This is a genomic window from Pseudomonas congelans (genome assembly GCF_900103225.1).
In the GTDB taxonomy this organism is placed as follows: Bacteria; Pseudomonadota; Gammaproteobacteria; order Pseudomonadales; family Pseudomonadaceae; genus Aquipseudomonas; species Aquipseudomonas congelans.
This window is the reverse complement of sequence record NZ_FNJH01000002.1, coordinates 390541-505883: the sequence shown is the minus strand read 5'-3', so window position 1 is coordinate 505883 and position 115343 is coordinate 390541. Positions and strand designations below refer to the sequence as shown.

The 115343-nt window shown below is 58.8% G+C and carries 95 protein-coding genes and 2 pseudogenes (2 of these 97 only partly in view); 67 read left to right on the top strand and 30 right to left on the bottom strand.

From position 1 onward, the window contains the following. From BLR20_RS09300 to BLR20_RS09270, 7 genes are all read left to right on the top strand, one after another. Positions 1-298 carry the 3' portion of a hypothetical protein gene (locus tag BLR20_RS09300; protein ID WP_046719836.1) on the top strand. The gene continues 251 nt to the left of window position 1, outside the view, so the window shows 298 of its 549 coding nt (coding positions 252-549); its start codon lies beyond the left edge, outside the window; it ends in the stop codon at positions 296-298. Between the two features lie 94 nt (positions 299-392). Further along, on the top strand, positions 393-1862 hold the full coding sequence (gene guaB, locus BLR20_RS09295) for an IMP dehydrogenase (protein WP_003314194.1): 1470 nt from the start codon (positions 393-395) through the stop codon (positions 1860-1862). A 105-nt stretch (positions 1863-1967) separates the two neighbouring features. Then, on the top strand, positions 1968-3545 hold the full coding sequence (gene guaA, locus BLR20_RS09290) for a glutamine-hydrolyzing GMP synthase (protein ID WP_054992953.1): 1578 nt from the start codon (positions 1968-1970) through the stop codon (positions 3543-3545). Positions 3546-4041: 496 nt separating this feature from the next. Next, positions 4042-4710 (top strand): GTPase domain-containing protein, encoded by a 669-nt coding sequence (locus tag BLR20_RS09285; protein ID WP_054992954.1) that lies wholly within the window; start codon positions 4042-4044, stop codon positions 4708-4710. Continuing rightward, entirely contained in the window at positions 4707-5222 is a 516-nt protein-coding gene (locus BLR20_RS09280) for a hypothetical protein (RefSeq protein WP_054992955.1), read from the top strand. The genes BLR20_RS09285 and BLR20_RS09280 overlap by 4 nt, the downstream gene beginning before the upstream one ends. Further along, a complete protein-coding gene (locus tag BLR20_RS09275; RefSeq protein ID WP_143009984.1) occupies positions 5177-6061 on the top strand; it encodes a hypothetical protein in 885 nt (294 codons plus the stop codon). The genes BLR20_RS09280 and BLR20_RS09275 overlap by 46 nt, the downstream gene beginning before the upstream one ends. Positions 6062-6337: 276 nt before the next feature. Continuing rightward, the gene (locus BLR20_RS09270) at positions 6338-8716 is read left to right on the top strand and encodes an SIR2 family protein (protein WP_054992957.1); all 2379 of its coding nucleotides are present in this window, start codon (positions 6338-6340) and stop codon (positions 8714-8716) included. Between the two features lie 288 nt (positions 8717-9004). Here the strand turns inward: BLR20_RS09270 and BLR20_RS09265 are convergent, their stop codons facing one another. The 3 genes from BLR20_RS09265 to BLR20_RS26950 form a co-directional block, all read right to left on the bottom strand. Next, the gene (locus tag BLR20_RS09265) at positions 9005-9874 is read right to left on the bottom strand and encodes an RES family NAD+ phosphorylase (protein ID WP_162235647.1); all 870 of its coding nucleotides are present in this window, start codon (positions 9872-9874) and stop codon (positions 9005-9007) included. Positions 9875-10032: 158 nt separating this feature from the next. Continuing rightward, positions 10033-10941, bottom strand: coding sequence for a sce7725 family protein (locus BLR20_RS09260; protein ID WP_054992959.1), 909 nt, complete (start codon positions 10939-10941; stop codon positions 10033-10035). Then, positions 10902-11789, bottom strand: a complete 888-nt coding sequence (locus BLR20_RS26950) for a sce7726 family protein (RefSeq protein ID WP_074594666.1) — start codon at positions 11787-11789, stop codon at positions 10902-10904. The genes BLR20_RS09260 and BLR20_RS26950 overlap by 40 nt, the downstream gene beginning before the upstream one ends. A 1008-nt stretch (positions 11790-12797) precedes the next feature. Between BLR20_RS26950 and BLR20_RS09245 the strand changes: the two genes are divergently transcribed. Then, entirely contained in the window at positions 12798-13283 is a 486-nt protein-coding gene (locus BLR20_RS09245) for a hypothetical protein (protein ID WP_032613713.1), read from the top strand. Positions 13284-13455: 172 nt separating this feature from the next. Here the strand turns inward: BLR20_RS09245 and BLR20_RS09240 are convergent, their stop codons facing one another. Next, entirely contained in the window at positions 13456-14190 is a 735-nt protein-coding gene (locus BLR20_RS09240) for a hypothetical protein (protein ID WP_054992961.1), read from the bottom strand. Positions 14191-14443: 253 nt separating this feature from the next. Between BLR20_RS09240 and BLR20_RS09235 the strand changes: the two genes are divergently transcribed. From BLR20_RS09235 to tadA, 3 genes are all read left to right on the top strand, one after another. Next, a complete protein-coding gene (locus BLR20_RS09235) occupies positions 14444-16420 on the top strand; it encodes a tetratricopeptide repeat protein (RefSeq protein ID WP_054992962.1) in 1977 nt (658 codons plus the stop codon). A gap of 177 nt (positions 16421-16597) precedes the next feature. After that, positions 16598-17971 (top strand): multicopper oxidase family protein, encoded by a 1374-nt coding sequence (locus tag BLR20_RS09225; protein ID WP_054992967.1) that lies wholly within the window; start codon positions 16598-16600, stop codon positions 17969-17971. Continuing rightward, positions 17971-18480: a tRNA adenosine(34) deaminase TadA gene (gene tadA / locus BLR20_RS09220; RefSeq protein WP_054992968.1), complete on the top strand. Its 510-nt coding sequence runs from the start codon at positions 17971-17973 to the stop codon at positions 18478-18480. The genes BLR20_RS09225 and tadA overlap by 1 nt, the downstream gene beginning before the upstream one ends. On the opposite strand, the gene mltF is transcribed toward tadA, so the two are convergent. Next, positions 18477-19973 carry a membrane-bound lytic murein transglycosylase MltF gene (mltF, locus tag BLR20_RS09215; RefSeq protein ID WP_010428270.1) on the bottom strand — a complete coding sequence of 499 codons (1497 nt, stop codon included), beginning with the start codon at positions 19971-19973 and terminating at the stop codon, positions 18477-18479. The two genes, tadA and mltF, sit on opposite strands and share 4 nt — an antisense overlap. Before the next feature lie 213 nt (positions 19974-20186). Here mltF and purL point away from each other — a divergent pair, with 213 nt between their 5' ends. Continuing rightward, a complete protein-coding gene (gene purL, locus BLR20_RS09210; protein ID WP_054994302.1) occupies positions 20187-24083 on the top strand; it encodes a phosphoribosylformylglycinamidine synthase in 3897 nt (1298 codons plus the stop codon). Positions 24084-24088: 5 nt separating this feature from the next. Next, positions 24089-24400, top strand: coding sequence for a YqfO family protein (locus BLR20_RS09205; RefSeq protein WP_054994301.1), 312 nt, complete (start codon positions 24089-24091; stop codon positions 24398-24400). 121 nt (positions 24401-24521) lie between these two features. Here the strand turns inward: BLR20_RS09205 and BLR20_RS09200 are convergent. Both BLR20_RS09200 and BLR20_RS09195 read right to left on the bottom strand, forming a co-directional pair. Further along, positions 24522-24944 (bottom strand): annotated as a pseudogene (locus BLR20_RS09200) (L,D-transpeptidase family protein); the annotation flags it as partial. A gap of 202 nt (positions 24945-25146) precedes the next feature. Beyond that, complete coding sequence (locus BLR20_RS09195) at positions 25147-25698, bottom strand: NUDIX hydrolase (RefSeq protein ID WP_054994300.1); 552 nt, start codon at positions 25696-25698, stop codon at positions 25147-25149. A gap of 150 nt (positions 25699-25848) precedes the next feature. Here BLR20_RS09195 and BLR20_RS09190 point away from each other — a divergent pair, with 150 nt between their 5' ends. From BLR20_RS09190 to purT, 5 genes are all read left to right on the top strand, one after another. After that, the gene (locus BLR20_RS09190) at positions 25849-26445 is read left to right on the top strand and encodes a CoA pyrophosphatase (RefSeq protein WP_054994299.1); all 597 of its coding nucleotides are present in this window, start codon (positions 25849-25851) and stop codon (positions 26443-26445) included. 69 nt (positions 26446-26514) lie between these two features. Then, entirely contained in the window at positions 26515-27039 is a 525-nt protein-coding gene (locus tag BLR20_RS09185) for a gamma carbonic anhydrase family protein (protein ID WP_032613702.1), read from the top strand. Continuing rightward, complete coding sequence (locus tag BLR20_RS09180; RefSeq protein ID WP_003415455.1) at positions 27039-27257, top strand: DUF1289 domain-containing protein; 219 nt, start codon at positions 27039-27041, stop codon at positions 27255-27257. Before BLR20_RS09185 ends, BLR20_RS09180 begins: the two co-directional genes overlap by 1 nt. A 798-nt stretch (positions 27258-28055) precedes the next feature. Further along, a complete protein-coding gene (locus BLR20_RS09170; RefSeq protein WP_003391204.1) occupies positions 28056-28523 on the top strand; it encodes a preQ0 transporter in 468 nt (155 codons plus the stop codon). Between the two features lie 103 nt (positions 28524-28626). Further along, positions 28627-29808, top strand: coding sequence for a formate-dependent phosphoribosylglycinamide formyltransferase (purT, locus tag BLR20_RS09165; protein WP_010427926.1), 1182 nt, complete (start codon positions 28627-28629; stop codon positions 29806-29808). A gap of 73 nt (positions 29809-29881) precedes the next feature. Here purT and BLR20_RS09160 read toward each other — a convergent pair whose 3' ends face one another. The 3 genes from BLR20_RS09160 to BLR20_RS09150 form a co-directional block, all read right to left on the bottom strand. Further along, entirely contained in the window at positions 29882-31192 is a 1311-nt protein-coding gene (locus tag BLR20_RS09160; protein WP_032615959.1) for an MFS transporter, read from the bottom strand. Between the two features lie 150 nt (positions 31193-31342). After that, positions 31343-32590, bottom strand: coding sequence for a CNNM domain-containing protein (locus BLR20_RS09155; protein ID WP_010427930.1), 1248 nt, complete (start codon positions 32588-32590; stop codon positions 31343-31345). 12 nt (positions 32591-32602) lie between these two features. Continuing rightward, the gene (locus BLR20_RS09150) at positions 32603-33415 is read right to left on the bottom strand and encodes a cytochrome C assembly family protein (RefSeq protein ID WP_010427932.1); all 813 of its coding nucleotides are present in this window, start codon (positions 33413-33415) and stop codon (positions 32603-32605) included. 213 nt (positions 33416-33628) lie between these two features. On the opposite strand from BLR20_RS09150, the gene ffh reads away from it, so the two are divergent. From ffh to BLR20_RS09095, 11 genes and pseudogenes are all read left to right on the top strand, one after another. Further along, a complete protein-coding gene (gene ffh / locus BLR20_RS09145) occupies positions 33629-35005 on the top strand; it encodes a signal recognition particle protein (RefSeq protein WP_010427934.1) in 1377 nt (458 codons plus the stop codon). Between the two features lie 247 nt (positions 35006-35252). Next, positions 35253-35510, top strand: a complete 258-nt coding sequence (gene rpsP / locus BLR20_RS09140) for a 30S ribosomal protein S16 (RefSeq protein ID WP_002552521.1) — start codon at positions 35253-35255, stop codon at positions 35508-35510. A 5-nt stretch (positions 35511-35515) separates the two neighbouring features. Next, complete coding sequence (gene rimM / locus BLR20_RS09135) at positions 35516-36055, top strand: ribosome maturation factor RimM (RefSeq protein WP_032615961.1); 540 nt, start codon at positions 35516-35518, stop codon at positions 36053-36055. A gap of 5 nt (positions 36056-36060) precedes the next feature. Then, entirely contained in the window at positions 36061-36813 is a 753-nt protein-coding gene (trmD, locus tag BLR20_RS09130) for a tRNA (guanosine(37)-N1)-methyltransferase TrmD (RefSeq protein ID WP_002552523.1), read from the top strand. Between the two features lie 44 nt (positions 36814-36857). After that, positions 36858-37208 carry a 50S ribosomal protein L19 gene (rplS, locus tag BLR20_RS09125; protein ID WP_002552524.1) on the top strand — a complete coding sequence of 117 codons (351 nt, stop codon included), beginning with the start codon at positions 36858-36860 and terminating at the stop codon, positions 37206-37208. Between the two features lie 103 nt (positions 37209-37311). After that, complete coding sequence (gene xerD / locus BLR20_RS09120) at positions 37312-38208, top strand: site-specific tyrosine recombinase XerD (protein ID WP_054994298.1); 897 nt, start codon at positions 37312-37314, stop codon at positions 38206-38208. Positions 38209-38352: 144 nt separating this feature from the next. Further along, positions 38353-39093, top strand: a complete 741-nt coding sequence (dsbC, locus tag BLR20_RS09115; RefSeq protein WP_010427939.1) for a bifunctional protein-disulfide isomerase/oxidoreductase DsbC — start codon at positions 38353-38355, stop codon at positions 39091-39093. A 135-nt stretch (positions 39094-39228) separates the two neighbouring features. Next, a complete protein-coding gene (locus BLR20_RS09110; protein WP_010427941.1) occupies positions 39229-40533 on the top strand; it encodes a homoserine dehydrogenase in 1305 nt (434 codons plus the stop codon). Between the two features lie 98 nt (positions 40534-40631). Then, a complete protein-coding gene (gene thrC, locus BLR20_RS09105) occupies positions 40632-42041 on the top strand; it encodes a threonine synthase (RefSeq protein ID WP_010427943.1) in 1410 nt (469 codons plus the stop codon). A gap of 120 nt (positions 42042-42161) precedes the next feature. Next, on the top strand, positions 42162-45791 hold the full coding sequence (locus BLR20_RS09100; protein WP_054994297.1) for an ATP-binding protein: 3630 nt from the start codon (positions 42162-42164) through the stop codon (positions 45789-45791). 113 nt (positions 45792-45904) lie between these two features. Then, positions 45905-47169, top strand: a pseudogene (locus tag BLR20_RS09095) (EAL domain-containing response regulator). Here the strand turns inward: BLR20_RS09095 and BLR20_RS09090 are convergent. Beyond that, on the bottom strand, positions 47142-47804 hold the full coding sequence (locus tag BLR20_RS09090; RefSeq protein WP_010427949.1) for a response regulator: 663 nt from the start codon (positions 47802-47804) through the stop codon (positions 47142-47144). The pseudogene BLR20_RS09095 and the gene BLR20_RS09090 overlap by 28 nt on opposite strands. A gap of 289 nt (positions 47805-48093) precedes the next feature. On the opposite strand from BLR20_RS09090, the gene BLR20_RS09085 reads away from it, so the two are divergent. Beyond that, on the top strand, positions 48094-48390 hold the full coding sequence (locus BLR20_RS09085; protein ID WP_010427951.1) for a DUF3509 domain-containing protein: 297 nt from the start codon (positions 48094-48096) through the stop codon (positions 48388-48390). 171 nt (positions 48391-48561) lie between these two features. On the opposite strand, the gene BLR20_RS09080 is transcribed toward BLR20_RS09085, so the two are convergent. Beyond that, positions 48562-49401, bottom strand: coding sequence for a TIGR02285 family protein (locus BLR20_RS09080; RefSeq protein ID WP_054994296.1), 840 nt, complete (start codon positions 49399-49401; stop codon positions 48562-48564). Positions 49402-49726: 325 nt separating this feature from the next. On the opposite strand from BLR20_RS09080, the gene BLR20_RS09075 reads away from it, so the two are divergent. The 3 genes from BLR20_RS09075 (at position 49727) to BLR20_RS09065 (ending at position 53267) form a co-directional block, all read left to right on the top strand. Beyond that, entirely contained in the window at positions 49727-50269 is a 543-nt protein-coding gene (locus tag BLR20_RS09075) for a YaeQ family protein (RefSeq protein WP_003314240.1), read from the top strand. Between the two features lie 63 nt (positions 50270-50332). Further along, positions 50333-52048, top strand: a complete 1716-nt coding sequence (gene recJ / locus BLR20_RS09070) for a single-stranded-DNA-specific exonuclease RecJ (RefSeq protein ID WP_054994295.1) — start codon at positions 50333-50335, stop codon at positions 52046-52048. Between the two features lie 112 nt (positions 52049-52160). Beyond that, positions 52161-53267, top strand: coding sequence for an NADH:flavin oxidoreductase/NADH oxidase (locus BLR20_RS09065; RefSeq protein WP_032615971.1), 1107 nt, complete (start codon positions 52161-52163; stop codon positions 53265-53267). 59 nt (positions 53268-53326) lie between these two features. Here BLR20_RS09065 and BLR20_RS09060 read toward each other — a convergent pair whose 3' ends face one another. Next, positions 53327-55417, bottom strand: coding sequence for a hybrid sensor histidine kinase/response regulator (locus BLR20_RS09060; protein ID WP_054994294.1), 2091 nt, complete (start codon positions 55415-55417; stop codon positions 53327-53329). A gap of 298 nt (positions 55418-55715) precedes the next feature. Between BLR20_RS09060 and BLR20_RS09055 the strand changes: the two genes are divergently transcribed. Further along, a complete protein-coding gene (locus tag BLR20_RS09055; protein ID WP_054994293.1) occupies positions 55716-56462 on the top strand; it encodes a tellurite resistance TerB family protein in 747 nt (248 codons plus the stop codon). Between the two features lie 59 nt (positions 56463-56521). On the opposite strand, the gene BLR20_RS09050 is transcribed toward BLR20_RS09055, so the two are convergent. Then, the gene (locus BLR20_RS09050; RefSeq protein WP_054994292.1) at positions 56522-62494 is read right to left on the bottom strand and encodes an NEL domain-containing protein; all 5973 of its coding nucleotides are present in this window, start codon (positions 62492-62494) and stop codon (positions 56522-56524) included. A gap of 296 nt (positions 62495-62790) precedes the next feature. Here BLR20_RS09050 and BLR20_RS09045 point away from each other — a divergent pair, with 296 nt between their 5' ends. The 13 genes from BLR20_RS09045 to BLR20_RS08980 all read left to right on the top strand — a co-directional run bounded on the left by BLR20_RS09045 (position 62791) and on the right by BLR20_RS08980 (position 77817). Continuing rightward, positions 62791-64413 (top strand): methyl-accepting chemotaxis protein, encoded by a 1623-nt coding sequence (locus BLR20_RS09045; protein WP_032615979.1) that lies wholly within the window; start codon positions 62791-62793, stop codon positions 64411-64413. Positions 64414-64420: 7 nt separating this feature from the next. Beyond that, positions 64421-64957: a chemotaxis protein CheW gene (locus BLR20_RS09040; protein ID WP_032615981.1), complete on the top strand. Its 537-nt coding sequence runs from the start codon at positions 64421-64423 to the stop codon at positions 64955-64957. Beyond that, positions 64954-66234 (top strand): CheR family methyltransferase, encoded by a 1281-nt coding sequence (locus BLR20_RS09035; protein ID WP_054994291.1) that lies wholly within the window; start codon positions 64954-64956, stop codon positions 66232-66234. Before BLR20_RS09040 ends, BLR20_RS09035 begins: the two co-directional genes overlap by 4 nt. After that, positions 66234-66923, top strand: coding sequence for a chemotaxis protein CheW (locus tag BLR20_RS09030; RefSeq protein WP_010427973.1), 690 nt, complete (start codon positions 66234-66236; stop codon positions 66921-66923). Before BLR20_RS09035 ends, BLR20_RS09030 begins: the two co-directional genes overlap by 1 nt. Further along, the gene (locus BLR20_RS09025) at positions 66920-69289 is read left to right on the top strand and encodes a hybrid sensor histidine kinase/response regulator (RefSeq protein WP_054994290.1); all 2370 of its coding nucleotides are present in this window, start codon (positions 66920-66922) and stop codon (positions 69287-69289) included. The genes BLR20_RS09030 and BLR20_RS09025 overlap by 4 nt, the downstream gene beginning before the upstream one ends. Continuing rightward, the gene (gene cheB / locus BLR20_RS09020) at positions 69286-70296 is read left to right on the top strand and encodes a chemotaxis response regulator protein-glutamate methylesterase (RefSeq protein ID WP_010427977.1); all 1011 of its coding nucleotides are present in this window, start codon (positions 69286-69288) and stop codon (positions 70294-70296) included. The genes BLR20_RS09025 and cheB overlap by 4 nt, the downstream gene beginning before the upstream one ends. A 45-nt stretch (positions 70297-70341) precedes the next feature. Further along, positions 70342-71346 carry a response regulator gene (locus tag BLR20_RS09015; protein WP_054994289.1) on the top strand — a complete coding sequence of 335 codons (1005 nt, stop codon included), beginning with the start codon at positions 70342-70344 and terminating at the stop codon, positions 71344-71346. 117 nt (positions 71347-71463) lie between these two features. After that, positions 71464-72559 (top strand): peptide chain release factor 2 gene (gene prfB, locus BLR20_RS09010; protein WP_096102164.1). Its coding sequence is split into 2 segments (ribosomal slippage): positions 71464-71535 and positions 71537-72559, totalling 1095 coding nucleotides; the frame shifts between segments, so codons are not numbered across the junction. A gap of 69 nt (positions 72560-72628) precedes the next feature. After that, positions 72629-74131 carry a lysine--tRNA ligase gene (lysS, locus tag BLR20_RS09005; RefSeq protein WP_032615990.1) on the top strand — a complete coding sequence of 501 codons (1503 nt, stop codon included), beginning with the start codon at positions 72629-72631 and terminating at the stop codon, positions 74129-74131. Between the two features lie 91 nt (positions 74132-74222). Continuing rightward, a complete protein-coding gene (locus BLR20_RS09000; RefSeq protein ID WP_005743405.1) occupies positions 74223-74948 on the top strand; it encodes a TetR/AcrR family transcriptional regulator in 726 nt (241 codons plus the stop codon). A gap of 134 nt (positions 74949-75082) precedes the next feature. Next, positions 75083-76360 carry a flavohemoglobin expression-modulating QEGLA motif protein gene (locus BLR20_RS08995; RefSeq protein ID WP_010434163.1) on the top strand — a complete coding sequence of 426 codons (1278 nt, stop codon included), beginning with the start codon at positions 75083-75085 and terminating at the stop codon, positions 76358-76360. A gap of 243 nt (positions 76361-76603) precedes the next feature. Further along, entirely contained in the window at positions 76604-77500 is an 897-nt protein-coding gene (locus tag BLR20_RS08985; RefSeq protein ID WP_054994288.1) for an alpha/beta hydrolase, read from the top strand. Beyond that, complete coding sequence (locus BLR20_RS08980) at positions 77497-77817, top strand: PA3694 family proteiin (RefSeq protein WP_010434166.1); 321 nt, start codon at positions 77497-77499, stop codon at positions 77815-77817. The genes BLR20_RS08985 and BLR20_RS08980 overlap by 4 nt, the downstream gene beginning before the upstream one ends. 81 nt (positions 77818-77898) lie before the next feature. Here BLR20_RS08980 and lptF read toward each other — a convergent pair whose 3' ends face one another. Next, a complete protein-coding gene (gene lptF, locus BLR20_RS08975; protein WP_010434167.1) occupies positions 77899-78681 on the bottom strand; it encodes a lipotoxin F family OmpA-related lipoprotein LptF in 783 nt (260 codons plus the stop codon). A 59-nt stretch (positions 78682-78740) separates the two neighbouring features. Beyond that, complete coding sequence (locus BLR20_RS08970; RefSeq protein WP_003409265.1) at positions 78741-79154, bottom strand: DUF4398 domain-containing protein; 414 nt, start codon at positions 79152-79154, stop codon at positions 78741-78743. Between the two features lie 380 nt (positions 79155-79534). Between BLR20_RS08970 and ppc the strand changes: the two genes are divergently transcribed. From ppc to BLR20_RS08935, 6 genes are all read left to right on the top strand, one after another. After that, the gene (gene ppc, locus BLR20_RS08965; protein WP_054994287.1) at positions 79535-82171 is read left to right on the top strand and encodes a phosphoenolpyruvate carboxylase; all 2637 of its coding nucleotides are present in this window, start codon (positions 79535-79537) and stop codon (positions 82169-82171) included. Positions 82172-82453: 282 nt separating this feature from the next. After that, entirely contained in the window at positions 82454-83101 is a 648-nt protein-coding gene (adk, locus tag BLR20_RS08955) for an adenylate kinase (protein ID WP_054994286.1), read from the top strand. A gap of 91 nt (positions 83102-83192) precedes the next feature. Continuing rightward, positions 83193-83867, top strand: coding sequence for a tRNA (adenosine(37)-N6)-threonylcarbamoyltransferase complex dimerization subunit type 1 TsaB (gene tsaB / locus BLR20_RS08950; RefSeq protein WP_010434187.1), 675 nt, complete (start codon positions 83193-83195; stop codon positions 83865-83867). Between the two features lie 245 nt (positions 83868-84112). Further along, positions 84113-84424, top strand: coding sequence for a hypothetical protein (locus BLR20_RS08945; RefSeq protein ID WP_003364898.1), 312 nt, complete (start codon positions 84113-84115; stop codon positions 84422-84424). A 2-nt stretch (positions 84425-84426) separates the two neighbouring features. Next, entirely contained in the window at positions 84427-85290 is an 864-nt protein-coding gene (locus tag BLR20_RS08940; protein WP_054994285.1) for a DUF72 domain-containing protein, read from the top strand. Positions 85291-85423: 133 nt separating this feature from the next. Continuing rightward, positions 85424-86113 (top strand): extensin-like domain-containing protein, encoded by a 690-nt coding sequence (locus BLR20_RS08935; RefSeq protein ID WP_054994284.1) that lies wholly within the window; start codon positions 85424-85426, stop codon positions 86111-86113. A 35-nt stretch (positions 86114-86148) separates the two neighbouring features. Here the strand turns inward: BLR20_RS08935 and BLR20_RS08930 are convergent, their stop codons facing one another. Next, positions 86149-86772 (bottom strand): hypothetical protein, encoded by a 624-nt coding sequence (locus tag BLR20_RS08930; protein ID WP_054994283.1) that lies wholly within the window; start codon positions 86770-86772, stop codon positions 86149-86151. Between the two features lie 96 nt (positions 86773-86868). Here BLR20_RS08930 and BLR20_RS08925 point away from each other — a divergent pair, with 96 nt between their 5' ends. Beyond that, the gene (locus BLR20_RS08925; protein WP_032616002.1) at positions 86869-87678 is read left to right on the top strand and encodes a class I SAM-dependent methyltransferase; all 810 of its coding nucleotides are present in this window, start codon (positions 86869-86871) and stop codon (positions 87676-87678) included. 71 nt (positions 87679-87749) lie between these two features. On the opposite strand, the gene BLR20_RS08920 is transcribed toward BLR20_RS08925, so the two are convergent. The 5 genes from BLR20_RS08920 to dapE form a co-directional block, all read right to left on the bottom strand. Then, positions 87750-88439, bottom strand: coding sequence for a DUF4197 domain-containing protein (locus BLR20_RS08920; RefSeq protein ID WP_010434196.1), 690 nt, complete (start codon positions 88437-88439; stop codon positions 87750-87752). A 202-nt stretch (positions 88440-88641) separates the two neighbouring features. After that, positions 88642-91143 carry a glycerol-3-phosphate 1-O-acyltransferase PlsB gene (gene plsB / locus BLR20_RS08915; RefSeq protein WP_054994282.1) on the bottom strand — a complete coding sequence of 834 codons (2502 nt, stop codon included), beginning with the start codon at positions 91141-91143 and terminating at the stop codon, positions 88642-88644. A 178-nt stretch (positions 91144-91321) separates the two neighbouring features. Then, complete coding sequence (locus BLR20_RS08910; protein ID WP_003415513.1) at positions 91322-91699, bottom strand: hypothetical protein; 378 nt, start codon at positions 91697-91699, stop codon at positions 91322-91324. Between the two features lie 19 nt (positions 91700-91718). Next, positions 91719-92528, bottom strand: a complete 810-nt coding sequence (locus BLR20_RS08905; RefSeq protein ID WP_032616008.1) for a putative RNA methyltransferase — start codon at positions 92526-92528, stop codon at positions 91719-91721. After that, positions 92528-93679, bottom strand: a complete 1152-nt coding sequence (gene dapE, locus BLR20_RS08900; protein ID WP_032616009.1) for a succinyl-diaminopimelate desuccinylase — start codon at positions 93677-93679, stop codon at positions 92528-92530. Before dapE ends, BLR20_RS08905 begins: the two co-directional genes overlap by 1 nt. A 298-nt stretch (positions 93680-93977) precedes the next feature. Between dapE and tcdA the strand changes: the two genes are divergently transcribed. Further along, entirely contained in the window at positions 93978-94808 is an 831-nt protein-coding gene (gene tcdA / locus BLR20_RS08895) for a tRNA cyclic N6-threonylcarbamoyladenosine(37) synthase TcdA (RefSeq protein ID WP_010434209.1), read from the top strand. Here tcdA and BLR20_RS08890 read toward each other — a convergent pair. Genes BLR20_RS08890 through BLR20_RS08875 form a run of 4 tightly spaced genes read right to left on the bottom strand, consistent with a single transcriptional unit; the run spans position 94799 to position 97897 of the window. Then, complete coding sequence (locus BLR20_RS08890) at positions 94799-95206, bottom strand: SufE family protein (RefSeq protein WP_010434210.1); 408 nt, start codon at positions 95204-95206, stop codon at positions 94799-94801. The two genes, tcdA and BLR20_RS08890, sit on opposite strands and share 10 nt — an antisense overlap. Further along, positions 95203-96408 carry an aminotransferase class V-fold PLP-dependent enzyme gene (locus BLR20_RS08885; RefSeq protein ID WP_054994281.1) on the bottom strand — a complete coding sequence of 402 codons (1206 nt, stop codon included), beginning with the start codon at positions 96406-96408 and terminating at the stop codon, positions 95203-95205. The genes BLR20_RS08890 and BLR20_RS08885 overlap by 4 nt, the downstream gene beginning before the upstream one ends. A 59-nt stretch (positions 96409-96467) precedes the next feature. Further along, complete coding sequence (gene dapD, locus BLR20_RS08880) at positions 96468-97502, bottom strand: 2,3,4,5-tetrahydropyridine-2,6-dicarboxylate N-succinyltransferase (RefSeq protein ID WP_054994280.1); 1035 nt, start codon at positions 97500-97502, stop codon at positions 96468-96470. Positions 97503-97549: 47 nt separating this feature from the next. After that, entirely contained in the window at positions 97550-97897 is a 348-nt protein-coding gene (locus BLR20_RS08875) for an ArsC family reductase (RefSeq protein ID WP_003314287.1), read from the bottom strand. 232 nt (positions 97898-98129) lie between these two features. Between BLR20_RS08875 and BLR20_RS27765 the strand changes: the two genes are divergently transcribed. Continuing rightward, positions 98130-98360, top strand: coding sequence for a hypothetical protein (locus BLR20_RS27765; RefSeq protein WP_010434214.1), 231 nt, complete (start codon positions 98130-98132; stop codon positions 98358-98360). A 94-nt stretch (positions 98361-98454) separates the two neighbouring features. On the opposite strand, the gene BLR20_RS08865 is transcribed toward BLR20_RS27765, so the two are convergent. From BLR20_RS08865 to map, 4 genes are all read right to left on the bottom strand, one after another. Continuing rightward, entirely contained in the window at positions 98455-99303 is an 849-nt protein-coding gene (locus BLR20_RS08865; protein WP_054994279.1) for a matrixin family metalloprotease, read from the bottom strand. Between the two features lie 133 nt (positions 99304-99436). Beyond that, positions 99437-100630, bottom strand: coding sequence for a succinyldiaminopimelate transaminase (gene dapC / locus BLR20_RS08860; protein WP_032616018.1), 1194 nt, complete (start codon positions 100628-100630; stop codon positions 99437-99439). A 51-nt stretch (positions 100631-100681) separates the two neighbouring features. Next, positions 100682-103378, bottom strand: a complete 2697-nt coding sequence (locus tag BLR20_RS08855) for a [protein-PII] uridylyltransferase (protein WP_032616020.1) — start codon at positions 103376-103378, stop codon at positions 100682-100684. Between the two features lie 65 nt (positions 103379-103443). Next, positions 103444-104226, bottom strand: a complete 783-nt coding sequence (gene map / locus BLR20_RS08850; RefSeq protein WP_054994278.1) for a type I methionyl aminopeptidase — start codon at positions 104224-104226, stop codon at positions 103444-103446. A gap of 313 nt (positions 104227-104539) precedes the next feature. Here map and rpsB point away from each other — a divergent pair, with 313 nt between their 5' ends. The 11 genes from rpsB to lpxD form a co-directional block, all read left to right on the top strand. Continuing rightward, positions 104540-105283: a 30S ribosomal protein S2 gene (gene rpsB / locus BLR20_RS08845; RefSeq protein WP_003314293.1), complete on the top strand. Its 744-nt coding sequence runs from the start codon at positions 104540-104542 to the stop codon at positions 105281-105283. Positions 105284-105473: 190 nt separating this feature from the next. Beyond that, complete coding sequence (gene tsf / locus BLR20_RS08840) at positions 105474-106337, top strand: translation elongation factor Ts (RefSeq protein ID WP_010434225.1); 864 nt, start codon at positions 105474-105476, stop codon at positions 106335-106337. Positions 106338-106542: 205 nt separating this feature from the next. Further along, the gene (pyrH, locus tag BLR20_RS08835; protein WP_003339591.1) at positions 106543-107283 is read left to right on the top strand and encodes a UMP kinase; all 741 of its coding nucleotides are present in this window, start codon (positions 106543-106545) and stop codon (positions 107281-107283) included. Beyond that, a complete protein-coding gene (gene frr, locus BLR20_RS08830; protein ID WP_010434227.1) occupies positions 107283-107840 on the top strand; it encodes a ribosome recycling factor in 558 nt (185 codons plus the stop codon). The genes pyrH and frr overlap by 1 nt, the downstream gene beginning before the upstream one ends. Positions 107841-107856: 16 nt before the next feature. Then, the gene (uppS, locus tag BLR20_RS08825; protein ID WP_010434230.1) at positions 107857-108612 is read left to right on the top strand and encodes a polyprenyl diphosphate synthase; all 756 of its coding nucleotides are present in this window, start codon (positions 107857-107859) and stop codon (positions 108610-108612) included. Beyond that, positions 108612-109427, top strand: coding sequence for a phosphatidate cytidylyltransferase (locus BLR20_RS08820; protein WP_010434232.1), 816 nt, complete (start codon positions 108612-108614; stop codon positions 109425-109427). The genes uppS and BLR20_RS08820 overlap by 1 nt, the downstream gene beginning before the upstream one ends. Then, complete coding sequence (gene ispC / locus BLR20_RS08815) at positions 109424-110614, top strand: 1-deoxy-D-xylulose-5-phosphate reductoisomerase (RefSeq protein ID WP_054994277.1); 1191 nt, start codon at positions 109424-109426, stop codon at positions 110612-110614. The genes BLR20_RS08820 and ispC overlap by 4 nt, the downstream gene beginning before the upstream one ends. A 117-nt stretch (positions 110615-110731) precedes the next feature. After that, entirely contained in the window at positions 110732-112084 is a 1353-nt protein-coding gene (gene rseP, locus BLR20_RS08810; RefSeq protein ID WP_032616026.1) for a sigma E protease regulator RseP, read from the top strand. Positions 112085-112158: 74 nt separating this feature from the next. Continuing rightward, entirely contained in the window at positions 112159-114534 is a 2376-nt protein-coding gene (gene bamA / locus BLR20_RS08805; RefSeq protein WP_032616028.1) for an outer membrane protein assembly factor BamA, read from the top strand. Between the two features lie 45 nt (positions 114535-114579). Continuing rightward, the gene (locus BLR20_RS08800; protein ID WP_003314303.1) at positions 114580-115083 is read left to right on the top strand and encodes an OmpH/Skp family outer membrane protein; all 504 of its coding nucleotides are present in this window, start codon (positions 114580-114582) and stop codon (positions 115081-115083) included. Positions 115084-115085: 2 nt separating this feature from the next. Further along, positions 115086-115343 carry the 5' end (the start) of a UDP-3-O-(3-hydroxymyristoyl)glucosamine N-acyltransferase gene (gene lpxD, locus BLR20_RS08795; RefSeq protein ID WP_054994276.1) on the top strand. The gene runs 798 nt beyond the window's last position, so only the first 258 of its 1056 coding nucleotides appear in the window; it begins with the start codon at positions 115086-115088; its stop codon lies beyond the right edge, outside the window.

Sequence of the window (115343 nt, the reverse complement as noted above, 5' to 3'; positions counted from 1 at the left end):
TACCCCGCTGAATGACTTTGCCGAAGAGGCCGGTTGCCCGGAGTGTCGCCGCGAAGTGGGGGAGGCACTGTTCGACAGCCTGGAAGACTGGATGCCCGGTCACACGGATAATTTCACCTGCCCTGAATGCCGCCACGAAGATGACATCAACGGCTTTCTTTTTCTCGACGCCTGCGGGTTTTCCAACCTCGGTTTCATCTTTAATAACTGGCTGGATGCGTCGTTCACGCAAACCTTTCTGGATGACTTCGCCGAACGTCTGGACCGCCCGGTCTCCTGCGTCAACGTGCGTCTATAAACAGCTTTGATAATAGGCTGAGGTTTACATTGAGCCGGGCGGGGTCTGTGGGTATAATGGCGCGCTTCCAATTTCCCGCTCGGGAGCCCCCGCGATGCTGCGTATCAGTCAAGAAGCCCTTACATTCGACGACATTCTCCTTGTGCCCGGTTATTCCGAGGTACTTCCTAACGAAGTCAGTCTGAAAACCCGTTTGACCCGTGGCATCGAGCTGAATATACCTTTGGTCTCTGCTGCAATGGATACTGTCACCGAGGCCCGTCTGGCAATCGCCATGGCCCAGGAAGGCGGTATCGGTATCATCCACAAGAACATGACCATCGAGCAGCAAGCTGCCGAAGTGCGCAAGGTCAAGAAGTTCGAGGCCGGTGTCGTCAAGGACCCGATCACGATCGAAGCCGACGCCACTGTTCGCGATCTGTTCGAACTCACCCGAATGCACAACATTTCCGGCGTACCGGTCCTGCACAATGGCGACCTGGTCGGCATCGTGACGTCCCGCGACGTACGCTTCGAAAATCGTCTTGATGTCCCTGTCCGCGAAGTGATGACGCCCAAAGAGCGTTTGGTCACTGTGCGTGAAGGCGCCGACAAGAACGAAGTGCGCGAACTGCTGCACAAGCACCGTCTTGAAAAAGTCCTGATCGTGGATGCCAATTTCGCGCTCAAGGGCATGATGACCGTCAAGGACATCGAAAAAGCCAAGGCTTACCCGCTGGCCAGCAAGGACGATCAGGCTCGCCTGCGTGTCGGCGCTGCAGTCGGTACCGGCAAGGACACTGGCGAGCGCGTCACCGCACTGGTCGCTGCTGGCGTTGACGTTGTTGTAGTCGACACCGCTCACGGCCACTCCAAAGGCGTGATTGACCGCGTTCGCTGGGTCAAGGAAAACTTCCCTCAGGTGCAGGTCATCGGCGGCAACATCGCCACCGGCGAAGCAGCCAGGGCACTGGTTGCCGCAGGCGCCGATGCAGTCAAGGTCGGTATCGGCCCGGGCTCCATCTGCACCACGCGTATCGTTGCTGGTGTCGGCGTGCCGCAGATCAGCGCCATCGCTAACGTCTCCGCTGCCCTTGAAGGCACTGGCGTGCCGATGATCGCCGACGGCGGTATCCGCTTCTCCGGTGACCTGTCCAAGGCCATTGTGGCTGGCGCCTCCTGCGTGATGATGGGCTCGATGTTCGCCGGTACTGAAGAAGCGCCAGGCGAGATCGAACTGTTCCAGGGCCGTTCCTACAAGGCCTATCGCGGCATGGGTTCGCTGGGTGCGATGTCCCAGGCGCAAGGCTCGTCCGATCGCTACTTCCAGGATTCGTCCGCAGGTGCCGAGAAGCTGGTGCCGGAAGGTATCGAAGGCCGTGTGGCCTATAAAGGTCCGTTGTCGGCCATCATCCATCAGTTGATGGGCGGCCTGCGTTCCTCCATGGGTTACACCGGCAGCGCCGACATCGAGCAGATGCGCACCAAGCCCGAGTTTGTTCGCATCACCGGTGCCGGTATGGCTGAGTCCCACGTCCATGACGTGCAGATCACCAAGGAAGCGCCGAACTATCGCGTTGGTTGATCCGGACTGCATCGAGGCGTATGCCACGATGCAGGCCAGCAAGTTTCATAGCCGGGGCTGTTGACGCAGCCCCGTGTCGTTTCTGTTTTTTGACGAGAATGAGTCATGGCCCTCGACATTCACGCCCACCGTATCCTGATCCTCGACTTCGGTTCCCAGTACACCCAGCTGATCGCCCGCCGCGTGCGCGAAATCGGCGTGTATTGCGAGCTGCATCCGTTTGACATGGACGACGAAGCGATTCGCGAATTCGCTCCAAAAGGCGTGATCCTCGCCGGCGGCCCCGAGTCCGTACACGAAGCCGACAGCCCGCGCTGCCCGCAAGCGGTATTTGACCTGGGTGTGCCGGTTTTCGGTATCTGCTACGGCATGCAGACCATGGCCGAGCAGTTGGGCGGCAAGGTTGCCGGTTCTGAGCTGCGCGAGTTCGGCTACGCTCGCGTTGACGTAGTCGGCAAAAGCCGTCTGCTCGACGGTATCGAAGACCATATCGACGCCGACGGCCTGTTTGGCCTCGACGTATGGATGAGTCACGGTGACAAGGTCACCAAACTGCCGGAAGACTTCCACATTCTGGCCAGCACCCCGAGCTGCCCGATTGCCGGTATGGCTGACGACACTCGCGGTTACTACGGCGTGCAGTTCCACCCGGAAGTGACCCACACCAAACAGGGCGGTCGCATCCTGTCGCGCTTCATCCTCGACATCTGCGGCTGTGAAGCACTGTGGACCCCTTCGAAGATTGCTGAAGACGCTATCGCTCAGGTTCGCGCTCAGGTCGGTACTGACAACGTTTTGCTGGGCCTGTCCGGCGGTGTTGACTCCTCTGTCGTTGCCGCGTTGCTGCACAAGGCCATCGGCGATCAACTGACCTGCGTATTCGTCGACAACGGTCTGCTGCGCCTGCATGAAGGGGAGCAGGTTATGGCCATGTTCGCCGAGAACATGGGCGTCAAGGTGATCCGCGCCAACGCCGAAGAGCAGTTCCTGGACAACCTGGCAGGCGAGAGCGATCCAGAGAAGAAGCGCAAGATCATCGGCCGCACCTTCATCGACGTGTTCGATGCCGAGTCCTGCAAGCTGGACAACATCAAGTACCTGGCGCAAGGCACCATCTACCCGGACGTCATCGAGTCGGCTGGCGCGAAAAGCGGCAAGGCTCACGTCATCAAGTCGCACCACAACGTGGGCGGCCTGCCGGAAGAAATGAACCTCAAGCTCGTCGAGCCACTGCGCGAGCTGTTCAAGGACGAAGTCCGCCGCCTGGGCCTCGAACTCGGCCTGCCTTACGACATGGTCTACCGCCACCCATTCCCAGGCCCAGGCCTGGGCGTGCGCATCCTCGGCGAAGTGAAGAAGGAATACGCCGACATCCTGCGTCGTGCCGACCACATCTTCATCGAAGAGCTGCGCAAGGCCGACTGGTACCACAAGGTCAGCCAGGCATTCGTAGTGTTCCAGCCGGTCAAATCAGTCGGCGTCGTCGGCGACGGCCGCCGCTACGCCTGGGTTGTCGCGCTGCGTGCGGTCGAAACCATCGACTTCATGACCGCTCGTTGGGCACACCTGCCTTATGAGCTGCTGGAGACAGTGAGCGGCCGGATCATCAACGAGATCGAAGGGATTTCGCGGGTGACTTACGATGTGTCGAGCAAGCCGCCGGCTACTATTGAGTGGGAATGATTGAGAGGCTGGTAATGTCCGGCAGCGATTAGTAATAAATGCCCTTGAGCCCGCTTAATTGCGGGCTTTTGGTTTTTTGGGGTTGGTAGTTTTAGCGGTTTTTTGCGTCTACAAGCACCGTATTTATGTGACTTGGTACGGGGGCATTGACTGAGCCAAATGCCATGCTTACCGATACCAAGCTGAGTAACCTCAAGCCGATAGAAAAGCTCTACAAGTGAACGACCGTGACGGGCTGTACGTGGTCTTCATCTGCGGATGTTCTAGTGCTGCCGCTCATCACCATGAGTAACTCTTTCGTGGCGGATACTGGCAGAACCGACTAGTTGCTGTCGCGTTAGTGGACCTTTCGGATGACCCTAGCAAAGCGTACTCCCTAGAAGCTTACTTAAGTACGGCGCTTTGTGGCCGATAGCCTCTCCATGCTTACGCACTTGCAATGAGCAGGTGGGCCGCAACGCTGGACACTCGAGAACACGACACAGGGATTGCTCGTATGAGTTTGGGTAAACTGCTCGTTGCTGGAGCCGCAGCTGTGGCCGCGGTTAGCGTCGCTTACTGGAAGCGCGACGAAGTGAAAGATGTCTGGGACAGCCAGATCATAAGGCTCAAAGGTAAGCGCGTGGCGGTGTTGGGGGAGAGGAATGTTGGTAAAACCGTTTTATTAAAGTTCCTTGCCAATGGCGAGGTTCCCGCCGAATACATGCAAACCGTGTTGATCGAGAAAATCGCAGGAAAACGGTTTGCAATGGGTGATCTGAAGCTGGACCTTAAAGAGACTCGAGACGTTCCCGGCGGATATGATGCAATTGAGGAATGGAAAGCTCTGCACGATGAAGCTGATATCGTTCTTTATCTAGTTAATGCGCAACAGGTAAATCAGCAACGCATCAGGCGCGACCTCGAAAAGCTCGAAAGCTGGAGCAAGTCGCGGACGCCCCGGCCCAAACTGGTCGTGATCGTCACGCATATGGACCTCGACCCGACATACATATCCACGCAGGAGTCCGGCCTAGGGCATTTTCGTGATCGCTTTGTCAAACTTAACCTTGATGCGGGTCTGTCGAAACTGAGCCTTCGGCCGCCAATTATCCTCGGTAGTATTGTGAATCGAGAACAAGCGGCCAAACTCGTCTCGACTTTGATCAAGACGGTGACGGCATGATGCATGCTAAAGTCTTTCAGGCCCAAGCTCTGGACAACAGGTCTTCGGACCATTTACGGTTGGCGGAACATGGTGTGGAGCTCCTTAGCCCGATCCGGGAGCAAACATACTCCGGAATGGCCAGCATCAGTGCGCATGGTACTGTCCTGTTCGCACAAGATGGTGTGAAGCTGTTCGTCAAAGGCAGCGCAGCGGTGTTGCAAGTCGTCCCAGAAGAGCGCGACTACGCGGGCCGTTTGGCACCAGTGGTGTGCTGGGTCGAGCAAAAACTCGAGCAGGGTTCAGGAGCAAGTGGTGTAGATGCGGTATGCGCTTCGTTTGAGCAGTTCGCTACCGCCATTGGGCGCAGCTTTTCCGAGCCCAAACGGTTGGCCACGCGGGAGGCGCTTGAGCTACTCGCAAAAAAGCAGCCAAGCCAGAGCTTTATAGCTCTGGCAATAGCACTTCTTCAGCGCGAGTGGGAAGCGTGGCTGAAACGAGTGCTGGCGACATTGAAAAACTTCAGCAAATAAGCGAACAGGACACGCGCACCGCGCGCAAGGGGAGCAGTGTGGCAACAGGTAGAATTCCGTTGGACCATGGTGCGCGCAGGGTAATGCTGGTGCTGGATGAAAACACGATCAATGAGTGTTTATACGACCTTGAACCAGAGGCCAAGGGTTTTTTATTTGATCCTCAGTCTCACATCGTACAGTACCCCTTGGCGGCTGATGAGCCGGATAGCCAGGCTCTACAGAACATTATCGATGCCGACTTACTGCGACCCGGCGCGGTGCTCTTGCAAAGCCCTTACGACCGCAATGCCTACGTGGACCTGAGTCAAGCGACAGACCAGTTCGCCATAGAAAAGCTTCGGCATTTTTCTCGGCTATGCCAATACTTGGGAGCTTGGGAAGTTACCGTTGAGCAAGTTGAGATCAGCAGGGACTGCTCGTCCGAAGTGTACAAGATGAGCGGTAAAGTTCCTGCCGCTAACCTCGATATTAAGGTCGAAAATAAAGCGAGCAATTCACTAGCAAGAAAGTTTTGTATCAATACCTCGTTTCGCGGGGGCAAGCCCGACACCGAAGCCGCCGAAAATTACTTGCGCGGCAAACAGCTCTGGGGTGACGTGGTTATGCGCAGCCTAGTCGAGCAGTGCGCAGATGAAGACAACCAGATCCTTGAACAGAAGGTGACGATCAGTCTGTCGAGCGAGTCGAAGCGTACCTTAGGCGTAGTAGCTAAGCTCAAACTGCCAGTCAAGGGACTTGGATTGACGGCAAGCTACTTGGCAAGCGTACAGTCCAGCGAAGAGTATCTTCTGACCCTAACAGTAAAGTTTGACGCTCCTGAAACCGATAGATTTTAGATGTATGCCACAAAAGTTTCTGGGATAAGTAGATAGCCTGGGAATGGAGTGAAGAGCCTATTATTTGCGGGGTTTTCTGCGATTTGGGCGACATCGCACAGATATTTTCACTGGTTGTTGTCGCAGAATTAATTGAGGTGATCTGGAGAAAGCTGTCTGGTCATGGCAAGGTTGGCTGGTTCCGACTGGCAGGCATAGAACTACGGATGAATGAATCCATTTTTGAATGTTTCAGTTGCCCGCTACTTGACAAACTGTCTCGTAAATGGAGGAATGATGACGCATGATATTGACGTAATTAAAGAGATCGATCCCGAGTCCTCTATTTTGTTCCTGGGCTCCGGGTTCAGCCTCGGCGCTAGCAACATCGCGAATAGTACTCCGCCCAACGGCAGGGGATTGCGGCGCCACTTTATCGAGCAACTCAACCTTCCGGCGGATACGGACTACGATCTGCAAGTCCTCAGCGAGGAGTTTGCCGAACATGACTCTGGGAAGCTTCGTGACGAGCTATATAGGATTTTTCGGCTGACCGAGCTAACGGCTGGACAAACGGCGGTGCTTAATGAGCCGTGGCGACGCATCTACTCGACCAACTACGATGACGCGGTCGAATTGCATCGGTTAAAAAATAAAGTGCCACCGAATGCCTACGATGTCTCGGAGCCAGTTCCGAACAAGTTGCCTCACGGCGCAGTAGTGCACCTCCACGGCAGCATCCGACTGATCACGTCAGATAATGTGATGAAGAGCTTAGTTCTCGGCGAAGGATCCTACGTGAACCAGCATGTCGTCCGCTCGCGATGGTACGATCAATTTCAGCGTGATTTAGCTTTCGCAAGTACTCTGTACATCGTTGGATACAGTCTCGCCGATTATCATATAGCCGGCCTACTGATGGCCAACCCTAAGCTTGCCGAGCGAACTATCTTCATTCAAGGGCCCACCGTCGACGAAACGTTCCTGCGACGTACCGCACAGTATGGGCGCACGATGTTTGTAGGCACTGACGGCTTCGCCGAGATTCTTGCGCAAGCTCCACGCTCAGTTGCTCCCTCATTGGATAATCTGCGTTCTTTCCGCTCGCTGTCACCCGTGCGCGATAAGAAGGCAGTCGCTCGTCCTACCGCTACCGAGGTCTTCGATCTTCTAGTCTATGGCGATTTCGATCCTAGTCGCCTTGCCCGCTCGCAACCCAGTGAGGAGTACGCGGTTGCTCGGGCGGATTCGGTGCGTGCGGCGGCGGATGGTGTTGAGAGCAAGGCATCGCTTGTTGTAGATGGTCGCCTTGGTAACGGCAAATCGATTTTTCTTCATCTACTTGCGTTCGAGCTTTCGTCGAGAGGCTGGACTTGTCTACAGCTTCAGCTCGGTCATCCAGATCTTCAGCGCGAGGTTGCGGCACTTGCCGAGGTTGATCGATTGGTCGTGTTTGTCGACCAATATTCGGCCGCACAAGACAGTTTGCGCGGCCTTCGTGAGGCTCTTCCACGGGCTAAGCTAGTGGTGGAGGTGCGTACGGGTACGTTCGAGGTCCGCTTTCACGAGTTCGTAAATCTTCTGCCCCAGCCGTTTGACCGGGTAAGCCTTAACGGCCTTACAAGATCCGAAATGGCCGCATTTGGCCTGTTGTGCGAGAGTGCGGGACTTCGTGCGCCTGATCTCGATCACCGTGGCGACCTACGCGACCTTTTGCTTGATCTTTTCGAAAATGCCGCAGTCCGCGACCGCGTGAAGGAGGCCTTAGCCCCACTCTTTGAAAATAGGGACACTCGGCGAATTTTGACTATGACTATGTTGATCGCCATGCATCAAGGGTCGGTCGGTGCGTCATTCGTGAGAAACGTAGTCGGTGCAGATCCGTTTATGGCGCTCAAACCGCTAGAGGATCTGTCGCACGAAATTTTCGAGACATCAGCCGACGGGTTCAGGGCTCGATCTTCTATTTTTTCCTCATTTGTGATTGCGGCGTTCATTGCGCCAGAGGAGATCGCTGACGCTGTGGTCGAGGTAACACTGGCTGCGGCGCAACGGCGAAGCGAGCGACCGTATCGAATTCTCATGTCGAACATGATGGCGTATTCGAGCTTGCGGAGAACCTTGCGCGGCAAGGGAGATCTGGATACCGTCATCGCCAGCATCTATGAACGTTTACGATATGACGAGCGGGTCAATGGTGAGCCGCTCTTTTGGCTTCAGTATGCGATCGCGATGGCGGAAAAACCTCGACTCGATGCGGCCGACGAATTCATCGCCACGGCCTACAGAAAGGCCGAAGAGCTTCCCGGTTTTCAAACCTACCAGATTGATACTCAGGCTTTCCGCATCGCTCTGATGCGCGCGTTGCAGCAGAACTCGGGTCAGGCGATATTTAATATTGATGCGGTTCTTTCTGGGATCGAGCGAATAGATGCCATGCTCGGTGACGGGAGCCGCCGGTCCTACGCTGTTAAAGTGCTTGAACATGTTCAGCCGTTTGTGGCGGCACGGCTTGGTGACTTGGAAAATGGCGAGCGCACCGCTTTGCAGTTCTGGCTTTTAAAGGTGGAAAAGTCGCTCTCTTTGCTGCCAGACGATTTTAAGGCGACATCTGGTTCTGAGGTAGTCCGCAAGAGCGTCGAGGCAGCTGCCAATATGTTTATCGACCAACGTTAATCCGTATGTGCGTCCTGTCAGCCTTGAGTTTTGCTATCACCTCGCGCCGGACGCGCTTTCTTGTACTTGTCGCGAGCTGATGAAAAAATCAGCACGAATGGAGCGGCAATGTTCAACCATTTTTGAAATGGAATTTTTGTAGCTTTAAGATTCAATGCTCTGTTTAAAGTTATAAACATACTGGAAAAATTTCCGTATTATAACTGAGTGGGAGTGCGCCCTCTTAGCTAACATCCAAAAGCCTGCTTGATAGCGGGCTTTTTCTTTAATATATCTAGATGTTTACGTTTAAGCCTGCATGTACTCATGAATTGTCTTGTTTACGATATATTTTATTGGGGTGGCGGGAGTTAGCGAGTCTCCATCGAAGAAGACGTAGTTCTTCCCTTGGCCAAAGGAACTATTGAAAACAATTCCGTCAAATCTTGCTTCGCTTTTAATGAACTCGCATAAAAACTGCGTGGGGATGTAATCTAGATTGCTGTTTTCAGGCCTGATAGGCTTAGAAAGCTCATCAGAAAAAAGCTCAAGTAGCCCTAGAAAACCTAATACCGCGGATAGCTGCTCTTCTCCGAAAGCTGACGCAGAGCAGTGTTTTCTCGGTGTTGTTAAGTCAAGCACTGAAAGTTCGCGTACAGGAGTGATTTGTGCAACATATACTCCACTTGAATTGCTCGGTCTTACCTCGCTTATACAGGTAATCAAACTGTCTGCCACATATAGATAGGGAATGCCTCGCGGGTTCGCCCGCCCGCCGGTCACTATTTCGCATGGTGGGCAGCCCATCTGATGCGCAACCAAAGGTATTTCTGATATTCGAGCCCTGAAGAAACTTTCCCTCACATCGACTGGTATTTTAAGCTGTTCTAAAAGCTGAAATAGCACACCTTCATTGCTACCGGGTGTCAATCTGCTGAACAGGGAGGAGTGTATAGTGGCCTTTGGGAAGAAACGATTCTTGTGTTTCAACTCAGTCTTGAAGTCTTCCCATTGATCGGTATAGCTAGCGACATCGAAATTAAACGAGAACCGCTTATCTGCTGTATTATTTCCGAAAATATCGTTAACGAGTATTTCTGTCTGCCGAACCCCGTTACTCAAAATGCCATATGATTTCAATATGTCTGCGAAAGGAATTCCGTTTTCATCCTCACGCAAACCATAGGTGAATAATTCCAGTTTATCAGCTAGCCCAGCGGGATCGATGCAGGAAACCTGACTGGTGCCACAGTAGCTGCATCGGCTTATTTCGCCCTCTGCGTTTATTTTGGCAACTATTACGGAGTCATGAAAACACTGAGCGCAGCATCTAGGCATCATGCACCCCTAACGAAGTCGCAAGTAGTTTCAATATGATGCTTAATTGAGTACTTCTTGACTTGGCCTAGCCCAGGGAACGGATTGCCTCTTAGCGATACAAGTTCTTTAAAACCTTGGGTGTGATTGAATATTCCAGGATGTGAGGCCGAAAACTCGCAAAGTTTTTCAAGCGCAGATTTGAACTTTCCGCCTGGGTTAGCAGGTGAGTCATCATTGAATGACGAAAAATGACGAACGTACATGGCGTCGAATTCTATCCGGTTAATATAGCTTAGGTGGATAGTTACCACATATGCAGGGCCACCTGCCTCACTATACTCCTCGCTTAATATTGTGTAGTCGCCAAATCCAATGGCGTTTTGGTAGGATTTCCATTCAGTATGCAACGACGAATAAAAGGACTTATCCTCGTAGTCGGCATTTCGAACTTTTTTATCAAAAAAATCGCCAAATAGAACGACGTTTTTCAATAGGGGCAACGCGCCAGGATGGATCTTCTCCTTGTTAACAAGAACGCAAGAGGCGGAGCTAAGTTTTTCGACAAATACTTTGTCGATACCCCCATCTATCAAAACTGCGCTGTCAGATAGGGAGAAGCCAAGATCTGGCAATAGAGAGAGGTCTGCGATGCTTTTTGCTTTGATGCACGGAGTAAACGAGTCTCGATCTCCTTCGATTTCAAACAAGATTTTTTCACTTTTAGAAAAGTCCCCAATGCTGGGGTTGATAATTAAAAGTGGCTTGATACCCGATTTATGTAGCACTTCAATTGTTTTATGTAGAGGTGCCAAATTCCCACGTACAGGCTCGATAACTGGGCGGAAGAGCTCAGGGGAGATTGTTTCTGCTAGCTCTCTCAGAGCTATCAGTTCAAATTGTTTGCCCCGTAATATTGGGTAGTACATGTAGTGTCCTTACTAAAGGTTTTGTTGAGGTTTTCTGCCAGGCTTCGCCTGTGCTCAGTGCGCAATTTAAATCCAATTCCAGCCATCAATAACGATCGAGGGAGAGATAGGATAAAATCTTTTTCGATCTTTCTGCTTTTTTTAAGGGTTGTGCAAAATGCTTTTCTAACATCCGCAGAAGGTAACTTCTGTAAAATATTCTCACATGCGGAAAAGATTTCTGTGTTCGGATAGTCAATGTTTTGATCTGAAAGTGCCGACACAATATCTCGATATTCATGTACGCGAAGTGAGCGCATCAGTATTGAGATATCCACTGGGTCTGTTGAGATCGCTGCTTCTCGGATTGTCCGGAGGTTCTTTCTGGATGTTAATTCCAGAATTCCCACGTCGCTATCGCAAGAGTTCAAGACTTTTGATAAGTGTGACTTGCCTACGACCACATAAACTTTGTCAAATAGCTTTTTGTAGGAGGCTAGCTGCTCGGGAAGACGATCTAGGTTGTCGAAGTCTGATTTTATTTCGTAGCACGTAGAACTGCCGTTTAATATAACGCAGTCGGCCTTATTTCGACCAACTCTGAACTCTGGCAGTACGGTTGCTGTGTTAAGGGAGTGCCTCCCTAAAAGCAAGCGCTCGGCGACAATGTTTTTAAAGAAGTATTCGGTCCTGTATTCCTTTGATAGGGCTGAGTACGAGTGCTCAAATACTTCTGCGGCAGTAAACTCTTCTCTCAGCGCGCCTTTGTAATGTGTTGCCACTTTCAAGAGAAAGTCGAAATTTCCGGATGCTACTTCCGTGAGCCGTTTGCTGGAGAACAGTCTCGCTGCATCTCTTGTACTGAACACTTTTGAACCTCATATACAATCACGTCAGCGGTCGTCAAACCATTGGCCGGTGTCTTTCCGACAGACGGTGATGTTTTCATTTCTACGCTGGCCAAATACGCCGAATACCGCACCCCGCGAGCAGAATACAGGGCGTTTGGGACAGTGCAATATGGCCAGCACTTACCTATGCGTAAGGATACGCCAACACGCAAAGCTTCGCACAAAGCTAATGCTTGCTCAGCGTCAGATGGGGGGCGTAGCCAATCGAAACTATTTCTCGCACGGGAGGAGAGCGATGTTGCGTAAAGCTGTAGCGCATTACGTTTCACGAGAGCGTAGTTGTTCCTGTCTCCGAGGAGGCTAAACGGGGCAATGTGAGGGGATATTTTTCGGCGGTACTCTGGGCTCGTTCATCTTGACGCTGGCTGCACGGCCCTCACGTTTCGCCGGACCGGCCCTGCGGAGACGTGACTTTCAGTAGAAACCGCTAAAAGAATTCCATGGTATCAAGCATGGCTTTTTTGTAATCTGTAATTTAAAGTCTATATAAATCAGATGATTAGGATCAATCTGATAACAGAGTGGGAATGATTGAGAGGCTGGTGATATCCGGTACTGATTAATACGAAATACCCTGAAGCCCGCTTAATTGTGGGATTTTTGCTTTTTGAGGTTGGTAAATTCTGGCAGGTGTGTGCATCACCAAGCACCGTGTCTGTACTGCATGATTTATCAGAACGCTCAAGCAAAAGACCCAGCGCTGCTTCACCTGGATCTCTTTCATTTTTTCGAGAGCATTAGGCAGGCTCTGAATAAACTTCAAACCTGGATAAAGCGATCCTTTGCCGCCGTCTTAACCAACGATGCCGCCCCTTACCACCCCCAAAGCATCTCATTTGAAACTGGCTTGAAGTTCTAGGAAAATCATTACGGAGAAGCCGCTCAAAGGCCCCGCCGACGTCGATGTAGGGGTAGCCCAGCAAAATATTCGATATCCGCATCCCCAAAAAACAAGGACCCCCGTTCATGAAATCCCGATTTTCCTTCAGTTCATCTTTCCTGATCATGTTGTCGCTGACAGGATGCGCAGCGAATATGGATGCTCCAAAGCACGATCAGTCTGGAGAAAGCGCGCTTTACGGCAGTTGGCATGTTGCAGGCGTAGCGGTATCAGACTCGGGCGTGCAGGCACTGGGGGATGATGATCCGAGCTTTATGGGGCGACGTCTCAGCTTCAATCACGACCAGCTTGCATGGAAAGCGTCCACAGACTCGACGGAAGATGTGTGCAAGGGGCCTGTTTTTCATAAGCTTCCGGCGATGAGTGGGGCTGAACTGGAGCCGCAACTCCATAAGCTTGGCATCGAAAAAGCCGTACGCTATAGCGTTGAATGCAAATCTGGAAGCTGGGGGCCTTTTGATAAAGAAACGCCGGCGTTTTTCCTGGCACAGAACGGGTCGTTAGCTCTTTCCTGGTATGACGGCGGACTGCTGAAGCTCGTGCGAGACTGATCACGCACAGACCCTTCGCATAGCACTGTGAAGGGTCTCCTGAAAAAAGGTGCTCGCGATGTAACCAGTGTGATAAGGACTCAAAGTCGGCTGGCGGGTCCAAGCGCTGCGCTCGGCAACCGAGCCATGCATGCTCGACGATTGCGGGGCAGGCTATGTCATCGCCAACTCTTCAACTATCCGCTTGCCGCTTTCCCCGGGAAGCAACCCACCTGAACAACCTGCTCAGCCACCAGCGGGCGCGAGCGTCGCGTATTTCGTCTATTTGCATGAAGGTATAAGGCGTGGGCATCGTCTTTTCCTGGACGCGCAGGGTGCGCAGGCCTCTGATGAGGTGACGAGAGTGGATGAGCATGAACGTGCATCCAAATACAAACAGCAGAATAATAAGGATGCCTGTTGTCAGTGGCGTGAAAGACTTTATAACCGCTGAAGCGACCAGTGTTCCAAGGCCTGCGATAACTCCGCCGCTGACGCTGGATGTGTCGGGCGAACTGAAGGAAACTTTATTGCCGGACACCTCGAATGGAAACTCTTTTGTCGGCTTCAGATAGATAAACAAATAGAGCAGCATCACGGCAGCCAACAGCGAGGCAGCGGCAAACCCGCCCGCAAGCCTGGAACCGCTCAGGTCATCTGTGACAACGCTATAGCTGACGCACGCGGGCGCGAATGCCAGGAGAAAGATCAACAGTGTTAAGTAGCCAGAGGCGAACAATGTGTAGCGCTCACACGCATACTTTATATAAAGCGCGTAAATGAATGCCGTCAGCAACATGCAGCCGTAAATCCACCAGCCACCTGAAAAACTCACTGGACCCATGACGCCAACGGTCCCGGTGAGCAAGAATATCGCTGTCGACACTTGCCTGACCGTTCGTGCGTCCGGATCGTAAATAGTGCTCATCTCGGCCAGTAATCCTTTCTTGTGTCGTCCAGCGTTTTGTCATGTCCTACTCTGGACATGGTGCATTGCGCGAGCAGGCCGACCGCTGTAACTGTACTAGGCTATGGCGGCTGCTCCAGGGGTGCCAGCCTGACCAGGTGCAAACGCCACAATATCACCAGTGGCGAATGTACACGCCGGCCCTCCGCACACGTTATGACTTGAAGCACTTGAAGCCACTGCCCATTAACCCCAAACCGCGGCGATTCCATTTATGTTCAAACGCATTCTGTCCGCCCTCAGCGGCAAGAAATCTCAAGCTTCAGCAGATAACGCGCCTGCTGATACGACGTCGCCAGAAGCTCACGACGGCGAATTGATCACCGCCTACGACAGTTATGGGCGCGAGATAAAGATCACTCGGAGCGAGTGGCGCGAGAAGGTGTTCCTGCCCAATCTGAAACAGCAGTGGGGTGATGCGGACGAGCTATACAACCTTATTGTTTCGGGGCTGAACGATGGATTTGCGACTGACCTGATGCCTGCCGCCGAACGACTGGTCGCGATCGACGCTAATCCCGAGCGCAGCCATGTGGTGAATGGCATCGTGCTGATGCATAACGCCCGGCTTGATGCTGCAGAAGCCACCCTGCGCGAAGGTCTGGCTAAAGTCGGCGTATCGGGAATCATCCTGACCAATCTGGCCAAGGTGTTTGCCGAGCGTGGTGAGCAATCAGTGGCGGATGCAACGCTTTGGCAGGCGGTTGAAGCCGATCCGAATCAGGAAAACGGCCTGTTGTGGTGGCTGAGCATTCAGCAGGAACGGGGCGGTGAGGCGGCCTATCTCGATGCTCTACGCACTGTAGCGGCGTTGCCGGGCAGTTGGCGTGCGCAGTTGTGGATGGCGCGGCATTACCTGCAGCAGCAGAACGTCGCGCAGGCGCGTGTGTTGTATGAAGAGGTATTGGCGGGAGGTCATTTCGACCGCAGTGCCTTGCAGATGATATCGGGTGACCTGGGCAACAATGGCCACATTCCGCTGATCATCGAGCTTGTCGGGCCGGCTTATGATGAGCACAAACATGATTCGACGGCAGGTCTCAACTTGCTGCGTGCCTATCAGGAACTGGGCAGGGTGGATGAAGGCGAGGCGTTGCTTACTCGCTTGTATGCACTCGGCTTTGCGCCAATCAAAAGTCACCTTGACCAGTTTGCGCATGCTTTCGAGGACGTGCGCAGGCAGGAAGACAAAGGCATTCCGATTGATCCTGCCAGCGTGGCGATCAATACCGTGGCGCTGAACAAGCCGGTCTGGCACTACGGTTTGCGCAATGCTGACTGGCTCTTCGCGCAAAAACCGGAAGGTGCGCCAGAAATCGGTTTCTTCGCCTTGTCCAAAATCATGGAGAAAGCAGAGCCTGCCGAATCGCAGCGCGAGGATGATGTCGGGCGCTATACGCGTGCCATCCCTCTTTACATGGCGGAGTCGGTTCACTACTGGAATGACTATGTAGCCAATTGTTATGTTCAGGTCGCGCAGGGTGCGGGGCCGGTTGTATCGGGGGTTGAGGTCGACGGCAACACACTGTTCGATATCGTCCCGCCAACGACGAAGTATTTCGTGACGGGCGAAGTGGGTTGTTCGGGTGAGGGCGATCAGGCCCAGTGGCGGATTTCACTGAGCCTATGGAATTGTGCGACCCGCACCCGGCAAACCGTTGAAAACGGTAGTGCAGGCAAGGCAGAACTTGGTGCGCTGGTACTTGATCTTCAACAGCGCTTGCTGGCCGGTATCGGACTCAAGCGTGAGCAGCCACTGGATGTGTTTTACCGGCAGCCTGCAGCCGAGGTTTTACCGGTGTATCTGACCCAGTTGGGCCAATCATTCATGCTGACGTTGCTTGCGAACGACCATTTGCCCAAGTCGTCAATGTGGGGTGAGCGGGCCATGCTCGAATGGCCCCTGAATATGGCGCTCCAGTGGCCTGAGATAGAAACCGCGAAACTGATGTACATCTCCGGGCTGGGAAAGGCCTTCGATTACCAGTCGGAGACAGTGGCCGAGCACAAGCAACGAAGCCTGCAAGTGCTGAGCGAACTGGAACGGGCGAACAGCCCTGCATCGCGCTTGGCACCGTTGGTATGGAAGGTGTTCGGCATGCAGGCAGAGCTGGAGGATTACCGCGACAATATGCCGCCTGATGCAGAGCCGGCGTATGTCGAATGGCTGGAGCGGGTTAGTCAGTTGTAGCCGTTGATCGATGCAAAAAGCCGGAGCGGGATGTCACTGCCTTGCCCGGCTTTTTTACGCCTCGACTTCAGTTCGTGGTATCCACCCTTATCTTTACGCAAATGCAGGTGTATCGTATTCGCCCCTCGCATTTGCTCGCAGATGCACTCAGTCGTCGTTTTCGAGGTTGCGCCGTTCATGTCCTTTACCCGTCGTCAAATCCTTACAGGCATCGCCGGTCTGGCCGTAGTCGGCCTAGGCGCCGGTGGGGCTTCGCGTTACTGGATGGGGCGACGCGAGTCTGAAGCTGGCTCTGACTTCGTGCTGATCGCGGCTCCGCTGGATGTGGAGCTGGTGGCGGGCCACAAGACGCCTGCCTGGGCCTTCGGCGGTTCTGCGCCGGGCACCGAGTTGCGCGTCCGGCAGGGCGAGTGGCTGCGGCTGCGCTTCATCAATCAGTTGCCGGTCGAGACGACCATTCACTGGCATGGCATTCGTTTGCCGCTGGAAATGGACGGCGTGCCTTACGTTTCGCAGTTGCCGGTCAAGCCGGGTGAATACTTCGATTACAAATTCCGTGTGCCGGACGCCGGTAGCTACTGGTATCACCCGCACCTCAGCAGCAGTGAAGAGCTGGGCCGCGGGCTGGTCGGGCCGCTGATTGTCGAAGAGCGCGAGCCGACCGGTTTTGCTCATGAGCGCACGGTCAGTCTGAAAAGCTGGCACGTGGACGAGCAAGGCGCCTTTACCGAGTTCAGCGTGCTGCGCGAAGCGGCGCGTGAGGGCACCGCAGGGCGGCTTTCAACGCTGAACGGCATTCCGCAGGCGGTGATTGAATTGCCTGCCGGGCAAATCACTCGCGTGCGCTTGCTCAATCTCGATAACACCGTGACCTATCGACTCAACCTGCCGGACGCCGAGGCGCAGATCTATGCGCTGGATGGCAACCCGGTGAAGCCGCGTCCCTTCGGCGACGAATACTGGCTGGGGCCGGGCATGCGCATCTGTCTGGCAATCAAGGCCCCGCCGGCGGGCGAGGAAATCTCCTTGCGTAACGGCCCGGTGCGCCTGGGCACGTTCCGCTCGGTCGCCAATAACGATGCGCCAGGCCAGTGGCCACCGGAACTGCCGGCCAATCCGGTGGCCGAGCCTGATATGGCTAACGCCGAAAAGATCAATTTCAACTTCGAGTGGGTGGGCTCGATGTCGGTCAACACCGACAATGGCAAGCCGCCGAGCCTGTGGCAGATCAATGGCGAAGCGTGGGACATCACCGACAAGACCTGCGCCGATCGGCCTATCGCCAGGTTGAAGCTGGGCAAGAGCTATATCTTCGAGTTGAAGAACATGACTCAGTACCAGCACCCGATTCACCTGCACGGCATGAGTTTCAAGGTAATCGCCTCCAATCGGCGCAAGATCATTCCTTACTTCACCGACACCTTCTTGCTGGGCCGCAACGAGCGGGCGCGGGTGGCGCTGGTGGCGGATAACCCCGGTGTATGGATGTTCCATTGCCACGTGATCGATCACATGGAAACCGGCCTGATGGCCGCCATCGAGGTGGCATGATGCGGCAACCGCAGATCATCGACCGCAGCAAGGATCAGTACTTCATGCGCGAGGCGCTGGCACTCGCCGCGCAAGGCGCACTGCTGGGCGAGGTGCCGGTCGGGGCAGTGGTGGTGCAGAACGGCGAGATCATCGGTCGTGGTTACAACTGCCCGATCAGCGGCAGCGACCCAAGTGCGCATGCCGAAATGGTCGCGATTCGTGAAGCCGCCAAGGCGCTGGACAATTATCGCCTGCCGGGCAGCACGCTCTATGTGACGCTGGAGCCGTGCAGCATGTGCGCGGGGCTGATCGTGCACTCACGGGTGGCGCGTGTGGTTTACGGGGCGCTTGAGCCCAAAGCGGGCATCGTGCAGAGCCAGGGGCAGTTTTTCAGCCAGGCATTTCTTAATCACCGCGTGCTCTTCGAAGGCGGGGTGCTGGGCGAGGAGTGCGGGACGATGTTGAGCGAGTTTTTCAGAATGCGGCGGGCCGCCAAGGATGCTGGCAAAGGCCAAGGTAGCGTTTAGAGCGCAGATTCGTCCGTATTGCTGGACGAGGGGACGGGGGAGGCGGGCGGGGCGGGCGGTTGGGTCTTGTCGACGCCAGGAACATGCAGATTGCCATCGGCGACCTGACTGCCTTCAAGCTGTGGCTGCGTCACCCAGGTCAGAATGTCGTAATAACGGCGAATGTTGGCCACAAAATGCACCGGCTCACCGCCTCGGGCGTAGCCGTATCGGGTTTTGCTGTACCACTTCTTCTGCGCCAGACGCGGCAGCATTTTTTTAACGTCGAGCCATTTATCAGGATTCAGCCCCTCGTTCTGCGCCAATTTGCGTGCATCTTCGAGGTGACCGCTGCCAATGTTGTAGGAAGCGAGAGCTAGCCAAGTGCGATCCGGCTCTTTGATCGAGTCGTCCAACTGATCCTTTATGTAGGCAAAGTACTTTGCCCCGCCCTGAATGCTCTGGCGCGCATCCAGCCTGTTGGACACGCCCATGGCTTGCGCGGTGTTCTGGGTGAGCATCATCAGGCCGCGCACGCCGGTTTTCGAGGTCACGGTCGGCTGCCACATCGATTCCTGATAGCCGATGGCAGCCAGCAGTCTCCAGTCGACCTGTTCTTTCTTGGCCGATGTCTGGAAGTGCTTCTCGTATTTGGGCAGGCGCTCTTGCAGGTGCTGGGCAAAGGTATAGGCGCCGACATAGCCGAGTACGTCGACGTGACCGTAGTAGCGGTCCTTCAGGCGTTGCAGCGTGCCGTTCTTTTCGACCTTGTCGAGGTAGGCGTTGATTTCGTTGAGCAGGCTGTTGTCTTCACCCGGCGCGACGGCCCAGCGCTGCGCACGCGCTTCACCCAGGTCGAAGGCGACGCGCACGTTTTGGAAGTAGACCTGGTTCATTGCCAGCTCATTGGAGTCCACCAGGGTCAGGTCGAGCTGGCCTTCGTCGACCATGCGCAGGAGATCAACGACCTCGACCGCGTCGGATTCTTCATATTCAATGCGCGGATTCTGCGCCTTGAGCGCCGCCAGTTGCTCGGCGTGCGCGCTGCCCTTGAGCACCATGATGCGCTTGCCCACCAGGTCGCCGGGATCGGTTGGCCGCGACTGGCCGTTGCGATAGACCACCTGAGGGGTGACTTCCAGATAAGAATGCGAGAAACGCGCCTGCGATTTGCGCTTTGGCGTCTCGATCAGGCCGGCGGCACCGAGTACCGGACCGCCCGGTTTGTTCATCTGGTCGAAAAGATCGTCCAGATTGTCAGCCGTTTCTATCTTCAATTCGACGCCCAGGTCCTCGGCAAAGCGCTTCACCAGCTCGTATTCGAAGCCGGTTTCACCGTTGCGATCCTGGAAATAAGTCGCCGGGCTGTTGCGAGTGATCACCCGCAGTACGCCGTCCTCCTTGACTCGCTCCAGTGTGGTGGGTTTTTCCACACAGGCGCCGAGCATCAGGAAGAGTCCGGTTGCGATGAGCCATTTGGCGCAACGTGGGCGGAAATCTGGTTTGAAGAACATCGGTGCAGTATACGCAAAGCGCACCGGGCGCCATATCTCGACAGTGAAGCTTGCGTCTGATAGGCGAGTGGCTTTTACGGGCATTTCCGGACTTTTTTTGCGTGGGGCGACATTCGGGCGCAGCGGATGCCGCCGTTTTGGGTGATCAAATGCCCGGTTTAGGCTAGAATACGCGGCCTCAAAGCACACCCCCTTCTCGAGGCTGTCCCGAAGATGTTGATCCTGCGCGGTGCTCCTGCCCTTTCTGCTTTCCGCCACAGCAAATTACTAGAACAACTGAAACAAAAAGTTTCAGCTGTCAGTGGCTTGTACGCCGAATTCGCCCACTTCGCTGACGTCAACGACGTTCTGACCAGCGAAGAACAGCAGGTTCTCGATCGCCTCCTGAAATACGGCCCCAGCGTGCCGGTTCAAGAGCCGAGCGGCCGTCTGTTTCTGGTGTTGCCGCGTTTTGGCACCATTTCCCCCTGGTCGAGCAAGGCCAGCGACATCGCTCGCAACTGCGGCCTAAGCAAAATCCAGCGCCTTGAGCGCGGGATTGCCTTCTATGTAGAAGGCCAGTTCAGCGAGACCGAGGCCCAGGCAATCGCCGACAGCCTGCACGACCGCATGACGCAACTGGTCCTGGGCGATCACCAGCAGGCAGCCAACCTGTTCAGCCACGCTCAGCCCAAGCCGCTGACCGCCGTGGACATTCTGGGTGGCGGCCGCGCGGCGCTGGAAAAAGCCAACGTCGAGCTGGGCCTGGCCCTCGCCGAAGATGAAATCGATTACCTGATCACCAGCTTCAATGGTCTGGGGCGCAACCCTCACGACATCGAGCTGATGATGTTTGCCCAGGCGAATTCCGAGCACTGCCGCCACAAGATTTTCAACGCCAGTTGGGACATCGACGGCCAGAGCCAGGAAAAAAGCCTGTTCGGCATGATCAAGAACACCTACCAGATGCACAGCGAAGGCGTGCTGTCCGCTTACAAGGACAACGCTTCGGTGATCGTCGGCAACGTCGCCGGTCGTTTCTTCCCGGACCCTGAAACCCGTCAGTACGGCGCGGTTCAGGAGCCGGTGCACATTCTGATGAAGGTCGAGACGCACAACCACCCGACCGCCATTGCGCCGTTTCCTGGTGCAGCGACCGGCTCCGGCGGCGAGATTCGCGACGAAGGTGCAACCGGTCGCGGTGCCAAGCCCAAGGCAGGTCTGACCGGTTTCACCGTCTCCAACCTGCAGATCCCCGGTTTCGTGCAGCCCTGGGAAGTGCCGTACGGCAAGCCCGAGCGCATCGTGACTGCGCTGGACATCATGATTGAAGGCCCGCTGGGTGGCGCGGCGTTCAACAACGAGTTCGGTCGCCCGGCGCTGACCGGCTATTTCCGTACGTTCGAGCAGTCCATCACTACACCGCATGGTGACGAGGTTCGTGGTTACCACAAGCCGATCATGCTGGCGGGCGGTATGGGCAATATCCGCGAAGATCACGTCCAGAAGGGCGAGATCACTGTAGGTTCCAAGCTGATCGTACTGGGTGGCCCGGCGATGCTGATCGGCCTGGGCGGCGGCGCGGCCTCCTCGATGGCGACCGGCACCAGCTCCGCAGACCTGGATTTCGCTTCGGTTCAGCGCGAAAACCCCGAGATGGAGCGTCGTTGCCAGGAAGTCATCGACCGCTGCTGGCAGTTGGGCGACCGTAACCCGATCAGCTTCATCCATGACGTCGGTGCCGGTGGTCTGTCCAACGCCTTCCCCGAACTGGTCAACGATGGCGATCGCGGCGGACGTTTCGAACTGCGTAACGTACCCAATGACGAGCCGGGCATGGCCCCGCTGGAAATCTGGAGCAACGAATCCCAGGAACGTTACGTGCTGGCCGTGGGCGTCGAGGATTTCGAGCGCTTCAAGGCTATCTGCGAGCGCGAGCGCTGCCCGTTTGCGGTTGTCGGCGAAGCCACTGCAGAGCCGCAACTGACCGTCACCGACAGTCATTTCGGTAACAGTCCGGTAGACATGCCGCTGGAAGTCCTGCTGGGCAAGGCTCCGCGTATGCACCGTTCGGTCGCACGCGAAGAAGAGATCGGCGATGATTTCGACCCGAGCACGCTGGACATCGAAGAAAGTGTACAGCGAGTGTTGCGCCATCCGGCAGTCGCCAGCAAAAGCTTCCTGATCACCATCGGTGACCGCAGCATCACCGGCCTGGTCGCTCGTGATCAGATGGTCGGTCCATGGCAGGTGCCTGTGGCTGACTGCGCCGTCACCGCCACCAGCTTCGACGTCAACACCGGCGAAGCCATGGCGATGGGCGAGCGCACTCCGCTGGCGTTGCTGGATGCTCCGGCGTCGGGCCGTATGGCAATCGGCGAAACGCTGACCAACATCGCGGCCTCGCGTATTGAAAAGCTCTCTGACATCAAACTGTCGGCCAACTGGATGTCGGCTGCTGGCCACCCTGGTGAAGACGCGCGCCTTTATGACACCGTGAAAGCGGTCGGCATGGAGCTGTGTCCGGAACTGGGAATCACCATTCCAGTGGGCAAGGACTCGATGTCCATGAAGACCCGCTGGAGCGACGAGGGCACCGAAAAGAGCGTGACCTCGCCGCTGTCATTGATCGTGACGGGCTTTGCGCCAGTGGTCGACATCCGTCAGACCCTGACGCCCGAGCTGCGCATGGACAAGGGCATAACCGACCTGATCCTGATCGATCTGGGTCGTGGCCAGAACCGCATGGGCGCCTCGATTCTTGCGCAGACTCACGGCAAGCTCGGCCGCGTCGCTCCAGACGTCGACGACGCTGAAGACCTCAAGGCCTTCTTCGCCGTGATTCAGGGCCTCAATTCCGACGGTCATATCCTGTCCTATCACGACCGTTCCGACGGTGGTCTGCTGGTCAGCACCCTGGAAATGGCCTTCGCCGGTCACTGCGGTCTGAACCTGCACCTCGACGGTTTGGCCGACAATGTTTCCGAACTGAGCGCGATCCTCTTCAACGAAGAGCTGGGTGCGGTCATCCAGGTGCGTCAGGACGCTACTCCATTGGTGCTGGCGCAGTTCAGCGCGGCCGGTCTGGAAGATTGCGTGGCGGTGATCGGTCAGCCGATCAACAACGATGAAGTCTCGATCAGCTTCCATGGCGAGCCGGTATTCAGTGGTCAGCGTCGTCTGCTGCAACGTCAGTGGGCCGAGACCAGCTATCAGATCCAGCGCCTGCGTGACAACGCCGAATGCGCGGATCAGGAATTCGATGCGCTGCTGGAAGAAGACAACCCGGGCCTGACCGTCAAGCTGGGCTTCGACGTCAACGAAGATATCGCCGCGCCGTACATCAAGACGGGCGTTCGGCCTCAGGTTGCCGTTCTGCGCGAGCAGGGCGTCAACGGTCAGGTCGAGATGGCGGCAGCCTTTGATCGTGCCGGTTTCAACGCAATCGACGTGCACATGAGCGATATTCTGGCCGGTCGTGTCGACCTGAACGACTTCAAGGGTATGGTCGCCTGCGGTGGTTTCTCCTACGGTGACGTATTGGGTGCTGGCGAAGGCTGGGCCAAGTCGGCATTGTTCAACAGCCGTGCGCGCGATGCCTTCCAGGGCTTCTTCGAACGTTCCGACAGCTTCACGCTTGGCGTGTGCAACGGTTGCCAGATGCTGTCCAACCTGCACGAGCTGATTCCGGGCAGCGAGTTCTGGCCGCATTTCGTGCGTAACCGCTCCGAGCAGTTCGAAGCGCGCGTGGCCATGGTTCAGGTTCAGGAGTCGGCGTCGATCTTCCTGCAGGGCATGGCCGGTTCGCGCATGCCAATCGCCATCGCGCATGGCGAAGGGCACGCGGAGTTCCGCAATGACGATGCGCTGCTTGAAGCTGACGTTTCCGGCACCGTGGCACTGCGCTTCGTCGACAACCACGGCAAGGTCACTGAAACCTACCCGGCCAACCCGAACGGCTCGCCACGCGGTATCGGCGGCCTGACCACCCTCGACGGTCGTGTGACCATCATGATGCCGCACCCGGAACGTGTGTTCCGTGCAGTGCAGAACTCGTGGCGTCCCGAGGACTGGAACGAGGACGGTGCCTGGATGCGCATGTTCCGCAACGCGCGCGCCTGGGTTAACTAAGGCGCGTGTACAAGCTCGCTTTCTTTGTTCCACCGAGCCATGTGGACGAGGTCAAGAGCGCCGTATTCGCTGCTGGTGCAGGGCGAATCGGCGCTTACGATCATTGCTCGTGGCAAGTACTCGGCCAGGGCCAGTTCCGTCCGCTGGATGGCAGTCAGCCATTTATCGGGCAGAGCGGTGTGGTCGAGTCCGTGGAGGAGTGGAAGGTCGAGCTGGTCGTCGCGGACGAGCTGATTCAGCAAGTGGTGCTGGCTCTCAAGCAGAGCCATCCTTACGAAACGCCTGCTTACGAGATATGGAAGCTGGCAGAGTTCTGAGGCGCATCCAGGGCTGGGCGCAGAGCGTCCAAAAATGCGTCACCACGCTGGAGCGTGGGGACGATAATCATCTTGAGTCTTGTGGGAGCGAGCTTGCTCGCGAATTCGCAACGTTGCACATTCAAGGTCGGATTTCGATCATCGTCCCGTCTTTCACCAGATCCCATATTTCCCGCATGTCGTTGTTCTTCAGCGCGATGCAGCCGTTGGTCCAGTCCAGCGTGTGGAAATACCATTCCGGATACTCTTCATCCACCGGTGTGCCATGAAGCATGATCATGCTGCCCGGTTTCACGCCCTCGGAGCGTGCGCGTGCCGAGTCCGAGACATTCGGGTAGGAAATGTGCATCGACAGGTTGTAGTTATTGCTGGGTTTACGCCAGTCGATCCAGTAAAAACCTTCCGGCGTGCGTTGGTCGCCTTCCTGCAGCTTGGTGCCCTTGGGGTTCTTGCCCAGCGAGATTCGGTAGGTCTTCAAGGCCTCGCCACCGCTGATCAGCTGCAATTGGCGCGCTGACTTGAGTACCAGCACCTTATCGATCGGCTTGCTGGCGATACTCTCGGTATTGATGACCTTGTTATTGATGATTTTCTGTTCGCTGCCCTTGGGCACGATGGTTTGAGTAAACGCGGCCTGCGAAAGCGGCATGAACGACATGCAAAAGAGTGCGAGCAACCAGCGCATTACGATTTCCCTGAAGATACTTCTTTAACAAAAGCGCCGATGTTGTGTGCGACCCTGGCTTTCAGGTGTCCAGCAACGGACGTGACGGGGGAAGGGCGCTGGTATGAACCGGGTAGGCCTGCCGACGCCGATCCGCAAAGAAGTATTCTAGGGTACGCCCGACTGTCATGAAAGCCAGGTCCGACCACGGAATGTCTGCTTCGTCGAATAACTGCACTTCCAGGCTCTCGATGCCTGCGGCGAATGCCTCATTCGCCATCTCCCCACGGTAGAACACATGCACCTGATTGATATGCGGCACGTCGATCAAGGTGTACAGATGCAGTTCGCTCAGGGTGGCGCAGGCTTCCTCCATGGTTTCGCGCCGGGCAGCCTGTTCGATGGTTTCGCCGTTTTCCATGAAGCCTGCCGGCAGCGTCCAGAAACCCAGGCGCGGCTCAATGGCCCTGCGACATAGCAGCACTTTGCCGCCCAGCGTCACCAGACAGCCCGCAACGATGTTCGGGTTCTGGTAATGAACGGTGTGGCAATGCTCGCAGACATAGCGCAAACGGCTGTCGCCTTCGGGAATACGCTGGATAACAGGGTTGCCGCACTGGCTGCAAAAATTCATGGGATCAGTCGATAGTGAACGCAGTCGCTATCTTGGCCTGTCGTGCGGCGGCTCGGCAACCCTCTGTGTGACAGGAGTTGTCCTACAAGGGCTTGGGCACAGCGTTGCTTTGGTGCATGATGCCAGGCAGGCAACAGATCGAGATTTCCCATGCTGGATGAGCTACTTCGCCGTGTAGTCAGTCACACGCCAGAAACCCTCGACTCGGATCGACAATTCCCCGAGGCGGCTGTTCTGGTGCCGATTACCCGCAGCGAGCAACCCGAGCTGATTCTGACCCTGCGCGCCAGTGGCCTGTCGACGCATGGCGGTGAAGTGGCGTTTCCGGGTGGCCGTCGCGACCCGGGCGACCCCGATCTGATTTTCACTGCGTTGCGCGAAGCCGAGGAGGAAATCGGCCTGCCTCCCGGGCTGGTCGAGGTGATCGGGCCGTTAAGTCCGCTGATCTCCAAGCACGGTATCAAGGTCACGCCTTACGTGGGGGTGATACCCGACTTCGTCGAATATCAGCCCAATGACGGCGAGATCGCGGCAGTCTTCAGTGTGCCGCTGGAGTTCTTCCGTCAGGACACTCGCGAGCATACTCACCGTATCGATTACGAAGGCCGCAGTTGGTACGTGCCCAGTTACCGTTATGGCGAGTACAAGATCTGGGGGCTTACCGCGATCATGATCGTCGAGCTGATCAACGTGCTGTACGACACCAGGATCAGCCTGCATCATCCGCCGGAGCGGTCGACGATCTGAGGCGCTTTTACTTGAAGCGTCATCTTTTATTGTTCGTCCCCATGAGTACGACCCGCCCGAGGAGGCTGCATGAAATTTCGCCTGGGAGAATCCCGTGTTCAGACTGATCCGCAGAGCTGGGTGGCTCCCAATGCAACGCTGATCGGCAATGTCAGGCTTGAGGCCGGCGCGAGTGTGTGGTTCAACGCGGTATTGCGTGGCGACAACGAGCTGATTCACATTGGTGAAAACAGTAATGTGCAGGACGGTACGGTGATGCACACCGACATGGGGTCGCCGCTGAGTATCGGCAGGGGCGTGACCATCGGCCACAACGCCATGCTGCATGGCTGCAGCGTTGACGATTACAGCCTGATCGGCATCAACGCGGTCATCCTTAATGGGGCGAAGATCGGGAAATATTGCATCATCGGCGCCAATTCGCTGATCGGCGAAAACAAGGTCATTCCTGATGGCTCGCTGGTCATGGGGTCGCCGGGTAAAGTGGTGCGCGAACTTACCGACGTGCAGAAGAAGATGCTTGAAGCCAGCGCAGCCCATTACGTACACAATGCCCAGCGTTACGCCCGTGACCTGGTGGTGCAGGAAGATTGATGAGCACTGATACCCCGATCGAAAAGCCGGTCCGTTCTCCGTGTGTGAGTATTTGTGCTCTGGACGAGCAGGATATATGCACCGGTTGCCAGCGAACCGTCACCGAGATCACCCGCTGGAGCCGCATGAGCAACGACGAGCGCCGCGTGGTGCTCGGCCTCTGCGACGAGCGCGCCAGAGCCAGCGGCCTGATGTGGACAGTGGGCGAGGCACGCTGATCAGTTCTCGACGCTCTGCGTCGTCAAGAGGACGCAGAACGTCCGGAAAGGCATGCCGAGGCAGAGCGTCGCACGATAGTTACGATGATCGTTGCTCACGCTCCAGCGTGGGAACGCAGTTCTCGACGCTCTGCGTCGCAAAGAGGACGCAGAGCGTCCAGAACGGCATGCCGACGCGGAGCGTCGCACGATAGTTACGATGATCGTTCCTCACGCTCCAGCGTGGGAACGCAGTTCTCGACGCTCTGCGTCGCAAAGAGGACGCGGAGCGTCCAGAACGGCATGCCGACGCGGAGCGTCGCACGATAGTTACGATGATCGTTCCGCACGCTCCAGCATGGGAATGCAGTTCTCGACGCTCTGCGTCACGAAGAGGACGCGGAGCGTCCAGAACGGCATGCCGACGCGGAGCGTCGCACGATAGTTGCGATGATCGTTCCGCACGCTCCAGCGTGGGAATGCAGTTCTCGACGCTCTGCGTCGTCAAGAGGACGCAGAGCGTCCAGAGCGGCATGCCGACGCGGAGCGTCGCACGATAGTTACGATGATCGTTCCTCACGCTCCAGCGTGGGAATGCAGTTCTCGACGCTCTGCGTCGTCAAGAGGACGCAGAGCGTCCAGAGCGGCATGCCGACGCGGAGCGTCGCACGATAGTTACGATGATCGTTCCTCACGCTCCAGCGTGGGAATGCAGTTCTCGACGCTCTGCGTCGCACGATAGTTGAGACTGAGTGCGAAGCGTGTGAGCAGCCAGCTTTGCTATCATTGCCATCCGTTTCCCCAAGCGTATAACCCTCCATGCTTTTCCTGATCGCTTACATCAGCAGTGTCGTGCTGATCAACTTCGCCTTTTCCAGTGCGCCGCATCTGGACATGATCTGGTCTGCCTGGGGCGGGCTGGTGTTCGTGTTGCGGGACATGGTGCAGATTCGCTTCGGCCATGGCGCGATCATTGCCATGCTCGTGGCGCTGGTCCTGTCCTATGTCACCAGCGATCCCACTATCGCGCTGGCCAGCGCCACAGCGTTTGCCGTTTCCGAATGCATTGACTGGCTGGTGTTCAGCATTACCAGACGCCCGTTGCGTGATCGCTTGTGGATCAGCTCTGCCCTCAGCATTCCGCTGGATACCTTTATCTTCTTCGGCATGATCGACGCCCTGACGGCGCCGGTCGTGCTCACCGCGCTGGCATCGAAGTTCGCCGGCGTGACCATTGTCTGGATGATCATGGCCTGGCGGGCGCGCAACAGTGCCTGTCCAGGCTGAGCGCCCATTTGCCGGGGCTTCGTGGTAAATTGCGCGCCTTTCTTCACAGCGGTTGCTTGCATACGGCGGGCAGCCCTCGACATCTGCTTCACGAGGACCTGAGATGACTCAAATCGGAACTCCACTGTCGCCCACCGCGACGCGCGTACTGTTCTGCGGTAGCGGCGAACTGGGCAAGGAAGTCGTGATCGAGCTGCAGCGCCTCGGCGTTGAAGTGATCGCTGTTGACCGCTACGAGAACGCTCCGGCCATGCAGGTCGCTCATCGCAGCCATGTGATCAACATGCTCGACGGTGCGGCACTGCGCGCAGTCATCGAGGCCGAGAAGCCGGATTTCATCGTTCCGGAAATCGAAGCCATCGCCACCGCGACGCTGGTCGAGCTTGAGGCCGAAGGCTTCACCGTGATCCCGACCGCACGCGCCGCGCAACTGACCATGAACCGCGAAGGCATTCGTCGTCTGGCCGCCGAAGAACTGAAGCTGCCGACCTCGCCCTACCACTTTGCCGACACCTTCGAGGCGTACAGCAAGGCGGTCGAAGACCTCGGTTTCCCGTGCGTGGTCAAGCCGGTCATGAGTTCTTCGGGCAAAGGGCAGAGCCTGCTCAAGAGCACCGATGACGTACAGAAAGCCTGGGACTATGCGCAAGAGGGCGGTCGTGCTGGCAAGGGGCGCGTCATCGTCGAAGGTTTCATCGACTTCGATTACGAAATCACCCTGCTGACCGTGCGTCACATCGGTGGCACCACGTTCTGTGCGCCGGTTGGGCATCGTCAGGAAAAGGGCGACTATCAGGAATCCTGGCAGCCGCAGGCCATGAGCCCGGTTGCGCTGGCAGAGTCCGAGCGCGTTGCCAAGGCGGTGACCGAGGCATTGGGTGGGCGCGGGATGTTTGGCGTTGAATTGTTCATCAAGGGCGATCAGGTGTGGTTCAGCGAAGTCTCGCCGCGCCCGCACGACACCGGTCTGGTGACCCTGATTTCTCAGGACCTGTCCCAGTTTGCCCTGCACGCTCGCGCGATTCTTGGCCTGCCGATTCCGTTGATTCGCCAGTTCGGCCCTTCGGCTTCGGCAGTGATCCTGGTCGAAGGCCAGTCCACGCAAACCGCGTTCGCCAACCTCGGCGCCGCGCTGGCCGAGCCTGACACGGCATTGCGTCTGTTCGGCAAGCCGGAAGTCAACGGTCAGCGCCGCATGGGCGTTGCCCTGGCGCGTGACGAGTCCATCGAAGCCGCCCGTGCCAAGGCCACTCGTGCCTCGCAGGCAGTAACCGTCAAGTTGTAAGGCTCAGGCCGCAGGCGGCAAGAAACAACGCTGCGCGTATTTCTTGTCGCCTGCACTCAGCAGGACTTCCAGCCTAAAGTTCGCTGTCCCGCGTCTCCTTCAGGCTCAACACCGCCAGCACGCTGATCAGCGCTGCTGCAGACACATACCCGCCAACCCAGCTCAGGCCGCCCATCGCCACCAGTTTCTGGGCGAAGAAGGGGGCAACCGACGCTCCGACGATTCCGCCCAGGTTGTAGGCCGCCGATGCGCCGGTGTAGCGCACCTGTGTCGGGAACAGCTCCGGTAGCAGCGCGCCCATCGGGGCGAACGTGATGCCCATCAGAAACAATTCAATGCACAGAAACAGCGCCACAGCCCAGGTGCTGCCGTGGGTCAACAGCGGCTCCATGGTGAAGCCTGACAGGATCGCCAGCACGCCACCCGCAATCAATACCGGCTTGCGCCCGAAGCGATCGCTCGCCAATGCGGCCAGTGGTGTGGCCGCCGCCATGAACAGCACCGCAAAGCACAACAGCCCCAGGAACGTTTCACGGGTATAGCCCAGCGTGGCCACGCCGTAGCTCAACGAAAACACCGTCGAGATATAAAACAGCGCGTAGCAGACCACCATCGACGCCGCACCGAGCAGCATGGGTTTCCAATGCTGGCTGAAGGTCTCCACGATTGGCAGGCTGACCCGTTGGTGACGAGCCATGGCCTTGGCGAAGACGGGTGTCTCTTCCAGTTTAAGGCGCACGTACAGCCCGACCATGACCAGTACGGCGCTGAGCAGGAAGGGAATCCGCCAGCCCCACGAACGGAACTGCTCGTCATCGAGGGTCATGGCCAGCGCCAGAAACAGACCGTTGGCGGCGAGAAAGCCGATTGAGGGGCCGAGTTGCGGAAACATACCGAACCAGGCGCGTTTGCCTTTCGGGGCATTCTCGGTCGCCAGCAGCGCCGCGCCACCCCATTCGCCCCCCAGGCCAAGCCCCTGACCGAAGCGCAGCACGCACAACAGAATCGGCGCCCATGCCCCGATGGTCGCGTAACCGGGCAATACACCGATCAGCGTGGTGCAGATTCCCATCAACAGCAGCGAGGCCACCAGCGTCGATTTACGCCCGATCCGGTCGCCAAAGTGACCGAACAGCGCCGACCCCAGAGGGCGAGCGAGAAAGGCGATGCCGAAGGTCAGAAATGACGACAGCATCTGTGCCGTGCCCGACGTCTGTGGAAAAAATACCGGACCGATCACCAGGGCGGCGGCGGTCGCATAAACGTAAAAGTCGTAGAACTCGATGGCCGTGCCGATGAAGCTGGCCGTGGCGACGCGGGTCGTCGAATTCACCGGTTTTGCGTATGTGTCGTGATCTTCGCGAGAGAGCGGGGTGCTGGTCATGCGGATTTCCTGACAGTCGACTCGCCAGTCGGCAAGAACCGAGTTCCGGCAAGCATGCATTTATTGTGATTGTGGGTGCAGCGTCGAGCAGAGTAACCCGAATGGACCGGGAGGCAAGGGCGGTGCAGCGATCTATTTGAAGGCAGACAGCTATTTGAAGGTGCGGACCAGCGTGTTCTGCCACATGGCCACGCGCTTGACGCGGTTGTCCTCTGTCTCGAGGATTTCCAGCCGGTAAGGCCCTATTTTCAAGCAGACCGGAGCATCCGGGATGGTCTCCAGCGCTTCGGTAACCAGGCCGTTGACGGTTTTCGGACCGTCTGACGGCAGGTGCCAGCCGAGGCTCTTGTTCAAATCGCGGATGGACGCTGCGCCTTCGACTTCGAGACGCCCGTCCTCCTGTTGTTTGACGTGCGGGTTATCCAGCCGCTGCTCGCTTTCGAACTCGCCGACAATCTCTTCGAGAATATCCTCGAGGGTGACGATGCCCAGCACTTCACCGTATTCATCGACCACCACGCCGAGACGCCGTTGCTGTTTGTGGAAATTCAGCAACTGCAACTGCAACGGGGTGCTTTCCGGCACGAAATAAGGCTCGTAACAGACCGCCAGCAACTGCTCCTTGGTCAAGGTGCCCTTGGGCAGCAGGTGGCTGATGTCGCGGGTATTGATGACGCCTTGCACCTGATTGATGTCGTTGTGATAGACCGGCAGGCGCGTGTGCCGTGAAATGATCAGGCGTTCGATGATCATTTCCATGGGGTCATCAAGATTGACGCCATCCACTTCGTTGCGCGGGATCAGAATGTCATTGACCGTAATGCTGTCCAGCGCACGAATGCCTGACAGCACGCTGGCGCGTGGAGAATATTCCTGGGCAGCATCGTTGCGCGGGGTATTTTGCGTGTCGTCCTCGAAAGCCTGATCCTGCTGCTGTACGGCGCGTGACAGGAAGGGGCGCAGCAGTGTCTTGGCCAGGACATTGAACACGTAGGCCAGCGGCCAGACGATCTTCATCGGAATGCGAAGTACGCCGTTGCCCAGCAGCAGTGTCGAGACAGGATGGCGGTTCGCCAGGCGACGGGGCATGTATTCGGCGAAGACCAGCATGATGCTCACGGTTGCGAGCCAGGCCACGGTCGGGCCGTTGTAGAACCAGTAATTGGCGGCAATAAGTGTCGCGATGACGGTGATCAGTACCCTGATCAGCGTATTGCCCAGAATCAGGCTGTTCAGGTTGAACGCCAGCTCGGGGAGTGGCGCCGATTTTTCCGGGCGGCTGGCGGCGCGCATCGCCTTGACCTGATGATGAGCGGCTTCGACTGCGGTCAGCAGGCCGGCCCACAGCAGGAGGAGGGCGAGGACACCGAGCAATGGGCCCAGGGGCAGATTATCCATGATCAGGGCCCGTCAGATGTGCAGGATGAATTCGCGTACCAGCTTGCTGCCGAAATAGGCGAGCATCAGCAGGCAGAAACCGCCCAGGGTCCAGCGAATGGCCTTGTGACCGCGCCATCCAAGGCGGTTACGCCCCCACAGCAGCACACTGAACACTATCCAGGCCAGACAGGCCAGCAGGGTCTTGTGTACCAGATGCTGGGCAAACAGGTTTTCGACGAACAGCCAGCCGGAAATCAGCGACAGCGAAAGCAATGACCAGCCAGCCCACAGGAAGCCGAACAGCAGGCTTTCCATGGTTTGCAACGGGGGGAAGTTCTTGATCAGCCCGGAAGGGTGCTTGTGCTTGAGCCGGTAGTCCTGCAAAAGCAGCAAAAGCGCCTGGAATGCGGCGATGGTGAACATCCCGTATGCCAGCAGCGACAGCAGGATATGGCTGAGGATGCCGGGCTCTTCCATGATGGGCTGCACAGTCCCGCTAGGGGCGAACTGGGCGAGCAATACGGTGACCATTCCCAGCGGGAACAGCAGCACCAGCAGGTTTTCAACCGGGATGCGCGACGTGGCGATCAGGGTGACGACGATCACCGAAGCCGCGATAAGACTGGCGGAGTTGAAAAAGTCCAGGCCAAGGCCGACCGAGTGCGTCAGTTGGGAAAACAGACCGATGGCATGTGCGATGACCGCCAGCGTACCGAGCAGGCAAAGCAGCCGCTTGTCGGGCTTGATGGCCTGGCTCAGACGCAGGCTCTGATAGACGGTCGCAGCGGCATAAATGATGGCGGCGGCGAGGCTGGGAAGCAGGCTGGGTGGCAAAGGGGACATAGATCCTGATGGACGGGCCTGAAAAGACGCTGAGTTTGGCATAGAACCGGTAAATCACGAAAGACCACAGAAGCAGTCTGCGTGGTGTCCGTGCGACGGAGTCTTCGCTATAATCCGCGACCTGCTCAAGCCGCAGGCTCGCCGAGCGCCATTTCTGCATTACGGGCCGGGCCGCATCAACCGGGGTTCGACGAGAGCCTGAAAGGATCGCGCATGTTTGAAAATCTGACTGACCGCCTCTCGCAGACGCTGCGCCATGTTACTGGCAAGGCCAAGCTGAACGAGGACAACATCAAAGATACCTTGCGCGAAGTGCGTATGGCGTTGCTCGAAGCCGACGTCGCCTTGCCGGTGGTCAAAGACTTCGTCAACAACGTCAAGGAGCGCGCTGTCGGCACCGAGGTGTCGCGCAGCCTGACGCCAGGTCAGGCGTTCGTGAAGATCGTCCAGGCAGAACTCGAAAGCCTGATGGGCGCTGCCAACGAAGACCTGGTACTCAATGTCACGCCGCCTGCCGTCATCCTGATGGCGGGCTTGCAGGGTGCGGGCAAGACCACCACTGCCGGCAAGCTGGCGCGCTTCCTTAAAGAGCGCAAGAAGAAAACCGTGATGGTGGTATCGGTCGACGTCTATCGTCCCGCGGCCATCAAGCAGCTCGAAACCCTGGCCAATGACATCGGCGTGACGTTCTTCGCCTCCGACATCAGCCAGAAGCCGGTGGACATCGCCCAGGCTGCCATTAAAGAAGCGAAGCTCAAGTTCATCGACGTGGTCATCGTCGACACCGCCGGTCGTTTGCACGTCGATGTCGAGATGATGGGCGAGATCCAGGCGCTGCATGCGGCGGTCAAGCCGGCCGAGACGCTGTTCGTGGTCGATGCCATGACCGGCCAGGATGCGGCCAACACTGCCAAGGCCTTCGGTGATGCATTGCCGCTGACCGGCGTGATCCTCACCAAGGTCGACGGTGATGCGCGCGGTGGTGCGGCCCTGTCGGTGCGTGCCATTACCGGCAAGCCGATCAAGTTCATCGGTATGGGCGAGAAGAGCGAAGCGCTGGAGCCGTTTCACCCGGACCGCATCGCGTCACGCATCCTCGGCATGGGCGATGTGCTCAGCCTTATCGAGCAGGCCGAACAGACCCTCGACAAGGACAAGGCTGACAAGCTGGCGAAAAAGCTCAAGAAGGGCAAGGGCTTCGATCTCGAAGACTTCCGCGACCAGCTGCAGCAGATGAAGAACATGGGTGGCCTTGGTGGCCTCATGGATAAACTGCCGAGCATCGGCGGCGTCAACCTGTCGCAGATGGGCAATGCCCAGGGCGCAGCGGAAAAGCAGTTCAAGCAGATGGAAGCCATCATCAACTCGATGACCCCTGCCGAGCGTCGTGATCCGGATCTGGTCAGTGGCTCGCGCAAGCGCCGCATTGCAATGGGTTCGGGCACTCAGGTTCAGGACATCGGGCGTCTGATCAAGCAGCACAAACAGATGCAGAAGATGATGAAGAAATTCTCCGCCAAGGGCGGAATGGCCAAAATGATGCGCGGCATGGGTGGAATGTTCCCCGGCGGCGGCATGCCAAAAATGTAATTGCGTCGCGTGCAAGAGGCTTTGCACGCTTCCCATCTGGGGGGTGACCCCCAGTCAGCCCGCGCTATGCGGGCTTTTGCCGGCTGTCATACCGACAGCTCCCTCGCAAATCTGGATGGCATGCCGATAGGCGCCGGAAAAAGACATTTGCAAAAGTCGGGATATTCCTTAGAATATGCGGCCTTTCGGGCACCTATGCCCGCTGTGCATCTTAGATTTGCAGCACCGACTACAGGAACGATGTTCAATGCTAACCATCCGTCTTGCCCTTGGCGGCTCCAAAAAGCGCCCGTTTTACCACCTGACCGTAACCGACAGCCGCAACGCTCGTGACGGTTCCCACAAGGAACAGGTTGGTTTCTTCAACCCGGTTGCCCGTGGTCAGGAAATCCGTCTGTCCGTTAACGAAGAACGCGTCAACTACTGGTTGAGCGTGGGTGCACAAACTTCCGAGCGCGTTGCCCAGCTGCTCAAAGAGCACAACAAGACCAAGGCCGCGGCCTGAGTCTTATGAACGCGACGCCTGCATCTGCCGACGATCTGATCGTCATTGGCAAGATTTACTCGGTTCATGGCGTTCGCGGCGAAGTGAAGGTTTTTTCCTTTACTGATCCGATTGGAAACCTGTTGGACTACAAAACCTGGACGCTTCGGCGCGAAGGCAGCGTTGATAAACAGGTGGAGCTGGTCAGCGGACGCTTGCAAAGCAAGTTCCTGGTCGCAAAGCTCAAGGGTCTCGATGATCGTGAAGAAGCACGTCTTCTGTCCGGTTACGAAATCTGCGTGCCGCGCAACCTGTTCCCTGATCTGGACGATGGCGAGTACTACTGGTACCAGCTTGAAGGCCTCAAGGTCATCGACCAACTCGGGCAATTGCTCGGGAAAATCGATCACCTGCTCGAAACCGGTTCGAACGATGTAATGGTTGTAAAGCCCTGCGCGGGTAGCCTGGATGATCGTGAACGCCTGTTGCCCTATACAGAGCAATGCGTGTTGGCAATCGATATGGCTGCTGGCGAGATGAAGGTGGATTGGGACGCGGACTTCTGAATGCCATGGCCAGCCTGCGCATAGAAGTCATCAGTCTGTTTCCCGAGATGTTTTCCGCCATCAGCGAATACGGCATTACCAGCCGTGCGGTGAAACAAGGGCTGTTGCAGCTGACTTGTTGGAATCCGCGGGATTACACCACTGATCGCCATCACACTGTGGATGATCGCCCATTTGGCGGTGGTCCGGGCATGGTGATGAAGATCAAGCCCCTTGAAGATGCTCTGGTTCAGGCCAGGCAAGCGGCAGGGGATGCGGCGAAGGTTATTTACCTGTCGCCACAAGGCCGCCAGCTGAATCAGTCTGCGGTACGCGAACTGGCGCAGGAGGAAGCAATTATCCTCATCGCCGGTCGTTATGAAGGCATTGACGAGCGTTTTATTGATGCTCATGTCGATGAAGAGTGGTCGATTGGTGACTATGTTCTTTCCGGTGGCGAGCTGCCGGCGATGGTCCTGATTGACGCGGTTACGCGGCTGCTGCCTGGAGCTTTAGGGCATGTGGACTCCGCGGAGGAAGATTCCTTCACGGACGGTCTGCTGGATTGCCCGCATTACACCCGACCTGAGGTGTATGCGGATCAGCGTGTTCCCGACGTGTTGCTAAGTGGCAATCACGCGCACATCCGGCGTTGGCGTTTACAGCAGTCCCTTGGGCGGACCTATGAACGACGCGCTGATCTTCTGGAAAGCCGCTCGCTTTCTGGAGAAGAGAAGAAGCTGCTGGCGGAATACATCCGCGAGCGGGACGATAGTTAACGTATCGATGGTCGATCCAGACGGATTACCTTAGGAGCACCAGCATGACTAACAAAATCATTCTTGCCCTCGAAGCAGAGCAGATGACCAAAGAGATCCCTACCTTTGCACCAGGCGACACCATTGTCGTCCAGGTTAAAGTGAAGGAAGGCGACCGCGCTCGTCTGCAAGCATTCGAAGGCGTTGTAATTGCCAAGCGTAACCGTGGCGTGAACAGTGCTTTCACTGTTCGTAAAATCTCCAACGGTGTTGGCGTTGAGCGTACTTTCCAGACTTACAGCCCGCAAATCGACAGCATGGCTGTGAAACGTCGCGGTGACGTTCGCAAGGCCAAACTGTACTACCTGCGTGACCTGTCCGGTAAAGCAGCGCGCATCAAGGAAAAACTGTCCTGATACAGTTTTTCGATGCATAAAAAAGGCAGCCTCAGGGCTGCCTTTTTGCTGCCTGCTGTTTGATGATTCATCCCTTGTCTACCGACTCACGCACTGAGTAAACATGGCTGCCATCGACCACCCTTTGATTGACCAGTTTCTGGATGCGCTCTGGCTCGAGAAGGGGCTGTCCGACAACACCCGGGATTCTTACCGCAGTGATCTGGCGCTGTTCCACGGCTGGCTGCAGGAGCGCAACGTTGACCTGATCAGTGCCGGGCGTGAAGTCATTCTCGATCATCTTGCGTGGCGCGTTGAAAATGCCTACAAGCCGCGCTCCACGGCGCGTTTCCTGTCTGGCGCACGTGGTTTCTACCGCTATCTGTTGCGCGAGAAGCTGATCTCTGTCGATCCTACCCTGCAGATCGACATGCCTCAATTAGGCAAACCGCTGCCCAAATCGCTTTCCGAAGCTGACGTCGAAGCATTACTTGCTGCTCCCGACCTGAGCGAGCCCATCGGCGAGCGTGACCGCGCCATGCTTGAAGTGCTGTATGCCTGCGGTTTGCGTGTGACCGAATTGATCAGCCTGACCCTGGAGCAGGTCAATCTGCGTCAGGGCGTGCTGCGCGTGATGGGCAAAGGCAGCAAGGAGCGGCTGGTGCCTATGGGAGAGGAGTCCATCGTCTGGGTCGAGCGCTACCTGCGCGGTGCCCGCGACGAGTTGCTTGGCGGAAAACCCAGCGACGTGCTGTTCCCCAGCACGCGCGGCGATCAGATGACCCGGCAGACTTTCTGGCACCGCATCAAGCATCAGGCTACTGTTGCGGGCATCGGCAAATCCCTGTCACCGCACACCCTGCGCCATGCCTTCGCCACCCATCTGCTCAATCACGGGGCTGATTTGCGCGTGGTGCAGATGCTGCTGGGGCACAGTGATCTTTCCACCACGCAGATCTACACCCACGTTGCGCGTGCGCGGTTGCAGGAAATGCACGCCAGGCACCATCCGCGCGGCTGATTCACGACGCATTTTGCGAAGCTTCTTACGTCGCTCCGAGTCGGCCCCGCGAGGCTTATGTGGTAGGCTTTGCCGGTTTCGCCTATCAAGGCTGGCGCTCCTTTTTCGACAGTCGCCAGCCTGTCCGCCGTCATAGGAGTTTTCATGCGTTTGCCACAGATTTTCGCTGCCGCCGCTTTAATGCTGGCCGGCACCTTCAGTATGTCTGCCCTGGCTGATGCAGCCCCCGATCAGGCTATCCGCAAGACCCTCGACTCGCTGGAATTGCAGCTGCCGGTCGAGAGCATCTCGCCGAGCCCCCTCAATGGCCTCTACGAAGTGAAGCTCAAGGGCGGCCGCGTCCTTTACGCCAGTGCCGACGGTCAATTCGTGGTTCAGGGCTATCTGTTTCAGGTGCAGAACGGCAAGCCGGTCAACCTGACCGAGAAGACCGAACGTCTGGCCATTTCCAAGACTATCAATGCCATTCCTGCTTCCGAGATGGTGATCTATCCGGCGGTGGGTGAGACCAAATCGCACATCACGGTATTCACCGACACCACCTGCCCGTATTGCCACAAGCTGCATCAGGAAGTCGCTCAGTTGAACAAGATGGGTGTTGAAGTCCGTTACCTGGCCTTCCCGCGTCAGGGGCTTGGCTCTCCGGGTGACGAGCAGCTGCAGGCCGTGTGGTGTTCCAAGGACCGAAAAAGCGCGATGGACCGCATGGTTGATGGCAAGGACATCAAGGCTGCCAAATGCGACAATCCGGTCAGCAAGCAATACGAGCTTGGCCAGTCGATCGGCGTCAACGGCACGCCTGCCATTGTCCTGGCCGACGGTCAGGTGATTCCGGGTTATCAGCCAGCAGCGCAAGTTGCCAAGCTGGCCTTGAGCGCCAAGTAAGCCGGTGTTTAGGGCGCGCCTTGTGCATGCAGGGCGTACGTGTCCGGCGGGTCGTCAAATTTTCAGCCGCATGGCGCCATGCGGCAGTTTTTCCACAGCCGATTCAGGTTCGGCTGTTTTTCGGGGAGTTCATCAGTGAAACCGGTCAAAGTAGGCATATGTGGGCTGGGTACTGTCGGTGGCGGTACTTTCAACGTACTTCAGCGTAACGCCGAGGAGATTGCCCGCCGTGCCGGGCGTGGAATCGAAGTCGCGCAAATTGCGGTTCGTACACCAAACCCCAATTGCCAGATTACCGGTACGCCGACCACCAGCGATGTATTTGCCGTTGCGACCAACCCTGAGATCGACATCGTCGTAGAACTGATCGGTGGTTACACCATTGCCCGCGAACTGGTGCTCAAGGCCATTGAACACGGCAAGCATGTGGTAACCGCCAACAAGGCGCTGATAGCCGTTCACGGCAACGAAATTTTCGCCAAGGCACGCGAGAAGGGCGTGATCGTCGCTTTCGAAGCGGCTGTCGCCGGCGGTATCCCGGTCATCAAGGCCATTCGTGAAGGCCTGTCGGCGAACCGTATCAATTGGGTTGCCGGCATCATCAACGGCACTGGCAACTTCATCCTCACCGAAATGCGCGAGAAGGGCCGCACCTTTGCGGATGTTCTGGCCGAGGCTCAGGCCCTGGGTTATGCCGAAGCCGATCCGACCTTCGACGTCGAAGGGATCGATGCGGCGCACAAGCTGACGATCCTTGCCTCCATAGCCTTCGGCATTCCGCTGCAGTTCGACAAAGCCTACACCGAAGGCATCACCAAACTGACGACTGCAGACGTCAACTATGCCGAAGCGCTGGGCTATCGCATCAAGCATCTGGGCGTTGCACGCAGCACTGCTCAGGGCATCGAACTGCGCGTACACCCGACGCTGATCCCGGCCGATCGCCTGATCGCCAACGTCAATGGCGTCATGAATGCTGTGATGGTCAATGGCGACGCCTCCGGTTCGACGCTGTTCTACGGCGCGGGTGCCGGCATGGAGCCTACCGCGTCCTCCGTGGTGGCCGATCTGGTCGATGTGGTCCGTGCCATGACCTCTGACCCGGAAAACCGCGTGCCTCACCTGGCCTTCCAGCCCGATTCGCTGTCCGCTCATCCGATCCTGCCGATCGAAGCCTGCGAGAGCGCTTACTACCTGCGCATTCAGGCCAAGGATCATCCGGGCGTGCTGGCTCAGGTCGCAAGCATCCTGTCCGAGCGCGGCATCAACATCGAATCGATCATGCAAAAGGAAGTCGAAGAGCACGATGGCCTGGTACCGATGATTCTGCTGACCCACCGGGTAGTCGAGCAGCGTATCAATGACGCCATTCAAGCCCTGGAAGCCCTGCATGACGTAGTGGGACCGGTGGTTCGTATTCGCGTCGAGCACCTTAATTAACATCAACTGCAAGCTGTCAGCTCCAGGCTGCAAGCCGATCGTTTCGATTTTGCAGCCTGAGGGCCCTGGCTTTCAGCCCAGACCAAAGGTTTGATCCCATGCGCTATATCAGTACTCGCGGCCAGGCGCCGGCCCTGAATTTCGAAGATGTGCTGTTGACTGGTCTGGCCAGCGATGGCGGCCTCTATGTGCCGGAAAACCTGCCACGCTTCACGCAGGAAGAGATCGCTTCCTGGGCAGGTCTGCCTTATCACGAACTCGCCTTCCGGGTGATGCGCCCCTTCGTGGCTGGCAGCATCCCGGATGCCGACTTCAAAAAGATTCTCGAAGAGACCTACGGCGTGTTTGCCCACAGCGCTGTTGCGCCGCTGCGCCAGCTCCACGGCAACGAGTGGGTGCTCGAACTGTTCCATGGTCCGACGCTGGCGTTCAAGGACTTCGCACTGCAACTGCTTGGTCGTCTGCTGGACTATGTACTGGCCAAGCGCGGCGAGCGTGTCGTGATCATCGGCGCTACCTCGGGCGACACCGGTTCTGCGGCCATCGAAGGCTGCCGTCGCTGCGACAACGTCGATATCTTCATCCTGCATCCGAACAATCGGGTATCGGATGTACAGCGTCGGCAGATGACCACTATCTTTGGCGACAACATTCATAACATCGCCGTCGAAGGCAACTTCGACGACTGCCAGGAAATGGTCAAGGACAGCTTCGCCGATCAAAGCTTCCTGAAGGGCACGCGTCTGGTCGCGGTCAACTCGATCAACTGGGCGCGGATCATGGCTCAGATCGTTTACTACTTCCATGCAGCGCTGCAATTGGGTGGGCCTGCGCGTTCGGTGTCGTTCTCGGTGCCGACCGGTAATTTTGGCGATATCTTCGCCGGCTACCTGGCACGCAACATGGGGCTGCCGATCAACCAGTTGATCGTTGCCACCAATCGCAACGACATCCTGCACCGCTTCATGAGCGGCAATCAGTACGTCAAGGAGACCCTGCACGCCACGCTGTCGCCTTCCATGGACATCATGGTGTCGTCCAACTTCGAGCGTCTGCTGTTCGATATGCACGGCCGCAACGGCGCTGCAATTGCCGAGTTGATGAGCACGTTCCGCCAGGGTGGCGGCTTCAGCGTCGAAGAAGAGCGCTGGACCGAGACCCGCAAACTGTTCGATTCGCTGGCGGTCAGCGACGAAGACACCTGCACCACCATCACCGAAGTGTTCGCCAGTACCGGCGAGTTGCTCGACCCGCATACCGCTATCGGGGTGAAGGCTGCCCGCGAATGCAGACGCAGTCTGGACACGCCGATGGTGATTCTGGGCACGGCGCATCCGGTCAAGTTTCCGGAAGCTGTGGAGAAGGCCGGTGTAGGAAAAGCGCTTGAGCTACCTGCACATTTGTCTGATTTGTTCGAGCGGGACGAGCGCTGTACTGTTCTGCCAAACGACCTGAAAGCCATACAGGCGTTTGTCAGCCAGCACGGCAATCGCGGCAAGCCGCTCTGATCGAAGCGTCGTGTAACAACTTTAGGCCCGCCACTTGGCGGGCCTTTCTGTTTCTACGTGCCAAACTTCGCTGGTTTTTCGAACCATAGAGTCGGGTCATTCGTAGTGAAGCAGGCAAGTATGCAAAGCGTAGTCAGGGAGGCAGGCAGCATATCGAGAGGCCGCGCGTGGCGCAGGGTATGGGTATTGCTGGCGCTGGTCTTTGCCGGGGTAGCCAATGCGGCGCAGAGCTTGCCGTTTTCACTGACAGCCCCGTTCGTGGCTTCGGAGGATCTTAGCCTCGCAGATCAGGATCGGGCCTGGCTGGAGCAGCGCAAGGTCCTTCGGGTGGGCATTGCGATTGCCGACTACGAGCCGGTTGATATCACCAGTGACCGTAACCGTTATCAGGGCATCAGTGCCGACTACCTGGGGCTGGTCAGCGACCAGTTGAACCTCCCGGTGCAGGTTACCGGGTATGCCAAGCGTGATGAGGCTATCGAAGCGCTGCGCGACGGCAAGATAGACCTGCTGACCAGTGCCAATGGTTTCGAACGGGGTGTGAAAGGTCTGTCCTTCTCAACCGAATACATGCCCGATCGATCGGTAGTCGTTGGCCGTGGCAACGACCTGGGACCTTCGTCGGGCCTGGCCGGCAAGAAGGTCGTGCTGCTTGATGGCTATGCCGATTCGGACGTGCTGCACAGTGTTTATCCTGACAGCCAGATCATTATTGCGCCCAACCTTTACAGTGCCCTGGAAGCCCTGAGTCAGGGTGAAGTGGATGTGTTCATCGGCAACGAAGTCATTGTGCGTGCCTATACCGCCCTGCGTCCCTATCTCGGTCTGCAGATCAAATTCGAAAGTCGGTTGCCCCCGGTGGGGTTTTCCTTTGCGGTACGTGACGACGAGCGCCGCTTGCTGGCCCTGATCAATCGGGCCCTGGACAGCATTGCCCCGTCGACCGGTCGTGAAGTGCTCGGTCGCTGGACCATGGGCCTGGGCGCTGATGTTGAAGGGCAGCGGATTCGCCTCACCAGTGCCGAGCGGGGCTGGTTGCTAAAGCACCCGAGTGTGACCATCGCCACGGTCCAGCACCCCCCGTATATCTACAAGGACAATAATGGCCACTGGGTAGGGTTGAACGCTGATGTGCTATCACGCATCTCACGCATGACCGGCCTGCAGTTCGTTCATCAGGAATTACCTTCCACGCAGCAGGCTATCGACGTGCTGCGCGCGGGTCAGTTCGACATGAACACGACGCTCGCGGAAAACACCGAGCGCCGACGGTTTCTGGATTTTACCTATTCGTTCGGCGGCAATAGCTGGATGTTTGTGGTGCGCTCTGACCAATCGTCGCACATATCGCTCGACAGCCTGTCCGGGAAAGTACTGGCACTGCCTGCCAGACATGCGCTCGAGGACATGATCAGGCGCGAGCACCCCACGATCCAGTTGCGGTTGGTAGACACCTATGATCAGGCCCGTGCGCTGGTGGAAAGCGGCGCTGCTGACGCGACCATCCAGAATGAAGTGGGCGCCTATCTGTTTCCGTCCGGACGGCTGAAGGTTGCCCGCAGTGTCGAAGGACAGTGGTCGCCAGACAGGTTTTCAGTGATCAAGACCCAGCCCGAACTCCTGGGTATTCTGAACAAGGCACTGGAAGAGTTTCCGGTGGCCGAGTTGCGCTCGATCCGTATGCGTTGGCTGGGCTCGGCGCTGCCTCAGCCATCCCTTTGGGGGCGCATACCACAGTGGGTATTCTGGGTGGTATCCCTGGCGCTGCTGGCCGGACTGGTGTCGCTGGCCTGGAGCAGTCGTCTCAAGGTGCAGATTCGTCAGCGTCAAAAGGCGCAAAGGCAGCTCAATGATCAACTCGCGTTCAAACACGCTTTGCTCGACGGTATCCCCAATCCTATTTACGTGCGCGACCTCAAAGGGCGACTGATTTCCTGCAACCGTAGCTATGAGCAGAGCCTGGGCATCAGCTTCGAACAGATGAATGGCCGACGCCTCACAGATGTCAATCTGATCCCGCGTGCCTTGGCCGAGCAGATGCACACCGATTACCTTAATCTGCTGAAGGACCATCAGCCGGTCTTTTCCGATCGCACCCTCGAACTGCCCGGCAAACGTATGGATGTCTGGCAATGGACGGTGCCTTTCTTCGCCGCCGACGGGCAGTTGCAGGGGCTGCTCGGGGGCTGGATCGACATCACCGAGCGCAAGCAACTGGAACAGCAACTTCAGAACGCCATGCGCATGGCCGCTCAGGCCAACGAAGCGAAAAGCGCTTTTCTGGCCAGCATGAGCCATGAAATTCGCACGCCGATGGGCGCAATCATCGGCCTGCTGGAGCTGGAGCGCGAACATACTTTGCGCCGTGGAGAGACCCCCTCGCATGGCCTGCAGGTGGCGCACCGTTCGGCTAGGGAGCTGGTAGCGCTGATTGGCGAGAGTCTTGATCTGGCCAGAATCGAAGCGGGCAGTCTGCAGTTGTCACTGGCCATCACCCCCTTGCACGACCTTTTCGACGGCGTGATCGAACTGTTTTCCGCGCAGGCCCGGGAGAAGTCTGTCGAGCTGCGCATGGAGTTTTCCGCGCAGGCGCGAGGCGACTACTGGCTTGACCCGATGAGGTTGCGTCAGGTGTTGCACAACGTGCTGGGTAACGCGTTGAAGTTCACCCGGCAAGGGGCGGTGGTCGTGAAGGTCGATGTGACCAGTGAATCATCCGGCTCTACGCGCGTGCGTATCAGTATTCAGGACAGTGGCGAAGGTATCGAGCCGGAGCGTCAGCAGCATGTATTTCAACCCTTCACTCAGGCAAGCGACGACACGGCCGCACACTATGGAGGGAGCGGGCTGGGGCTGAGTATTACCCGGCAGTTGGTGGAATTGATGAAGGGCGATATCAGTCTGCATAGCGAGCCGGGGCAGGGGACACTGATCACTGTCGACTTGCCGTTGACCAGGCTGAACGAGCCGGTGTCGCCAACCGAGGATGTTCTGGATGCGCCTGTCGATACGCGCAGCCTGCACCTGCTGGTGGTCGATGACATGTCGGCCAATCGTCTGGTGCTGACCGGACAACTGGAGTTTCTTGGCCATCAGGTAACGGCTGTCGAAGACGGCAAGGCGGCGCTTTCGAGCTGGTGTGAAGGGGGGTTCGATGCGGTCATCACCGACTGCAACATGCCGGGCATCAGCGGCTACGCATTGACCCAGGCCATTCGCCAGATTGAAGAAAAAGAGCAGCGTCAGCGCTGCCCGGTGATTGGGTGTACCGCCAACGCGATGAGCGACGAGGCGGCACGTTGCGAGCAGGCTGGCATGGACGGCCTGCTGATCAAGCCCCTGTCACTGGCGCGTCTGGCTCAGGAGCTGGCGGATCGGGTACGTGAGCCGACGTTCGACATCGGTACGCTGCAAACCATGACTCAGGCCAACCCGCAGCAGATGCAACGGTTGCTGGGCGAGCTATGGAAGAATCTGAGGCATGAACACGCTTTGCTGGAGCCTGCGGTGTCGGCCAATGACTGGAAGACGCTGGGCGCCTGTCTGCATCGGCTCAAGGGCGCTGCGAGTCTGGTTGACGCAGTACCGCTTGCCAAGGCCTGCGCCGCGCTGGATGACAGTGTCCGGCTGCAGAGCGCGACCAGTCTGGTTGAACGCTGGCAGGCACTGGAGGCGGCCATGACCGGCCTGCGCGCCGATATCGAATTGCAACTGGTGGTCGTGCCCGAGACTGCCGTGCCAGGCGATTGAGCCCTGCGGACAAGATCTGGCGGGTTTAGGACATGTCCTATGGGGCGGGTGCCCTGGACGAGCTACAGTGAGTGCTATCCCGGGCCGATGGCTCCGACTCCGCAGGCGTGATTGTGCACTCACTCAAGGTTCTGATTCTCGAAGATCATCCCTTTCAGCTGATGGCTCTGCATCAGATGCTCAACGCCAATCAGGTGTTCGATGTGCTGGCGGCCGACAGTGTCGAGGTTGCCAGGCTTTCCCTGCAAAGCCGCGGTCCTGTCGACATCGCGATCTGTGATTTGCAGATGGAAGGGCCCGATGGTCTGGAACTGATCCGCTTCATGGCCGAGAACGGTCTGGCGCGAGCGTTGATCATTGTCAGCTGTTCCGCCGCCTGCGTGCTGGAAGGGGTCGCGCAGCTGGCGCTCGCCCAAGGCCTGAACGTTCTGGGCTACATGCAGAAACCTGCCTCCGCCGTGGCCTTGTACGAGCTGCTCGAAGCATATGGGCCCGGCCGCTCAGACTGCGTGTCGCAGGCGTCTGCCGGCAGCGCGTTCGGAGCTCTTTCCGCCATTGAATTGTTTGACCCGACAGGCAATGGACCTATAGACGTGGCGTCCATTGCCGAACAATGGATCGCCTATTTTCAACCCAAGGTCAGTCTGCAGGGCGAGTTGCTGGGTGTCGAAGCGCTGGTTCGCTGGCAGCACCCCCTGTACGGCCTGCTGGCCCCCGGGCCGAGGCTGAAGGGCTGACGGTTGCGTTGACCTGGCTGGTTTTGGATCAGGCCCTGCAGTTCTCTGCGCAGGTCATGCGCGAGCAGGGTGAGCCGCTGTCGGTTGCCGTCAATATTGACCCGCAAGTGCTGCAACAGCTGGATTTCGCCGAGCAGATCACGCAAGCGCTCGCCCGTCATGGCGTACCGGCAACCGCGCTGACCCTGGAAATTCTCGAGCAGGACGCCGCGCGCCCGGAAACCTGGCAGCTCGAAGGCCTGTTGAGGTTGTGCATGCAGGGTTGCAAGTTGTCTATCGATGACTTTGGCATGGGCGCTTCGAATATCGACCGGCTTCTGCAATTACCTTTCAGCGAACTGAAAATACCCACCGAGTTCGTGCGCGGCATGGCCGACGACGCGCGTAAATCGGCGGTGGTGGCCGGTGCCCTGCTCATGGCGCAGCGGTTGTCGATGTCGGTAGTGGTTGAAGGTGTCGAGACGATTGAGGACGTCCACAGTCTGCTTGCGTTGGGCGATCCCGCCATCCAGGGGTATTTCATTGCCCGTCCGATGCCGGTGCCGGCGTTCATGCGCTGGATGGCGGAGCGTGATAGCGGCCATCTGCAAGCCGTTTCGCAAGACGACTCGCCTCAGGACATGCCGCTTTCCTGCAAATAAATGAACAGGGCAGCGTCATTGGCCAGTCCGAGCTTGCGCATGGCGGCGACTTTCTGAGCGCTGACGGTCTGTTTGCTGCGATTGAGTTGCGCCGCGATCTGGCCGACCGTGTGGCCAGCCGACAGCAGGCGTAACACTTCCAGTTCCCGCGGCGACAGGCGTTCTGACGGCAGCGGCGTATCAGGCCCGTGCTGCCGAGCCTCTCTGAGTACCCTGCGTACGGACTCAGCGACAAAAAGCCCACCGCGCCTGACGCTGCGGATGGCAGCAGGAAGCTCTCCGGCAAGGCTGGCCTTGCTCAACAGACCCCGCACATTCAGGTCAAGCATGGACTGAAACAGTCCGGCATTGCTCAGGGTCGTCACGACGATCACTGGCAGCGCCGGAAAGTCCCGGCGAATGCGCTGCAGCAGACGCAGGCCATCGTTCTGCCGTTCGACGGGCATCATGAAGTCAGTCACCAGCACATCGCAGGCGTGGCGTTCGAGCACCTGAAGCAGTTCGTCCGGATTGCAGGCCTCGGCGATGACGCTGGCGAGATTGTCCTGTTCCAGTACGACCCGCAGGCCGATGAGAAAAATAGGGTGGTCATCAGCCACGATGACCCGCAACGGGCGATCAGCGGAATCGCTCAAGAGGTGGCTCCGTCAAAAAGGCTATACGCGTATTGCACGCGATGCAGTGAGTTGAAGCAGTGATCAAGAGCATAGGCACCTTGTAGGACGTGTAGCGGAATTGTGTTGGATTCTTCCTACAGGCTCACATTCTGTTGTCATCGGCGTACGGTTTTTTCCTTGTCACATTCAACAGGCATGCTCGAAATCACAGACAGGTGCTGCGATCTGGCGATAGAAAGAACTTTCTGCTGTCGCCGATGGTCATTGGTTAGCACCTTTGCATTCAAACTGTTGAGTGGTGATCCGGATGGAAAATATCAGCTTACTGCTAAGCGAAGCGCTGGCTCCCTATCAGGCCAGTATTGGCCCGGCCGGCTCTCGGGGCGAACGTCTGGTGACTCTGAAAGACAAAGCGGGCACCTGCGTGATCGAGCGAGCCTTCGGCGCAGATCAACTGAGCGACAAGCGTCAGCTCACCGACGTGGTAGACGGTCTGCGCCGCGATCTGATGGTTGCCGAGGGTCGAATCGAACCCTGCGTCATTGCTGCCATGCGCAATGCTGCAACCAGCCGCACATTTGTTGGCACTCCGTCATTTGCTTAACAGTTGCTTAACCGACGTTCAGGATATTGGAACCTGACGGGTTTGCTGCACTCCTATCCATTACGTCAGGTTTGATCATTGTGCTCCGGTGATCAAAGGCTGACGTACTGACCGGAATGGTCATGTTTACCCCGAGCAGGTCCCCCTCTGCCCGGGGTTTCTTTTGTCCGGTCACTCCTTGTCCAGCAGTGCCCTGACGTCCTCCAGGTAGCCCGCCCGTTGCGCGGGCTCCAGCCACTGCGCATAAAAGCCCATCAGGCTGGTTTCGCGCAGCACGCGCATCTCGCGGTTGATAAGTTCAATGGCCCGCTCGCCCTCGGGCGAGTTGCTGCAACTGACGTAGACGAACTGGTACGCAGGATTGCCCTTGATCGGCAAGAAGGTCAGTTCCTCCGGCCTTATGCCTTGTTGCATGGCCTGGTAGCGTGCTTCCGGCCAAAAACTGATAAAGGCTTGCAGACGCCCCAGGCGCTCCATTTGCACCAGACTGCCGACGGCATCGTTACCGTAGTGCGGCACGAGGGTATCTTCATCGACGTCGTGCAGCGTGTGGTCGATCATTTCTCCATAGCTGCGTTCGGCAACGATGCCCAATTTGATCGTCCGGCTGGCCATCAAGGCCGCGACGTCGATTTTTCCGTCCTCGACGTAGGGCGCGAACTTCGACATTTCCTCCTTTCGCACAATCAGACCGCTGCTGAGGATGGCGCCGATCGGTATGGAAAAAAGCAGGGTTCTGGCTCTTTCTGCCGTCCACAGCATGGTGGGATCACAACTGAGAGACGTGTCGTCGCTCAGCATTTGCAGAGCCCTGGCGCGGTTGACCCGCATCAGCACATGATCGTATTCGGGCATTTGCGCGGTCAGCAAGGGCATCAGCTGATCAATTGCTCCTTGCCCGCGCATGGAACCGGAAAAAATCGTCGAAGGAGGGATGTCGCGCATCAGCCAGGTCAGCGTCTCCCTGGCCTGGCTGACACACGGCATGGCAGCCAGCGACAGGGCGAGCATCAATCGAGCCGTTGTACAGTACGAGGCAGGAAGGGGCATTCGCGGGTGTCATCCTCGAAAAGGGTTCAACAGTCTGAGGTAGGGTTGGCAGCTATTTGAATGGCGCTGCGCCAGTGGCGTCACATTCAGGTGCCCCGGTTGGGAGTCCGGGTGCTCGCCGCATATCGTCATTAGCACAGATATGTATCAGAAATTTGTTTCAAACTATCGATTTTTGTTCGTCCTGCAAATGGGGGGCAAACACATCCTTGCGCGAGCAAGTTCGTTCACAGGCCCGGCATCGGGTAGACTTGCCGTCTTCCCTCCAGACTCTAGAAGCCCGTTCATGGCCCAGCCGTCCACGACCTACAAATTCGAACTCAATCTCACCGACCTTGATCGCGGCGTGTACGAGAGCGTCAAGCAGACCATTGCCCGCCATCCTTCGGAAACCGAAGAGCGCATGACCGTGCGTCTGCTGGCCTATGCCTTCTGGTACAACGAACAGTTGTCGTTCGGTCGCGGTCTGTCTGATGTGGACGAGCCCGCTCTGTGGGAAAAAAGCCTGGATGACCGCGTTCTGCACTGGATCGAAGTCGGCCAGCCGGACGCCGACCGACTGACCTGGTGTTCGCGCCGCACCGAACGCACCAGCCTGCTGGCCTACGGCAGCCTGCGCGTCTGGGAAGGCAAGGTCATCCCGGCGATCAAGAACCTGAAAAACGTCAATATCGCCGCCGTCCCGCAGGAAGTGCTGGAAGTGCTGGCCAAGGACATGCCGCGGGTCATCAAGTGGGATGTGATGATCAGTGAAGGGACGGTGTTCGTCACTGACGACCGCGGCCAGCATGAAGTCCAGTTGCAATGGCTTGCGGGCGAGCGCGGCTGACAGCCGCCGGTTCCGATCGAAAAACATATTCATCGACACTGCAAAGAGAATCAGCTGACCCGCATGCGCATCGAACCTCGTCTATTGCCCGACACCTTGCCGTTCCTTGGCGACCTGCCGCCCTTGCTTACTCGTCTGTACGCAGCGCGCGGTGTGGCCTGCGAGGCCGAACTGGACAAAAGCCTGGCGCGGCTGATCCCCTATCAGCAACTCAAGGGTATCGATGCTGCAGTAGACCTGCTGGTCACTGCGCTGCACGAAGGTCAGCGCATGCTGATCGTCGGCGATTTCGACGCCGATGGCGCGACCGCCAGCACCGTGGGTGTTCTGGGCCTGCGTCTGCTGGGCGCGGCGCATGTCGATTATCTGGTGCCCAACCGGTTTGAATACGGCTACGGCCTGACGCCGGAAATCGTCGAAGTGGCGTTGCAGCGCGAACCTCAGCTGTTGATCACCGTGGATAACGGCATTTCGAGCGTCGACGGCGTGGCGGCGGCCAAGGCGGCAGGCCTGCAGGTACTGGTAACCGATCACCATTTGCCCGGCCACGAGCTTCCGGCCGCCGACGCCATCGTCAACCCGAATCAGCCAGGCTGTACCTTTCCCAGCAAATCGCTGGCCGGTGTCGGGGTCATTTTCTATGTACTGATGGCCTTGCGTGCGCGTCTGCGCGAGACCGGCTGGTTCGAGAGCAATCAGCGTGCCCAGCCTAATCTGGGCGAGCTTCTGGACCTGGTTGCGTTGGGCAGCGTGGCCGATGTGGTGCCACTGGATGCCAACAACCGCATTCTGGTCCATCAGGGGCTGATGCGTATCCGTGCCGGGCGTGCCCGACCGGGGCTGCGCGCCATTCTGGAAGTTGCACGACGTGAACCTGCGCGCATCACCTCCACCGACCTGGGATTCATTCTCGGGCCACGCCTGAACGCGGCAGGGCGTCTGGATGACATGAGCCTGGGCATCGAATGCCTGCTCTGCGACGACCCGACACTGGCGCGGGAAATGGCCGTGCAGCTGGACGAGTTGAATCAGGATCGCAAATCCATCGAGCAGGGCATGCAACGTGAAGCGCTCGCGCAGCTCAAGGACCTGCCGCTGGAGTCGATGCCGTTCGGCCTCTGCCTGTTCGATGCCGAATGGCACCAGGGTGTCATCGGCATCCTCGCTTCACGTCTCAAGGAGCGTTACCACCGCCCCACCATCGCGTTCGCCAGCGCGGGGGAGGGCGTGCTCAAAGGCTCGGCCCGTTCGGTACCGGGGTTTCACATTCGCGATGCGCTGGACGCCGTGGCAGCCAGTCATCCGCATCTGATCAGCAAGTTCGGCGGCCACGCGATGGCGGCAGGCCTCTCGCTGCCTGAAGAGAACTTCCCGGCGTTTGCCGACGCGTTCGACCAGGAGGTGCGTCGTCAGCTTGATGAGCAGGACCTGACCGGTCGTCTGCTGTCCGACGGCTCGCTGGCGGTCGAGGAGTTTCATCTGGAACTGGCCCGCGCCCTGCGTAATGCCGGTCCCTGGGGGCAGCACTTCCCCGAGCCCTTGTTCCATGGCGTGTTTCAGCTGGTCGAGCAGCGGGTAGTGGGCGAGCGTCACTTGAAAATGGTGCTCAAGACCGAGTGCGGCAGCGTCAAACTCGATGGCATTGCGTTCGGCGTCGACCGCGATATCTGGCCCAATCCGAATATCCGCTGGGTCGAGCTGGCCTACAAACTCGACCTCAACGAGTTTCGCGGTAACGAAACCGTGCAATTGATGGTGGTGCATATCGCACCACGCTGACGATAGCAGGAACCCCTCTCCCTACCGGGTTGTCGACTCTACACAGTCTGCCAAACCTGTTCTGTGAATGAACGGGGCCTGGACACCTGAATTTTCATTACGAGAGGTCGCCATGAGCCTGCTGCTTGAACCCTACACCCTGCGTCAATTGACCCTTCGCAACCGCATCGCAGTCTCGCCGATGTGCCAGTACTCCAGTGTTGATGGCCTGGCCAATGACTGGCATCTGGTTCACCTGGGAAGCCGTGCCGTCGGTGGTGCCGGCCTGGTCATCACCGAAGCGATGGCGGTGACGCCGGACGGTCGTATCACTCCTGAAGACCTCGGGCTGTGGAACGACGAACAGATCGAACCGTTGCAACGCATAACCCGCTTTATCAACGCTCAGGGTGCTGTCGCAGGCGTCCAGCTGGCGCACGCTGGCCGCAAGGCCAGCACCTGGCGCCCATGGCTTGGCAAGCACGGCAGTATTTCCCTCAATGAAGGCGGCTGGACCCCGGTCGGGCCTTCGGCGATTGCTTTCGATCCGCAACACACTTCGCCTGTGCAATTGAGCGAGATGCAGATTCAGGAGTTGATCAAGGCGTTTGTCGATTCCGCACGACGTGCCCTGGAGGCGGGCTTCAAGGTGGTGGAAATCCACGCTGCCCATGGCTATTTGCTGCATCAGTTCCTGTCGCCTCTGAGCAACCAGCGTACCGACGAGTATGGCGGTTCATTCGAGAACCGCATTCGCCTGACCCTGCAAGTGACCGAAGCAGTGCGTGCAGTGTGGCCTGCAGAGCTGCCATTGTTCGTTCGCGTGTCCGCTACCGACTGGGTGGAAGACGGCTGGAACGCCGATGAAACGGTCGAGCTGGCGCGTCGGTTGAAAGCGATCGGAACCGATCTGATCGATGTATCGTCGGGCGGCACTTCAGCCAATGCGGAAATTCCGGTCGGCCCTGGCTACCAGACGCGCTTTGCCGAGCGGGTTCGCAAAGAGTCCGACATTGCGACGGGTACGGTGGGCATGATTACCGACCCCGCTCAGGCAGAACATATTCTGCGGACCGGGCAGGCCGATATCATCCTGCTGGCGCGTGAGCTGCTGCGTGATCCGTACTGGCCACTGCGGGCTGATGAAGACCTGGGTGGCCGCCTGGCCACCTGGCCTGCGCAGTATCAACGCGCGACACACCGTGATCAGCCCATCCATGAGTCTGACCTGCGCGACTGATCGCCAGTCGGCGCGCTGATAGCGATACCGAAAAACGAGCGCCGCACGGCGCTCGTTTTTTATGACTCGCCTTCCAGCAACTCGGTGACGCGGCCGATCAGTTCGGCAATCGCAAACGGCTTGGGCAGTACATGCATGCCTGGCTGAAGTGTGTCATGCGCCAACGCAGCGTTCTCAGCATAACCGGTCACGAACAGAATCTTCAGATCAGGCCGGACATCGCGAGCCGCGTCTGCGACCTGACGGCCGTTCATGCCGCCCGGCAGACCGACGTCTGTAATCAGCAGGTCGATCGCCGCTTTGGATTGCAGAATAGTCAGCGCGTCGGCGCCTCGTTCAGCCTGTAAAACGACGTAGCCAAGGTCTTCAAGCAACTCTGCAATGAGCAAGCGTATGGCGGGCTCGTCATCGACGACCAGAATGGTTTCGTCGCCGGTGCTGGCGGCGGGGACTTGCAGCGGGCTTTCATCGAGGGCCACCGTTTCAGCTTCACCTTCGTGCATCGGCAGCAGAATGCAGACCTTCGAACCCTCTCCCAGCTTCGAGGTGATGTGCACGCCGCCGCCTGACTGCCGGGCAAACCCGTAAATCATCGACAACCCCAGACCAGTGCCCATGCCTGTCGGTTTGGTGGTGAAGAATGGGTCGAAGGCCCGCGCCATGACGTCCTTGCTCATGCCCGTGCCGGTGTCGCTGACGGACAGCTCGACATAGCGGCCCGCGGGCAGTTGATACCTGGTTGCCGTGGCTGCAGTCAGGTGGCGGTTGCCCGTCTGGATCAGCAGTTTTCCGCCATCGGGCATGGCGTCCTTGGCGTTGATGCACAGGTTGAGCAGCGAGTTTTCCAGCTGATGCGGATCAACCAGGGTCGACCATAGTCCGCAGGAGGCACTGACCTGCATGTCGATGGCCGGCCCCACGGTGCGCCGGATCAGTTCATCCATGCCCGCGACCAGAAGGTCGATATCCGTGGCCTTGGGGGCCAGCGTCTGACGGCGCGAGAATGCCAGCAGTCGATGGGTCAGGGATGCCGCACGTCTCGATCCTTCCAGTGCTGCGTTGATGTAGCGATCCAGCTCCGTGAAGCGTTCCTGTCTGATCCTCGACAGCAGCAGCTCCATATTGCCGGTCACACCCATCAGCAGGTTGTTGAAGTCATGGGCAAGCCCACCGGTCAATTGCCCGACCGCTTCCATTTTCTGCGATTGAATCAGGGCCTCTTCGGCAATACGCAGGGCCTTGATGCGGTCCTTTTCGTGGGTCAGGTGCTTGCCCAGCGCAAAAATGATTCCATTGCCGGGTGCAGCGGTCCAGCCGAACCAGTGATAGCTGCCGTCGACATGCTGGTAACGATTTTCAAACAGCGGCAGTACGTGGTTGGTGGCGTGTTTCAGGGCGTTCTGGGTGTTGCGGACATCATCCGGATGCAGCAAGGTCATGATGGAGGTGCCGAGCAGCTCGTGTTCCGGGTGGCCCAGCAGCGCTGTCCAGGCCGGGTTTACGCGCAGGAAGATACCGTTGAAATCGAGGATCGCCAGCGGGTCCGGAGATATCTCCCAAAACGTGTCCAGCTCCAGCGTGCGTTGTTCAAGTCTGGCGGTCTGCTGTCGTTCCAGATTCACCAGGTCATCGATCAGTTTCAGGCGTTTGCGCTCGCTTTCCTGCAGCGCCTGCTGATTGAGGACGTGCGCGGTGGTTTCGTTGGTGATGCAGAACATGCCGACCACTACGCCGTGCTCGTCGATCACCGGTGAAAACGAGAATGACCACCATGTCTGCTCGACCTCACCGTAGCGCGCCATGGTCAGCGGCAAATCCTTGTAATGGCAGGGCTTGCCGGCAAGCGCGTCGATCACCAGCGGCGCGACCTGATCCCAGACGTCCGCCCACAGATCCGGGATCAGCGCTCCGATGGCGTTGTCCTTGCGCGGGCCGAGGATCGGGGTATAGGCGTCATTGTGGAAAAACACCAGATCCGGCCCCCACAGCAAGTACATGGACTCCGGGGAATTGAGGATAAGATTCAGGGTGTTTTTCAGCGATACCGGCCAGTTCTCGATAGGTCCGAGTGAGGTCTGGTTCCAGTCCCTGGAACGGATAATCCCGGCGGCGTTGCCGTTGGCGATCGGGAAACCAGTGGGTGATATCACGTCAGACAAGCTCCTGAAAATCTGTATGGAGGTGCAATGGCATTCACATGAATCAGGATGTGTGTTTGATCAGTTCTGGAAAGGGGCTGCATACCTGCTTTGTACTGACAGCCTGTACGTTATTGACCCTTCGCCACGGGTGCTGGTTGCAAGCATTTCGCCAATACACCGGACAGGTTGACGAGCGGATATGTTCGCTCCCGTAACATCCGGAAGCACACGGATAAACGCCAGACAGTGACTTCTCTTCAACTTGTTGGTCAATGAATTATCTGACAAACCTTGTAGGAGGCTTCCTGTGAATACGCGTGGTTTACTCGATCAATTGCTCAAGTCCGGACAAAGCATGTTGCAGGACAAGGACAAAGGCAAATCCGGCAAGCAATCGTCAGGCAGCGATTCACTGATCAATGGCCTCGGCAGCCTGCTTGGCGGTGGTAAAGGGCAGGGCGTCTCCCAAGGCGGCCTGGGTGGTCTGTTGTCCGGCGCTGGTGGTGGTGCACTGGCTGCAGGTGCCATGAGTCTGCTGCGCGGCAAACGCACACGCGGGATGGGCGGCAAGGTGTTGACCTACGGAGGTCTGGCGGCGCTGGGGGTACTGGCTTACAAGGCCTACAACAACTGGCAGGCCAGTCAGGGGCTAGCCGCACAGCGCGAACCGCAAACCATCGACCGGCTGCCCGAGGCTGAAGCCGAGCAGCATAGCCAGGCAATCCTTCGCGCACTGGTCGCCGCCGCAAAAGCTGATGGTCATGTCGATGAGCGTGAGCGCGAGCTGATCGAGGGTGAGTTCACCAAGCTGAACAGCGATCAGGCGCTTCAGCAGTGGCTTCACACCGAGCTGAACAAGCCGCTGGACCCGGCAGAAGTGGCCCGGGCCGCGACCACGCCGGAAATGGCGGCGGAGATGTACATCGCCAGTGTGATGCTGGTGGATGAAGAGCACTTCATGGAGCGCGCCTACCTCGATGAGTTGGCGCGTCAGTTGAAGCTGGAGCCCGGCCTCAAGACCGAGCTTGAAGGGCAGGTGCGAAACGCTCAGTAAACGAGCGCTCCCGCCAGCGGGTTGCCTGGCACGCCTTTTGTGCCAGGCAACTTGCTCAATCAATGATGTTCCAGTCCTTCAGCGTTGGTCAGCTCTCTGATCAGCGCTGTCTGCTGCTCCTTGAATCTGGCTTCGAACTCTAGAATCCGTCCTTCGTATTCCGGATCGTCGAGGCTGATATTGCGTTGCTCGAATTCGTCGGTGAGCTGGTTCAGTTCAGTCCTGTAGGCACGTTCGAGTGCTTCGAAGCGTCCAGCATGGGTTTCGCGCAGGTAGCTGATCCAGTAATCCTGCTGCTGGGCGAAGCGCAGGAAGGGCTCGCCGTGCTCTCCGTTTTGCACCCGAAGCAGTGCCGTATCGAACTCCCCAGGCCTGATGGCGGCGTGGGCCTGGTACAGCATGCCTTCCGGCGGCACGGGCAGGTCCAGCGCGCTGGCCCAGTGCGTGCGATACGCCAGACGTACCTCGGCTTCGTCACGGCTCCCGGTCTGTTCGCGGGCGGCGGCATCCAGCTCGGACAGGCGATACAGACGGACGGTCAGCCGGTACAAAAGGGTACCTCGCTGCTCCGCTACGACGTTCTGCAATGACTGCCGGATAAACACCAGCACTTCCATCTGGTTGAACTCCAGAAGGATGCCGTCCGGGCAGGTGTTGTTGTCACGGAACAGCCTGAGTGGCTCTTCGGCGATGGCGTTGAGGGTCTGGCCAAGTTGAGGGTCCTGACTCACGGTGACCAGCACTCGCCAGACGCGCTCACGCAGTGCTGCGCGGCTGGTGATGTTGCGATAGTCGGCGCTGTGACGCAGCGAATCGATCAGGTCGAGCAGGTGGCGAGTGTGCTCGCTGGCTTCCAGTTGCTCCCAGATTTCGCGCCGCCCGGCGCTCAGCGGGTTGGTGTCGTCCAGCCAGGGCTCGACGGTGACGGGTTCAGGAGTCGATGTGCGGCTGCCTGCCGACGACAGATACTCTGACATTGATGAGTCCGAGTCATGGTGTTCTGTCCAGTCCATCGAGCTGAGTTCGGGCGGCAGGTCCATGTCGAAGGTGAACGAGCGTCCGTAACGCTCCGACAAATGCGCCCGCCGCATGCTGTCTTCGGAAAGCGGGTTGCTCAGCAGGCTTATTTCCGTGTGCGCAAACTCGCTGCCGGGATTGGCGAGTATGTGCTCTGGCAATTCGCTGATCAGATTGCTCTCCAGCAACAGTGTCCTGATTTGCGCCGGAACCATGCTCTCCACCCAGGCTGGCCATTCGACCAGTCCGACATTGTTCAGTGACAGCCAGTTAAGCGCTGTGTCACTGAGGCTGGCCAGATGGCTGATGGCGCCTATCCGGTTGCCATCCAGCTCCAGCCGCTCGAGCGTGGCAATCCGGCCGAAGAAATCGATGTGCTGTTGATCGACCAGCATGCCCTGATCCATCAGCGATAGCGAACGAAGCGAGCGAAGCTCGAGCAGCGCCGGTGGCAGTTGCAGGAGGGGGGTGACATGCCCGTTTATTTCCAGCGAGGTCAGGTCGGTCATGCGGCGCAACAGTTGATCAAGATCAGAAACCGTGCCGGTGATTCTGCTCAGATGCAGATAGCGCACCTGGCGATAAAAAAAATCCGGCAGCTGTCGCGGAAAATCGGTCAAGGCAATATCTGCCAGGCGCAGAGGTCTATGGATCTGCCCCAGGCTGAAGGTTCGCCAGTGATCGATCAGTATCCTGCCGATCTGACGGCGTGATTCGATGATCTGCTCGCTCGGCACGGCCATCGAACTGGAGGCATGCGTCCACTGATCAACGGCGGCAGATAGTTCGGCACCTTCGTTCAATTGCCTGTTGATAGCGGCCTGTACGGCAAGCGGAGTGTCCATGACAAAACTGAAGGAATTGCCGGACATCGCTTCATTGATACGTGCATGCATTGCGCTGTGTCGGGACAGGATGTTGCCGCGTAAGTCGATCAGTGTCCTATGTCCGGCACTGGGCGGATTGTCGAGGATCCAGCCCGGTAGCTCCGTCAGGTGGTTGTGCGCTACCGACAGCTCCCGAATATTGTTCGGAATCATGTCGGTCAGCCAGGATGGCCAGCGATGCATGCTGACCCGCTCCAGCACCAGGCGATCAAGGTGCAGCCAGCTCAGGTCCATGGGCAGCATGCTGATCAGTCGGTTGCCACTGAGATTGAGCACTCTCAGGCCGGGCATGCTGCGCAAGTGGTCTATCTGTGCCTGATCCAGAAAAATCCCCTGATTGATCAGCGCCAGATCGGTGAGTTGCGGCAACGCACTGGAGACGTGTTGAGGCAGATTGAGAAACACCGAGGTCTCGGACGCCAGGCCGGCGGCCGGTTCACTGATCAGGCTCAGCGATCGCGCATTCGGGAAACGTTGCAGAAACGCGACGAGATCGGCGCTATTGTTCGACTGCCTGGGCAGGTTCATGCCGGCAGGTGTCAGGTCAATTGCACCCGGACGTGCTCTGGGCCCGACCGATATGTTTTCCAGATGCAGCGCGGTAACGCGATTGAAGACGAAGTCCGGCAGATGTCGCGGAAAGTCACTCAGCGAGACCTGTTGCAGGCGCAGCGGCTCAAGCGTCCGTCCTGTCTCGGGGAGATTGTTGAGGCGCCAGTGGTTCCAGATCGCGTCGTTGATGCGCGCGCGACTGTCGATATAAGCCTGACTCATAGGGGGCATTGCCACGGTTTCGTAGGCCCAGGCGTCAAGACTGGCGCGCAGCAGCATTTGCTCGCCCAGCAGGTTGTTGAGCCGTGCATCAATGGTTCTGTTGTCCCAGCCGGCGTGGCGCAGACGGCCGAGGATGTCTTCGGGAAACGCGTCTTCCAGTTCAAGCATGCGAATCTTGTCCAGCAGGCTCTCATCGGTCATGTGCCAGTCGACCTTGCCGTCGCCGCTCAATGGGTAACCAAGGCGACCGTCGGCCAGGCGCATGGGCGATCTGCTGCCAGGCTTGATCGCCTGCATATTCAGCAGTGGCGCGAGGTGCCGGCGGGGCAGGGGATTGTCCTGGATCAGCGCGGCCAGCGCCTGCCCCTGGCCGGTGTGGGCAAAGCCCAATTGGTTGCGTTCGGCATCGGGCAGGGCGTGCAGCACGGACGAGTAAAGATCGTCCAGCCCGTGCAGGTGCTGGTCGTCAGCGTCACGGGTCTCGTAACGATTGCCGTCCTTGACCAGCACTTTGCGCACAGGCGCATCCTCGGGACCGATGCTGTCGATCAGCCGGCCACCGAAATACCGGTCATGGACCTCCAGCCTGACCTGTGACGGCCATTGCGGCAGTGCTGCAAGGCTGTGCAACGCAAGGCAGTCGGTGTCAGCGCTGGAGGCCGAGGTCAGATAAAGCCCTTCATAGGCTCGCGCCAGCCTCACCTGTTGTAGATAGACGCTGGCCTCTTCGGCAATGGGTAGCGGCACACGGCGTTCCGTCGTGAGTTGCAGCCGTTCTGCCGGCGAGGCGTGGCTGGCCAGCTCCTGAGCAACCAACGTTGGCAGGCCGGGAAATGCCTTTTGCAGGGTTTGCGCTCCGTGCGCCTCGGCGACGTTCAATGCGCGGTAACGGGATTCGAACAGCCAGCCTCTGGTGGCGCGTGCGCGTACCGCCAATTGTGCCCGTAGCGTGATCAGCCGCGGTGACATGCCGAGCTGACCTGCGCCGAACTCTTCGTTGAGCAGGGTGCGGATTTCGTTGTTGCTCAGTTTTTCCAGCACTTGGCGCAGGGCATCCGGTTGATCGGCACGCACAGTGATGTCGAGGGTGTCAGCCGCGACCGGCTGATAGACCGGAGCGAATGTCTGGAGTGTGCGGCCCTCGGCATCTACCAGGACCAGCGCGCGATTGCTCGGCCAGCCACGGTCCTGGCTCAGCAGCTCCAGTTGAAGCGGTGCCGCCGCGTTTACATCGTTGGCTTCCAGTTGCTCTATGAAACGATTGATCTCCTGGTCCAGTTTGAAGCGGCGCGCCGTGTCCTCAAGCAATGCCGGAGGGCGACGCTGATCGGCGAGTGCCTCGCGCATCACCGATTCAGGCGTGTTGCTGACGTTGACGATGCGCCTGGCGGTGCTGTCGGAAAACGTTTCGCTGGAATAGCCCAGCCGTCGAAACAAGGTCAGACCTTCCATCTCCAGCGGCTGATCAAGCTCATGCAGCCATGCTCCCGCGCCGTTGTGTCGCAAGGCGGGCTGGTAGCTGTCCACGCGGGTCGGATGCTTGATCAGGTAACCGTCGCCGTTGGCGGCAGGGCTGACCGAATAGGTGCGTCCTTCAAGTGGTAACCATTGTTTGCCTTGCCATGTGTACAGGCCCTTAGCGTCGGGCTGCAGCCCCTTGGGCAGGACAATGTCATGGGCAAAGGGTGTCAGGTCAGGCTTCCACAGGCGGGTTGTGCCACCCGGTAAATCCACAGGCTTGAGGCTGGTCACGAACTCGGGCGCCTGTACCGCGGGGATGCCTGCTGCGCCTGTCGCTGCGGCGCCAAGCGCCGATATCAGCGCAACGTTCTCGAGCACATCGAACAGGTAGGCGAACGCCTGCCGTTTCTCGTCCTTGGCCCAGCTCTCCACGCCCTCGTACACTTCGTGAGCCAGCTGAATGGCGGTAACGGCCATCATCACCTCGCCCAATACCGGAACGACGAAGCCTGCGATATTCAGGACATTGAAGGCGGTGTCCATGAAGTACTGCACACGCTCATCGAAGGTCTTCTGGTCCTGCGCCGCGGTGGGTACACCATGAAACAGTGCGTCGTCGCGCAAGGCTGCGCGTTTGCGCTCGTACAGGTTGTCCAGCAGTGGACCTTGCAGCACGCTTTCTCTCAGGTCGAGTCGGGCGTTTCGGTCGGCTTCACGCTCCAGCCACTGACGCTCGAAAATGCCGCCTTTCTTGACTTTGGGGTGCAGGCGCTCGGACAACTTTTCAAGCAAGGCACTTCGATGGCGCGCAGGTATGAAGCGCATGAAGAAGTTCAGGTAGCCGTTGATGAACATCCGGTCGCGCAATGCGTTTATAAACACTTCGACCGAGTCGTACTCCTTCAGCGGCGCAACGGGATCATCCGGGATATACACCACAATCCGTTCTGCCTGAGTAGCAGTATCCCGGTCCTTGCCAATAACCAGAATACTGGTTAGTTCGATATCACCCAGGCACAGTACGCTGCAGTTGACTGGCCTGTTATCGAGCCGGACATCTTGTTTGCCATCGAGAATGTCCAGAACGGCGCCTTGCAACTCCGGGCTGACCTGTTGTTGCAGGGATGCAATCTGTAACTGCAGCCGGATCGACGATGATTCCAGTTGCATAAAGCTCTGACTCAGTCTCGATGCCGCAGCGTCTGCAGTTTCCTCGGGTGTCAAAGGTGTGCTGAAGACGGACTGAAGATGCGCCTGGTATCGGCCGCCCAGGTCCAGCTCACGGCACAGCGCTGCAAAATCGGTCGGTGAAATGGGCAAGGACTTGCCGGTGATCTGTTGGCCGAGGATTTCAAAGGAAGAAAACACCTGGGCCTTGATGCCGGTGCTGGAGTCCATTGCGCCCGGTGCTGTTTCCCAGGCTTCGAAATTCTGCAGCGCTGCCTTGAGCAGGCTTTGGGTTGCAGCCCTCAGGGCAATGTTGGCCTGTGTTACCGGGTCTCTGGATGCCGTATTGAACGATTGGTCGAGTCGCGCACGACTGGCGTGGAACAGCCAGGTGTCGGCAACGTCCACCTCCAGCCCGAAGCGATCCTTGATGGCGGCTGTCAGCAGAGGCCTTGCGAAGTCCTCCAGCGTCGACAGGCGATCCAGCGTCGGACGAACCTGTTGCTCGTGGTCGCGGTGCTCGGCATACAGGCGCTGCAGCTCGGCGACCTGAGCAGGGCTGGACGTACGTGCGCTCGCCAGCCATTGCACCGGGCGACGCGAAGCCTTGCGCAAGGCTGCATGAGTTGCCGGCTCAGCCTGAAGCAGCCACGCGGGGGATTTGTCTTTTATCAGTTGCAGATGCGGGAGCGCAGGCGCCTTGCCCGACGGAGATAGATCCAGCATTTAAGTGCCTTGTCGTGAATGAACAGGCGACAAAGCTTACGGCTGCGACTTGCCGTGCAAGTGTTAACTATCTATGTACCCTCGCTGTTTCTGAAGGCCGATGCTCAAGTAGTGGTGACGATGGCCGACAAGACATGAAGAGGGAAAAGGAGCGATGGTCGATAGCGGCCGTGACTTCGTTCTGTATTACCCATGTAACGTTTGACGGCTGGGCTATACTCACGCCGTTTGGACCGTTCGTCGGTCCGCTTCTTGAACACGGCCCGACGCCGTCGTTGAACTCTTGAGGGCTGACTGTGAAGAACTGGACCTTGCGCCAACGGATTCTGGCGAGTTTCGCCGTCATCATCGCAATCATGCTACTGATGGTCGTTGTATCTTATTCACGGTTGTTGTCCATCGAGTCCAGCGAGGAAGATGTTCGTCTCGATGCGTTGCCTGGTGTCTACTACAGCACCCTGGTGCGCAGTGCCTGGGGCGAGAGTTACATCCGCACGCTGGAGCTGATTGCCGAAGGGCAGGGGCGGCCGCTGACCAAGCAGGAAAAGGATCAGTTTCAGGGTTTCGACGACAGCCTTCAGTTGCAGATGGACGGCTACAAGAAGTCCATTTTCGATGAGGTGGACAGGTCCAGCTTTGCGGTCTTCGAGAAGCGCCGCGAGGCCTATTCGCGCATGCTCGCTGATGTCCATACCAAATACGAACGTGGCGATTATGCGGGCGCTCGCGGTGAGTTTTACGGCGAGCTCAATCCGATCTGGACTGAAGGGCGCAAGCAACTCAACGAGCTGATTGTTGCCAACAAACAACTGGCTGACCAGTCCACCACCAATATCGTCAACGCTGTGCTGGGTGCCAAGGTCAGCATGATCCTGTCGCTGTTGGTTGCCGTGCTGGCGGCTGCGGCCTGCGGGCTGTTGCTGATGCGTTCGATCATGGCCCCGATGCAATTGATCGTGAGCATCCTGGACGTCATGCGCAAAGGGGATTTGAGTACCCGTCTGAGCCTGTCGCGCAAGGACGAGTTCAATGCGGTCGAGACCGGCTTCAACGACATGGTCACCGAGCTCACCGCGCTGGTTGCGCAGGCGCAGCGCTCCTCGGTACAGGTCACTACCTCGGTCACCGAGATCGCTGCAACGTCACGTCAGCAGCAGGCCACCGCCACCGAAACCGCTGCAACCACCACCGAGATCGGCGCCACGTCGCGGGAAATCGCCGCCACCTCGCGGGACCTGGTGCGGACCATGACCGAAGTCACCTCGGCGGCGGATCAGGCGTCGGTTCTCGCCGGTTCCGGCCAGCAGGGGCTGGCACGCATGGAAGACACCATGCATCAGGTGATGGGCGCTGCCAATCTGGTCAACGCCAAGCTGGCGATTCTCAACGAGAAGGCCGGTAACATCAATCAGGTCGTTGTCACCATCGTCAAGGTCGCCGACCAGACCAACCTGCTGTCGCTCAATGCCGCCATCGAGGCCGAGAAGGCCGGTGAGTACGGTCGCGGGTTTGCAGTGGTTGCCACCGAGGTGCGTCGCCTCGCCGACCAGACTGCCGTCGCCACTTATGACATCGAACAGATGGTGCGGGAAATCCAGTCGGCGGTATCTGCTGGCGTGATGGGCATGGACAAGTTTTCCGAAGAGGTGCGCCGCGGCATGTTCGAGGTCACTCAGGTCGGCGAGCAATTGTCGCAGATCATTCATCAGGTTCAGGCACTGGCACCCCGTGTGCTGATGGTCAACGAAGGCATGCAGGCGCAAGCCACCGGCGCCGAACAGATCAATCAGGCGCTGGTGCAACTGGCGGATGCCAGCAGCCAGACCGTCGACTCACTGCGTCAAGCCAGTTTCGCCATCGACGAGTTGAGTCAGGTCGCGGTCGGGCTGCGCAGTGGCGTTTCGCGATTCAAGGTCTGAAGGCTCAATGAGCGATCAATCGCCGAGGCGCAATGGCACGCCACTGACCGCCAGCAAGCTCTTTCTGCTGTTTTGCATCGGCGAGGACCGCTATGCGCTGGACGCGACCGAGATCGCTGAAATCCTGCCGCGTGTGAAGCTCAAGAGCATTGCCCGGGCACCTCACTGGGTAGCGGGAATCTTTGCCCACCGCGGCGAGATCGTGCCGGTGATTGACATCAGTGCACTGAATTCCGGCCAGCCGGCGCGCTCGCGCACCAGTACGCGAATGGTGCTGGTGCATTATCGCTACGACGACGCGCACCCGGCGCAATTGCTCGGGCTGATTCTGGAACAGGCGACCGAAACGCTGCGCTGCCCGGTTGCGCAGTTCAAGGCCTACGGGCTGGACAATCGCCTGTCACCGTACCTCGGACCGGTGCGTGAGGATGAGCAGGGCCTGTTGCAGTGGATTCACGTTCATGAGCTGTTGAGCGAGCCGGTCCGCGAGTTGTTGTATCCGGTACCGCCGATTGACCTCGAGCTGCTCGAGGACGCGCAATGAAGGTGGATGACTCGCGCTTCTTCAGCTTTCTCAAGGAGCGTATCGGCCTGGATGTGACGTCCGTCGGCGAGGCGATCATCGAGCGTGCCTTGCGTCAGCGTGCGACGGCCGCCCACTGCGCTGACAGTGATGCCTACTGGCATCTGCTGGTCTCGTCGCCGCAGGAGCAGCAGGCGCTGATCGAAGCGGTGATCGTGCCTGAGACCTGGTTCTTTCGTTATCCCGAATCGTTTGTCACCCTGGGCATGCTGGCCCGCGAGCGTATCGCCAGTCTTGCCGGTGTGCGCCCCTTGCGCATCCTCAGCCTGCCGTGCTCGACCGGTGAGGAACCGTATTCCATCGCCATGGCGTTATTCGACGCGGGGGTCGACGCCAGGCAATTCAAGGTCGATGCCATCGATATCAGCCCTGTTTCGATTGCCAAGGCCGAGCACGGTGTTTACGGCAAAAACTCGTTCCGTGGCAGCGACATCAGTTATCGCGAGCGCTATTTCAATCCGGTCGCTGACGGCTTTGAAATCGCTGACAGTGTTCGCGCCTGTGTGAGTTTTCAGCCGGGCAACCTGCTCGACCCGAAACTCGTTTCGCAAGCGGCCTATGACATCGTCTTCTGCCGCAATCTGGTGATCTATTTCGATCGGCAGACCCAGCAACATGTGTTCAAGGTGCTCAAACAACTGACCCGTGAAGACGGCCTGCTGTTTATCGGTCCGGCGGAGGGCAACCTGCTGGCTGGTATCGGCATGCGTTCGATAGGTATCGCCCAGTCGTTCGCCTTCCAGCACGCACCTGTCGAGGCTGCGGTGCCGGCTCCGACGCCCAGGCAGGTCCCTGCACCCGTTGCACCCCGTCCTGTCGTCGAGGCACCTGCCAGAGCGGTCGCACCACGACCTGCGCCGCGCACATCCGCGGCATTTGCGCCTATTGCGAAACCCGTCGCTGCGGCGGGCAATAGCGATGTGTCGGCATTGCTCGACAAAATTGCGGGGCTGGCCAACGAAGGCAAAAGTGCCGAGGCGCGGGCTGCATGCGAGCGTTATCTGCAGCAGCATGAGCCGGTCGCGCAGGTGTTTTACTGGCTGGGTCTGCTCAGCGAAGTGGAAGGCCTTGTGCCACAGGCGCAGGGCTTTTATCGCAAGGCGCTGTATCTGCAACCGCAGCATTCCGAATCGCTGGCCCAACTGGCAGCATTGCTGGCTGCTCAGGGTGACACTGCCGGCGCACGCCGTCTGCAGGACCGCGCTGCGCGTGGCGCGAATAAACAAGGAAACCACTGATGGCGGGCGTGTCCGGTTTTTCCAGTCTCACCCATGATCAGGCGGTGGATCTCGATGATTGCTGGAACCGCATCGGGATTCATGGCGATCGCTCATGCCCATTGCTTGCAGAGCACATTCACTGCCGCAACTGCGCGGTTTATTCGGCTGCTGCGACTCGTTTGCTGGATCGCTATTCGCTGGCCCAGGAGTCGCCTGAGCATTTTCAGGGTTCGGTGTTGCTGCGCGATATCGAGACCCGTTCGATTCTGGTATTCCGTCTTGGCGAAGAGTGGCTGGGCCTTGCGTCGCGCTGCCTCTCTGAAGTCGCTCTCAGCCAGACCATCCATTCACTGCCACACCAGCGCTCGCGTGCGTTGCTGGGTGTCGCCAATGTACGCGGCGCTCTGGTAGCGTGCATTTCACTGGTCGAGCTGCTCGGGCTGGACAGCACCGTTGTGAATACCCCGTCGGCGCGGGTGGTGCCGCGCATGCTGATCGTGAGCGTCGAAGGCGGCCCGGTGGTGGTGCCGGTCGACGAGGTGGACGGCATTCACGCCATCGACGAGCGTGAGCTGGAGGCCGCTTCGGCATCCGGCACGCACGCCAACGCCCGTTTCACCCGTGGCGTTCTGCAATGGAAAGGCCGCAGCCTGCGCTGGCTGGACGAAGAAGAGTTGTTGTCGGCGGTGTATCGGAGCCTCACATGACGCCAGATCAAATGCGTGACGCCTCGCTGTTCGAACTGTTCACGCTGGAAGCCGACGCGCAGACTCAGGTACTGAGTGCGGGCCTGCTGGCACTCGAACGTAACCCGACCCAGGCGGATCAGCTGGAAGCCTGCATGCGTGCCGCGCATTCGCTCAAAGGCGCAGCGCGGATTGTCGGCGTCGATTTCGGCGTGAGCGTCGCGCATGTGATGGAAGACTGTCTGGTCAGCGCCCAGGAAGGGCGACTGCTGCTTCAGGCCGAACATATCGACGCGTTGCTGTCGGGTACTGATCTGTTGATGCGTATCGCCACGCCAGGCAGCGACGGTATTGGTCAGCCTGATATCGACAGTTACGTCGAAAGGCTCAATGCGTTGCTGTCTTCCGGCGCCGGCGCAGCGCGCGCGGTCAGTACGCCACTGCCGGACCCTGCCTCGGACGCTTTGCTTGCCAGCGCCATGCTGCAGTTCGAGACGTCCAGCGGGGCAGCTGTGCCGGAGTCCGTGCCTGAGCCCTCGGCTGTTGACTCGCCAGTGCCCGCCAATCCAGCCGCCATGCCTGTCCCGGAACCTGAAGCGCCGTTTACGCCGTTGCGTGAACGGCGTGTGGCCGAAGGTGGCGAGCGGGTCTTGCGAGTCACCGCCGAGCGCCTCAACGGGCTGCTGGACATGTCCAGCAAATCGCTGGTCGAAACTCAGCGCCTCAAGCCGCTGCTGGCCGGTATGCAGCGGCTCAAGCGCCTGCAAAGCAGCAGCGATCGTGCGCTTGAAGTACTGGGCGCCAGCTTTGGCGAGGAAGGTCCTTCGGCCGATGTGCAAAAAGCCCTGGAAGACGCGCGCAATCTCTTGTCCCAGGCGCAACAGGTGTTGGCCCGGCACACTGCCGAGCTGGACGAGTTCGGCTGGCAGTCGGCGCAACGTGCGCAGCTGCTATACGACACGGCGCTCGCCTGCCGCATGCGACCTTTCGCCGATGTACTGAACGGCCAGGCACGCATGGTCCGCGACTTGGGGCGTGAACTGGGCAAACAGGTCCGCTTGCAGATCGAAGGCGAGAAGACGCAGGTTGATCGCGATGTGCTGGAAAAGCTCGATGCGCCATTGACCCATCTGTTGCGCAACGCCGTGGACCACGGCATCGAATCGCCCGAGAAACGCGTGGCGTCCGGCAAGGACCCTGAAGGTCTGATTCGTCTGCAGGCCTCGCATCAGGCCGGCTTGCTGGTCGTCGAGTTGAGCGACGACGGTGGCGGCGTGGACCTTGAGCGTGTGCGCCAGAGTATCGTCGACCGCAAGCTTTCGCCTGCCGAGACCGCCGCGCAGTTGAGCGAAGAGGAACTGCTGAGTTTTCTGTTCCTGCCGGGCTTCAGCATGCGCGACAAGGTCACGCAGATTTCCGGCCGAGGGGTCGGCCTTGATGCCGTGCAGCATATGGTTCGCCAAATGCATGGCAGCGTGGAGCTGCAGCAATGGGCGGGCGAGGGCAGCCGTTTCAGAATTGAACTGCCGCTGACGCTTTCAGTGGTGCGCAGCCTGGTTGTGGAGGTGGGCGGTGAAGCCTACGCCTTTCCGCTTGCGCATATCGAGCGCATGCGCGACCTGCAGCCTGACGACATTCTGCAGCTGGAAGGGCGTCAGCATTTCTGGGATGAAGAGCGTCATGTGGGGCTGGTCTCGGCCAGCCAACTGTTGAACCGGCCGCCTGCGCAGAAGGCCGGAGAAACGCTCAAGGTCGTGGTGATTCGCGAGCGCGACGCTGTTTATGGCGTGGCCGTCGAACGCTTCATCGGTGAGCGCACGCTGGTGGTGATGCCGCTCGATCCGCGCCTGGGCAAGGTTCAGGACGTTTCGGCAGGGGCCTTGCTGGACGACGGCTCGGTGGTGTTGATCATCGATGTCGAAGACATGCTGCGCTCGGTGGAAAAACTCCTGAATACCGGCCGTCTGGAGCGCATTGATCGACGCAATCGTCAGGTAGATCTGGCTTCACGCAAGCGCGTGCTGGTGGTCGATGATTCTTTGACCGTGCGCGAGCTGGAGCGCAAGCTTCTGCTCAGTCGAGGTTACGACGTGTCGGTGGCCGTAGACGGAATGGACGGCTGGAACGCGCTGCGCGCCGAGGACTTCGACTTGCTGATTACCGACATCGACATGCCGCGTATGGACGGTATCGAGCTGGTGACCCTGTTGCGCCGCGATACCCGCTTGCAGTCCTTGCCGGTCATGGTCGTGTCCTACAAGGACCGCGAAGAAGACCGGCGTCGCGGCCTGGACGCCGGCGCCGATTATTACCTGGCCAAAGCCAGTTTCCACGATGATGCCTTGCTCGATGCTGTTGTCGAATTGATAGGAGACGCGCAAGGATGAAGATTGCCATTGTCAACGATATGCCAATGGCCATCGAAGCCCTGCGTCGCGCGCTGGCCTTCGAGCCCGCGCACCAGATCATCTGGGTGGCCTCCAATGGTGCCGACGCCGTGCAGCGTTGTGTCGAGCAGACCCCGGATCTGATCCTGATGGACCTGATCATGCCGGTGATGGATGGCGTGGAAGCCACGCGCCGGATCATGGCCGAAACACCCTGCGCCATCGTCATCGTAACCGTCGACCGCGAGCAGAACATGCGCCGCGTGTTCGAAGCGATGGGGCACGGCGCGCTGGATGTGGTGGACACGCCGGCCATCGGTGGTCCCAATCCCAAGGAGGCGGCGGCGCCACTGCTGCGCAAGATCCTCAATATCGACTGGCTGATCGGTCAGCGTGTCGGCCTTGCCCGAGTTGCGGCGGCACCGGCTTCCCCGCCCTCGAAACGCGACCGGCTCGTGGCGATCGGCTCTTCGGCAGGCGGGCCTGCGGCGCTGGAGATTCTGCTCAAGGGGCTTCCGGTGAGCTTCCCGGCGGCGATTGTCCTTGTGCAGCACGTCGATCAGGTCTTCGCTGCCGGTATGGCCGACTGGTTGAGCTCGGCCTCCGGTCTGCCGGTACGTCTGGCAAGGGAGGGCGAAACGCCACAGCCGGGGGTGGTGTTGCTGGCGGGCACCAATCATCATATCCGTTTGCTCAAGGACGGCACGCTGGCCTACACGGCGGAGCCGGTGAATGAAGTTTACAGGCCCTCGATTGATGTGTTTTTCGAGAGCGTTACCCGTTATTGGAATGGCGAAGCGGTCGGCGTTCTGTTGACAGGGATGGGGCGCGACGGTGCACAGGGGCTCAAGGCCATGCGCGAGCGGGGGTTTCTGACCATCGCTCAGGATCAGGCCAGTTCTGCTGTGTATGGCATGCCCAAGGCTGCCGCAGCGATTGATGCTGCCGTGGAAATCTGTCCGTTGCCCGCCATAGCACCTCGCTTGATCGAGGTATTTACTCAATGACTGTTCTGCTGGACTCAGCGGCAGTCGGCGATCAGGAGAAAGATCATGAATGACCTGCAAACGGATGAGATCAAGACACCGGATGAAAACAGCGCAATGGTGCTCCTGGTGGATGATCAGGCCATGATTGGTGAAGCTGTGCGGCGCGGTCTGGCCGGCCATGAGTCGATCGACTTTCATTTTTGCGCCGACCCGCATCAGGCGATTGCCCAGGCCGTGCAGATCAAGCCGACGGTGATTCTCCAGGACCTGGTGATGCCGGGCCTCGACGGGTTGACGCTGGTTCGTGAGTACCGCAGCAACCCGTTGACCCGCGATATCCCGATCATCGTGCTGTCCACCAAGGAAGACCCGCTGATCAAGAGCGCGGCGTTTACGGCCGGTGCCAACGACTATCTGGTCAAGCTGCCGGACAACATCGAGCTGGTTGCGCGTATTCTCTATCACTCGCGCTCGTACATGACCCTGTTGCAGCGCGACGAGGCCTATCGCGCCCTGCGCGTCAGCCAGCAACAGCTGCTCGACACCAATCTGGTGCTGCAGCGCCTGATGAATTCCGATGGCCTCACGGGGCTGTCGAACCGTCGTCATTTCGATGAGTATCTGGAGCTGGAGTGGCGCCGGGCAACTCGCGAGCAATCCCAGTTGTCGATGCTGATGATCGATGTCGACTACTTCAAACCCTACAACGATAACTTCGGCCACCTGGAGGGCGACGAGGCCCTGCGCCAGGTCGCCAAGGCCATCCGCAACAGTTGCAGTCGCCCATCTGATTTGCCAGCACGCTACGGTGGTGAAGAATTCGCCATGGTCCTGCCCAATACCTCGCCCGGCGGCGCACGTCTGCTGGCAGAGAAGCTGCGCCAAAGCGTGGCGGGCATGAACATCCCGCACATTGCGCCAGTGCCCGGTTCCAGCCTGACGGTGAGTATCGGTGTGGCGACCATGACGCCACAGGTCGGGATGCAAAGCCGTCAGCTTATTCTGGATGCCGACAAAGGGCTTTATCAGGCCAAGAACAACGGACGCAATCAGGTCTCTGCGGGCTGACGCCGGCAGCGACACGTAAAATAGGCCTCACAACGCCTGCCCGACGGGCTGCTTTCGTGGTCCGGCCTGGGGTATACTCGTCGGCTTTGAAAATTTCGCCTGCGAGTGCTGCCTATCATGGAAATCAACCCGATCCTAAACAGCATCAAGGATTTGTCCGAGCGCTCCGAAACCATTCGGGGGTATCTTTGACTACGATCACAAACATGATCGTCTGACCGAAGTCAACCGCGAGCTCGAAGATCCGAACGTCTGGAACAACCCTGCCTATGCCCAGGAACTGGGGCGCGAGCGCTCCCTGCTGGCGCAGATCGTAGAAACCCTGGACGAAATGTCCTCGGGTCTGGCCGATGCCAAAGACCTGTTGCTGATGTCTGCCGAAGAAGAAGACCAGGCTGCCGTCGATGACGTCGCCGCCGAAGTCGAGCGCCTGCGCGAATCGCTGGAAAAGCTCGAATTCCGCCGCATGTTCAGCGGCGACATGGACCCCAACAACGCCTATCTGGACATCCAGGCCGGCTCTGGCGGTACCGAAGCGCAGGACTGGGCCAATATCCTGCTGCGCATGTACCTGCGCTGGGCTGACAAGCGCGGTTTCGACGCCACCATCATGGAGCTGTCCGCCGGTGAAGTCGCCGGTATCAAGGGTGCTACCGTGCACATCAAGGGCGAGTACGCCTTTGGCTGGCTGCGTACCGAGATCGGCGTGCACCGTCTGGTGCGCAAGAGCCCGTTCGACTCCGGCAACCGTCGCCATACCTCGTTCTCGGCCGTGTTCGTTTCGCCGGAAATCGATGACAACATCGAAATCGACATCAATCCGGCGGACCTGCGCATCGACACCTATCGCTCCTCCGGGGCCGGTGGTCAGCACGTAAACACCACTGACTCGGCGGTGCGTATCACCCACGTTCCGACCAATACCGTGGTCAGCTGCCAGAACGAGCGTTCCCAGCATGCGAACAAGGACACCGCCATGAAAATGCTGCGGGCCCGTTTGTATGAGCAGGAAGTGCAGAAGCGCAACGCGGCGTCCCAGGCGCTCGAAGACACCAAGTCCGATATCGGCTGGGGTCACCAGATTCGCTCCTACGTACTGGACGCTTCGCGTATCAAGGACCTGCGGACCAACATCGAACGCAGTGACTGCGACAAGGTGCTTGATGGCGATATCGACGAATACCTGATCGCGAGCCTCAAGCAAGGGCTGTAAACCGTCAGCCGACACCTCAAGCCCCTCGTCGCAAGGCGAGGGCGAACCTGTGATGGAATATTTAAAGACATGAGCGACCAACAACTCGACCCGCAAGCCCTGCAACAGGAAGAAAACACCCTGATCGCCTTGCGCAAGGAAAAGCTTGCAGCAGGCCGTGCCAAGGGTCAGGCCTTCCCCAACGACTTCCGCCGCGACAGCTACTGCAACGACCTGCAGAAACAGTACGTCGACAAGACCAAGGAAGAACTGGCAGAGGCAGCGATTCCGGTCAAGGTTGCCGGTCGCATCATGCTCAACCGTGGCTCGTTCATGGTGATCCAGGACATGACCGGGCGCATCCAGGTCTATGTCAACCGCAAGACACTGCCTGAAGAAACCCTGGCCGAGGTGAAAACCTGGGACCTGGGCGACATCATCGCCGCCGAAGGTACTCTGGCCCGTTCCGGCAAGGGCGACCTGTACGTCGAGATGACCAGCGTTCGCCTGCTTACCAAATCGTTGCGTCCGCTGCCCGACAAGCACCACGGCCTGACCGACACCGAACAGCGCTATCGCCAGCGTTACGTCGACCTGATCGTCAACGAGGAAGTGCGCGAAACCTTCCGCGTACGCTCGCAGGTCATCGCTCACATCCGCAGCTTCCTGATGAAGCGCGACTTCCTCGAAGTCGAAACGCCGATGCTGCAGACCATTCCCGGCGGTGCGGCGGCCAAGCCGTTCGAAACCCACCACAACGCGCTGGACCTGGAAATGTTCCTGCGTATCGCCCCTGAGCTGTACCTCAAGCGTCTGGTGGTCGGTGGTTTCGAGAAGGTCTTCGAGATCAACCGCAACTTCCGTAACGAAGGTGTTTCGACCCGGCACAACCCCGAGTTCACCATGCTCGAGTTCTACCAGGCCTACGCCGATTACGAAGACAACATGGACCTCACCGAGGAACTGTTCCGCGAACTGGCGCAACTGGTGCTGGGCACCACTGACGTGCCTTATGGCGACAAGGTCTTCCACTTCGGCGAACCCTTCGTGCGCCTGTCGGTGTTCGACTCGATCCTCAAGTACAACCCTGAGCTGACCGCTGCCGACCTGCAGGACATCGACAAGGCGCGCGCCATTGCGAAAAAGGCCGGAGCCAAGGTGTTGGGCTTCGAGGGCCTGGGCAAACTGCAGGTGATGATTTTCGAAGAGCTGGTCGAGCACAAGCTGGAGCAGCCGCACTTCATCACTCAGTACCCGTTCGAAGTGTCGCCGCTGGCGCGTCGCAATGATGAAAACCCGAACGTCACCGACCGTTTCGAGCTGTTCATCGGCGGTCGCGAAATCGCCAATGCCTACTCCGAGCTCAACGACGCCGAAGATCAGGCCGAACGCTTCCAGGCTCAGGTGGCCGACAAGGATGCCGGTGACGACGAAGCCATGCACTACGACGCCGACTTCGTCCGTGCGCTGGAGTACGGCATGCCGCCTACGGCGGGCGAGGGGATCGGTATCGACCGGTTGGTGATGTTGCTCACCGACTCGCCGTCGATCCGCGACGTGATTCTCTTCCCGCACATGCGCCCACAAGCGTAATCAGTGGAAAAACAGCCGCCTTCAATGGGCGGCTTTTTTTTAGGTGTTTTTCAGATCGACTCATTTCAGAGCGACTTATAAGGAAGCCGTCGTGACGATTGCCAGAGAAGGGGCCGCCGGAGTAGCCAGCGCGGTGGCCAAAAGTGTCAAGTATCAGGGGCGCAAGGCTGCGCGCGAGGGCAGTGAGCAGCGCAGGCAGGTCATTCTCGATGCCGCCATGCGTATCGTGGTGCGTGACGGTGTACGTGCCGTGCGCCATCGCGCAGTGGCCGCCGAAGCCAGTGTGCCGCTGTCGGCAACCACCTATTACTTCAAGGACATCAATGACCTGCTGACCGATGCCTTCGCTCAGTATGTACAGCGCAGCGCTGACTATCTGGCGCGGCTGTGGCAGAACACCGAAGGCATTCTGCGCGAGATGATGAGCCGCAGTTCCGGGAGTCCGACCGACCGGTTTCGTCTGGCCGACGACATTGCGCGTATGGTGATGGAGCATATCCGCCACCAATTGCTGACCCGGCGTGACTACCTGATCGCCGAGCAGGCGTTCTATCACGAGGCTCTGATCAACCCGCGCCTGACGCCATTGGTTATGGCCCATCAGGAAATTCTGCTGCAAGGCAGTTGTCAGTTCTTCCAGGTGATAGGTTCCCTGCAGCCCTATCAGGATGCTCAGGTGTTGACGGGACTTATCCGTCGCATCGAGTATCAGGGCCTGCTTCACGGGCCGCAGCGTCAGGCGGATGAAGAAATGCTCTGTATCCTGACCCGGCAAATGCGTCTGGTCCTGGGGACCCCGCAGCCGGTTCGGGGGTGACTATACTGCTGCGCGAGTGCATCGGATCGGCTGTTCAGACGGCTTGACGATCCTGCCAGTTTCGATATTTTCCAGAGGTGGCGTGTTGTTCCGCGCCGCCAAGCAGTAGCGTGACAGCCAGCCAAGGAGTACCGGTGGACGAGTATCAACAGACTATTCGTGCTTTATCGGATCGGATCGTCGTTGCACAGACGCCGATTCGCATTCTGGATGCAGTTAAATGGGATGAGACCGTCCGCAAGGATTTTCTGGCCGCCAAAGGCAAGGCGCTTCCCAACGTGGACCGCGCCTACTACGAAAACCGTCCGCTGGGTTTCGACTCTTCCGCCTTGAAGCAGGAGTTTCAGAACATCGAGCGCGATGTCACGCGTCAACTGGGTCAGTTCAACCCGGTCGGGCAGATCATGCGCCGCATGTGCCGTGAGTACCGCATGGTGGTGCGTATGCTTGAGGCACGCGGCACGTCCGACTTCGGGTTGATTTCTCAGGAACTGTACGGCGCGGCATCCGACGCCTTTCATGCGGGTGATCCGACGCTGGCCGATCTTGGCTTGATGCTTTCCGATTACCTGAACAACATTGCCGGGCGCGGCGACCTGAAGGACGAGCCGAAAACGCTCACCGCCAAGGACGCCGTTTCGCTGCTGCAATCGCGTTTGAACCGCGTATTCGGTGAAGCCGAGGAGACCATCCGGGTTTTCGAATCCGACGGGATCGTCGCCGATGCGGCTGCCGGTGCCGACTACATCAAGATCCGCACCGACGCGATGTTCAACGAGCGCGATGTGCGTGCGCTGGAAGTTCACGAGGGGCTGGTGCACGTGGGCACCACGCTGAACGGGCAAAACCAGCCGATCTGTACCTTCTTGTCCAAGGGCCCGCCGTCGTCGACGGTGACGCAGGAAGGTCTTGCGATTCTCATGGAAGTCATCGCCTTTGCATCCTATCCCAGCCGCCTGCGCAAACTGACCAATCGCACCCGCGCCATTCACATGGCAGAGCAGGGCGCCGATTTTCTGCAGGTGTTCGAGTTTTACCGTGAGCAAGGCTTTGGCATGTCCGAAAGCTACGGCAATGCCAGTCGCGTCTTCCGCGGCTCGGTGCCCAACGGCCTGCCCTTCACCAAGGACTTGTCCTACCTGAAGGGCTTCATCATGGTCTACAACTACATTCAGCTGGCCGTGCGCAAGGGCAAGCTCGAACAGGTGCCGCTGCTGTTCTGTGGCAAGACCACGCTGGAAGACATGCGTACCCTGCGCCAACTGGTGGACGAAGGGCTGGTGGTTGCACCCAAATACCTGCCCGAGCAGTTCCGTGACATGAACGCCCTGTCAGCCTGGATGTGCTTTTCCAACTTCCTCAACCACCTGAGCCTGGACCGTATCGAAGCGGATTACTCGAATATTTTGTAGGCATCGATCGTCGCCGTACGCCAGTCGAACTTACTATCGTGCCAATGCGCCGCGTTGGCACGCAGTGGGTGACGCTCCGCGTCACAAATCTGCGCCGCGCTGCACAGTCAGGATCGGACGCAGAGCGTCCAGAACGGCATTCCCACGCTGGAGCGTGAGGAACGATAATCTTGTAACTATCGTGCCATTGCTCCGCGTCGGCTCGGCATTGATTTTGCGATGAAAACAAAAAGGAAAACTCATTTGAAACTGCTCGGCATTTTCGCCCTGATCCTCGCGCTCACCGGTTGCAGTTCGATGTTGTTCTACCCCGAGCCAGGTGTTCCGTTCACACCCGACAAGGCTCGCCTGCAGTATCAGGACGTGAACCTCACCGCTGCCGACGGTACGCGCCTGCATGGCTGGTGGCTGCCCGCCAAGGAAGGCGTGCCGGTGAAGGGCACGGTGCTGCATCTGCACGGCAACGGTGGCAACCTGTCCTGGCATCTTGGTGGCGTCTGGTGGTTGCCAGAGCAGGGCTATCAGGTACTGATGCTGGATTACCGAGGCTATGGCAAGTCGCAGGGCGAGCCAAGCTTGCCGGCGGTCTATGAGGATGTTCAGGCCGCTTTCGACTGGTTGAACACTGCCCCGCAAGTGCAAGGCAAACCCCTTGTGGTCCTGGGGCAAAGCATTGGTGGGTCGCTGGCGGTGCATTACCTGTCAGAACACCCGCAAGAGCGCTCGCGGATCAAGGCGCTGGTGCTGGACAGCGTGCCGGCCAGCTACCGCGGCGTCGCACGAAACTCGCTGAGCAAATCGTGGCTGACCTGGCCATTGAAAACGCCCCTGTCCTGGCTGATCCCGGAGGCCGACAGCGCCGTCAACGGCCTGCCACGACTGGCCGGCACACCGATGCTGATCTTTCACAGCATGGACGACACGCTGGTGCCGCTGGTCAACGGCATCGAGCTGTACAAGGCTGCGCCGCCACCGCGTGTATTGCAATTGACCCGAGGCGAACACGTACAGACGTTCGCAGACCCTCTCTGGCGTCAGGTGATGCTGCGCTATCTGGATGACCCGACGCATTTCAACGGCCTGCGCCGCCTCGCGGAAGTGCCCAACTACCCGACCCCTGCAGCACCGCCAGCGCTATGAGCCGCGACCGTAACCTCAATGGCATGATCCTCAGCGCTGTTGGTGCAGTCATCGGTACGGTGGGCTGTCTGTGGTTCTACGGCTACCTGCACTTCGCAAAGCCTGAGGATGCACTGCTGCTCGGTGAGTTCACCCTGCTCAAAACCGTGCCCGGCGAGGATTACAAGGTCGCTGCCACGCCAGCCGCCGAGGTTGCGCAATGCGTTGACGGTGTACTGGTGTTGTTCGATACGTCGCGAAAAGGTCTGTCGGGCGTATTGATCGATGACCGCAGGCAGGCAGTGCGTTGCCTGGGCCAGCAAACGCCCCGGCAATAAAGACAGCCTTGAAAAACCATCGCCCATTAAAAAGCCCCGCCTGTATGCGCAGGCGGGGCTTCGGTGCAGCAGCTCAGTCGCTTATTTCATCGAAGAGCGTGGTGCAACAGGCTGGTTGTCGTTGGAGATGGTGACTTCCACACGACGGTTCATGGCGCGGCCCGAGTTGCTGGAGTTGTCAGCAACCGGATATTCCTTGCCATAGCCCATGGTCACAATGCGCGCTGGGTCTACACCCATGCGTACCAGTGCCATGCGTACAGAGTCGGCGCGGCGCTCGGACAGCGACTGGTTGTAGGAAGCCGAACCGGTGCTGTCGGTATAGCCTTCGACAATCACTTTACGGTCAGGGTTTTCCTGCAGGAAGCCAGCCAGCTTGCCAATGTCGCCCTGGGCGGTTGGCTTCAGTTCGGCCTTGTTGTAGTCGAACAGCACGTCACCGAAAGTCACCAGCGTACCGCGTTCGGTCTGCTTGGCGTTCAGGCTGTTTTTCAGTGCAGCGATCTGCGCGTCACGCGCTTCCAGACGAGCCTTGGCACGGTCGGCAGAAGCGTTTTGCAGGGCTGCTTCAGAGGTGCGCAGAGCGATTGTCTGCTTGGCCAGCTCGACACGCTGGCTGGTCAGATACGACAGTTGGTCGACTTTCTGTACGTCGTCATCGTTGCGGAAGGCCTGTTCTGCCTTGGCCAGCCATTCGCTGGCGTCCTTGGTTTCAAGGGCCGCGACTTTGGTGGCTTCCGGGTTGGTCTGCAGCGCGGTGAAGTTGCTGCGAGCCTGTTCCAGGTTAGGGTTTGGCTTGGTTGCACAGGCTGCCAGGGCAACGCTCATGGCCAGCAGAGCAGGGATCATCAATTGTTTGCGCATAATAGGGTCGTCCTTTAATCGGTTACGAATTCATGAAAACAGAAGGGTGTTCAGGGCAATCACTGCACCTGACGCAGACCTTCTTCACGGAGTTCGTTGACGCCTTGACGAGCGTCCTGCACAGCCTTGGCAGCTTTGGCGGCCTGAGATTTGCGTTCTGCTACACGAGCGTCCCACTCGGCCTGTTCAGCCAGTCGGCGTGCTTCATCGTATTTGTGGTCCTGCATAGCCAGGTCAGCTGCCTTGAGCTTGTCCTGCGCCGACTTCATTTCCACCGCTGCGAACTCGGTACCGCCAGCGCTCACTGCGCTGTTGACGGCCGATTGCGAAACCGCGTACTGCTCGGATGGCGGGTTACCGGCACAGCCGGCCAGGATAAAGGTGCTACCGAGTGCCAGCGCAGCCAGCTTGAGACCGCGCAGGCCTTTGAATTTGGTTTTGGCAGTTAGGGTGTTCATGTTGATCAACTCCAATGTCTGACTCCAACGTGGTTATCCATGACAGTCGTTGCATCAAGTCCGGGCATCAGGTCGTACAGCCGCCTACTGCCTTTCGGGCTTTCCTGTAATGGTTAATCGTTCCGACCTGCGCGGTTTTTGAATAGTTCAGATAAATATCTACTGACCGGTCAGGAATCTTCAGAGACATCCGGATGAGTGCCAGTATGTTGATCGTCATATGAAGAGGCGTCGAACCTGGATCAATAACCCTGATGACGCTCAGGTTTTTGCTGAAGCATTTGTCCAATTGCAGGCTTTTGGTGCACTGTTGGCATAGCGGATTTGAATTCACGTACGCCCGTGCTGCCGAGCGGGTACGCAACTGAGCCCAGATAAAAAACGGGAGAGGAACGATGGCCGATATCGATGCGCGTCTGCGCGAAGACGTTCACCTGTTGGGTGAGCTGTTGGGGAATACGATTCGTGAGCAGCGAGGCGCTGAATTTCTCGACAAGATCGAGCGTATTCGCAAAGGCGCCAAAGCGGGCAGACGTGGTTCCGCAGAAGGGGCCGAGCAACTCAGTTCCAGCGTCGACGGTCTGGGTGATGATGAACTCCTGCCGGTTGCACGTGCGTTCAACCAGTTTCTCAACCTGGCCAATATTGCCGAGCAGTATCAGCTCATGCACCGCCGCGACGATAAACAGCCGCTGCCGTTCGAGTCGCGAGTGCTGCCCGAGCTGCTTGATCGTCTTAAAGCCGAAGGCCATTCACCTGACGCTCTGGCACGCCAGTTGAGCAAGTTGGAGATCGAGCTGGTGCTGACGGCGCACCCGACCGAGGTAGCACGTCGCACGCTGATTCAGAAATACGACGCCATCGCTGCGCAACTGGCCGCACTTGATCATCGCGATCTCAACAGTATCGAGCGCACACAGATTACTTCGCGCCTGCAGCGGCTGATTGCCGAGGCCTGGCATACCGAAGAGATCCGGCGCATCCGGCCCACCCCGGTCGATGAGGCCAAATGGGGTTTCGCGGTTATTGAACACTCGCTCTGGCACGCCATTCCCAACTATCTGCGCAAGGCAGACCATGCGCTGCATGCGGCCACCGGCCTGCATCTGCCCCTGGAAGCCGCGCCGATCCGCTTTGCCTCCTGGATGGGCGGCGACCGCGACGGCAACCCGAATGTCACGGCTGCGGTCACTCGCGAAGTACTGTTGCTGGCACGCTGGATGGCGGCTGACCTGTATTTGCGTGACGTGGACAACCTCGCCGCAGAGCTGTCGATGCAGCAGGCCAGCGACGCTCTACGTGCCAGCGTGGGTGACAGCGCCGAGCCTTATAGGGCGGAACTCAAACGCCTGCGCGAGCGCTTGCGTGCGACGCGCAATTGGGCCAATGCCTCACTGAGCGAAACCCTGCCTGCGCCGGAAGCAGTGCTGCAAGACAACCGTGAACTGCTCGACCCGCTGATGCTGTGCTTCCAGTCGCTGCACGAATGCGGCATGGGTGTGATCGCCGACGGGCCGCTTCTGGATTGCCTGCGTCGTGCGGTCACCTTCGGTCTGTTTCTGGTGCGTCTGGATGTTCGCCAGGATTCCAGTCGTCACTGCGCAGCGATGACCGAAATCACTGATTATCTGGGGCTGGGTCGCTACGAAGAGTGGGATGAGCAGACCCGCATCGACTTTCTGTTGCGCGAACTGAATAACCGCAGACCGCTGCTGCCGAGCTACTTCCAACCGGCAGCCGACACCGCAGAGGTGCTGGCAACCTGTCGCGAGGTGGCGGCCGCTCCGGCGGCGTCACTGGGGTCTTATGTGATCTCGATGGCTGGCTCGGCCTCGGACGTGCTGGCCGTGCAACTGCTGCTCAAGGAGTCCGGACTGCAGCGGCCCATGCGAGTGGTGCCGTTGTTCGAGACCCTGGCCGACCTGGATAACGCCGGGCCGGTGATCGAGACGCTGCTGGGGCTGCCGGGCTATCGCTCGCGTCTGCATGGCCCGCAAGAGGTGATGATCGGCTATTCCGATTCGGCCAAGGATGCCGGCACGACGGCGGCGGCCTGGGCGCAGTATCGTGCCCAGGAACGGCTGGTGGAAATCTGTCGCGAGCAGCAGGTCGAATTGCTGCTGTTCCACGGCCGCGGCGGTACAGTCGGTCGTGGCGGCGGTCCGGCGCATGCGGCGATTCTGTCGCAGCCACCGGGTTCTGTGGCCGGGCGCTTCCGGACCACCGAGCAAGGGGAAATGATTCGTTTCAAATTCGGTCTGCCGGACATCGCCGAGCAGAACCTCAATCTTTATCTGGCTGCCGTGCTGGAAGCGACCCTGTTGCCACCGCCGCCCCCACAACCGGCGTGGCGGACGATGATGGACCAAATGGCCGGCGACGGGGTCAGTGCCTACCGCGCGGTGGTGCGCGAGAACCCGGAATTCGTCGAGTATTTCCGGCAGGCGACGCCCGAGCAGGAACTGGGGCGTTTGCCACTCGGCAGTCGTCCGGCCAAGCGCCGCGAGGGCGGTGTAGAGAGTCTTCGTGCCATTCCGTGGATCTTCGCCTGGACGCAGACGCGTCTGATGCTGCCCGCCTGGCTGGGCTGGGAGGCGGCACTGAGCAAGGCGCTGGAGCGCGGCGAAGGCGAGGTGCTGGCGCAGATGCGTGAGCAGTGGCCGTTCTTCAGAACCCGCATCGACATGCTGGAAATGGTCCTTGCCAAAGCCGATGCGGACATCGCCCGACTCTACGACGAACGTCTGGTCAGTGCTGAGCTGCAACATTTGGGCGCACATTTGCGCGACCTATTGTCGCAGGCGTGCAATGTGGTTCTGGGCCTGACCGGGCAGACGCAACTGCTGGCTCACAGCCCTGAAACGCTGGAATTCATAAGCCTGCGCAACACCTACCTTGACCCGTTGCATTTGCTTCAGGCAGAGCTGCTGTCGCGCTCGCGTAATCGTGAAGCCAGTCTGGACAGTCCTCTGGAACTGGCGCTGCTGGTGTCTGTAGCGGGGATTGCTGCCGGTCTGCGCAACACGGGCTGACGGATCGGGCCAATGTCATCGTCGGGCCTTTTCGGTCCGATGATGGCCAGCGCCGGATTTGCCGGCTGGCCTGCCGCAAACGTTGATGCAGGTCATATCAGTCTGAAATCAAGGCTGGCGAGGCGGTACGCCTGCGGTTAGTGCGACTTTCGGCGGCTTGTGCGGCCTCTGTCTGCTGTGTATCTTGATCAGCCTTTCGGCCTATTGGCCTGATTCATTTTTTAGATTGGCCCCCGAGGCGAATCCGATGATTTCACTATAAAAAATTTGAGGAGCATGACGATGCGCGTGATTCTGCTGGGAGCTCCCGGGGCCGGTAAAGGTACTCAGGCAAAATTCATCACTGAAAAGTTCGGCATCCCGCAGGTTTCGACAGGCGACATGCTGCGCGCTGCAGTCAAGGCTGAAACCGAGCTGGGCCTGAAGGCCAAGAGCGTCATGGACTCGGGCGGTCTGGTTTCCGATGACCTGATCATCGGCCTGATCAAGGACCGTCTGGCCGAGCCGGACTGCGCGAACGGCGTGCTGTTCGATGGCTTCCCGCGCACCATTCCACAGGCCGAAGCCCTGCTGAAAGCCGGTCTGGAAATCGACCATGTGCTGGAAATCGCCGTCGATGACGAAGAAATCGTCAAGCGCATGTCCGGCCGCCGGGTTCACGAAGGTTCCGGGCGCATCTATCACACCATCTTCAATCCGCCGAAGATCGAAGGTATCGATGATGTGACTGGCGAGCCGCTGCTGCAGCGCAAGGACGACGTCGAAGAGACCGTGCGTCATCGCCTGGCGGTGTACCACGCCCAGACCAAGCCGCTGGTCGAGTTCTACAGCCAGCTGCAAGCGAAGAACGGCAAGCCAAAATGCAGCCATATTCCGGGCGTCGGCTCGGTTGAGGACATCACTGCAAAAGTACTGAAAGCCTTGAGCTGAGGCTTGCAGGCTGAACAATAAATGGCCCGCTTGCGGGCCATTTGTCATTTATACTGCTGCACTTTTCACATTGACCACGACGGAAACACCGATGACCACCTTGCTGGCCCTGGACACCGCCACTGAAGCCTGCTCGGTCGCTTTGCTGCATGACGGCAAAGTGCTGAGCCACTACGAGGTGATCCCGCGCCTGCACGCCCAGCGGCTGCTGCCCATGATCAAAAGCCTGATGGCCGAGGCGGGCATTGCCATGTCCGCGCTGGACGCCATCGCTTTCGGACGCGGTCCCGGTGCATTCACCGGCGTGCGCATTGCCATCGGCGTCGTGCAAGGCCTGGCATTTGCCCTGGAGCGTCCGGTGTTGCCCGTCTCGAATCTTGCCGTGCTGGCGCAGCGCGCCTACCGCGAGCATGGCGTGTCGCAGGTGGCATCGGCCATCGATGCACGCATGGACGAGGTGTACTGGGGCTGCTATCACGAGAGCGCCGGAGAGATGCGTTTATTGGGCGACGAAGCTGTAATGGCTCCCGAATTGGCCGCGCTGCCTGCGCACGCCAGCGGTGAATGGTTTGGTGCCGGCACAGGCTGGGGCTATGCAGAGCGTATTCCGGTCAGCCCGGCAGGCCATGATGCAGGCCTGCTGCCCCACGCGCAGGATCTGTTGACGCTGGCGACCTTTGCCTGGCACCGCGGCGAAGCGCTGCCCGCAGATGACGCTCAGCCGGTTTACCTGCGTGACAAGGTGGCAACGCCGAAGGCGCGTTGACTGAAGGGGGCCGGGATTGCACAGTGCCCGCTGCGTTTCATGAAAATGCCTTTCAATACTTGCCAATCTGTCAGCCAGTGCTGAAAAAATATCAATTTGCCATCTACCGTTTATCGTCTGAATGGTCTTTAATCTCATTTGGCGATAACAAGTTGCAAGATATGTGGTCTAGTTATCGTTAAGCAATTTGCGAACTACAAGGCAGTAACGCTAAATTGCCACTATCGACGCCGAGTACATAATCGATGCGCATAGACGGAACCTCATCACGCTCATACCCCATCAAGCGAAAGCCGCAGAAAACGCCTTCGACAGTCGAAGGTTCTTTTGAGGAAGTCGTAGTTGATGCCGAGTTGCCGCCGCCCCCAGCGCGCGCTCGCCGTGAAACGGGTGATTCACCGATTGGCAGCACTGCCAACGTACCTGCTCGTCCGCAAGACATCATTTTCCCGCGCTCCATGAGCTCTCGTGTCGCCCACGCGCTGGCCAGTTATATGGCCACTGCCAGTTTTGTCGATTGGGACCTTGAAGTATCGGGGCTCGATCTGCACGTCTGATTGTGTCTCGCCTGCCCTACTACGTCGGTTGTCCGTCATGGAGTGAAAACGCCTGGCGCGATTCGCTGTACCCCGAAGATGCCCGCCCCAATGATTTCCTGAGTCTCTACTCTCAGGTATTCAATGCTGTTGAAGGCAACACCACGTTCTATGCCCGTCCCGCCGCCACCACTGTGCAGCGCTGGGCAGAAATAATGCCGGACGATTTCCGCTTCACCGCCAAATTCCATAAAGACATCAGCCACAACGGCGACCTTCGTGAGCAGGTAGGCGCCGCTGAGGAATTCATCCGCCTGCTCGCGCCGCTGGGCGGACGGATCGCTCCGTTCTGGCTGCAGTTGCCGGCCAGCTTCACAGCGCAGCGTCTGGCCGAGCTGGCCGGCTTTCTTGACGAACTCAACGTGCCGCTCGCCGTAGAGGTGCGCAATATGGCGTTTTTCATGAAAGGTGACGAAGAGCGCATGCTCAATCGCCTGTTGCTGGACCGAGGCGTCGAGCGCATCTGTCTCGATTCCCGGGCATTGTTCAGCTGCGTCTCGAGTGATCCAGCAGTCCTGCACGCTCAATCGAAAAAGCCCAAAGTGCCGCCTCGTCCGGCTGCGCTGACGCTGTTTCCCCAGGTTCGTTTCATCGGCGGTCCGGACCTGGAGGCTAACGATCAGTTTCTGGTGCAATGGGTGGAAAAGGTCGCTGTGTGGATTGAAGAGGGGCGCACGCCTTATGTCTTTCTGCACACGCCGGACAACATCAGGGCGGCCGAGCAGGCCAAGCGTTTTCATCAGCAACTGATGACGCGATTGCCTGGCTTGCCGGCATTGTTCGAACTGGATCGCGGGCCCAAGGTGGAACAGTTAGGCTTGCTCTGAGGTCTTCCAGGTGTGGGCTGATAGAGTCCGACCTTGTGGAGAGCCCGCTTATGGATTCGCAACTGCGCTGTTTTGCCCCTGTTTACAGATGCTTCGCCGGATTCGCGCCTGTTGCCCGGCGCGAGGAATGAGCATGCGTGTGCTGCTGGTAGTTCTGCTGCTCTGCGCAATGGCTGCGTTCACAGTCTGGCGCGGCTGGGTCGATGTACCCGAGCGCTGGAATCCCTGGGCGCCGCTGAATGTAAGGGCCGAACCCAACTTTTTGACGTCCTACAAACTGTCGCGACTGCAGAACGATGCTGCGCTGTGCGATCAGGTGCTGAGTTCGTCAGGGTTGCGTTTCAGTCGCCAGGCCGACAGTGGCCCTTCTGCCCGTTGCCCTCTGGAAAATACCCTGCGCATCCAGGGTGGCGACGTGGCGCTGAGCAGCAGCTTTCTGGCCAGCTGTCCGTTGGCGGTCGCCTATGCGCTATTTGATATTCACACGTTGCAACCTGCTGCTCAGGCAGTTTTCGGCCAGCGGGTAGCGCGGATCGATCACTTGGGCAGCTTTGCCTGCCGCAACATCTACAACCGCGCCAACGCTCGGCTCAGCCAGCACGCGACGGCCAATGCGCTGGATATGGCAGGTTTTCGCCTGGCAGACGGTCAGCGCATCGGTGTTCTCAAGGATTGGGACGACAAAGGCGACAAGGGGCGTTTTCTGAGGCTGTTACGTGACGGCGCGTGCAAAAACTTCAGCACGGTGCTGGGGCCTGAGTACAACGCGGCACATCGCGATCACTTTCACGTCGACATGGGGCGCTGGTCGGTGTGCAGGTAGAGAGTCTGTAAGCTGCAGGCAGGAGCGCTCGGGGCTTATGCCGCCATCCGCAGGTTCTGCAGGATCAGCGGGCGTGCCCAGCTGTTCTCGTAGTCGAATTGGCGTTGTTGAGCGGCGATGGTCTGCTCATCCAGGGGCAGGGCAGGCTTGTCGGCCAGTTCCCATTCGAATTCGGCAATCGGCAGATGAAGTGGGCGTGGTTGCGGGCCAGGGCCTGGTTTGACGCTATCGTCATAAGGGTTCAGAACGGTAGGGCGCACCCAGTGGCTCTCGAATTCCAGGTTGCGTTGCTGTTCGATCATTTCAGCCATGCTGAACGGTTCTGCAGGTGGAGGCAGCAGATCCAGGTCAAACTCGGCAATCGGCAGGAACAGCGGCTCCGGAGGCTTGACCTCGGTGTCGGTGACCGGGCAGGCACGTTGCTCGACGATCTTGCTCAGGGTTTTTGCGCCAGCAACCGGTTCGCCTGTTTCTACATCCACCTCGACAGCCGTCGGGCGCACGGCTACTGGAGCGCTGTCACTGACCTGATCCGCCATCGCCCGGGCAAATGCATCCGACCACAGCTGCGTCACACCACCGAGTGTGCGGCTGTTGCTTACGCTAAAGTCGCCTGAGTGCGACAAATAGCCGATGGATGATTGAACAATCTCTGACATAGCGATCAGTACTGGCCTTGGGTCTGGCAAAATGCCGGATACTTGGTTATCGGCAGACTTTGCCGATCATTAACAATTTTTGAGTGTGTAAACGCAATGATTGAGCAGCAAGCAGGCAGTCGTATCCGGGTCGAAGCCCTGGCCGCTGGCGGACAGGAGCTGGCGGCGCAGTGGGCGCAGCGCCTGGGGCTGCCGTTGAGCGACGCGCAAGCTGATTTTGCACTGCAATTGACTGACGACGGGCTGCAATTGCAACAGTTGGGTGATGATGCACCGGGCGCAGTACGTGTCGATTTTGTCGAGGGTGCGGTGGCTCATCGGCGGCTGTTCGGTGGCGGGACCGGGCAGATGATTGCCAAGGCGGTCGGTATTCAGCCAGGTATTCGCCCCAGCGTGCTGGATGCAACGGCAGGTCTTGGCAAGGATGCGTTCGTGCTGGCAAGTCTGGGCTGCGACATGAGCCTGATCGAGCGTCAGCCGATCATCGCTGCATTGCTGGAAGACGGTCTGGCCCGCGGGCGCGGTGATCGTGATGTCGGTTCTATCATCGCCCGGATGCAGCTGTTGACCGGCAACTCGATCGACATCATCCGCGCCTGGGCAGGGGAGCCGCCTCAGGTCATCTACCTTGACCCGATGTTTCCGCACCGGGAAAAGACCGCACTGGTAAAAAAGGAAATGCGTCTGTTCCGGCCACTGGTCGGCGATGACATGGACGCGCCTGCGTTGCTGGAAGCAGCACTGGCGCTTGCCACCCATCGCGTGGTGGTCAAACGCCCGCGCAAGGCACCCTGCATTGACGGCCTCAAGCCGGGTTATGCACTGGACGGCAAATCCAGCCGCTACGACATCTATCCGAAGAAGGCCTTGAAGCCCAAGGCAGCCACAGACGAGAGCGGTGTATAGCGCCTATCGTCGACCGCCCGGGGCAGAGTCAAACGCAGATGCGCCTGTGAATACAGGCGCAAACCCTGCACTCAAAGCGCGCCAAACACCTTCTTCGCCAGCCCCGTAGCGGCGGCGGCAGGGTTGGCGCGGATGGTTTCTTCCTGTTTGGCGATCATTTCGAACAGCCCGTTCAGCGCTTGTTCGGTCACGTAGCTTTCAAGGTTGGCGTTTTTGCTGTCCAGTGCGCCAAGCGCTGCGGCTTTGCCGGCAAAGGCATTGTACTTCTGGGCCAGACCCACCTGATCAGTGGACTTCTTGACGATAGGCAGGAACCTAGCGCGGATCTGCTCGCGGCTGGTGCTGCTCAGGTACTGGGTCGCCGAGTCCTTGCCGCCACCGAGAATGGCCTTGGCGTCGGTGACGCTCATCTTTTTCACTGCATCGACAAGCAGTGCCTGAGCTTGAGGGACGGCGGCTTCTGCGGCCTGGTTCATGCTGGTTTCCAGCTGATCGACCTGAGTACCCATGCCCAGCATTTTCATTTTTTTCGCGATCTGGCCGAGTTTGCCCGGCAGCTCGATGCGCACCTCTTCATTTTTGCTGAAACCGCCGGGAACGCCGAGCTGTTTGACGGCGACCTGCGCGCCCTGAGTCAGGGCATCCTTGAGCCCACCGGTCGCGTCCGACTGCGAGAGGTCGCTCAGCGACAGCGCGAAGACGTTGGTCGACAACAGAAGGCCAGCGCACAGGCCGGCCAGGGTGAAGGAAAAACGAGGCATGAGAGCGTCCTTGTTGAAGTGGGTTCTGACCTGAACCCGGGTCGATAGTGGTGCGGTGCGTGATCAAGCGTATCAGGAAGTCGCGACAGGCACTTGCCCCCGTATTTGATAAATCCCGGTCATCGGCACATACCGGACCCTGGCAGAGGCCAGAGAGCAGAGAACAGCTGTCTAAAAATCCCTGTCAGGTTACGGAAAAGCCCTACGTTTTCTCTTGATCGCTTCCCACATCCTGCTCCTCTTCATTGCTGTGCAAGGCCACTTGCCGAATCGAAAGGCGGATTTCGGCAGGCAATACCCGCTTGGCTGCCCCTTCTGCCAGCTCGCCCAGCATCGGGTGATAGCTCAGCTTGCCGGCACTGTCCTTGCGCAGGACTTCCAGGTCCAGCAGGGTCTGGATGAAGTGCCGGAACAGGCTCTTGTCGAAGAACTCCGGCGCATTGAGGCCATGCAGAATCGACAGGCGCTGGGCCATGACCGTGCACAGGTCCTCAAGCTGCTCTGGGCTCAGCGTGTTCTGCCCGCTGTTGAGCAACAAGGCGATGGCCATGTAGAAACGCTGCAGGGTCTGCGCGATGGCGCGCGACAACAGCGTCAGCAATACGAACTCGCGGGAGCTGGGCTCCGGGCGCACGTAGGCGTCCTTTTTTAAGCGCAGCAGACCTTGCTCCACGAACGCCGCCAGCCATTGATCGACCACTTCATCCAGCTCGTTCAGCGGCCAGCGAATGAACAGTTCCGATTGCAGGAACGGGTACAGCGCACGTGTGTAGCGCAGGATCTGTTCGCGGGTCATGCGCGACGAGCTCTGGAAAAAGCTCGCCAGCAGTGAGGGCAGGGCGAAGATGTGCAGGACGTTGTTGCGGTAGTACGTCATCAACACCGCATTCTGTTCGTTCAGGTACAGAATTTTGCCCAGCGCATCTTTTTGCTCGGCGAGCAGGTCCATGCCTTTGACATGCTCGATCAGCGAGCGGCCGTCACCTTCCGGCAGTGTCGTGTGCGGGGAGTACGGAACGGCGCGTAGCAGGGTCAGGTACAGGTCGAGAACCCGCTCCATGGCCTGATCGTCGAGCGCTAGTCTTTGCGTCGACAGCAATGCCACGGCAACCAGGTTCATCGGGTTGACGGCAGCGGCTTCGTTCAGATGCTGGGCGACACGCTCACCCAGGCGGTGGGTGGTCTCGCTCAGCCATTCGGGGCGAAATTGCGGGGCCAGTTGCTGTTCGCGCCAGTCCGGTTGTTCGCCATCGAGAAACTCGGCCAGCTTGATGGGCGCACCGAAGTTCACTGAGACCTGGCCGAAGCGTTGCTTCAGCGCGCCGATGACTTTGAAGATATCGAAGATCGACTCTTTCTTCTTGGTTGCCCCGCGCAGCTCGCCCAGATACGTGCGGCCTTCCAGAACACGCTCGTAGCCGATGTACACCGGGACGAAGACAATGGGCATCCGTGAGTTGCGCAGGAAGCTGCGCAGGGTGATGGCGAGCATGCCGGTTTTCGGTTGCAGCATGCGCCCGGTGCGCGAGCGACCGCCTTCGACAAAGTATTCGACCGGAAAGCCCTTGATGAACAGCGTGTGCAGGTACTCGGTAAACACCGCCGTATACAGCGGGTTACCCTTGAATGTGCGGCGCATGAAAAATGCCCCGCCACGTCGCAGCAGGCTGCCGACCACAGGCATATTCAGGTTGATGCCGGCGGCGATGTGCGGCGGCGTCAGGCCGTTGCGAAACAGCAGGTAAGACAGCAGCAGGTAATCGATATGGCTGCGGTGGCAAGGCACATAAATGACTTCGTGTCCCGGCGCGACTTCCTGAACGCCTTCGATGTGGCTGACCTTGATGCCGTCGTAGATCTTGTTCCAGAACCAGCTGAGGACCACTTCCATGAAGCGGATCACCGAATAGGTGTAGTCCGAGGCGATCTCGTTGCCGTAGCTCAGCGCCCGTTCCCGGGCCTTTTCCTGGGTGATGTGTTCACGCTCAGCCTCTTCGATGATCGCCTGCTTGACCAGCGGCTCGTCCAGCAGACCTTTGACCACCGTGCGCCGGTGCGACACGTCCGGGCCGATCACGGCGCTTTTCAGGTTGCGAAAGTGCACGCGCAGCAGACGCTGGGTCATGCGCAGCGTCAGCTCGTAACCTTTGTTTTCACCTACCAGTTCGCGCATGTGGATGGGCGCGGAAAACTGCACGCGGGTCTTGCGGCCCAGAATCAGGATGCTGACCAGTCGGCGCAACCGACCGGTCACCGCCCAGCTGTCGGCAAACAGCAGCTTCCAGGCACTGGACTCGCGGTCAGGTGACTGGCCCCAGAACACGCTGACCGGGATGATCTGAGCGTCTTCGTTGGGGTTCTGGCTGACGGCGGCGACCACACGCTCCAGCGTCGGTGGCGCACCACGCTTGTCCTGGCGACCGAGCCAGTCGGGGGCGGGTGTCAGGTAAAAGAATGCGGCGGGTTCGATCAGGTTGCCGACCGCCACTGACAGCACCGGACGAGGCAGACCGGCCTTGCGGCATTCTGTGTCGATCACTGCCAGATCGCTGATTGATGGCGATTGCAGTGCATAGAACACCGGGCGACTGCGGTCCAGATTCAGCGTAAAGGACGATTGATTGATGGTTTCCGAGCGAACCCAGAGATACAACAACCGGCGCAGGGTGCCGAACACAAGACGACGGAATGGAGAGCGGGTCATACGGATTCTGCTGAGTGAGGGGCGGGCGGCTGCCCTGGATGGGCGCCAGTGTGACGTATCCCGAAGCGATCGGCAAAAGCGCCGGTGTGTCGGCTGAGCGGATCAAGTCCGAATGACCGCTTGCCGAGCCGGGCTCACCTGACGACGGCATGCATCAGGAACGTCGCAGCGAAAAATCCTACGAGGTTCGCCAGGTAATCTCTTCCTCGCCGTCGGCGCTCACGCGTATCCAGCGGTCGGCCGTCTCGTCGCTTTCTTCTTCAACCCAGGTGCCCGGAGCGCAACGTACTTCGACGTTCAAGGCTTTGAATGCGGCGCGGGCACAGGCGATGTCGTCTTCCCACGGGGTCTGATCGCTGTCCAGATGCAGGCTGTTCCACTTGCCGACCGCTCTGGGCAGCCAGGTCACGGCTACAGTGCCCGCTGTGCATTTCCAGGTCTGGCCTTTCTGCTTCCATTCGCTGCAGGAGCCCAGCGCGTCGCCGAGCCACTGGGCGATTGCCTTGTGATCGACGTCTTCGTCTTTCAGGTAAATCTCGATATCGGGTTGGCGCATGGGGGCCTCTGTTGAATGCTTATTGCAGCACGAAATAATCGTAGCGCATGGAAACGGTGACCTTGAAAGGTCCTGGTTGCTCGATGACGGCCGTACGGCGTTCGGCGCTGGCGCGCCAGCCGTGAGGTGTCATGGCCAGCAGATCGGCGCGGGACTGGCCGTCGATCAGCTTCAGCGTGTAGCGCAGGGTTTCGCTGTGTTGCAACTGCATACCTTGCGGCACCAGCGACAGGTGCTTGTCGTCGGCGTAATCGCGTACTTCATCATAGAGCCGCTGACGCAGCTCCATCAGGTGCTCGCTGGTCGGGCCGACCCGCATCAGCCCGCCGCCGGGGGTCAGCAGACGCTTGGCTTCCTGCCAGTCCAGCGGGCTGAACACGCTGGCCAGAAACTGGCAACTGGCATCCGGAAGTGGCACACGGGCCATGCTGGCGACCATCCAGGTCAGCCTCGGGTCACGACGGCAGGCACGCTTGACCGCTTCACGTGAGATGTCCAGCGCGTAGCCATCGGCATGGGGCAGGGCTTCGGCAATCTGCGCGGTGTAATAACCTTCGCCGCAGCCGATGTCCAGCCAGTGCGCGGGGGATCGCTCGGCGGCCAGTTCAGCCAGACGGCGGGCTACCGGAGCGTAATGCCCGGCATTGAGAAAGTCGCGTCGCGCCTCGACCATGGCCTGATTGTCGCCAGGGTCGCGGCTGTTCTTGTGCTGCACCGGCAACAGGTTCAGATAACCCTGACGGGCTCGGTCGAAACGGTGATTGGCCGGGCACACCACGCCGTTGTCGGCAGTGCTGAGCGGGGCTGAGCAGATCGGGCAGGTCAGCATCAGGCGAGCAACTTGACCAGGGTCCGGTAGTAGATCTCGGTCAGCACATCGAGGTCGCTGGCCAGAATACGTTCGTTGACCTGATGGATCGTCGCGTTGACCGGCCCCAGTTCGACCACTTGAGTGCCGAGGGTAGCGATGAAGCGACCATCGGAGGTTCCGCCGCTGGTCGAGGCTTGGGTGTCACGGCCCGTGACGCTTTTGATGCTGGAAGACACGGCGTCCAGCAACGCGCCCGGCTCGGTCAGGAACGGTAGGCCCGACAATGCCCAGTCTACATGCCAGTCCAGTTCATGCCTGTCGAGGATATCGGCGACGCGCTGCTGCAGGCCTTCGACGGTCGATTCGGTGGAGAAACGGAAGTTGAAGACTGCCACCAGATCGCCGGGGATGACATTGGTGGCTCCAGTGCCAGCGTTCAGATTGGAGATCTGGAAGCTGGTCGGCGGGAAGAAATCGTTGCCATGGTCCCAGTGCTCGGCGGCCAGTTCGGCCAGAGCCGGCGCGGCCAGGTGAATCGGGTTCTTCGCCAGATGCGGGTAAGCCACATGGCCCTGCTTGCCGCGCACCGTCAGCGTCGCACCAAGCGAACCGCGCCGACCGTTCTTGACCACATCGCCGACCAGCGTGGTGCTCGACGGCTCGCCGACGATGCACCAGTCCAGGCGTTCCTTACGCGCGGCGAGGCGCTCGACCACGGCTTTGGTGCCGTGATGCGCCGGTCCTTCTTCGTCGCTGGTGATCAGGAACGCCACCGAGCCTTTATGATCAGGGTGATCGGCGACAAAGCGTTCGGCGGCCACCAGCATGGCTGCCAGACTGCCTTTCATGTCTGCCGCGCCGCGTCCGCAGAGCATGCCGTGCTCGTCGATCAACGCATCGAACGGATCGTTCTGCCAATTCTGCAGGGGACCTGTCGGAACCACGTCGGTGTGACCGGCGAAACACAGTACCGGGCCGTCGGTAGTGCCGTGTGTCGCCCAAAAGTTGTCGACGTCTTCGATACGCATTGGCTCGAGCTTGAAGCCGGCATCGCCCAGGCGCTGCATCATCACGGTCTGGCAATCGGCATCGACCGGCGTCACTGACGGACGGCGGATCAGATCGCAGGCGAGTTGGAGGGTGGGCGAGAGGTCGGCTGGGGCCGTCATGTACAGAACTCCGGTAGCAAGACTTTGGGCGCGAAAAGGCGGATATCTTAAAGCAAAACGACGACTTGAGGCCGTCGTTTATCGTGCCCTGCTGATATGTCAGGCAATGGATGGAGAGGGGCGTGTTGCATTCGCGTTTGTGAACCTTGGTCGGACCCCTGGGCTTTCGATACCTGGCGTCTTTTCTTCGGGGTCTCTAAAAGGGTCGCTGTCGAGCGGTCGGCAGGGATCGCGTCAAGTCAGGTGTCTTGCCGTCGACAAACCCCTATAATGCGCGCCGGTTTTTGAGGTATTGATCATGAGTGCAGAAGATCCACGTTTCGCTGGCATCGCCCGTCTATATGGCATCGAGGGGCTGGCACGCCTGCGCGCGGCTCATGTGGCGGTGGTGGGTATCGGCGGCGTGGGCTCCTGGGCGGCGGAAGCCATGGCGCGCAGTGGCGTGGGCGAGATCTCGCTGTTCGACATGGACGATGTCTGTGTCAGTAACAGCAACCGCCAATTGCATGCACTGGACAGCACGGTCGGTCGGCCGAAGGTCGAGGTGATGGCCGAGCGTATCCGCGCGATCAACCCCGATTGCATCGTGCACGCCGTGGCTGATTTCGTGACCCGCGACACCATGGCCGAGTGCATTACCCCGGACATGGACTTCGTGATCGATTGCATCGACAGCGTCAACGCCAAGGCTGCGCTGATTTCATGGTGCAAGCGGCGCAAGATTCAGATGGTCACCACCGGTGGGGCGGGTGGGCAGATCGATCCGACCCTGATTCAGATCGCCGACCTCAACCGCACCTTCAATGACCCGCTGGCCTCCAAGGTGCGCTCGACCCTGCGTCGGGACTATGGTTTTTCACGCACGCCGAACCGTCACTACAGCGTCCCGTGTGTGTTTTCCAGTGAGCAACTGCGCTACCCCAAACCGGATGGGAGCATTTGTCTGGAAAAGAAATTCGTCGGCGAGGGCGTAAAGCTCGATTGCGCCGGTGGTTTCGGCGCAGTGATGATGGTGACCGCGACCTTTGGCATGGTGGCCGCTACCCGTGCAGTGGACAAGCTGGTGGCAGGCACGCGTCGGCCTTCGGAGCGGATCAAGCCAGCGCTGGCCACGCCCGATCAGGCTTGAGTCAGCTGACGCATCTTCTGCAGCACAGCATTCAGGCCGTTGCTGCGCGAGGGTGAGAGTTGGCGGGCGAGGCCCAGTTGATTGAACCAGTCAGGTAAATCCACGGCTGCCAGCTCTCGTTCCGACAGGCCGTTGACTCGCGCCAGCAACAGCGCCACCAGACCACGAATCAGTCGAGCGTCGCTGCCAGCCCGGAACAGCCAGGCGTTGTCGCTGACTTCGCCGATCAGCCAGACCTTGCTTTCACAGCCGTGTACCAGGTTGTCGTCGGTCCTTTCTTCGTCACTCAGTGGTGCAAGTTGATCGCCCCATTGCATCAGCAGGCGTGCGCGCTGTTCCCAGCCTTGCGGCCGGGAGAAACTGTCTAGAGCAGTTTGTGCCAATGCGGGCAGGCTCATCGAAGCAGCTCCAGCGCCTGATCCAGCGCGCTGAAGAACTGCAGCAGATCGTCCGAATCGTTGTACAGCGCCAGTGACGCCCGAATCGCGCCGGGCAGGCCAAGGGTCTTGAACAGCGGCATTGCGCAGTGATGACCCGCCCGCACGGCAATGCCCTGCTCGGTCAGCAGGTGGGCCAGATCGGCATTGTGAATGCCTTCGACGACGAAGCTGACCAGTGCCAGGTCCGGCGAGCCCAGAACCTGGATGCCGTCCCGCTGTTGCAGCCCTTCGAGCAGGCGACGGTGCAGTCTGGCTTCATGTTCTGCGACCGCCTGATGGTCGAGGCTGTCCAGATAGGCCAGCGTAGCGCCCAGACCGATCACGCTGGCGATGGGCGGGGTGCCCGCCTCGAAACCCAGTGGCGCCGGGCGAAATTTCGCGTGCTGATAATCGGAGGTCAGCACCATCTCGCCGCCGAACTGCCAATGCGCGAGGCTGGGTAACGCCTCGTTGCGTCCGTAAAGCACACCGAGTCCTTCCGGCCCATACAGCTTGTGGCTGGAAAACACATAAAAATCGCAGCCCAGCGCCTGCACATCGTGGCGTCCGTGCACCACGCCTTGCGAGCCGTCTACGACGGTGAGTGCGCCTTGGGTTTTGGCCAGTGCGATAAGGCGGGCAAGGGGTTGCCAGGTGCCGAGTACGTTGGACAGCTGGGTGACTGCAAGCAGGCGCGTGCGCGGCCCGATCAGGCTGGCTGCCGCGTCGCAGTCGATCACGCCGTCTCTGTCCAGCGGCAGAACCACCAGTTTCAGGCCGCGACGCTGAGCCAGTTGCTGCCATGGCAGCAGATTGGCGTGGTGTTCCAGCGCGCTGATGGCGATTTCGTCGCCCGCAGTGAATTCATGTTCCAGCCCGTAGGCCAGCAGGTTCAGCGCAGACGTTGCGCCGTGGGTGAAGATGATCTGGCCGTTCTCGCCGGCATTCAGCCAGTGGGCGGCCTTGCCACGGCTGGCCTCGAACGCTTGAGTGGCGTGCGCGCCGGGCAGATGCTGGGCACGATGCACGTTGGCGGCACCGTTGGCATAGTAATGAGTCAGGGCGTCGATCAGCGCCTGAGGCTTTTGCGTCGTGGCGGCGTTGTCCAGATAGGTCTGGCCTTGCCGTTGCAGAGCGGCGAGGGCGGGGAAGTCGCCGCGCCAGGGAGAGAAGAGGGGCATTGTTCGTCCAGCGTGTGGAGGCGGGTTCAAAGCCATCAGCCTTGAACCCGCACACAGCATCAGTTGTGAGCGTGCAGTGCTTCGTTCAGCTCGATGGCCGACTTGTGGGTTTTGCATTCCACTGCGCCGGTCTGCGAGTTGCGACGGAACAACAGGTCGGTCTGACCCGCCAGCTCGCGCGCTTTGACGATCTTGACCAGCTCATTGTTTTCGTCGAGCAGCGCGACCTTGGTACCCGCGGTCACGTACAGGCCTGACTCCACGGTGTTGCGATCACCCAGCGGGATGCCGATGCCGGCGTTGGCACCGATCAGGCAGCCTTCGCCGACCTTGATGATGATATTGCCACCACCGGACAGCGTACCCATGGTCGAGCAGCCGCCGCCCAGATCCGAGCCCTTGCCGACGAATACGCCAGCGGAAACGCGGCCTTCGATCATGCCCGGACCTTCGGTGCCGCCATTGAAGTTGACGAAACCTTCGTGCATGACGGTCGTGCCTTCGCCGATGTAGGCGCCCAGACGCACGCGAGCGCTGTCAGCGATACGAACGCCGCTCGGCACAACGTAATCGGTCATTTTCGGGAATTTGTCGACCGAGAATACTTCCAGCAGCTCGCCCTTGAGGCGTGCTTCGAGCTGACGCTCGGCCAGTTCGACCAGATCGACCGCGCCCTGGCTGGTCCAGGCCACATTTGGCAGCAGAGGGAAGATGCCTGCCAGGTTCAGACCGTGCGGCTTGACCAGACGATGCGACAGCAGATGCAGTTTGAGGTACGCCTCGGGAGTCGACGTCAGTGTGGCGTCTTCAGCCAGCAGGGTGGCGACCAGCGGCTTCTGGCTTTCGGCCAGACGAGTCAGCAGTGCGGCTTGAGTCGTGTCTACGGATTTGGCCGCTTCGGCCAGCTTGTAGGCCAGGTCTACATTGAAAGTGATTGCCTGGTTGCCGCCGGTGTAACCCAGAACCGGTGCGATAGCCGCGACCAGTTCCGCAGAAGGATTGATCAGCGGCTGAGCATAAAACACTTCAAGCCATGCGCCTTGACGATTTTGGGTGCCGACGCCGAAGGCCAGGCTGAACAGGGTGGTGGACATGTAAATACCTCGTGGCTTTATCAAGGGGCTTTCAGTAGCGCTCTGGCTTACTGTAAAGCCGCTGCATACAGGTCAGGCTTGAAGCCGATCAGGGTTTTATCGCCCAGATCAAGCACTGGACGCTTGATCATGGACGGCTGCGCGAGCATCAGTTCTATGGCTTTCGCCTGGTCGAGATCGGCCTTTTGTCCGTCTTCGAGCTTGCGAAAGGTCGTGCCTGCGCGGTTCAGCACAACCTGCCATCCGTGTTCATTGCACCACTGCTCGAGGTGCTCACGGTCGATACCCTGTGTCTTGTAGTCGTGAAATTCGTAGCTCGCCGAATGCTCGTCGAGCCAGGTACGAGCCTTTTTCATCGTGTCGCAGGCTTTGATGCCAAACAGAGTGTAAGTCATTGTTTAAGGTGGGGTGGCTGATATTGCTCGATACTCCCCACGTCCTCTCCTCGCAATTTAGCCGGCTATTATGCCACGTCAGTCCGTTCAGTGTTGTGACAGCGCCAGTACGGTGACTGAACGGAAACTAGATAATAAGGCTAACCATCATTAAGAAAACTTCACCCGCCCACGCTTGAGTGGCTGGCCGCTGCGGGCAATTATTACCCTTCATTTGAAGTTTGGGTGCGTTATGTCTGAGCAAGAAAAGAAGCGTCAGGAAGCGCTTGTCCGGCAACGTTATTACAGGGAGCGTCAACGTGCCGAGGGTTTCAAGCAAAGTACCATCTGGATTCACGGTGAAGCCGAGGCTCAGGGGCGATTGGCTGCCCGGGAAGGAAAGCCGCTGCTGCCCATGCAGTCTCATGACCCGGTAAGTTGGGCAGTCGGCTGGGTGGCTGAAAAATTGCGAACCCGGGAGTAGTCAGCAAACTTTTCCGGCGGACACGCCACCCGTTAGAAACGAATGGCGCGCTGTTGACTGGAGCATGATCAGCAGGTGTTCGCAGGCTGCCCTGTCAGGGTTTTTCAAATTTTGAGTTGCCACGGTCTGCATAGATGGCGCTCATCACGGCGATGTCATTGCTGCTGAGCGTCTTGCCCACATTGATAATCTCGAAGTCGCCGAGGGTCAGGTCGTTGGGGATATCGAAATGCATGACCGAATCCCGGTCGTAAGCCGAGTGGTGGAAGTCGGCGGCCTCGTACCGGTCGAAAAAATTGGTATTGATCTCTTCGTCACTCAACCCGGTTTGCGAAAGCAGTGAGCGCACCAGCGGTTCGTTCCAGGGGATGTTTGCCTGTGGATGCTGATGCTCGTGAACCGCTCCCAGCGCGTGCCCGAATTCATGCAGCACGATGCGCGTCAGGTCCGGCATGGGCTTCTGGTCCGCCGTGTACAACTCTTTGACGTTGAACTCCATGGTCGATTCATGCGGCTCGGCCAGCAGGGTGTCGGTGCCAATGGCGCTCCAGTTCAGATGTTCATTGAAGTCGATTCGGATATCGCTCGCGCCGTCCGCCACGAACTCGAATTTCAGGTTTATGTGAGGCAGCCATTTGCGTGCCGCTTCTACGATGGGGGCGGTGAGGACGGCAGGAGGATTATTCAGAAACAGAACTTTCAGGGTTCTTCCGCGAGCCCAGTACTTGCTGAACGAAACCATCAGGCGCGCCAGGTGCCTTGGCTGGCCGGTGTCGTCGCCCGTTTCCGCTTGGTGAGCAGGGGTGATTGCCGCGTTGGCAGGGTTCTCGCGAATCGCTGCTTCATACGAAGCCTGGTGATTTCCAGCGCTGCGCATGCAGCAGGATGCGGGCAGTTTTACGCCTTGGGTAGTAGCGGGTGTGGGCATGGGATTGGCCTTCATGGTGGTTCGCTTCGTGTCCGGAAGCATGAAAAATGAAGGTTGAGGGTATGTTCACGCCGTGGGCGGGAGGTGGTAACTAATTACTTACCCCGCCGCACATTGCATGCGGCGGGGCGGTTTCTGGTTTTCGCTTTTACTTGCTCAGGAATGCGCGGATACGTTCGGCCGCTTCGATGCATTCCGCCAGCGGTGCCACGAGCGCCAGACGTACCCGGCCTGCGCCAGGGTTGACGCCGTCCACTTCGCGGGAAAGGTACGAACCCGGTACTGCGGTGACGTGCTGATCGACAAACAGATCGCGGCAAAATGCAGCGTCATCGGTACCGACGTTCGGCCACAGGTAAAAGCCGCCGTCCGGGCGCTGAACGTCGAGCACCGGGGTCAGGATGTCGAGCACCGCAGCGAACTTCTCCCGATACAGATCACGGTTGGCGCGTACGTGCTCTTCATCATTCCAGGCGGCGATACTGGCCAGTTGAGTTTGAACCGGCATGGCGCAGCCGTGATAGGTGCGATACAGCAGGAAGGCCTTGAGGATCTCGGCGTCACCTGCCACGAAGCCTGAGCGCAGGCCCGGCAGATTGGAGCGCTTGGACAGGCTGTGGAAGACCACGCAGCGTTTGAAGTCCTCGCGACCCAGTTCGACGCAGGCGCTGAGCAGGCCCGGCGGCGGGGTCTGCTCGTCGAAGTACAGTTCGCTGTAGCACTCGTCGGCAGCAATGACAAAGTCATGTTCGTCGGCCAGGGCGATGAGCTTTTTCAGGGTTTCAAGCGGAATCAGTGCCCCGGTCGGGTTGCCCGGCGAGCACAGAAAGAGGATCTGGCAACGCTTCCAGATGTCCGCGCTGACGGCATCGAAGTCGGGATTGAAACCTTTCTCGCTCAGGCATGGCAGGTAGTGCGGCTGAGCTCCTGCCAGAAACGCAGCGCCTTCATAGATCTGGTAAAACGGATTCGGGCTGATCACCAGGCCGTCATCACTGCGATTGACCACGGTCTGGGTGAAGGCGAATAGCGCTTCGCGGGTGCCGTTGACCGGTAATACATTGCGCGCCGGATCGATCCAGCCCTGTGGCACGCCGAATCGACGGCTGCACCAGCCAGCGATGGCTTCGCGCAGTGCCGGAATACCCAGCGTGGTCGGGTAGACCGCCATCTGATCGAGGTTGTCTGCCAGCGCCTTGGCGACGAAATCGGGGGAGCGGTGCTTCGGTTCGCCAATCGACAGCGCTACCGGACGCTTTTCCGGATTGGGCGTTACGCCGGCCAGCAAGGCGCGCAGCTTCTCGAAAGGGTAAGGCTGAAGCAGTTGCATGGCGTTATTCATGGAGCGTGTTCCTCAATGAGCTGCGTTGAGTCGATTCGTATGACCGGGTATTCATATGCTGATCCGCAAATCGCTGCCTTGCTCTGAGTTGACGCTCAGTTGCTTGACGATTGCATCCTGCAACTGGCGACACAATTGCGGATCGGACAGCGGGTGATTGTTGGCGTCGGTGATGAAGAACACGTCTTCCACGCGTTCGCCCAGCGTTGCAATCTTGGCGTTCTGCAGGGACAGGTCGAACTCCAGGAAGATCTTGCCGATGCGTGCCAGCAGGCCGGGACGATCCGGTGCCAGCAACTCGAGCACCGTCACTGGACGCTGGGCGTCATTGTGGATGGTGACTTGCGGTGCGAAGGCAAAGTGCTTGAGCTGACGTGGCACGCGGCGCTTGATGATTGTCGGGTAATCATCCGGGTTGCGCAGGGCTTCGGTCAGGCCTTCGCGGATGTCCTGAATGCGCTCCGGATTGTTGCCGATCGAGCCGCCCTCATGGTCGAGGACGATATAGGTGTCGAGTGTGAATTTGCTGCTGGAAGTAATAATGCGCGCGTCGTGAATGTTCAGGTTCAGTTGGTCCATCGCCGCTACCGTAACCGCGAAGAAATCATGCTGATCCGGGGCGTAAATGAATATCTGCGTACCGCCCTCGAATTCACGCTGCGTGGTCTCCTTGATCAGCACCAGCGGGCCGCCGTCGGCTGGTTGCTGCAGAATCGCATCGCTGTGCCAGGCCACGTCGCCGGCGGTGTGACGCAGGAAGTAATCGTCGCCCAGCGCTGACCAGAGTTGCTCGACGTCATCAGGGTCGGTGCCGTTGCGTACCAGAATATCCAGCGCTGCAGTCTGTGTGCGACGGATCTGTTCTTCGCGGTCGACCGGGTTTTCCAGGCCGCGGCGCAAGGCCCGCTTGGTCTCGGTGTACAGCTGGCGCAACAGGCTGGCGCGCCATGAGTTCCAGAGCGTCGGATTGGTCGCGTTGATGTCGGCGACGGTTAGCACATACAGGTAATCCAGGTGCACTTCGTCGCCAACGAACTGGGCAAAGTCGTGGATGACCTGCGGGTCGGAGAGATCCTTGCGCTGGGCGGTGGTCGACATCACCAGATGGTTGCTCACCAGCCAGACGATGAGCCGGGTGTCCCACGCAGGCAGATGATGGCGCGTACCGAACGCTTGCGCATCGATTGCGCCGAGCTCCGAGTGGTCACCGCCACGACCCTTGCCGATGTCGTGATAAAGCCCGGCCAGGTAGATCAGCTCCGGCTTCGGCAGACGGCCCATGATCTTGCTGGCCAGCGGGAATTTCTCGGACACTTCGGTGTACTGCAGCTTGCGCAGGTGCTTGATCAGGTTCAGCGTGTGCGCATCGACGGTATAGATGTGGAACAGGTCATGCTGCATCTGGCCAACGATATGGCCGAACTCAGGCAAGTACAGGCCGAGAATGCCGTAGCGGTTCATCCGCCGCAGGTTGCGATGAATGCCGATTTCGCACTTGAACAGCTCGATGAACAGGCTGGTGTTGCGAATATCGTTGCGGAACTCGTCGTTGATCAGGTGCCGATGTTCACGTAGCAGGCGAATGGTGTCGGCGCGCACACCCTTTATCTCTGGGTGCTGGGCCATGAGCACGAAGATTTCGATCATGGCAAACGGCGTGCGCTTGAAGACGTGGGGGTGGGTGGCTTCTATATAGCCGTCGTGCAGTTGAAAGCGTGAATTGATCGGCTGTGCCGTACCGCTGTCGTCGGAAAGAATCACCTCTTCGAAATGCTGGATGATCAGATCGCTGAGTTCGGCGATGCTCATGACCACTCGGTAGTACTTCTGCATGAAGCGTTCTATGGCCAGCTTGGCATCATTGTCTTCATAGCCCAGCAACCCGGCGATGCGTACCTGATAATCGAACAGAAGCCGATCCTCGGAGCGTCCGGCCAGCATGTGCAGCGCATAACGCACTTTCCACAAAAATTCCTGAGAGGAGGCGAGCAGGGCGTTTTCGCTGCCCAGCAGGAAGCCTTCGCCTGCCAGTGCATGCAGGTTCAGCGTGCCGTACTGGCGTCGCGCGACCCAGAGGATGGTCTGAATATCGCGCAGGCCGCCCGGAGACCCCTTGACGTTGGGTTCCAGGTTGTATTCGGTGTCGTTGTACTTGTGGTGGCGTTTTTTCTGTTCCGCATGCTTGGCGAGGAAGAACTCCTTGCTCGGCCACATGTGCTCGGTGCTGGTGACTTCCAGCATGCGCTGGCGCAGATGCTCGGGGCCGGCGATGGTGCGACTTTCCATCAGGTTGGTGATCACGGTCAGGTCGGCGCGGCCTTCCTCTGCGCACTCGTTGACGGAACGTACGCTTTGTCCTACCTCCAGGCCGATGTCCCACAGCAGCGTCAGAAACCGCTCGATGGGTTCGCGAAAAACTTCGTGGTCGTCGCTGTCCAGCAGGATCAGCAGATCGATGTCCGAGTACGGGTGCAGCTCGCCACGGCCGTAGCCACCCACTGCCAGCAGCGCGATGTCGGCGTCTTCGCTCCACTCGAACTGATCCCAGGCCTTTTGCAGGATGTTATCGACAAACCATGCCCGGTCCTCGATCAATCGTCGAATGTCGCGGCCCGACCTGAAGCGCTCATCAAGGACGTCTCTCGCGCGGCGTATGGCCTTCTTGAAGGCAGCGATGGGGCTGGCTTTCAAGGCCAGTTCGGCCTGGAACTGGCCACGATCGAACAAGTCTGGATCTACTTGCGGCATTGAGCAGTATTCCTCGTGTCGGGCTGTGCAAGTGACGAGCGGGCGTTCAGCCGGGCAGTCTCGGGTCAGGGAGCCTTTTGGGCAATAGTGTCGTCGCTGCGCAGGGTGAAGATTTCGTAACCGTCGGCGGTCACCAGCAATGTGTGCTCCCATTGCGCCGAGAGCTTGCGGTCCTTGGTAATCGCCGTCCAGCCATCGCCGAGGATCTTGGTTTCAGGGCGACCCTGGTTGATCATCGGTTCGATGGTGAAAGTCATGCCTTCCTGCAGCTCGATACCGGTTCCGGCCTCGCCAAAGTGCATGACCTGAGGCTCTTCATGAAACACCTTGCCGATGCCATGACCGCAGAACTCACGAACGACTGAGAAGCCATTCTTTTCAGCGTGTTTCTGGATGACGGCACCGATATCGCCCAGGCGAGTGCCGGGTCTGACGATTTCGATGGCTTTGTACAGGCATTCCTGGGTCACCTTGGACAGGCGCTCGGCCCATACCGGAACGGTGCCGACATGGAACATCCTGCTGGTGTCGCCATGGTAGCCGTCCTTTATGACGGTGACGTCGATGTTCAGCGAGTCGCCGTTCTTCAGCTTCTTGTCGCTCGGGATGCCGTGGCAGACCACCTGGTTGATCGAGGTGCAGATCGACTTGGGAAAGCCCTTGTAGTTCAGCGGGGCCGGGATCGCCTTCTGTTCGTTGACGATATAGTCGTGGCAGATGCGGTCCAGCTCTTCTGTGGTCACACCGGGCTTGACGTGCGGCGCTATCATTTCCAGAACATCGGCGGCCAGGCGACCGGCGATGCGCATCTTTTCGATGTCTTCCGGGGTTTTGAGGGTGATGGTCATACGGAATCTCTCGACGTGGCAGGCACGCGGTTGGTGCGCAAAGGCGCAATTCTATCAGACCGCCGGTGCCGGGTAATCATCGCTTCCTTCTACAGGCTGTCCATGAAGCAGCAAAGTCACCGCAAAACAAGCACTTGATGGGAGTTCCGTTCTCTTCCCTTTTATGATATAAAATGCGCCGCTTTCCAAGGTCCGTCCTTGAAGCACAAACCCACACACGTGTCGACACGATGACCTGGGTGCCCTTGGCAGATGCCATTGGTTGGTCATTGGGATACGTGGAGGCCTAACCCGACTTATCAAGGAACTATTTATGTCCCAAGTCAATATGCGCGATATGCTGAAGGCTGGCTGCCACTTTGGTCACCAGACCCGTTACTGGAATCCGAAAATGGGTAAATACATTTTCGGCGCGCGTAACAAGATTCACATCATCAACCTTGAAAAAACCCTGCCTATGTTCAACGAAGCTCTGACTTTCGTTGAGCGCCTGGCCTCGGGCAAAAACAAGATTCTGTTCGTCGGCACCAAGCGTTCCGCTGGCAAGATCGTTGCTGAAGAAGCAGCACGTTGCGGTTCGCCGTACGTCGACCATCGCTGGTTGGGCGGCATGCTGACCAACTTCAAGACCATCCGTCAGTCGATCAAGCGTCTGCGCGAGCTGGAAGTACAGGCCGAAGACGGTACTTTCGCCAAGCTGACCAAGAAAGAAGCCCTGATGCGTACCCGTGATCTGGAAAAACTGGATCGCAGCCTGGGTGGTATCAAGGACATGGGCGGTCTGCCGGACGCTCTGTTCGTCATCGACGTTGATCACGAGCGCATCGCGATCACCGAAGCCAACAAGCTGGGCATCCCGGTTATCGGCGTTGTCGATACCAACAGCAGCCCGGAAGGCGTTGACTACATCATCCCGGGCAACGATGACGCAATCCGCGCTATCCAGCTGTACATGGGTTCGATGGCTGATGCTGTTATCCGTGGTCGTAACAATGTTGCTGGCGGCACCGACGTCTTCGTCGAAGAAGCTCCAGCTGCAGCTGCTGTAGAAGGCTGAGTACAAACGCCTGGCGTTTACTCAGTACGCGAAAAGGGGGCTTAGCCCCCTTTTTGCCACCTAGGAAATGATTTGTCGGTCTGTAGCCATGACCTCGCTGTCATGTGTTGCTGCCACCCTGATTTTTCAAGAATTGCACGCCCGGCCTGCCGGGTGGAATGGTTGAAGACCTATCCAAGAGGATTTTGAAATGGCAGAGATTACTGCAGCGTTGGTCAAAGAACTGCGCGAGCGTACCGGCGAAGGCATGATGGATTGCAAAAAGGCCTTGACCAAGGCTGGCGGCGACATCGAAAAAGCAATCGACGATATGCGTGCTTCCGGCGCCATCAAGGCCGCCAAGAAAGCAGGTAACGTTGCTGCTGAAGGCGCTATCGCCATCAAGGACGACGGCAAGGCTGCTGTCATCATCGAAGTCAACTCGCAGACCGACTTCCTGGCTCTGCAGGACGACTTCAAGGCTTTCGTTGCTGAAAGCGTCGAAAAAGCCTTTGCTGACAAGCTGACTGATGTCGCTCCGTTGATCGAAGCTCAGGAAGCTTCGCGTCTGGTACTGGTCGGCAAGGTTGGCGAAAACGTCAACATCCGCCGCCTGAAGCGTATCGAAGGTGACGTTGTAGGTACTTACCTGCACGGCAACAAGATCGGTGTTGTGGTTACCCTGAAGGGTGGCGACGTCGAGCTGGCCAAAGATATCGCCATGCACGTAGCGGCAAGCAACCCCGAGTTCCTGTTCCCTTCGGAAGTTTCTGCCGAAGCGATCGAGCGCGAGAAGAATGTCTTCCTGCAACTGAACGAAGACAAGATCAAAGGCAAGCCAGCTGAAATCGTCGAGAAAATGGTTGGCGGCCGTATCACCAAGTTCCTGGCAGAAGCCAGTCTTGTCGAGCAGGCGTTCGTCAAGAACCCGGAAGTCAAGGTCGGTGATCTGGCCAAGAAAGCCGGCGCTGAAATCGTTTCCTTCACCTACTTCAAAGTAGGCGACGGCATCGAGAAGCCAGTTGATAACTTCGCTGACGAAGTAGCTGCTCAGCTGGCTGCCGCCAAGCAGTAAGACGGTTTTTCAACTGTCGCCCCAAAGAGGCTGCCCGCTCACGCGTGCGGCCTCTTTGTCGAAAGAGAAAAGGAAATTTTCCTTGGAGATTGTGCTCACAAGGCTGCATTCTCCCGACGCTCGCAAAGCGTCAAGCTAAAGTAAGCGCAGGCTTGAAATAGCCTGCACAGATTTTTTTCAGAAAACGCCGCAGGAGAGATTCGCAATGGCTCAGCAGGGCAGTGGTTATCAGGCTCGCTATAAACGCATTCTACTCAAGCTCAGCGGTGAGGCCCTCATGGGCTCGGAAGAGTTCGGCATTGATCCCAAGGTGCTGGACCGCATGGCGCTGGAAGTCGGCCAGCTGGTCGGTATCGGCGTTCAGGTCGGTCTGGTGATCGGTGGCGGCAACCTGTTCCGTGGCGCGGCCCTGAGTGCTGCGGGCATGGATCGGGTGACAGGCGACCACATGGGCATGCTGGCCACTGTGATGAACGCCCTGGCAATGCGCGATGCGCTGGAGCGCGCTAATATCACCGCCATCGTGATGTCGGCCATTTCCATGGTGGGTGTGACCGATCATTACGATCGTCGCAAGGCCATGCGCCATCTCAGCGCCAAGGAAGTGGTTATTTTTGCTGCCGGTACCGGTAATCCGTTCTTTACGACCGATTCTGCTGCCTGTCTGCGCGCGATCGAGATTGACGCCGACGTGGTGCTCAAGGCCACCAAGGTGGACGGTGTGTACACCGCAGATCCGTTCAAGGACCCGAATGCCGAGAAGTTCGATCATCTGACGTACGATGAAGTGCTGGATCGCAAGCTGGGTGTGATGGATCTGACCGCAATCTGCCTGTGTCGCGATCACAAGATGCCGTTGCGCGTCTTCAACATGAACAAGCCGGGTGCCCTTCTGAATATCGTCCATGGTGGCGCTGAAGGGACCCTGATCGAGGAAGCACAATAATGATCAACGAAATCAAGAAAGATGCTCAGACCCGCATGCAGAAGAGTCTGGAGTCGCTGACCCATGCGTTCACCCGTATCCGTACCGGCAAGGCGCATCCGAGCATCCTCGGTGGTGTCATGGTTCCTTACTACGGTGCCGATACCCCGCTGAGCCAGGTTGCCAACGTGACCGTCAAAGACTCGCGTACCCTGCAGGTCGTGGCGTTCGAGCGCAACATGCTGGCCGCTGTCGACAAGGCTATCCAGAGCTCCGGTCTGGGTTTCAACCCGACCAACCTGGGTGAGCTGCTGCTGATCTCCATGCCGGCGTTGACCGAAGAAACCCGCAAGGGCTTCACCAAGCAGGCGCGCGATGCCGCAGAAGATGCCCGTGTGGCCGTCCGCAACATTCGTCGTGACGCCCTGAGCCAGTTGAAAGACTTGGTCAAGGAAAAGGAAATCAGCGAAGACGAAGAGCGTCGTGCGGCTGACGACGTACAAAAGCTGACTGACAAGTTCGTGGCGGACATCGAAGTTGCTGTCAAGCAGAAAGAAGCCGATCTGATGGCTGTTTAAGGTTTCGGACGCTTTCATGGAAAAGATAAAACCGGCCGTGCCGTCTTCGGTGCCGCGCCACGTTGCGATTATCATGGATGGTAATAATCGCTGGGCCAAGAAACGTTTGCTGCCAGGCGTCGCAGGCCACAAGGCGGGCGTCGATGCTGTGCGGGCCGTTATCGAGGTCTGCGCCGAAGCCCGGGTCGAAGTGCTGACACTGTTCGCGTTCTCCAGTGAAAACTGGCAGCGCCCGGCCGAAGAGGTTGGTGCGTTGATGGAGCTGTTTTTCACGGCGCTGCGCCGTGAAACCAAGCGCCTCAACGAGAACGAGATCAGCCTGCGGATCATCGGCGACCGCTCGCGCTTTCATCCTGAGCTTCAGGCTGCCATGCGCGAGGCGGAAGTGCGCACCTCAGGCAACAGCCGCTTCGTGCTGCAGATTGCTGCCAACTACGGTGGGCAGTGGGACATCGCGCAGGCTGCCCAGCGGCTCGCGCGTGAGGTGCAGGCCGGTCACCTGCAGCCGGAGGATATTACTCCCGAGCTGCTGCAGACCTGCCTGGCAACCGGCGACCTGCCGTTGCCGGACCTGTGCATCCGCACCGGCGGTGAGCACCGCATCAGCAACTTCCTGCTTTGGCAGCTGGCCTACGCCGAGCTGTACTTCTCCGACCTGTTCTGGCCGGACTTCAAACACGATGCCATGCGCGCTGCGCTGGCAGATTTCGCTTCTCGCCAACGTCGCTTCGGTAAAACCAGCGAACAGGTAGAAGCTGGAGCCCGGGCTTAATGCTGAAACAACGGATCATCACGGCACTCATTCTGTTGCCGATCGCCTTGTGCGGGTTTTTCCTGCTGACCGGCATGTACTTCGCCCTGTTCATCGGGGTGGTCGTCGTTCTGGGTGCCTGGGAATGGGCGCGTCTCGCAGGTTTTGCCGCGCAGTCGATGCGTATCGGCTATGCGGCTGTGGTCGCTGTTCTGCTTTTCCTCATGTATCTGCTGCCGGGGCTGGAGCCTTGGGTGCTTGTGGCTGCAGTCATCTGGTGGGGCGTTGCGACCTTTCTGGTCCTTACCTATCCGGACTCCAGCAGTCACTGGGCAAGCGCAGCGTGCAAGCTGGTCATCGGCCTTCTGATTCTGCTGCCTGCGTGGCAGGGTCTGGTCCTGATCAAGCAATGGCCGCTGGGTAACTGGCTGATTCTGTCGGTGATGGTGCTGGTCTGGGCCGCAGACATCGGCGCCTATTTCTCCGGCAAGGCTTTTGGCAAGCGCAAGCTGGCGCCCAAGGTGAGTCCTGGCAAGAGCTGGGAAGGCGTATATGGCGGTCTGGTGGTCAGTCTGGGCATCACGGCAGCAGTAGGCTTTTCCCGCGACTGGACGATTGCGCAGTTCATCGCGGCGCTCTTTGGTGCTGCGGTGATCGTATTCATTTCGGTGATTGGCGACCTGACTGAAAGCATGTTCAAGCGCCAGTCCGGGGTCAAGGACAGCAGTAATCTGCTGCCTGGCCATGGCGGAGTACTGGACCGCATCGACAGCCTGACCGCGGCCATCCCGGTATTTGCCGTTCTGCTCTGGGCCGCTGACTGGGGTGTCATGTGAGTGGGCCGCAACAAATCACCATTCTGGGTGCAACCGGTTCCATAGGGCTGAGCACGCTGGATGTGGTTGCCCGTCACCCAGCGCTTTATCAAGTGTTCGCGCTTACCGGCTTCAGCCGCATGGAAGAATTGCTGGCCTTGTGCATCAGGCACACGCCGCAGTACGTCGTAGTGCCTGATCAGGTTGTCGCCCGCAAGCTGCAGGACGATCTGGCGGCGGCCGGGCTCGATACCCGGGTGCTGGTCGGCGAGGGCGGTCTGTGCGAAGTGGCCGCAGACCCTCGGGTCGATGCGGTCATGGCCGCCATTGTCGGGGCTGCCGGTTTGCGTCCGACGCTGGCTGCGGTGGAGGCGGGCAAGAAGGTATTGCTGGCCAACAAGGAAGCGCTGGTCATGTCCGGCGCCCTGTTCATGCAGGCTGTCCGGCACAATGGCGCCGTGCTGCTGCCCATCGACAGCGAACACAATGCGATTTTCCAGTGTCTGCCCGGCGACTTCGCTCGCGGGCTGGGTGCCGTCGGTGTCCGGCGGATCATGTTGACTGCCTCGGGCGGGCCGTTCCGCGAAACACCGCTGGAGCAGTTGCAGAATGTCACGCCTGAGCAGGCCTGTGCCCATCCGGTCTGGTCGATGGGGCGCAAGATCTCCGTCGATTCGGCAACCATGATGAACAAGGGGCTTGAGCTCATCGAAGCCTGCTGGCTGTTCGATGCGCGCCCGGATCAGGTCGAGGTGGTCATTCACCCGCAAAGCGTGATCCACTCGCTGGTCGATTATGTCGATGGTTCGGTGCTGGCTCAATTGGGCAATCCCGACATGCGTACGCCCATCGCCAATGCACTGGCATGGCCTGCGCGTGTAGACTCTGGCGTTGCGCCACTGGACCTGTTTCGTATCGGCCAGCTTGATTTTCAGGCGCCGGACGAAGAGCGATTCCCTTGCCTGCGGCTGGCCCGACAGGCGGCAGAGGCTGGAGGCAGTGCACCTGCCATGCTCAACGCGGCCAATGAAGTGGCCGTTGCTGCGTTCCTCGATGGGCGTATCCGCTACCTGGAAATCGCCGGTATTATCGAGGAGATTCTGGATCATGAGCCTGTAACCGCGGTCGAAGGGCTCGATGCGGTGTTCGCCGCCGATGCGAAAGCGCGTTTGCTGGCGGGCCAATGGCTTGAACGAAACGGGCGATAGCGATCTGACAACCCGACAAGATGTGAGTGAAAGGGTTGATGTGGTGCGTCAACGGTGGGCCTGGAGGTCTGCAATGATTAACACACTGGCCGACCAGTCGGTACCCGGAGAAGGCTGATGAGCGCTTTATACATGATTCTCGGCACCCTGATTGCGTTGGGCGTGCTGGTGACCTTCCACGAATTCGGCCACTTTTGGGTGGCTCGCCGCTGTGGCGTCAAAGTGCTGCGTTTTTCAGTAGGCTTCGGCACGCCTCTTCTGCGCTGGCATGACCGTCAGGGCACCGAGTACGTCGTCGCTGCCATTCCCTTGGGCGGCTACGTGAAAATGCTCGACGAGCGCGAAGGCAATGTCCCGCCCGAGCTAGCCGATCAGTCGTTCAACCGCAAGACAGTAGGCCAGCGTATCGCGATCGTGATCGCCGGTCCGACAGCCAATTTCCTCCTCGCCATCGCATTTTTCTGGGTGCTGGCGATGATGGGCAGCGAACAGGTGCGCCCGGTTATCGGCGCAGTCGAGTCCGGAAGCATCGCTCAACAGGCTGGCCTGACCGCCGGGCAGGAAATCGTCGCTGTCGATGGAGAGCCCACGTCGGGCTGGGCCGGTGTCAACCTGCAACTGGTCCGTCGTCTGGGTGAGAGCGGTACTATCGCTTTCAAGGTCAGGGATCAGGGTTCTACGGTCGACACCTCTCGCGAGCTGGTCCTGAGTGACTGGCTGAGAGGCGCAGAAGAGCCTGATCCGATCAAATCGCTGGGTATTCGCCCGTGGCGTCCGGCGCTGCTGCCGGTGCTGGCAGAAATCGATCCGAAAGGTCCGGCGCAGAGCGCAGGGCTTAAAACGGGTGATCGTCTCGTTTCGATGGACGGTCAGCCGCTTAATGAGTGGCAACAGGTTGTCGACCGGGTGCGCGAGCGTCCCGAAGCGAAGATTTCGCTGCGCATCGAGCGCGACGGCGTGCAAATGGACGTACCGGTGACCCTCGCGGCCAAGGGCGAGGGCAAGGCTGCCGCAGGTTACCTGGGGGCTGGTGTCAAAGCTGTCGATTGGCCACCCGAAATGCTGCGCGAGGTCAGCTACGGGCCTTTCGCGGCGATGGCCGAGGGCGTGAAGCGCACCTGGAACATGAGTGTGCTGACCCTGGACTCGCTGAAGAAAATGTTGTTCGGCGAGCTCTCGGTAAAAAACTTGAGTGGACCGATAACCATTGCTAAAGTGGCGGGCGCTTCGGCCCAGTCGGGCATCGGAGATTTTCTGAACTTCCTCGCTTATCTGAGTATTAGCCTGGGTGTTCTGAATCTGCTGCCCATTCCCGTCCTGGACGGGGGGCATTTGCTGTTTTATCTGATCGAGTGGGCGCGTGGTCGTCCCCTTTCGGAAAAGGTTCAAGGTTGGGGGGCGCAGATCGGTATCAGTCTGGTAGTGGGCGTAATGTTGCTCGCGCTGGTCAACGATCTGGGCCGACTGTAAAGCGTTGCCGAGTTGCGAATCTGCCGCATTTTGCGGCAGTTTGTTTATTGCCAGTTGGAATAAGAAAGGACTTCATGAAACGTCTGCTGCTAACTGCGGTTCTTTCCGCACTGATGATCGCTGAAGTTCACGCCGAGTCCTTCACCATCTCCGATATCCGTGTCAACGGCCTGCAGCGGGTTTCCGCCGGCAGCGTCTTTGGTGCACTGCCGCTGAACGTAGGCGAGCAGGCGGACGATGGTCGTTTGGTCGATGCTACCCGTTCGCTGTTTAAAACCGGTTTCTTTCAAGATATCCAGCTGGGTCGCGACGGCAATGTGCTCGTCATCAACGTCGTCGAGCGCCCTTCGGTTGCAAGTATCGAAATCGAGGGTAACAAGGCCATCTCCACCGAGGACCTGATGAAGGGGCTGAAACAGTCCGGTCTGGCCGAAGGTGAGATTTTCCAGCGTGCAACCCTTGAAGGCGTGCGTAACGAGCTGCAACGTCAATACGTTGCCCAGGGTCGTTACTCCGCCGAGGTTGACGCCGAGGTTGTTCCTCAGCCGCGCAACCGCGTAGGCCTGAAGATCAACATCAATGAAGGCACCGTAGCCTCCATTCAGCACATCAACGTGGTGGGCAACACGGTCTTCTCCGACGAAGACCTGACCGACCTGTTCGAGCTCAAGACCAGCAACTGGCTGTCGTTCTTCAAGAATGACGACAAGTACGCCCGTGAAAAGCTGTCGGGTGACCTTGAGCGTCTGCGTTCGTACTACCTCGATCGCGGCTATATCAACATGGATATCGCCTCGACCCAGGTGTCGATCACGCCTGACAAGAAGAACGTGTACATCACGGTCAACATCAACGAAGGCGAGAAGTACAGCGTCAAGTCGGTCAAGCTCAGCGGTGACCTGAAGGTTCCTGAAGATCAGGTCAAATCCCTGTTGCTGGTGCAGCCGGGTCAGGTCTTCTCGCGCAAGGTCATGACCACGACGTCCGAACTGATCACCCGCCGCCTGGGTAACGAAGGCTATACCTTCGCCAACGTCAACGGCGTGCCGACACCGAATAACGAAGACCACACGGTCGATATCACCTTCGTTGTCGACCCGGGCAAGCGTGCCTACGTCAACCGTATCAACTACCGCGGCAACACCAAGTCGGAAGACGAAGTGCTGCGTCGCGAAATGCGCCAGATGGAAGGCGGCTGGGCATCGACCTACCTGATCGACCAGTCGAAAACCCGTCTGGACCGTCTGGGCTTCTTCAAGGAAGTCAACGTAGAAACGCCACCTGTCCCAGGCACCGACGATCAGGTTGATGTGAACTACGCCGTTGAAGAGCAGGCGTCCGGTTCGATCACCGCCAGCGTGGGCTTTGCGCAAAGCGCCGGTCTGATCCTCGGTGGTTCGATCAGCCAGAACAACTTCCTCGGTACCGGTAACAAGGTCAGCATCGGCCTGACCCGCAGCGAATACCAGAGCCGTTACAACTTCAGTTACGTCGATCCGTACTACACGCCGGACGGTGTCAGCCTGGGTTACAACGCGTTCTACCGCACCACCAACTACGATGACCTCGACGTTGATGTTGCAAGCTACGCAGTTGACAGCCTGGGTGCCGGTATCAACCTCGGCTACCCGATCAGCGAGACCTCGCGCCTGACCTACGGTCTGACCGTGCAGCAGGACGAGATCAAGACCGGTAAGTACACCGTTGACGAGATTTTCGACTTCGTCGAGAAGGAAGGCGACAAGTACCTGAACTTCAAGGGCTCGATCGGCTGGTCCGAATCGACTCTGAACAAGGGTGTTCTGGCTACCCGTGGCCACTCGCAAAGCCTGGTGTTCGAATCCACCTTGCCGGGTAGCGACCTGTCGTTCTTCAAACTGGATTACCGGGCCCAGTACTTCCACCCGATCACCGATAACTACACCCTGCGTCTGCACACCGAGCTGGGTTATGGTGATGGATACGGTTCTACCTCGGGTCTGCCGTTCTACGAGAACTACTATGCAGGCGGTTTCAACTCGGTACGTGGCTTCAAGGACAGTACCCTTGGTCCGCGCAGTACGCCAAGTAATGGCTCCAAGCCGGGCACATTGGCTGACCCGGACCAGGATCCACTGCCGTTCGGTGGTAATGCCCTGGTTCAGGGTGGCGTAGAGGTCATGTTCCCGCTGCCGTTCGTCAAGGATCAGCGCTCGCTGCGTACGTCCGTGTTCTGGGACGTGGGTAACGTGTTCGATACCAACTGCGACTCCAGCAGAAAGACTGCCAGTGGCAAGAATGTCGAGTGCAACAATATCGACCTTTCCGGCATGGCCAGCTCTGTGGGTATCGGCGTCACCTGGATCACCGCGCTCGGCCCGCTGAGCTTTGCTCTGGCGATGCCGATCAAGAAGCCGGACGACGAAGCCGAAACGCAGGTCTTCCAATTCTCCCTGGGTCAGACCTTCTAAGCGTCTGATCTTTGATAACGCAACGAATTTTGTAGGAGTTGTATTGTGCGTAAGTTGACTCAACTGGTAATGCTGGCAACCGTACTGGTCGCAAGCCCTGCATTCGCCGACATGAAAATTGCGGTACTGAACTATCAGATGGCCTTGCTGGAATCGGACGCTGCCAAGCGTTATGCAGTGGACGCCGAGAAGAAATTCGGTCCGCAACTGACCAAGCTGAAAAGCCTGGAAAGTAGCGCCAAGGGCATCCAGGACCGTCTGGTCAGCGGCGGCGACAAGATGGCTCAGCCTGAGCGCGAGCGTCTGGAGCTTGAGTTCAAGCAAAAGGCTCGTGATTTCCAGTTCCAGTCCAAGGAACTGAACGAAGCCAAGGCAGTTGCTGACCGTGAAATGCTCAAGCAGTTGAAGCCGAAGCTGGATCAGGCTGTAGAAGAAGTCATCAAGAAAGGTGGTTTCGACCTGGTTTTCGAGCGCGGTGCGGTGATCGACGTCAAGCCTCAGTATGACGTGACTCGCCAGGTCATCGAGCGCATGAACCAGCTGAAGTAACCATGAGCATAACCATCAAGCTCGGCCAGTTGGCCGAGTTCCTTGGTGCCACGTTACGTGGCGACAAGGATATCGAAATCACCGGGCTGGCCACTTTGCAAGAGGCCGGCCCTGGTCAAGTCAGTTTCCTGGCAAATCCCAAGTATCGTAAATTGCTGGTCGATACCCAGGCCGCTGCCGTGCTGCTCAAGCCTGCAGACGCCGACGGTTATACCGGTAATGCGCTGGTGGTTCCTGATACCTATCTGGCCTACGCGCGC

What these genes read in the sequence shown, in the direction of transcription:
- dapD (WP_054994280.1), bottom strand. Translation starts at nt 97,502, where the DNA reads ATGTCCACCACCCTGTTCAGCCTGGCCTTCGGCGTCGGCACCCAAAAT.
- tsf (WP_010434225.1), top strand. Translation starts at nt 105,474, where the DNA reads ATGGCAGAGATTACTGCAGCGTTGGTCAAAGAACTGCGCGAGCGTACC.
- uppS (WP_010434230.1), top strand. Translation starts at nt 107,857, where the DNA reads ATGGAAAAGATAAAACCGGCCGTGCCGTCTTCGGTGCCGCGCCACGTT.
- mltF (WP_010428270.1), bottom strand. Translation starts at nt 19,973, where the DNA reads ATGTTCTTCAAACCAGATTTCCGCCCACGTTGCGCCAAATGGCTCATC.
- BLR20_RS09040 (WP_032615981.1), top strand. Translation starts at nt 64,421, where the DNA reads ATGAGCGATCAATCGCCGAGGCGCAATGGCACGCCACTGACCGCCAGC.
- BLR20_RS08930 (WP_054994283.1), bottom strand. Translation starts at nt 86,772, where the DNA reads ATGTCAGAGATTGTTCAATCATCCATCGGCTATTTGTCGCACTCAGGC.
- plsB (WP_054994282.1), bottom strand. Translation starts at nt 91,143, where the DNA reads ATGACCCGCTCTCCATTCCGTCGTCTTGTGTTCGGCACCCTGCGCCGG.
- pyrH (WP_003339591.1), top strand. Translation starts at nt 106,543, where the DNA reads ATGGCTCAGCAGGGCAGTGGTTATCAGGCTCGCTATAAACGCATTCTA.
- BLR20_RS09085 (WP_010427951.1), top strand. Translation starts at nt 48,094, where the DNA reads ATGGAAAATATCAGCTTACTGCTAAGCGAAGCGCTGGCTCCCTATCAG.
- BLR20_RS09260 (WP_054992959.1), bottom strand. Translation starts at nt 10,941, where the DNA reads ATGTACTACCCAATATTACGGGGCAAACAATTTGAACTGATAGCTCTG.
- BLR20_RS08935 (WP_054994284.1), top strand. Translation starts at nt 85,424, where the DNA reads ATGCGTGTGCTGCTGGTAGTTCTGCTGCTCTGCGCAATGGCTGCGTTC.
- BLR20_RS09285 (WP_054992954.1), top strand. Translation starts at nt 4,042, where the DNA reads ATGAGTTTGGGTAAACTGCTCGTTGCTGGAGCCGCAGCTGTGGCCGCG.
- BLR20_RS09190 (WP_054994299.1), top strand. Translation starts at nt 25,849, where the DNA reads ATGCTGGATGAGCTACTTCGCCGTGTAGTCAGTCACACGCCAGAAACC.
- BLR20_RS09025 (WP_054994290.1), top strand. Translation starts at nt 66,920, where the DNA reads ATGACGCCAGATCAAATGCGTGACGCCTCGCTGTTCGAACTGTTCACG.
- BLR20_RS08945 (WP_003364898.1), top strand. Translation starts at nt 84,113, where the DNA reads ATGCGCATAGACGGAACCTCATCACGCTCATACCCCATCAAGCGAAAG.
- thrC (WP_010427943.1), top strand. Translation starts at nt 40,632, where the DNA reads ATGCGCTATATCAGTACTCGCGGCCAGGCGCCGGCCCTGAATTTCGAA.
- BLR20_RS08890 (WP_010434210.1), bottom strand. Translation starts at nt 95,206, where the DNA reads ATGAGCCTGCCCGCATTGGCACAAACTGCTCTAGACAGTTTCTCCCGG.
- BLR20_RS09050 (WP_054994292.1), bottom strand. Translation starts at nt 62,494, where the DNA reads ATGCTGGATCTATCTCCGTCGGGCAAGGCGCCTGCGCTCCCGCATCTG.
- adk (WP_054994286.1), top strand. Translation starts at nt 82,454, where the DNA reads ATGCGCGTGATTCTGCTGGGAGCTCCCGGGGCCGGTAAAGGTACTCAG.
- BLR20_RS09150 (WP_010427932.1), bottom strand. Translation starts at nt 33,415, where the DNA reads ATGTCCCCTTTGCCACCCAGCCTGCTTCCCAGCCTCGCCGCCGCCATC.
- BLR20_RS09160 (WP_032615959.1), bottom strand. Translation starts at nt 31,192, where the DNA reads ATGACCAGCACCCCGCTCTCTCGCGAAGATCACGACACATACGCAAAA.
- BLR20_RS09015 (WP_054994289.1), top strand. Translation starts at nt 70,342, where the DNA reads ATGAATGACCTGCAAACGGATGAGATCAAGACACCGGATGAAAACAGC.
- cheB (WP_010427977.1), top strand. Translation starts at nt 69,286, where the DNA reads ATGAAGATTGCCATTGTCAACGATATGCCAATGGCCATCGAAGCCCTG.
- BLR20_RS09030 (WP_010427973.1), top strand. Translation starts at nt 66,234, where the DNA reads ATGGCGGGCGTGTCCGGTTTTTCCAGTCTCACCCATGATCAGGCGGTG.
- BLR20_RS09080 (WP_054994296.1), bottom strand. Translation starts at nt 49,401, where the DNA reads ATGCTCGCCCTGTCGCTGGCTGCCATGCCGTGTGTCAGCCAGGCCAGG.
- BLR20_RS08920 (WP_010434196.1), bottom strand. Translation starts at nt 88,439, where the DNA reads ATGCCTCGTTTTTCCTTCACCCTGGCCGGCCTGTGCGCTGGCCTTCTG.
- BLR20_RS09270 (WP_054992957.1), top strand. Translation starts at nt 6,338, where the DNA reads ATGACGCATGATATTGACGTAATTAAAGAGATCGATCCCGAGTCCTCT.
- rimM (WP_032615961.1), top strand. Translation starts at nt 35,516, where the DNA reads ATGAACGCGACGCCTGCATCTGCCGACGATCTGATCGTCATTGGCAAG.
- map (WP_054994278.1), bottom strand. Translation starts at nt 104,226, where the DNA reads ATGACCATCACCCTCAAAACCCCGGAAGACATCGAAAAGATGCGCATC.
- BLR20_RS09170 (WP_003391204.1), top strand. Translation starts at nt 28,056, where the DNA reads ATGCTTTTCCTGATCGCTTACATCAGCAGTGTCGTGCTGATCAACTTC.
- recJ (WP_054994295.1), top strand. Translation starts at nt 50,333, where the DNA reads ATGCGCATCGAACCTCGTCTATTGCCCGACACCTTGCCGTTCCTTGGC.
- BLR20_RS09065 (WP_032615971.1), top strand. Translation starts at nt 52,161, where the DNA reads ATGAGCCTGCTGCTTGAACCCTACACCCTGCGTCAATTGACCCTTCGC.
- tsaB (WP_010434187.1), top strand. Translation starts at nt 83,193, where the DNA reads ATGACCACCTTGCTGGCCCTGGACACCGCCACTGAAGCCTGCTCGGTC.
- BLR20_RS08925 (WP_032616002.1), top strand. Translation starts at nt 86,869, where the DNA reads ATGATTGAGCAGCAAGCAGGCAGTCGTATCCGGGTCGAAGCCCTGGCC.
- BLR20_RS08885 (WP_054994281.1), bottom strand. Translation starts at nt 96,408, where the DNA reads ATGCCCCTCTTCTCTCCCTGGCGCGGCGACTTCCCCGCCCTCGCCGCT.
- BLR20_RS09280 (WP_054992955.1), top strand. Translation starts at nt 4,707, where the DNA reads ATGATGCATGCTAAAGTCTTTCAGGCCCAAGCTCTGGACAACAGGTCT.
- tcdA (WP_010434209.1), top strand. Translation starts at nt 93,978, where the DNA reads ATGAGTGCAGAAGATCCACGTTTCGCTGGCATCGCCCGTCTATATGGC.
- BLR20_RS08865 (WP_054994279.1), bottom strand. Translation starts at nt 99,303, where the DNA reads ATGAAGGCCAATCCCATGCCCACACCCGCTACTACCCAAGGCGTAAAA.
- dsbC (WP_010427939.1), top strand. Translation starts at nt 38,353, where the DNA reads ATGCGTTTGCCACAGATTTTCGCTGCCGCCGCTTTAATGCTGGCCGGC.
- rseP (WP_032616026.1), top strand. Translation starts at nt 110,732, where the DNA reads ATGAGCGCTTTATACATGATTCTCGGCACCCTGATTGCGTTGGGCGTG.
- BLR20_RS09240 (WP_054992961.1), bottom strand. Translation starts at nt 14,190, where the DNA reads ATGAGCACTATTTACGATCCGGACGCACGAACGGTCAGGCAAGTGTCG.
- rplS (WP_002552524.1), top strand. Translation starts at nt 36,858, where the DNA reads ATGACTAACAAAATCATTCTTGCCCTCGAAGCAGAGCAGATGACCAAA.
- BLR20_RS08855 (WP_032616020.1), bottom strand. Translation starts at nt 103,378, where the DNA reads ATGCCGCAAGTAGATCCAGACTTGTTCGATCGTGGCCAGTTCCAGGCC.
- ppc (WP_054994287.1), top strand. Translation starts at nt 79,535, where the DNA reads ATGGCCGATATCGATGCGCGTCTGCGCGAAGACGTTCACCTGTTGGGT.
- BLR20_RS27765 (WP_010434214.1), top strand. Translation starts at nt 98,130, where the DNA reads ATGTCTGAGCAAGAAAAGAAGCGTCAGGAAGCGCTTGTCCGGCAACGT.
- dapC (WP_032616018.1), bottom strand. Translation starts at nt 100,630, where the DNA reads ATGAATAACGCCATGCAACTGCTTCAGCCTTACCCTTTCGAGAAGCTG.
- BLR20_RS09075 (WP_003314240.1), top strand. Translation starts at nt 49,727, where the DNA reads ATGGCCCAGCCGTCCACGACCTACAAATTCGAACTCAATCTCACCGAC.
- lptF (WP_010434167.1), bottom strand. Translation starts at nt 78,681, where the DNA reads ATGCGCAAACAATTGATGATCCCTGCTCTGCTGGCCATGAGCGTTGCC.
- BLR20_RS08875 (WP_003314287.1), bottom strand. Translation starts at nt 97,897, where the DNA reads ATGACTTACACTCTGTTTGGCATCAAAGCCTGCGACACGATGAAAAAG.
- BLR20_RS09235 (WP_054992962.1), top strand. Translation starts at nt 14,444, where the DNA reads ATGTTCAAACGCATTCTGTCCGCCCTCAGCGGCAAGAAATCTCAAGCT.
- BLR20_RS09155 (WP_010427930.1), bottom strand. Translation starts at nt 32,590, where the DNA reads ATGGATAATCTGCCCCTGGGCCCATTGCTCGGTGTCCTCGCCCTCCTC.
- lysS (WP_032615990.1), top strand. Translation starts at nt 72,629, where the DNA reads ATGAGCGACCAACAACTCGACCCGCAAGCCCTGCAACAGGAAGAAAAC.
- rpsB (WP_003314293.1), top strand. Translation starts at nt 104,540, where the DNA reads ATGTCCCAAGTCAATATGCGCGATATGCTGAAGGCTGGCTGCCACTTT.
- BLR20_RS08980 (WP_010434166.1), top strand. Translation starts at nt 77,497, where the DNA reads ATGAGCCGCGACCGTAACCTCAATGGCATGATCCTCAGCGCTGTTGGT.
- BLR20_RS09035 (WP_054994291.1), top strand. Translation starts at nt 64,954, where the DNA reads ATGAAGGTGGATGACTCGCGCTTCTTCAGCTTTCTCAAGGAGCGTATC.
- purL (WP_054994302.1), top strand. Translation starts at nt 20,187, where the DNA reads ATGTTGATCCTGCGCGGTGCTCCTGCCCTTTCTGCTTTCCGCCACAGC.
- frr (WP_010434227.1), top strand. Translation starts at nt 107,283, where the DNA reads ATGATCAACGAAATCAAGAAAGATGCTCAGACCCGCATGCAGAAGAGT.
- xerD (WP_054994298.1), top strand. Translation starts at nt 37,312, where the DNA reads ATGGCTGCCATCGACCACCCTTTGATTGACCAGTTTCTGGATGCGCTC.
- BLR20_RS09180 (WP_003415455.1), top strand. Translation starts at nt 27,039, where the DNA reads ATGAGCACTGATACCCCGATCGAAAAGCCGGTCCGTTCTCCGTGTGTG.
- guaB (WP_003314194.1), top strand. Translation starts at nt 393, where the DNA reads ATGCTGCGTATCAGTCAAGAAGCCCTTACATTCGACGACATTCTCCTT.
- BLR20_RS09100 (WP_054994297.1), top strand. Translation starts at nt 42,162, where the DNA reads ATGCAAAGCGTAGTCAGGGAGGCAGGCAGCATATCGAGAGGCCGCGCG.
- BLR20_RS09225 (WP_054992967.1), top strand. Translation starts at nt 16,598, where the DNA reads ATGTCCTTTACCCGTCGTCAAATCCTTACAGGCATCGCCGGTCTGGCC.
- tadA (WP_054992968.1), top strand. Translation starts at nt 17,971, where the DNA reads ATGCGGCAACCGCAGATCATCGACCGCAGCAAGGATCAGTACTTCATG.
- BLR20_RS08905 (WP_032616008.1), bottom strand. Translation starts at nt 92,528, where the DNA reads ATGCTGACCTGCCCGATCTGCTCAGCCCCGCTCAGCACTGCCGACAAC.
- BLR20_RS09185 (WP_032613702.1), top strand. Translation starts at nt 26,515, where the DNA reads ATGAAATTTCGCCTGGGAGAATCCCGTGTTCAGACTGATCCGCAGAGC.
- bamA (WP_032616028.1), top strand. Translation starts at nt 112,159, where the DNA reads ATGAAACGTCTGCTGCTAACTGCGGTTCTTTCCGCACTGATGATCGCT.
- BLR20_RS09195 (WP_054994300.1), bottom strand. Translation starts at nt 25,698, where the DNA reads ATGAATTTTTGCAGCCAGTGCGGCAACCCTGTTATCCAGCGTATTCCC.
- trmD (WP_002552523.1), top strand. Translation starts at nt 36,061, where the DNA reads ATGGCCAGCCTGCGCATAGAAGTCATCAGTCTGTTTCCCGAGATGTTT.
- purT (WP_010427926.1), top strand. Translation starts at nt 28,627, where the DNA reads ATGACTCAAATCGGAACTCCACTGTCGCCCACCGCGACGCGCGTACTG.
- BLR20_RS08820 (WP_010434232.1), top strand. Translation starts at nt 108,612, where the DNA reads ATGCTGAAACAACGGATCATCACGGCACTCATTCTGTTGCCGATCGCC.
- rpsP (WP_002552521.1), top strand. Translation starts at nt 35,253, where the DNA reads ATGCTAACCATCCGTCTTGCCCTTGGCGGCTCCAAAAAGCGCCCGTTT.
- ffh (WP_010427934.1), top strand. Translation starts at nt 33,629, where the DNA reads ATGTTTGAAAATCTGACTGACCGCCTCTCGCAGACGCTGCGCCATGTT.
- guaA (WP_054992953.1), top strand. Translation starts at nt 1,968, where the DNA reads ATGGCCCTCGACATTCACGCCCACCGTATCCTGATCCTCGACTTCGGT.
- dapE (WP_032616009.1), bottom strand. Translation starts at nt 93,679, where the DNA reads ATGACGGCCCCAGCCGACCTCTCGCCCACCCTCCAACTCGCCTGCGAT.
- BLR20_RS09245 (WP_032613713.1), top strand. Translation starts at nt 12,798, where the DNA reads ATGAAATCCCGATTTTCCTTCAGTTCATCTTTCCTGATCATGTTGTCG.
- BLR20_RS08910 (WP_003415513.1), bottom strand. Translation starts at nt 91,699, where the DNA reads ATGCGCCAACCCGATATCGAGATTTACCTGAAAGACGAAGACGTCGAT.